Origin of the sequence: Hypnocyclicus thermotrophus, from assembly GCF_004365575.1 — a bacterium.
GTDB lineage: Bacteria > Fusobacteriota > Fusobacteriia > Fusobacteriales > Fusobacteriaceae > Hypnocyclicus > Hypnocyclicus thermotrophus.
In genome coordinates this window covers 1-115,343 of record NZ_SOBG01000001.1, presented here as the reverse complement: position 1 = coordinate 115,343, position 115,343 = coordinate 1, and the positions used below count along the sequence as shown (strand labels likewise).

107 protein-coding genes, 14 tRNA genes and 1 riboswitch (1 of these 122 running past the window's edge) are annotated in these 115,343 nt (G+C 24.8%); of the genes, 70 read left to right on the top strand and 51 right to left on the bottom strand.

Annotation, left to right across the window (positions count from 1 at the left end; all coding sequences use genetic code 11):
• From EV215_RS00605 to EV215_RS00545, 13 genes are all read left to right on the top strand, one after another.
• Positions 1-926, top strand: partial view of an MATE family efflux transporter gene (locus EV215_RS00605; RefSeq protein WP_134111876.1) — the 3' portion only. 412 nt of this gene lie to the left of the window's left edge; the window shows 926 of its 1,338 coding nt (coding positions 413-1,338); its start codon lies off the left edge, out of view; the stop codon is at positions 924-926.
• A 145-nt stretch (positions 927-1,071) separates the two neighbouring features.
• A tRNA-Gly gene (locus EV215_RS00600) sits at positions 1,072-1,147 on the top strand.
• Positions 1,148-1,152: 5 nt separating this feature from the next.
• Positions 1,153-1,228: transfer RNA gene (locus EV215_RS00595), tRNA-His, on the top strand.
• Positions 1,229-1,235: 7 nt separating this feature from the next.
• Positions 1,236-1,313, top strand: a tRNA-Asp gene (locus tag EV215_RS00590).
• A gap of 11 nt (positions 1,314-1,324) precedes the next feature.
• Positions 1,325-1,400, top strand: a tRNA-Thr gene (locus EV215_RS00585).
• A gap of 108 nt (positions 1,401-1,508) precedes the next feature.
• A tRNA-Glu gene (locus EV215_RS00580) sits at positions 1,509-1,583 on the top strand.
• A gap of 2 nt (positions 1,584-1,585) precedes the next feature.
• A tRNA-Val gene (locus tag EV215_RS00575) sits at positions 1,586-1,661 on the top strand.
• 128 nt (positions 1,662-1,789) lie between these two features.
• Positions 1,790-1,865, top strand: a tRNA-Thr gene (locus tag EV215_RS00570).
• Positions 1,866-2,045: 180 nt separating this feature from the next.
• Positions 2,046-2,130: transfer RNA gene (locus tag EV215_RS00565), tRNA-Tyr, on the top strand.
• Positions 2,131-2,237: 107 nt separating this feature from the next.
• Positions 2,238-2,312: transfer RNA gene (locus EV215_RS00560), tRNA-Glu, on the top strand.
• A gap of 2 nt (positions 2,313-2,314) precedes the next feature.
• Positions 2,315-2,390 (top strand) — tRNA-Val (locus EV215_RS00555).
• A 61-nt stretch (positions 2,391-2,451) separates the two neighbouring features.
• Positions 2,452-2,527, top strand: a tRNA-Thr gene (locus tag EV215_RS00550).
• Between the two features lie 300 nt (positions 2,528-2,827).
• Entirely contained in the window at positions 2,828-4,933 is a 2,106-nt protein-coding gene (locus EV215_RS00545) for an HD domain-containing phosphohydrolase (RefSeq protein WP_134111874.1), read from the top strand.
• Between the two features lie 24 nt (positions 4,934-4,957).
• Here EV215_RS00545 and EV215_RS00540 read toward each other — a convergent pair whose 3' ends face one another.
• Complete coding sequence (locus EV215_RS00540) at positions 4,958-5,884, bottom strand: ParB/RepB/Spo0J family partition protein (protein ID WP_134111873.1); 927 nt, start codon at positions 5,882-5,884, stop codon at positions 4,958-4,960.
• Positions 5,884-6,843, bottom strand: coding sequence for a ParA family protein (locus EV215_RS00535; protein WP_243832371.1), 960 nt, complete (start codon positions 6,841-6,843; stop codon positions 5,884-5,886). The genes EV215_RS00540 and EV215_RS00535 overlap by 1 nt, the downstream gene beginning before the upstream one ends.
• 310 nt (positions 6,844-7,153) lie before the next feature.
• Here EV215_RS00535 and EV215_RS00530 point away from each other — a divergent pair, with 310 nt between their 5' ends.
• The 4 genes from EV215_RS00530 (at position 7,154) to gltA (ending at position 11,291) form a co-directional block, all read left to right on the top strand.
• Positions 7,154-7,519, top strand: a complete 366-nt coding sequence (locus EV215_RS00530) for a MerR family transcriptional regulator (protein ID WP_134111871.1) — start codon at positions 7,154-7,156, stop codon at positions 7,517-7,519.
• Positions 7,520-7,589: 70 nt separating this feature from the next.
• A complete protein-coding gene (locus EV215_RS00525) occupies positions 7,590-8,756 on the top strand; it encodes an iron-containing alcohol dehydrogenase (protein ID WP_134111870.1) in 1,167 nt (388 codons plus the stop codon).
• A 304-nt stretch (positions 8,757-9,060) separates the two neighbouring features.
• Entirely contained in the window at positions 9,061-9,891 is an 831-nt protein-coding gene (locus tag EV215_RS10600) for a sulfide/dihydroorotate dehydrogenase-like FAD/NAD-binding protein (RefSeq protein WP_134111869.1), read from the top strand.
• A 14-nt stretch (positions 9,892-9,905) separates the two neighbouring features.
• Entirely contained in the window at positions 9,906-11,291 is a 1,386-nt protein-coding gene (gene gltA, locus EV215_RS10595) for an NADPH-dependent glutamate synthase (protein WP_134111867.1), read from the top strand.
• A gap of 49 nt (positions 11,292-11,340) precedes the next feature.
• Here gltA and EV215_RS00510 read toward each other — a convergent pair whose 3' ends face one another.
• Positions 11,341-11,733 (bottom strand): secondary thiamine-phosphate synthase enzyme YjbQ, encoded by a 393-nt coding sequence (locus EV215_RS00510; RefSeq protein ID WP_134111865.1) that lies wholly within the window; start codon positions 11,731-11,733, stop codon positions 11,341-11,343.
• 195 nt (positions 11,734-11,928) lie between these two features.
• Here EV215_RS00510 and EV215_RS00505 point away from each other — a divergent pair, with 195 nt between their 5' ends.
• Both EV215_RS00505 and EV215_RS10710 read left to right on the top strand, forming a co-directional pair.
• On the top strand, positions 11,929-13,092 hold the full coding sequence (locus tag EV215_RS00505) for an ABC transporter substrate-binding protein (protein WP_134111863.1): 1,164 nt from the start codon (positions 11,929-11,931) through the stop codon (positions 13,090-13,092).
• Complete coding sequence (locus EV215_RS10710; protein ID WP_134112317.1) at positions 13,044-13,469, top strand: GGDEF domain-containing protein; 426 nt, start codon at positions 13,044-13,046, stop codon at positions 13,467-13,469. Before EV215_RS00505 ends, EV215_RS10710 begins: the two co-directional genes overlap by 49 nt.
• Positions 13,470-13,500: 31 nt before the next feature.
• Here the strand turns inward: EV215_RS10710 and EV215_RS00495 are convergent, their stop codons facing one another.
• Both EV215_RS00495 and EV215_RS00490 read right to left on the bottom strand, forming a co-directional pair.
• The gene (locus EV215_RS00495; protein WP_166667289.1) at positions 13,501-13,875 is read right to left on the bottom strand and encodes a DUF2914 domain-containing protein; all 375 of its coding nucleotides are present in this window, start codon (positions 13,873-13,875) and stop codon (positions 13,501-13,503) included.
• A gap of 61 nt (positions 13,876-13,936) precedes the next feature.
• On the bottom strand, positions 13,937-15,910 hold the full coding sequence (locus EV215_RS00490; protein WP_134111860.1) for a methyl-accepting chemotaxis protein: 1,974 nt from the start codon (positions 15,908-15,910) through the stop codon (positions 13,937-13,939).
• A gap of 187 nt (positions 15,911-16,097) precedes the next feature.
• Here EV215_RS00490 and clpB point away from each other — a divergent pair, with 187 nt between their 5' ends.
• Entirely contained in the window at positions 16,098-18,671 is a 2,574-nt protein-coding gene (gene clpB, locus EV215_RS00485) for an ATP-dependent chaperone ClpB (RefSeq protein WP_134111858.1), read from the top strand.
• 35 nt (positions 18,672-18,706) lie between these two features.
• Here the strand turns inward: clpB and ptsG are convergent, their stop codons facing one another.
• Positions 18,707-20,176 (bottom strand): glucose-specific PTS transporter subunit IIBC, encoded by a 1,470-nt coding sequence (ptsG, locus tag EV215_RS00480; RefSeq protein ID WP_134111856.1) that lies wholly within the window; start codon positions 20,174-20,176, stop codon positions 18,707-18,709.
• Between the two features lie 12 nt (positions 20,177-20,188).
• Positions 20,189-20,695 carry a PTS sugar transporter subunit IIA gene (locus tag EV215_RS00475; protein ID WP_134111854.1) on the bottom strand — a complete coding sequence of 169 codons (507 nt, stop codon included), beginning with the start codon at positions 20,693-20,695 and terminating at the stop codon, positions 20,189-20,191.
• A gap of 337 nt (positions 20,696-21,032) precedes the next feature.
• On the opposite strand from EV215_RS00475, the gene EV215_RS00470 reads away from it, so the two are divergent.
• The gene (locus EV215_RS00470) at positions 21,033-22,292 is read left to right on the top strand and encodes a Mu transposase C-terminal domain-containing protein (protein WP_134111852.1); all 1,260 of its coding nucleotides are present in this window, start codon (positions 21,033-21,035) and stop codon (positions 22,290-22,292) included.
• A gap of 45 nt (positions 22,293-22,337) precedes the next feature.
• Here the strand turns inward: EV215_RS00470 and EV215_RS00465 are convergent, their stop codons facing one another.
• From EV215_RS00465 to udk, 12 genes are all read right to left on the bottom strand, one after another.
• Positions 22,338-22,955, bottom strand: coding sequence for a hypothetical protein (locus EV215_RS00465; RefSeq protein WP_134111851.1), 618 nt, complete (start codon positions 22,953-22,955; stop codon positions 22,338-22,340).
• A gap of 9 nt (positions 22,956-22,964) precedes the next feature.
• Positions 22,965-24,665: a polyamine aminopropyltransferase gene (locus EV215_RS00460; protein ID WP_134111850.1), complete on the bottom strand. Its 1,701-nt coding sequence runs from the start codon at positions 24,663-24,665 to the stop codon at positions 22,965-22,967.
• Positions 24,665-25,510 (bottom strand): DUF350 domain-containing protein, encoded by an 846-nt coding sequence (locus EV215_RS00455; RefSeq protein ID WP_134111848.1) that lies wholly within the window; start codon positions 25,508-25,510, stop codon positions 24,665-24,667. Before EV215_RS00455 ends, EV215_RS00460 begins: the two co-directional genes overlap by 1 nt.
• Before the next feature lie 27 nt (positions 25,511-25,537).
• Positions 25,538-25,777, bottom strand: a complete 240-nt coding sequence (locus EV215_RS00450) for a hypothetical protein (protein ID WP_134111846.1) — start codon at positions 25,775-25,777, stop codon at positions 25,538-25,540.
• Positions 25,778-25,795: 18 nt separating this feature from the next.
• Positions 25,796-26,473 (bottom strand): PspA/IM30 family protein, encoded by a 678-nt coding sequence (locus tag EV215_RS00445; protein ID WP_134111844.1) that lies wholly within the window; start codon positions 26,471-26,473, stop codon positions 25,796-25,798.
• Between the two features lie 46 nt (positions 26,474-26,519).
• On the bottom strand, positions 26,520-26,945 hold the full coding sequence (locus tag EV215_RS00440) for a hypothetical protein (protein WP_134111842.1): 426 nt from the start codon (positions 26,943-26,945) through the stop codon (positions 26,520-26,522).
• A gap of 158 nt (positions 26,946-27,103) precedes the next feature.
• Positions 27,104-28,018, bottom strand: a complete 915-nt coding sequence (locus tag EV215_RS00435; protein ID WP_134111840.1) for a branched-chain amino acid transaminase — start codon at positions 28,016-28,018, stop codon at positions 27,104-27,106.
• A 13-nt stretch (positions 28,019-28,031) separates the two neighbouring features.
• Positions 28,032-28,964 carry an L-lactate dehydrogenase gene (locus tag EV215_RS00430; protein WP_134111838.1) on the bottom strand — a complete coding sequence of 311 codons (933 nt, stop codon included), beginning with the start codon at positions 28,962-28,964 and terminating at the stop codon, positions 28,032-28,034.
• Between the two features lie 108 nt (positions 28,965-29,072).
• Positions 29,073-29,861, bottom strand: coding sequence for an HAD family hydrolase (locus EV215_RS00425; protein ID WP_134111837.1), 789 nt, complete (start codon positions 29,859-29,861; stop codon positions 29,073-29,075).
• Between the two features lie 93 nt (positions 29,862-29,954).
• Positions 29,955-30,209, bottom strand: coding sequence for an STAS-like domain-containing protein (locus EV215_RS00420; RefSeq protein WP_134111836.1), 255 nt, complete (start codon positions 30,207-30,209; stop codon positions 29,955-29,957).
• Positions 30,210-30,293: 84 nt separating this feature from the next.
• On the bottom strand, positions 30,294-31,052 hold the full coding sequence (locus EV215_RS00415; RefSeq protein WP_134111834.1) for an exodeoxyribonuclease III: 759 nt from the start codon (positions 31,050-31,052) through the stop codon (positions 30,294-30,296).
• A gap of 3 nt (positions 31,053-31,055) precedes the next feature.
• Complete coding sequence (gene udk, locus EV215_RS00410; protein ID WP_134111832.1) at positions 31,056-31,688, bottom strand: uridine kinase; 633 nt, start codon at positions 31,686-31,688, stop codon at positions 31,056-31,058.
• A gap of 210 nt (positions 31,689-31,898) precedes the next feature.
• Here udk and EV215_RS00405 point away from each other — a divergent pair, with 210 nt between their 5' ends.
• Together EV215_RS00405 and EV215_RS00400 are read left to right on the top strand one after the other, a co-directional pair.
• On the top strand, positions 31,899-32,444 hold the full coding sequence (locus EV215_RS00405; RefSeq protein ID WP_134111830.1) for a CoA-binding protein: 546 nt from the start codon (positions 31,899-31,901) through the stop codon (positions 32,442-32,444).
• A gap of 90 nt (positions 32,445-32,534) precedes the next feature.
• Entirely contained in the window at positions 32,535-34,154 is a 1,620-nt protein-coding gene (locus EV215_RS00400; protein WP_134111828.1) for a DEAD/DEAH box helicase, read from the top strand.
• Between the two features lie 28 nt (positions 34,155-34,182).
• On the opposite strand, the gene EV215_RS00395 is transcribed toward EV215_RS00400, so the two are convergent.
• Entirely contained in the window at positions 34,183-34,602 is a 420-nt protein-coding gene (locus tag EV215_RS00395) for an ankyrin repeat domain-containing protein (RefSeq protein ID WP_134111826.1), read from the bottom strand.
• A 258-nt stretch (positions 34,603-34,860) separates the two neighbouring features.
• On the opposite strand from EV215_RS00395, the gene EV215_RS00390 reads away from it, so the two are divergent.
• Positions 34,861-35,646, top strand: coding sequence for a Spy/CpxP family protein refolding chaperone (locus EV215_RS00390; RefSeq protein WP_134111825.1), 786 nt, complete (start codon positions 34,861-34,863; stop codon positions 35,644-35,646).
• A gap of 60 nt (positions 35,647-35,706) precedes the next feature.
• Here EV215_RS00390 and EV215_RS00385 read toward each other — a convergent pair whose 3' ends face one another.
• Complete coding sequence (locus EV215_RS00385) at positions 35,707-36,474, bottom strand: sigma-70 family RNA polymerase sigma factor (RefSeq protein ID WP_134111824.1); 768 nt, start codon at positions 36,472-36,474, stop codon at positions 35,707-35,709.
• A gap of 225 nt (positions 36,475-36,699) precedes the next feature.
• Here EV215_RS00385 and fabV point away from each other — a divergent pair, with 225 nt between their 5' ends.
• Together fabV and EV215_RS00375 are read left to right on the top strand one after the other, a co-directional pair.
• Positions 36,700-37,893, top strand: a complete 1,194-nt coding sequence (gene fabV, locus EV215_RS00380; protein WP_134111819.1) for an enoyl-ACP reductase FabV — start codon at positions 36,700-36,702, stop codon at positions 37,891-37,893.
• 250 nt (positions 37,894-38,143) lie between these two features.
• On the top strand, positions 38,144-39,187 hold the full coding sequence (locus EV215_RS00375; RefSeq protein WP_134111818.1) for a LacI family DNA-binding transcriptional regulator: 1,044 nt from the start codon (positions 38,144-38,146) through the stop codon (positions 39,185-39,187).
• A 33-nt stretch (positions 39,188-39,220) separates the two neighbouring features.
• Here the strand turns inward: EV215_RS00375 and EV215_RS00370 are convergent, their stop codons facing one another.
• Positions 39,221-40,117, bottom strand: coding sequence for a MipA/OmpV family protein (locus EV215_RS00370; RefSeq protein ID WP_166667288.1), 897 nt, complete (start codon positions 40,115-40,117; stop codon positions 39,221-39,223).
• Positions 40,118-40,355: 238 nt separating this feature from the next.
• Between EV215_RS00370 and EV215_RS00365 the strand changes: the two genes are divergently transcribed.
• The 3 genes from EV215_RS00365 to EV215_RS00355 all read left to right on the top strand — a co-directional run bounded on the left by EV215_RS00365 (position 40,356) and on the right by EV215_RS00355 (position 43,498).
• Entirely contained in the window at positions 40,356-41,567 is a 1,212-nt protein-coding gene (locus tag EV215_RS00365) for a dicarboxylate/amino acid:cation symporter (RefSeq protein WP_134111816.1), read from the top strand.
• A 53-nt stretch (positions 41,568-41,620) separates the two neighbouring features.
• On the top strand, positions 41,621-42,610 hold the full coding sequence (gene argF, locus EV215_RS00360; RefSeq protein ID WP_134111815.1) for an ornithine carbamoyltransferase: 990 nt from the start codon (positions 41,621-41,623) through the stop codon (positions 42,608-42,610).
• A gap of 204 nt (positions 42,611-42,814) precedes the next feature.
• Complete coding sequence (locus EV215_RS00355; protein ID WP_371682577.1) at positions 42,815-43,498, top strand: tRNA1(Val) (adenine(37)-N6)-methyltransferase; 684 nt, start codon at positions 42,815-42,817, stop codon at positions 43,496-43,498.
• A gap of 16 nt (positions 43,499-43,514) precedes the next feature.
• Here EV215_RS00355 and EV215_RS00350 read toward each other — a convergent pair whose 3' ends face one another.
• A complete protein-coding gene (locus EV215_RS00350) occupies positions 43,515-43,853 on the bottom strand; it encodes a hypothetical protein (RefSeq protein WP_134111813.1) in 339 nt (112 codons plus the stop codon).
• A gap of 224 nt (positions 43,854-44,077) precedes the next feature.
• Between EV215_RS00350 and EV215_RS10440 the strand changes: the two genes are divergently transcribed.
• On the top strand, positions 44,078-44,239 hold the full coding sequence (locus EV215_RS10440; RefSeq protein WP_166667287.1) for a hypothetical protein: 162 nt from the start codon (positions 44,078-44,080) through the stop codon (positions 44,237-44,239).
• A 52-nt stretch (positions 44,240-44,291) separates the two neighbouring features.
• Here the strand turns inward: EV215_RS10440 and EV215_RS00345 are convergent, their stop codons facing one another.
• A complete protein-coding gene (locus EV215_RS00345) occupies positions 44,292-44,915 on the bottom strand; it encodes a deoxynucleoside kinase (RefSeq protein WP_208320303.1) in 624 nt (207 codons plus the stop codon).
• 93 nt (positions 44,916-45,008) lie between these two features.
• Here EV215_RS00345 and EV215_RS00340 point away from each other — a divergent pair, with 93 nt between their 5' ends.
• The 4 genes from EV215_RS00340 to EV215_RS00325 all read left to right on the top strand — a co-directional run bounded on the left by EV215_RS00340 (position 45,009) and on the right by EV215_RS00325 (position 49,227).
• Complete coding sequence (locus EV215_RS00340; protein ID WP_166667286.1) at positions 45,009-45,830, top strand: diguanylate cyclase domain-containing protein; 822 nt, start codon at positions 45,009-45,011, stop codon at positions 45,828-45,830.
• A 197-nt stretch (positions 45,831-46,027) separates the two neighbouring features.
• Positions 46,028-47,302, top strand: coding sequence for an extracellular solute-binding protein (locus EV215_RS00335; protein WP_134111810.1), 1,275 nt, complete (start codon positions 46,028-46,030; stop codon positions 47,300-47,302).
• Between the two features lie 154 nt (positions 47,303-47,456).
• Complete coding sequence (locus EV215_RS00330) at positions 47,457-48,365, top strand: carbohydrate ABC transporter permease (protein ID WP_134111809.1); 909 nt, start codon at positions 47,457-47,459, stop codon at positions 48,363-48,365.
• Positions 48,358-49,227 carry a sugar ABC transporter permease gene (locus EV215_RS00325; protein ID WP_208320302.1) on the top strand — a complete coding sequence of 290 codons (870 nt, stop codon included), beginning with the start codon at positions 48,358-48,360 and terminating at the stop codon, positions 49,225-49,227. The genes EV215_RS00330 and EV215_RS00325 overlap by 8 nt, the downstream gene beginning before the upstream one ends.
• 138 nt (positions 49,228-49,365) lie before the next feature.
• Here the strand turns inward: EV215_RS00325 and EV215_RS00320 are convergent, their stop codons facing one another.
• Complete coding sequence (locus tag EV215_RS00320) at positions 49,366-50,211, bottom strand: CvfB family protein (RefSeq protein ID WP_134111808.1); 846 nt, start codon at positions 50,209-50,211, stop codon at positions 49,366-49,368.
• A gap of 253 nt (positions 50,212-50,464) precedes the next feature.
• Here EV215_RS00320 and EV215_RS00315 point away from each other — a divergent pair, with 253 nt between their 5' ends.
• The 3 genes from EV215_RS00315 to EV215_RS00305 are packed head-to-tail and all read left to right on the top strand — an operon-like array spanning position 50,465 to position 52,932.
• Positions 50,465-51,973: a Tle-like phospholipase domain-containing protein gene (locus EV215_RS00315; protein ID WP_134111807.1), complete on the top strand. Its 1,509-nt coding sequence runs from the start codon at positions 50,465-50,467 to the stop codon at positions 51,971-51,973.
• A 26-nt stretch (positions 51,974-51,999) separates the two neighbouring features.
• The gene (locus tag EV215_RS00310) at positions 52,000-52,362 is read left to right on the top strand and encodes a response regulator (protein ID WP_134111806.1); all 363 of its coding nucleotides are present in this window, start codon (positions 52,000-52,002) and stop codon (positions 52,360-52,362) included.
• 60 nt (positions 52,363-52,422) lie between these two features.
• Positions 52,423-52,932: a PTS sugar transporter subunit IIA gene (locus EV215_RS00305; protein ID WP_134111805.1), complete on the top strand. Its 510-nt coding sequence runs from the start codon at positions 52,423-52,425 to the stop codon at positions 52,930-52,932.
• A 45-nt stretch (positions 52,933-52,977) separates the two neighbouring features.
• Here EV215_RS00305 and EV215_RS00300 read toward each other — a convergent pair whose 3' ends face one another.
• The 4 genes from EV215_RS00300 to EV215_RS00285 all read right to left on the bottom strand — a co-directional run bounded on the left by EV215_RS00300 (position 52,978) and on the right by EV215_RS00285 (position 55,684).
• The gene (locus EV215_RS00300; RefSeq protein WP_134111804.1) at positions 52,978-53,508 is read right to left on the bottom strand and encodes a chromate transporter; all 531 of its coding nucleotides are present in this window, start codon (positions 53,506-53,508) and stop codon (positions 52,978-52,980) included.
• 13 nt (positions 53,509-53,521) lie between these two features.
• A complete protein-coding gene (locus tag EV215_RS00295) occupies positions 53,522-54,421 on the bottom strand; it encodes a sensor domain-containing diguanylate cyclase (protein ID WP_134111803.1) in 900 nt (299 codons plus the stop codon).
• 93 nt (positions 54,422-54,514) lie between these two features.
• Positions 54,515-55,069 (bottom strand): chromate transporter, encoded by a 555-nt coding sequence (locus EV215_RS00290; protein ID WP_134111802.1) that lies wholly within the window; start codon positions 55,067-55,069, stop codon positions 54,515-54,517.
• Between the two features lie 6 nt (positions 55,070-55,075).
• The gene (locus tag EV215_RS00285; protein ID WP_134111801.1) at positions 55,076-55,684 is read right to left on the bottom strand and encodes a TetR/AcrR family transcriptional regulator; all 609 of its coding nucleotides are present in this window, start codon (positions 55,682-55,684) and stop codon (positions 55,076-55,078) included.
• Positions 55,685-55,965: 281 nt separating this feature from the next.
• On the opposite strand from EV215_RS00285, the gene EV215_RS00280 reads away from it, so the two are divergent.
• The 5 genes from EV215_RS00280 (at position 55,966) to EV215_RS00260 (ending at position 62,270) form a co-directional block, all read left to right on the top strand.
• The gene (locus EV215_RS00280; RefSeq protein ID WP_134111800.1) at positions 55,966-57,660 is read left to right on the top strand and encodes a glycoside hydrolase family 36 protein; all 1,695 of its coding nucleotides are present in this window, start codon (positions 55,966-55,968) and stop codon (positions 57,658-57,660) included.
• 30 nt (positions 57,661-57,690) lie between these two features.
• Complete coding sequence (locus EV215_RS00275) at positions 57,691-59,130, top strand: DUF6937 domain-containing protein (RefSeq protein ID WP_134111799.1); 1,440 nt, start codon at positions 57,691-57,693, stop codon at positions 59,128-59,130.
• 13 nt (positions 59,131-59,143) lie between these two features.
• Positions 59,144-60,046: an alpha/beta hydrolase gene (locus EV215_RS00270; RefSeq protein WP_134111798.1), complete on the top strand. Its 903-nt coding sequence runs from the start codon at positions 59,144-59,146 to the stop codon at positions 60,044-60,046.
• A 93-nt stretch (positions 60,047-60,139) separates the two neighbouring features.
• Positions 60,140-61,423, top strand: a complete 1,284-nt coding sequence (locus EV215_RS00265) for an MFS transporter (RefSeq protein WP_134111797.1) — start codon at positions 60,140-60,142, stop codon at positions 61,421-61,423.
• Between the two features lie 55 nt (positions 61,424-61,478).
• The gene (locus tag EV215_RS00260) at positions 61,479-62,270 is read left to right on the top strand and encodes a mechanosensitive ion channel family protein (protein WP_134111796.1); all 792 of its coding nucleotides are present in this window, start codon (positions 61,479-61,481) and stop codon (positions 62,268-62,270) included.
• Between the two features lie 112 nt (positions 62,271-62,382).
• Here the strand turns inward: EV215_RS00260 and EV215_RS00255 are convergent, their stop codons facing one another.
• Positions 62,383-63,030, bottom strand: a complete 648-nt coding sequence (locus tag EV215_RS00255) for a GntR family transcriptional regulator (RefSeq protein ID WP_134111795.1) — start codon at positions 63,028-63,030, stop codon at positions 62,383-62,385.
• Between the two features lie 279 nt (positions 63,031-63,309).
• Between EV215_RS00255 and EV215_RS00250 the strand changes: the two genes are divergently transcribed.
• Both EV215_RS00250 and EV215_RS00245 read left to right on the top strand, forming a co-directional pair.
• Positions 63,310-64,191, top strand: coding sequence for an acyl-ACP desaturase (locus EV215_RS00250; RefSeq protein ID WP_134111794.1), 882 nt, complete (start codon positions 63,310-63,312; stop codon positions 64,189-64,191).
• A gap of 212 nt (positions 64,192-64,403) precedes the next feature.
• Positions 64,404-65,000 (top strand): hypothetical protein, encoded by a 597-nt coding sequence (locus EV215_RS00245; RefSeq protein ID WP_134111793.1) that lies wholly within the window; start codon positions 64,404-64,406, stop codon positions 64,998-65,000.
• A 22-nt stretch (positions 65,001-65,022) separates the two neighbouring features.
• On the opposite strand, the gene lon is transcribed toward EV215_RS00245, so the two are convergent.
• Both lon and EV215_RS00235 read right to left on the bottom strand, forming a co-directional pair.
• Entirely contained in the window at positions 65,023-67,371 is a 2,349-nt protein-coding gene (gene lon, locus EV215_RS00240; RefSeq protein WP_134111792.1) for an endopeptidase La, read from the bottom strand.
• A 266-nt stretch (positions 67,372-67,637) separates the two neighbouring features.
• Entirely contained in the window at positions 67,638-69,242 is a 1,605-nt protein-coding gene (locus EV215_RS00235; protein WP_134111791.1) for a sensor domain-containing diguanylate cyclase, read from the bottom strand.
• A gap of 322 nt (positions 69,243-69,564) precedes the next feature.
• On the opposite strand from EV215_RS00235, the gene EV215_RS00230 reads away from it, so the two are divergent.
• The 5 genes from EV215_RS00230 (at position 69,565) to EV215_RS00210 (ending at position 75,677) form a co-directional block, all read left to right on the top strand.
• Positions 69,565-71,346 carry an alpha-amylase family glycosyl hydrolase gene (locus EV215_RS00230; RefSeq protein WP_134111790.1) on the top strand — a complete coding sequence of 594 codons (1,782 nt, stop codon included), beginning with the start codon at positions 69,565-69,567 and terminating at the stop codon, positions 71,344-71,346.
• A gap of 67 nt (positions 71,347-71,413) precedes the next feature.
• Entirely contained in the window at positions 71,414-72,694 is a 1,281-nt protein-coding gene (locus tag EV215_RS00225; RefSeq protein WP_166667285.1) for a sugar ABC transporter substrate-binding protein, read from the top strand.
• Between the two features lie 85 nt (positions 72,695-72,779).
• Positions 72,780-74,069, top strand: a complete 1,290-nt coding sequence (locus EV215_RS00220; RefSeq protein WP_134111788.1) for a carbohydrate ABC transporter permease — start codon at positions 72,780-72,782, stop codon at positions 74,067-74,069.
• Entirely contained in the window at positions 74,069-74,923 is an 855-nt protein-coding gene (locus EV215_RS00215; RefSeq protein WP_134111787.1) for a sugar ABC transporter permease, read from the top strand. Before EV215_RS00220 ends, EV215_RS00215 begins: the two co-directional genes overlap by 1 nt.
• 46 nt (positions 74,924-74,969) lie before the next feature.
• Positions 74,970-75,677: an HAD family hydrolase gene (locus EV215_RS00210; protein ID WP_134111786.1), complete on the top strand. Its 708-nt coding sequence runs from the start codon at positions 74,970-74,972 to the stop codon at positions 75,675-75,677.
• A 28-nt stretch (positions 75,678-75,705) separates the two neighbouring features.
• Here EV215_RS00210 and EV215_RS00205 read toward each other — a convergent pair whose 3' ends face one another.
• Positions 75,706-76,269 (bottom strand): PilZ domain-containing protein, encoded by a 564-nt coding sequence (locus tag EV215_RS00205; protein WP_134111785.1) that lies wholly within the window; start codon positions 76,267-76,269, stop codon positions 75,706-75,708.
• Between the two features lie 134 nt (positions 76,270-76,403).
• Between EV215_RS00205 and EV215_RS00200 the strand changes: the two genes are divergently transcribed.
• Positions 76,404-76,703, top strand: a complete 300-nt coding sequence (locus tag EV215_RS00200; RefSeq protein WP_134111784.1) for a metal-sensitive transcriptional regulator — start codon at positions 76,404-76,406, stop codon at positions 76,701-76,703.
• A gap of 15 nt (positions 76,704-76,718) precedes the next feature.
• Here the strand turns inward: EV215_RS00200 and dtd are convergent, their stop codons facing one another.
• Both dtd and EV215_RS00190 read right to left on the bottom strand, forming a co-directional pair.
• Entirely contained in the window at positions 76,719-77,156 is a 438-nt protein-coding gene (gene dtd / locus EV215_RS00195; RefSeq protein WP_134111783.1) for a D-aminoacyl-tRNA deacylase, read from the bottom strand.
• A gap of 13 nt (positions 77,157-77,169) precedes the next feature.
• A complete protein-coding gene (locus EV215_RS00190) occupies positions 77,170-77,880 on the bottom strand; it encodes a hypothetical protein (RefSeq protein ID WP_134111782.1) in 711 nt (236 codons plus the stop codon).
• Between the two features lie 147 nt (positions 77,881-78,027).
• Here EV215_RS00190 and serA point away from each other — a divergent pair, with 147 nt between their 5' ends.
• Positions 78,028-79,617: a phosphoglycerate dehydrogenase gene (gene serA, locus EV215_RS00185; protein WP_134111781.1), complete on the top strand. Its 1,590-nt coding sequence runs from the start codon at positions 78,028-78,030 to the stop codon at positions 79,615-79,617.
• A gap of 11 nt (positions 79,618-79,628) precedes the next feature.
• A complete protein-coding gene (locus EV215_RS00180; protein ID WP_134111780.1) occupies positions 79,629-80,423 on the top strand; it encodes a sugar phosphate isomerase/epimerase family protein in 795 nt (264 codons plus the stop codon).
• A gap of 17 nt (positions 80,424-80,440) precedes the next feature.
• On the opposite strand, the gene EV215_RS00175 is transcribed toward EV215_RS00180, so the two are convergent.
• The 7 genes from EV215_RS00175 to EV215_RS00145 all read right to left on the bottom strand — a co-directional run bounded on the left by EV215_RS00175 (position 80,441) and on the right by EV215_RS00145 (position 88,548).
• Entirely contained in the window at positions 80,441-81,154 is a 714-nt protein-coding gene (locus tag EV215_RS00175) for a methyltransferase domain-containing protein (RefSeq protein WP_134111779.1), read from the bottom strand.
• A gap of 20 nt (positions 81,155-81,174) precedes the next feature.
• Entirely contained in the window at positions 81,175-82,737 is a 1,563-nt protein-coding gene (locus EV215_RS00170; RefSeq protein ID WP_134111778.1) for a response regulator, read from the bottom strand.
• A gap of 146 nt (positions 82,738-82,883) precedes the next feature.
• Entirely contained in the window at positions 82,884-84,317 is a 1,434-nt protein-coding gene (gatB, locus tag EV215_RS00165) for an Asp-tRNA(Asn)/Glu-tRNA(Gln) amidotransferase subunit GatB (RefSeq protein ID WP_134111777.1), read from the bottom strand.
• On the bottom strand, positions 84,317-85,753 hold the full coding sequence (gene gatA / locus EV215_RS00160; RefSeq protein WP_134111776.1) for an Asp-tRNA(Asn)/Glu-tRNA(Gln) amidotransferase subunit GatA: 1,437 nt from the start codon (positions 85,751-85,753) through the stop codon (positions 84,317-84,319). The genes gatB and gatA overlap by 1 nt, the downstream gene beginning before the upstream one ends.
• Positions 85,754-85,763: 10 nt before the next feature.
• Positions 85,764-86,048 carry an Asp-tRNA(Asn)/Glu-tRNA(Gln) amidotransferase subunit GatC gene (gatC, locus tag EV215_RS00155; protein ID WP_134111775.1) on the bottom strand — a complete coding sequence of 95 codons (285 nt, stop codon included), beginning with the start codon at positions 86,046-86,048 and terminating at the stop codon, positions 85,764-85,766.
• A 13-nt stretch (positions 86,049-86,061) separates the two neighbouring features.
• Positions 86,062-87,348 (bottom strand): aspartate--tRNA(Asn) ligase, encoded by a 1,287-nt coding sequence (gene aspS / locus EV215_RS00150; protein WP_134111774.1) that lies wholly within the window; start codon positions 87,346-87,348, stop codon positions 86,062-86,064.
• Between the two features lie 381 nt (positions 87,349-87,729).
• Positions 87,730-88,548: a hypothetical protein gene (locus tag EV215_RS00145; RefSeq protein ID WP_134111773.1), complete on the bottom strand. Its 819-nt coding sequence runs from the start codon at positions 88,546-88,548 to the stop codon at positions 87,730-87,732.
• A 483-nt stretch (positions 88,549-89,031) separates the two neighbouring features.
• On the opposite strand from EV215_RS00145, the gene mglB reads away from it, so the two are divergent.
• Genes mglB through mglC form a run of 3 tightly spaced genes read left to right on the top strand, consistent with a single transcriptional unit; the run spans position 89,032 to position 92,641 of the window.
• Complete coding sequence (gene mglB / locus EV215_RS00140) at positions 89,032-90,048, top strand: galactose/glucose ABC transporter substrate-binding protein MglB (protein WP_134111772.1); 1,017 nt, start codon at positions 89,032-89,034, stop codon at positions 90,046-90,048.
• 60 nt (positions 90,049-90,108) lie between these two features.
• On the top strand, positions 90,109-91,617 hold the full coding sequence (mglA, locus tag EV215_RS00135) for a galactose/methyl galactoside ABC transporter ATP-binding protein MglA (RefSeq protein WP_208320314.1): 1,509 nt from the start codon (positions 90,109-90,111) through the stop codon (positions 91,615-91,617).
• 16 nt (positions 91,618-91,633) lie between these two features.
• The gene (gene mglC, locus EV215_RS00130; protein ID WP_166667284.1) at positions 91,634-92,641 is read left to right on the top strand and encodes a galactose/methyl galactoside ABC transporter permease MglC; all 1,008 of its coding nucleotides are present in this window, start codon (positions 91,634-91,636) and stop codon (positions 92,639-92,641) included.
• Positions 92,642-92,695: 54 nt separating this feature from the next.
• Here mglC and EV215_RS00125 read toward each other — a convergent pair whose 3' ends face one another.
• The 4 genes from EV215_RS00125 to hpt form a co-directional block, all read right to left on the bottom strand.
• A complete protein-coding gene (locus tag EV215_RS00125) occupies positions 92,696-94,150 on the bottom strand; it encodes an aminoacyl-histidine dipeptidase (RefSeq protein ID WP_134111770.1) in 1,455 nt (484 codons plus the stop codon).
• A gap of 68 nt (positions 94,151-94,218) precedes the next feature.
• Positions 94,219-94,653, bottom strand: a complete 435-nt coding sequence (locus EV215_RS00120) for a HutP family protein (protein ID WP_134111769.1) — start codon at positions 94,651-94,653, stop codon at positions 94,219-94,221.
• Between the two features lie 88 nt (positions 94,654-94,741).
• Complete coding sequence (locus EV215_RS00115; RefSeq protein ID WP_134111768.1) at positions 94,742-96,022, bottom strand: adenylosuccinate synthase; 1,281 nt, start codon at positions 96,020-96,022, stop codon at positions 94,742-94,744.
• 22 nt (positions 96,023-96,044) lie between these two features.
• Complete coding sequence (gene hpt, locus EV215_RS00110) at positions 96,045-96,575, bottom strand: hypoxanthine phosphoribosyltransferase (protein ID WP_134111767.1); 531 nt, start codon at positions 96,573-96,575, stop codon at positions 96,045-96,047.
• 340 nt (positions 96,576-96,915) lie between these two features.
• On the opposite strand from hpt, the gene EV215_RS00105 reads away from it, so the two are divergent.
• The 4 genes from EV215_RS00105 to tpx all read left to right on the top strand — a co-directional run bounded on the left by EV215_RS00105 (position 96,916) and on the right by tpx (position 100,718).
• Positions 96,916-97,254: a P-II family nitrogen regulator gene (locus tag EV215_RS00105; protein ID WP_134111766.1), complete on the top strand. Its 339-nt coding sequence runs from the start codon at positions 96,916-96,918 to the stop codon at positions 97,252-97,254.
• A 135-nt stretch (positions 97,255-97,389) separates the two neighbouring features.
• A complete protein-coding gene (locus tag EV215_RS00100; RefSeq protein WP_134111765.1) occupies positions 97,390-99,861 on the top strand; it encodes an AMP-binding protein in 2,472 nt (823 codons plus the stop codon).
• A 21-nt stretch (positions 99,862-99,882) separates the two neighbouring features.
• Positions 99,883-100,122, top strand: a complete 240-nt coding sequence (locus EV215_RS00095; RefSeq protein ID WP_134111764.1) for a hypothetical protein — start codon at positions 99,883-99,885, stop codon at positions 100,120-100,122.
• Between the two features lie 83 nt (positions 100,123-100,205).
• The gene (gene tpx, locus EV215_RS00090; protein WP_134111763.1) at positions 100,206-100,718 is read left to right on the top strand and encodes a thiol peroxidase; all 513 of its coding nucleotides are present in this window, start codon (positions 100,206-100,208) and stop codon (positions 100,716-100,718) included.
• A gap of 37 nt (positions 100,719-100,755) precedes the next feature.
• Here the strand turns inward: tpx and EV215_RS00085 are convergent, their stop codons facing one another.
• From EV215_RS00085 to EV215_RS00065, 5 genes are all read right to left on the bottom strand, one after another.
• Complete coding sequence (locus EV215_RS00085; protein WP_134111762.1) at positions 100,756-101,754, bottom strand: energy transducer TonB; 999 nt, start codon at positions 101,752-101,754, stop codon at positions 100,756-100,758.
• Between the two features lie 60 nt (positions 101,755-101,814).
• Positions 101,815-103,692 carry a TonB-dependent receptor gene (locus EV215_RS00080; RefSeq protein WP_134111761.1) on the bottom strand — a complete coding sequence of 626 codons (1,878 nt, stop codon included), beginning with the start codon at positions 103,690-103,692 and terminating at the stop codon, positions 101,815-101,817.
• A gap of 108 nt (positions 103,693-103,800) precedes the next feature.
• Positions 103,801-103,875: riboswitch (adenosylcobalamin-variant (AdoCbl-variant) riboswitch) on the bottom strand.
• A gap of 38 nt (positions 103,876-103,913) precedes the next feature.
• Positions 103,914-104,672: an ABC transporter ATP-binding protein gene (locus EV215_RS00075; RefSeq protein ID WP_166667283.1), complete on the bottom strand. Its 759-nt coding sequence runs from the start codon at positions 104,670-104,672 to the stop codon at positions 103,914-103,916.
• 11 nt (positions 104,673-104,683) lie between these two features.
• Positions 104,684-105,682 (bottom strand): FecCD family ABC transporter permease, encoded by a 999-nt coding sequence (locus EV215_RS00070; RefSeq protein WP_134111759.1) that lies wholly within the window; start codon positions 105,680-105,682, stop codon positions 104,684-104,686.
• Positions 105,683-105,786: 104 nt separating this feature from the next.
• Positions 105,787-106,914, bottom strand: a complete 1,128-nt coding sequence (locus EV215_RS00065; RefSeq protein WP_134111758.1) for an ABC transporter substrate-binding protein — start codon at positions 106,912-106,914, stop codon at positions 105,787-105,789.
• Between the two features lie 287 nt (positions 106,915-107,201).
• On the opposite strand from EV215_RS00065, the gene EV215_RS00060 reads away from it, so the two are divergent.
• The 11 genes from EV215_RS00060 to EV215_RS00010 all read left to right on the top strand — a co-directional run bounded on the left by EV215_RS00060 (position 107,202) and on the right by EV215_RS00010 (position 114,736).
• On the top strand, positions 107,202-107,633 hold the full coding sequence (locus EV215_RS00060) for a hypothetical protein (RefSeq protein ID WP_134111757.1): 432 nt from the start codon (positions 107,202-107,204) through the stop codon (positions 107,631-107,633).
• A 16-nt stretch (positions 107,634-107,649) separates the two neighbouring features.
• Positions 107,650-108,888: a homoserine dehydrogenase gene (locus EV215_RS00055; RefSeq protein ID WP_134111756.1), complete on the top strand. Its 1,239-nt coding sequence runs from the start codon at positions 107,650-107,652 to the stop codon at positions 108,886-108,888.
• A 17-nt stretch (positions 108,889-108,905) separates the two neighbouring features.
• On the top strand, positions 108,906-109,808 hold the full coding sequence (gene thrB / locus EV215_RS00050) for a homoserine kinase (RefSeq protein ID WP_134111755.1): 903 nt from the start codon (positions 108,906-108,908) through the stop codon (positions 109,806-109,808).
• A complete protein-coding gene (locus EV215_RS00045) occupies positions 109,805-111,016 on the top strand; it encodes an aspartate kinase (protein WP_134111754.1) in 1,212 nt (403 codons plus the stop codon). The genes thrB and EV215_RS00045 overlap by 4 nt, the downstream gene beginning before the upstream one ends.
• A 146-nt stretch (positions 111,017-111,162) precedes the next feature.
• A complete protein-coding gene (locus tag EV215_RS00040) occupies positions 111,163-111,858 on the top strand; it encodes a 5' nucleotidase, NT5C type (protein WP_134111753.1) in 696 nt (231 codons plus the stop codon).
• Positions 111,859-111,961: 103 nt separating this feature from the next.
• Entirely contained in the window at positions 111,962-112,900 is a 939-nt protein-coding gene (locus EV215_RS00035) for a D-2-hydroxyacid dehydrogenase (RefSeq protein WP_134111752.1), read from the top strand.
• A gap of 12 nt (positions 112,901-112,912) precedes the next feature.
• Positions 112,913-114,148: an aminotransferase class I/II-fold pyridoxal phosphate-dependent enzyme gene (locus EV215_RS00030; RefSeq protein WP_134111751.1), complete on the top strand. Its 1,236-nt coding sequence runs from the start codon at positions 112,913-112,915 to the stop codon at positions 114,146-114,148.
• Positions 114,149-114,242: 94 nt separating this feature from the next.
• On the top strand, positions 114,243-114,422 hold the full coding sequence (locus EV215_RS00025) for a hypothetical protein (RefSeq protein WP_134111750.1): 180 nt from the start codon (positions 114,243-114,245) through the stop codon (positions 114,420-114,422).
• Positions 114,423-114,482: 60 nt separating this feature from the next.
• A tRNA-Gly gene (locus tag EV215_RS00020) sits at positions 114,483-114,558 on the top strand.
• A gap of 4 nt (positions 114,559-114,562) precedes the next feature.
• A tRNA-Lys gene (locus EV215_RS00015) sits at positions 114,563-114,638 on the top strand.
• Between the two features lie 13 nt (positions 114,639-114,651).
• Positions 114,652-114,736 (top strand) — tRNA-Tyr (locus EV215_RS00010).
• Positions 114,737-115,343: the final 607 nt, after the last annotated feature.

The window sequence follows — 115,343 nt, the reverse complement described above, 5'->3', positions numbered from 1 at the left end:
AAATATTAAACTTTTTAGTATTGTCAAATTTTATGGCAATGGGAATGAATAATTTTGTTAGAGTAGAAGGAAATGCTAATACAGCTATGTTTACTATGCTTATTGGTGCAATTTTGAATATAATTTTAGATCCAATATTTATTTTTGTATTTAAATGGGGGATAAAAGGTGCAGCTTATGCTACAGCATTTTCAAATACTACATCAGCAATTTGGGTAATTTATCATTTTACGAAAAGTAAAAAAAGTATATTAAAATTAAAAGTAAAAAATTTAGGAATTGATTATAAAATTGTAAAAGGAATATTAAGTATCGGGATATCACCATTTTTATTACAAATAGCAAATAGTATAGTTGTAACATTTTTAAATAAAACTTTATTAAATTATGGTGGGGATATAGCAGTGGCGGCAATGGGAATAATAAGTACCATACAGATGTTTCTAGTAATGATAATAAATGGAATAATTTCAGGAGCACAACCGATAATAGGATTTAATTATGGAGCAAAAAATTATTATAGAGTAAAAGAAGCATTAAAATATTCTATTATATTTTCTTTAATTATAAGTAGTTTGATTTTTACTTTAATAATAATATATCCAAAAGTTTTTATAAATCTTTTTAACAAAAATAATCAAGAATTATTAGATATAGGAAAAAATGGATTAAGAATTTATATGTCGTTTATTATATTGAATGCATTTTATATAATAGGCGCTAATTATTTTCAGGGTATAAATCAAGCAAAAAAATCAATTATATTAAATTTATCAAGACAGTTAATAATATTTTTACCACTTGTAATAATATTACCAAAATATTTTAATATAAATGGAGTATGGTTGGCGGCACCAATATCGGATATTGTTATTAGTATAATAACTTTTATTTTATTAAAAAATAATTTTAAAAAAATGAATTAAGAAATGAAAAAATAAAAATTTAATATATGAGAGATTCCTTTAAATTTAAATAATTAATTTTTTTTTTTTAAAAAACAAAAAAAATGTTTGACGGATAAGGTAAAATATGATATTATTATTCTCGCCTTGAGGGGCAAAATAAAAAGCGGGAATAGCTCAGTTGGTAGAGCGTCAGCCTTCCAAGCTGAATGTCGCGAGTTCGACCCTCGTTTCCCGCTCCATAGTGGTGACCGTAGTTCAGTTGGTAGAGCGCCAGTTTGTGGCACTGGTTGTCGCGGGTTCAAATCCCGTCGGTCACCCCAATGTTTTGGGGGTGTAGCTCAGTTTGGTTAGAGCGCATGCCTGTCACGCATGAGGTCGCGGGTTCGACCCCCGTCACTCCCGCCATTTAAATATATGCCGCTTTAGCTCATCTGGTAGAGCAACTGACTTGTAATCAGTAGGTGGCTGGTTCGACTCCGGCAAGCGGCACCATAAATAAATTTTACAAAGTAAAATTTATGAGCAAGCGTAAAAATCTAAAAGATTTTTTAAGCAAAAGGTTTTTAAGTTAAAACAAGAGTAAAATTTAAAAATTAATAAGCTCCGTTCGTCTAGAGGTCAGGATTCCAGGTTTTCATCCTGGCGGCAGGGGTTCGATTCCCCTACGGAGTACCAAAGGTCGCATAGCTCAGTTGGGAGAGCACCTGCCTTACAAGCAGGGGGTCACAGGTTCAAGTCCTGTTGCGACCACCATAAATAAATTTTACAAAGTAAAATTTATGAGCAAGCGTAAAAATCTGTAAGATTTTTTAAGCAAAAGGTTTTAAATAAAAAGTAAAGTAAAATTTATGATTACATAATATTTTGTATAAATAATATATGCCGCTTTAGCTCATCTGGTAGAGCAACTGACTTGTAATCAGTAGGTGGCTGGTTCGACTCCGGCAAGCGGCACCATAAATAAATTTTACGAAGTAAAATTTATGAGCAAGCGTAAAAATCTAAAAGATTTTTTAAGCAAAAGGTTTTAAATTAAAAATAAAGTAAAATTTATGAGCAAGCATAAAAATTTGTAAGATTTTTTAAGCAAAAGGTTTAAATAGGTTAATAATTTTTAGTTTGAATTTTACAAAATATGGTTAGGTTCCCGAGTGGCCAAAGGGAGCAGACTGTAAATCTGCCGGCTCTGCCTTCGAAGGTTCGAATCCTTCCCTAACCACCATAAATAAATTTTACGAAGTAAAATTTATGAGCAAGCGTAAAAATTTGTAAGATTTTTTAAGCAAAAGGTTTTAAGTTAAAACTAAAGTAAAATTTAGAAATTAATAAGCTCCGTTCGTCTAGAGGTCAGGATTCCAGGTTTTCATCCTGGCGGCAGGGGTTCGATTCCCCTACGGAGTACCAAAGGTCGCATAGCTCAGTTGGGAGAGCACCTGCCTTACAAGCAGGGGGTCACAGGTTCAAGTCCTGTTGCGACCACCATAAATAAATTTTACGAAGTAAAATTTATGAGCAAACGTAAAAATTTGTATAAATAATATATGCCGCTTTAGCTCATCTGGTAGAGCAACTGACTTGTAATCAGTAGGTGGCTGGTTCGACTCCGGCAAGCGGCACCATAAATAAATTTTACGAAGTAAAATTTATGAGCAAGCGTAAAAATCTGTAAGATTTTTTAAGCAAAAGGTTTTAAATTAAAAATAAAGTAAAATTTATGAGCAAGCGTAAAAATCTGTAAGATTTTTTAAGCAAAAGGTTTTAAATTAAAAGTAAAGTAAAATTTATTTATACTATTTAATTTTATCACTCAGATATGAGTGTTTTTTTTTATTTTTTGTAATATTAATATAAAAATAGTAGGAAATTACTATAATTTTTAGAATAACTATAGTAATTAAAATTTTAAATAAGGTGATGATATGAAAAAGTTATTTGAGTTAATAAATTATATTAATATAAAAATTATATTATTATTATCTGTAACAATAATAATAATTTTAACTTTATTTATTAATCATATAAATGAAGAATTTGAAAAAGAAATAGAAAATAAAATAAAAATTGAATTAGTCCAAAAAGTAGATATGGCTTATAATTTAATAAAACCAATAATAGAAAGGTATAATAATAAAGAAATTTCTAAAAATGATACTATTAAAAAAATTCAAAATATACTTTCAAATATGACTTATAAAGATGAATATTCTTTAAATTATATTTTTATGACTGATTATATAGGAAAATATTTAGTTCAGCCATATGAAAAAAATAAAATTGGGAAAAATATGTGGAATTATAAAGATGTTAAAGGAAATTATGTTATACAAGAGCTTATAAAATTAGCAAAAAGTAAAGAAAAAAAAGGTTTTTATAAATATTATAATAAAGCACCACTTATAGATGAAGAATTGAAAAAATTATCTTATATAAGAGGAATACCTGAAATTCAAGTATATATCGGAACTGGTAAATATTTAGATTATAAAAATAATAAATTAGTATATTTATTAAATTTTCAAAAGAATTTATTAATTGGATTTTTAATTATTATAGTGAGTTTAGTAGTTTTATTTTCTCTTAAATATCAATTATTATATAAAAAATTGTTAATAGAAAAAGAAAATGAAAGATATGAAAAAATAAGATATGAAACATTATTTAATAATTCTCAGGATGCAATAGTAGAAATAGATTATTATGGGACAATTTTAAATATAAATAATGCATTTACTAAAATATTTGGATTTACAAAAGAAGAAGCAGTTGGAAAAAATATAGATAATTTAATAGTTGTAGATAAATCAATATTAGAAGCAAAATATTTAACACAAAAAACAATAAAAATGGGTACTTTAAATACTGAAACTATACGATATACAAAAGATAAAAACCCTATTAATGTTTCAATAAAAACTATAAATATTGTATTTGATAATAAAATTATAGGTGGATATGGGATATATAGTGATATAACTCAAGAAAAAGAGTATGAAAAAAAATTAGAACATTTAAGTAGTTATGATTTATTAACAGGGTTAAATAATTTTAATTATTTTGAAAGAATAATAAATGAGTATAAAATTAGAAAAACATTTAATATAGGAATTTTAAATTTTGATTTAAACAATTTAAAACTTATAAATGATATTTTAGGACATCATTATGGAGATATGATATTAAAAAATTTTGCTAAAATATTGAAAAAAACTATAAATGAAAATAATATTATAGCTAGAGTTGGTGGTGATGAATTTGTAGCGATAATAATAGAACCAAATGAAAACGAAATAAAAGAATTAATAGATAGTTTAAATAAAAATATAGAAAAATATAATCAAACTTTATCAAATGAAATACTGTATTTATCAGTGGCTATTGGATATAGTATAGGAGATAACGATCATATAACGGAATTATTTAAAATAGCAGATGAAAAAATGTATAAAAATAAAATGTTAATAAAATCAAAAGAGAAAAAAGAGTTATTATTTAAAATAAAAAATCTAATAAATAGGAAAGATTTTTCTTATAATAGGCATATAGAAAATTTAAAAAAATATTCTAAAATTTTTGGAGAAAAATTGAAATTAGATAAAAAAACAAAAGAAAGGCTTCTATTACTTGTAGAGGTGTACGATATAGGGAAAATCACTATATCAGATGAATTATTGACTAAAAAAGAAAAATTAACAGATGAAGATTGGAAAACCTTAAAATCTCATTCAGAAAAAGGATACAGAATTGCTTTAAATTATCGAGAGTATGCCAATATTGCAGAATTAATACTAAAACATCATGAAAGATGGGATGGAAAAGGATATCCACTAGGATTAAGTAAGAAAGAAATTCCAATAGAATGTAGAATATTAAATATATTAGAATCTTATGAAGCAATGACTAATAAAAGGCCTTATCAAAAGATAAAAACAAAACAAGAAGCAATAGAAGAATTGATTAAATATAAAGGAACACAATTTGATCCAAAATTAATAGAAGAATTTTTAGAAATAGTAAATGAAATATAAAAAAGCTACCAAGAAATGGTAGCTTTATAAATTTTCTATTTTTTCGTTAAATTCTTTTAATAATTGTTTAATTTCAGGAGTAATTTTTTTGTTTATTTTTATAACAGCTTGTGTATTTTTATTATTGATTTTAATATCAATTGTTTTTTTCTCTTTTTTTGCTACTTTTTTATAATAATCATTTAGTTCCCTTTCTGTCATTATTTGACATCTGCTTATTATATCTCTTATATCTTCATTATATTTATTAATTTTAAGAATTTTATTAATAGTTTCCGCTTTATTGACTCCTATTTCATCTACAATTTCTTGAAGTTCTTTTGGATAATCCATAATTTTTGTTATTCTAAAAAATTTTCTTCTATTAAGGTTATGTTCTGACATAAGTTGTTCTATTGGTATTTTTTTTATTTTACTGTCTTTACGTAATTTATAGCTAAGTTCTAGCATAGTAAGATCTTTTCGTTTTGTATTTTCATCAATACTTATTTTATTAAGTACATCAACGGGAGTATCTTTTGAAAAAATAATAACTCTATTAATCTCACGAATAGTTTCACCAGCTTCTATTAAGCTTTTTATAGCCAATAATCTACGAAGTCCACTTACAATTATAAACTTTTTATTATTTTTTAAATTATCTTTTTCAATTAAATATACACTATTTATTAAACCGATTTCTTTTATACTTTCAATTAAATCATTTAATTCATCATTTTTCAATTCATCAACACTATTATAAATTCTATTAATAAATTCTTTATTATCAAAATCAATTAAATTAATTAAATTACTAGTAATATTAGAAATATTACCAAATTTTTGTATAATTTTATTTTTTTCTATTTCAGATTGTTTTGTATTTTCAGAAATTAAACTATCTGAAATATTTATTTGTTCTTTTCTTTTTGATAAAGGGTTTTGAAAAGTTGAAAATTTATCTTTTTTCATTATCCTTCCTCTCTTTCAAGTATTTCGTCTACTAATTTTTTAAAATCTTTTGCAACAGTACTAGTTGGAGAATATTCTGTAATTGATTGGTTTAAAGCACTTGCTTCAGCTATTTTAATACTGTCTCTGATAGTTGTTTTTAGGACTTTATCCCCAAAATACTCTTTTATTTCATTTGTTAATACCTCATGAAGGTTAGTTCGCACTTTTAATTGATTTAAAAATACACCACTTATTTCTACTTCGGAATTAAAGAATTTTTTTACATCTTCTATAGTATCTAATAAATCATTTATGCCTTCAAGTGCAAATTTTTCAGCTTTTATGGGTACATATACACGATTACTAGCAACTAAAGCATTATCAGTGATTACACCAAGATTTGGTGGACAATCTATAAGACAATAATCATACATATATGATACATCTTTTAATATTTCTTTTAACAAGTATTCACGGCCACGAACATTTCCAAAGAAATAATCAGCTCTAGCTAAATGTATATTACTAGGAATAATATCAAGATTTTTTTGTACATTAATAATAACATCTTCAGTAGGTAATGTATAATCTTTTTGAGCGGTATCTTTTAATAAATCATAAATAGTAAATTTTAGTTCTCTTTTGTCTATACCAAAACTTGTTGTTAAATTACCTTGTTGGTCCATATCAACAAGTAATACTTTTTTACCTTTTTTAGATAGAAGATATCCAATATTTCTTACAGAAGTTGTTTTACCAATACCACCTTTTTGGTTTAAAATGGAAATTATTAGCATATTTTTCTCTCCTTTAATTAGATTTTTTATTAGGATTTGTTTTGCTCGTGCATCATATTTTTTATTTAAAATTTCTAATTCTTTTTCATTTACAGATATCCTCCATTGTTTATCTCTTTTTAATGATTTTTTTATTTTCTTTCTACCAGCGCCTTCTCTTTTTCCTCCACGTTTATTCATAAGTTCCTCCAAATAAATACCTAAGTTAAGTATAGTACAGTTAAATTGAAAAATCAAGCTTAAAAAATCAAATTAAAAAAATAATTAATAAAAAAAATAAAAATAAAATTTTTTTAATAATTTGTGATATAATAAAATTTGCATAAAACTAATGAATTTATCTATAAATTAAAATTATTAGTTTTTATAGAAGTGTTAATAAAAAAATTTCATTATATAAATGAATATAATTGTAAGTTTTTATATGTTTTTTATTTTTAAAAATATGTAGAAACAAAGTAAATTAATAAAAAATAATGAAAGGAGAATTATGAATTATACAATAGGAGAGGTAGCAGAAAAAGTAAATTTAACAACATTTACACTTAGATATTATGAAAAAGAAAAAATTTTATTACCAATAAATAGAGATGAAAGTGGGAAAAGAGTTTTTAAAAAAAAAGATATTGAGTGGATAAATTTAATAAAATGCTTTAAAGAAACTGGGATGTCAATGGAAGACATAAAAAAACTTGTAGAACTTATTTTAGAAGGAGATAAAACTATTCCTAAAAGATTAGAGATATTGAAAAATCATAAAGAAAAAGTATTAAAAAAAATGGAAGATTTAGAAAAAAATTTAAATAAAATAGATATGAAAATAAAATGGTATAATGATCAAATAAAAAAAACTTGACTTAGAGTTAACTTTAAGGAGTATACTTCTATTAGAGATAAAAAAGAAAGAAAAAAATAGGAGGTATGAAATGTTTAATTTTGATTTTCAAAATCCAACAAAAATAGTATTTGGAAAAGACAGAATAAAAGAATTAAATAAATTAATTAAAGATAATGCAAGAGTTCTTATTACTTATGGTGGAGGAAGCGTTAAGAGATTTGGAACTTTTGATAAAGTATATAATGCTATTAATAATGGAAAAAGAGTTATTTTTGAATTTGGAGGAATAGAGCCAAATCCTAAATATGATACTTTAATGAAAGCAGTAGATATAGTAAAAAAAGAAAACATTGATTTTTTATTAGCTGTAGGAGGCGGAAGTGTAATGGATGGAACTAAATTTATTAATTTAGCTGCTAATTACAAAGGAGAGACTCCAGAAAATTTATTATATGGAAAATTTAACGAAAATGATTTTAGTAAAATAATACCAATTGGAACAGTAGTTACATTGCCTGCAACAGGTTCTGAAATGAATAGTGGAGCAGTTGTTAGTCATAAAAATGGTAAATTTCCAGTTATGAGTAAACATTCATTTCCTAAATTTTCAATTTTAGAACCAGAGCTTACATATACACTCCCTAAAACACAAGTGGCAAATGGAATAGCAGATACATTTATACATACAGTAGAACAATATGTAACATATCCTGTAGATGCAAAAATACAAGATAGAATGGCAGAAGGAATATTAAAAACTCTAATTGAAATAGCAGATGATTGTTTAACTAAAGAAAATGACTATAATAGCAGAGCTAACTTTATGTGGAGCGCTACTATGGCTTTAAATGGTCTTATAGGACTTGGAGTGCCACAAGATTGGGCGACACACGCTATGGGGCATGAACTTACATATTTATTTGGGATAGATCATGGAAAAACTTTATCTATACTTCAGCCAGCTATATGGGAAGTAAGAAAAGATAAAAAAAGAGATAAACTTATCCAATATGCTGAGAGAGTATGGGAAATAGATATAGAAAATGATGATGAAAAAATTGATATTGCAATAAATAAAACAAGAGAATTTTTTGAAAAATTAGGAATAAAAACGCATCTTTCTGATTATGGTATAAAAGAAGAACAGATAGAAGATATAATAAAAAGTTTGGAAGCACATCATATAAATAATATATCAGAAACACATGATTTAACTATTGATATAATGAGAGAAATTCTTAAAAAAGCCTATTAATTAAATAAAAACTAAATAAAGAGTTATATGAAAGATTTATAGGAAATATATAAAGAAGTAGATTAAATCGTGATAAAATAAATTATTAATTAAAGGAGAAAACTTTATTTTAAAGTATCTCCTTTTTTAATATTGACTTAAGTATTAAAATTTTGTATAATTATTTAATACTTTTGTATTTATTTTTTAGGATATTTTTTATAAAAAAATAAATCTATTTATTATACTTTGAAATAATATAGTAAATAGATATAATTATATATAGTAAAAATTTTGTAGAGTTTTAGTATAAAGGAGTAGAAATATGTATAAAATATTAGAAAAAAAAATAGTAAATAATGATGTTGAAAAAATAGTGGTAGAAGCGCCACATATAGCTAGAAATTGTAAAGCAGGACAATTTATAATTATTATGGTAGAAGAAGATGGGGAGAGAGTTCCTTTAACAATAGCTGATTATGATAGAGAAAAGAAAACAATAACATTAATTTATCAAAAAGTAGGTTATTCAACAAAACTGTTAGGTACTAAAAAAGTAGGAGATACTATATTTGCATTAGCAGGACCTCTTGGAAAACCTGTAAAACATGTAGAAAATGCAAAAAGAATACTTGGAATAGCAGGTGGAGTTGGTGCAGCACCTATTTATCCACAATTAAAAGAATATTATAAAATGGGGATAAAAGTTGATTTAATTTTAGGAGCTAGAAATGAAAAATATTTATTGCTTGAAGATGAATTTAGTAAGTTTATAGATAATATGTATATAACAACAGATGATGGAAGTAAAGGAAGAAAAGGTTTTGTAACACAGCAACTTATAGAACTTATAGAAAGTGGAAATAAGTATGATGAAGTTATTGCAATTGGCCCACTCATTATGATGAAGTTTATAGTTGATATAACAAAAAAATATAATATAAAAACATCAGTATCTCTTAATCCAATAATGATAGATGGGACAGGAATGTGTGGAGGATGTAGACTTACATATGATGGTAAAACAAAATTTGCGTGTGTAGATGGACCGGATTTTGATGGATTTTTAGTAGATTTTGATGAATTATTATCTAGACAAAATATGTATAAAGATATAGAAGAGAAGCATAAATGTAGATTAGATGAGACACTTTAACTTGGAGGAAAAATATGTATAATATGAATTTAAATAAAGTTAAAATGAATGAACAAGATCCAGATGTAAGAAATAAAAATTTTGAAGAAGTAGCCCTTGGATATACATTAGAACAGGCAATAGAAGAAGCTAAAAGATGTATACAATGTAAAAATCCAAAATGTGTAATAAATTGTCCAGTAAATATAAATATTCCCAGATTTATAAAAGAAGTAGCAGAAGGGAATATAGAAAAAGCTTATGAGATAATTTTAGAGCAAAATTCATTACCAGCAATATGTGGTAGAGTATGCCCACAGGAAAATCAATGTGAAGGAGCCTGTGTAAGGGGTATTAAAGGTGAACCAGTAGGTATTGGAAGACTTGAAAGATTTGTAGCTGATTATATGCGAGAAAAAAATTTAGTAAAAATAGAAGAAGTAAAAAATCAAAAAAATAAAAAGGTAGCAGTAATTGGAAGTGGTCCAGCAGGACTTAGCTGTGCTTATGACCTTGCTAAATATGGATATGATGTAACAATATTTGAAGCTCTTCATAAAGAAGGTGGAGTACTTAGTTATGGAATACCAGAATTTAGACTTCCTAAAGACATTGTAAAATATGAAATAGAAAACATAAAAAAACTCGGAGTAAAAATAGAAAAAAATGTAATAGTAGGCAAATCATATACTATAGACGACTTAAAAGAAGATGGATATGAAGCTATATTTATAGGAAGTGGGGCAGGACTTCCAAAATTTATGAGAATAAAAGGTGAAAATTTAAATGGAGTATATTCTGCAAATGAATTTTTAACTAGAGTAAATTTAATGAAAGCATATAAAGAAGATTCTCATACACCTGTATATAAAGGAGAAAGAGTAGCAGTAATAGGCGGAGGAAATGTGGCAATGGATGCTGCACGTACAGCACTTAGATTAGGAAGTAAAAAAGTATATATAATATATAGAAGAAGTGAAAAAGAATTACCTGCGAGATTGGAAGAAGTTCATCACGCAAAAGAAGAAGGAATAGAGTTTAAACTACTAACTAATCCTATAGAAATAGTAGGTGAAAATAATTGGGTAAAAGGTATAAAATGTATAAAAATGGAATTAGGAGAACCAGATGCATCTGGAAGAAGAAGGCCAATTGAAATAAAAAATAGTGAGCATATAATAGAGGTAGATAGTGTTATAATGGCTATTGGGCAGACACCAAATCCATTAATAAAAGAAACAACAACTGGATTAGATACACATTCTTGGGGGGGAATTGTAGTAAACGAAGATACGCTTGAAACTACGAGAGAAAATGTATATGCTGGAGGAGATGCAGTAATAGGAGCTGCTACTGTAATACTTGCAATGGGTGCTGGGAAAAAAGCTGCAAAAGCAATAGATGAAAAATTATCAAAATAAAAAGTGTCATCACTGACACTTAAAGCTGTCAAAATTTTGACAGCTTTTTTTATTCTTTTATAAATTTTGCAACAACTTTTCTTTTTCTAGGACCGTCAAATTCACAAAAATATATCCCTTGCCAAGTACCTAAAATCGGATTACCATTTTCAATTAATATATTTACAGAATTACCAATAAGACTAGTTTTTAAATGAGCATCAGAATTTCCTTCATAATGATAAAATTTTATATTAGGGACTAAAGAGTTTAAAGCATTTATTAAATCTATTTTTACATCATTGTCAGCATTTTCATTTATTGTAATAGCAGCCGTTGTATGCATAACATGTAGATATAATATGCCGTTTTGTAAATTATTTTCTTTGATTAACTTATATACTTTTGATGATATATCTATCATCTCATTTCGTTTTGATGTATGAATTATTATTTCAAACATAGTTTTCCTCCTTTTTATTTAAATTATAAGAAAAATTTTTATATTTATCAATTATTTTTTAATAATAGTATTTTTTGAGAAAATGTAGTAAAATTATTATTAAGGATTGGGAGGGAATACAATGAAATATTTTATAACCATTTTTATATTTTTTGTAATTATTATTAATGGATTTGCAAATGAAAAAAAGTATTGGTGATATACTCGTATCATCAAGGCCTCGAATGGACAGATTCTATATCAGAAGGAATTAAAGAAAAATTAAGCGATTATCCTAATATAAAAATATATTATGAATATTTAGATACAAAAAGAAATTTTACAAAAGAATATTATAATAAACTTATAGACTTGTATAAAGAAAAAGTGTATACAATTAATTTTGATTTGATTATAGCTGTAGATAATGCAGCATTTGAATTTGCACTTGATTATGGAGATACACTTTTTAAAAATATTCCTATAGTTTTTTGTGGAGTAAATAATTTTGAAGATTATGATATAAGTAAAGCATCAATTATAGCAGGAGTAAAAGAGCAGATAAATGTTAGTGACACATTTGAAGCACTTATAAAAATGTTTCCTAGAAGAAATAAAGTATATATTATACTGGATAATACATTAACTGGGCAAAAAATATATAAGGAAATTTCACCAGAAATAGAAATATATAAAAAATATTTAGATATTCATCTTATTAGAGATTTTGTTATAGAAGATTTAGTAGAGAATATATCAAAATTAGATACTAATAGTAGTGTAATTTTTTTACTTACCTTAAATAGAGATAGGTCCGGGAGGTTTCTAAGTTATAAAGAAGCATTAACAAAAATTAATACTGTAGCAACAGTACCGATATTTGGAGCATGGGATTTTTATTTAAATAAAGGAATTATTGGTGGGAGTTTAGTTTCTGGGAAAAATCAAGGTAAAAAAGCTGCTCAAATCGCTTTAAGGTATCTTGTGTATAATGAATTTCCAGATAGATTAATATTAGATACAAGTACAAAATATTATTTTGATTATAATAAATTAAAAGAATTTAAAGTGAAATATATTCCTAAAAATAGTATTATAATTAATAAACCATCTAAATTTAATATTAATATTAGATATGTTATTTATATTGTTTTCATTTCAACTATTATTGTAGGATATTTAGAAATAAGAATAAAACAAAAAGAAAAAGCAAAAAAAATATTAAAATTAGAGGTAGAAAAAAGAACAAAAGAGTTAGAACATTTAAATGCAAAACTTATAAAGATGGCTACAATTGATGAACTTACAAATATTTTTAATAGAAGAAAGATATTGGGAGAACTTCAGAGGCTTATAAACAAAAGAAAAAATTTTGTATAGCAATTATAGATATAGATGACTTTAAAGAGATTAACGATACATATGGTCATTCAATAGGTGATTTTGTATTAAGGAAAATAGGAGAGATACTCGGGCAATATACAAATAATTTTATAATACCAGGAAGAATAGGTGGAGAAGAATTTTTAGTTATTTTTCCAGATAAAACTCTACAAGAATCTAAATATATATTAGAAGAAATTAGAAAAAAAATAAAAAAAATAAATTACGGATCTTATAAAAATGTTACATTTAGTGCTGGAATTATAGATGTAGAAGATTATAAAAAGGATAAAATATTATCTAAAATAGATACATTATTATATTTGGCCAAAAATAAAGGAAAAGATAAAATAATAGATGAAAAATTTATATAAAAACCCCTTGAATCTTCAAGGGGTTTTTATGCTATTTAACTACAAATTCTTTTTTTGATAAGAGATTATTATCTTTATCAACAACTTCAACTTCCCAAACACCTTCTAGCCATAAATTTTTTGAAGACCAAGTTCTCCATCTATTACCAGCTACTTTTAATTTAACTTTTGCCATTTTATTTTTAATACCATTTTCTTGAATATAGTACCAAACGTGATATATATACTGTTCTTCATTAGCATTAGTAATTTCTGTAAAATAATAAGCTTTATCATATAGATTAAACTCAGATATTTCGTTTATAGGCTCTCTATTTTCTATAGATGTAGTTAAAATATCTCTATTAACTTCAAGTCCAAAAGCAAAATTTGATAGTATAAAAAATACAAGTAAAATTTTTTTCACCTTACCATCTCCTTTCATTAAGATATTTTATTATACAATAAATATTATAATAAATTCAAATTTATTTAAAAAACTCCAAATCAGTTTTTAATTGTTCTACAATTTTATTTAATTTATAAAGTAACTCTACTTTATCCTCTAAAAGTAATTTTATTTTTTCAGATATTTGACTTGTTTCAGTAGCCAATGATTCTATATTTGTTGAATTATCTACGATGCTACTAATAGCAGTAGTAATTTCGGTTGAAGCAGTAGATTGTTCATCAGTAGAAAAAGCTATATTTCCTATATCATCATTATTTTTATTAGTTAAATCAATTATATCAGAAATATTCTCATTAGTTTCATTCATTAAGCTAAGTCCTTCAGTAACTTTTGTTTTTACTAATTCGCCACCATTTTTTACATTATCTACTTCTCTTTGTACATTTTCTATTAATTTTTCTATTTTTTCAGTTTCTTTATTAGTTTGTTCAGCAAGTTTTCTTATTTCGTCAGCGACAACAGCAAATCCTCTTCCAGCTTCTCCAGCTCTTGCTGCTTCAATAGCTGCATTTAAAGCAAGTAAATTAGTTTGTTCAGCAACATTATTTATCGCTATAACTATTTCTCCTATATCAGAGGAGATAGCTTTTAATTTATCTATTTGAGAATTAGTATTTTCAACACTATTATTTATTTCTTGCATAGTATTTGATAAAGTATCAATTTTATTATAACTAGATTTTGTAATATTAAGAGTTTTTTCAAAAGCATTAACACTGGATCTTACTTTGTCACTCATAGCTTTACTTGTGGCGGATATTTCTTCAATAGCTGCAAGACTTTCTTCAGAGGATGCTGTTTGATTGCGTACATTATCAAGCACTTTATTAATATGCTCATTTAATTGTTTAATTCCTTGTAATTCTTCAACACCATTAATTACAGCAATTATTAATTCTGTAATATCTCGTGTATCATTTTCTACTTGTTGAGATAATTTTTTAACTTCATTTATAATACGGGATAATTTTTTCATAAATTGATTAAATTCGTTTGATAACATTTCAAGTTCATCATTAGTCTTTAAATTTAAAGATACATTTAGATTACCATTTGCACCTTCTTTAAATATATTTATAAACTTATATATATTTTGAGTAATAGTCTTGTTAAATACAAAATAAATAATAATAGAAAATATCAAAAATATAATTGTAAGTAAAATTATAAAGAGTTTTATAGAATTAAATCTAGCTTCAAATTCTTTATATGATGTACCACCAGCAATTATCCATCTAGCAGAAGGAATTTTTTCATAAATTAAAAATTTTTTGTCATTATTAAATGTGTAATCAACTTCCCCTTGAGGGTTAGAAGTAAACAATTCATCTACTTGACTACCTAAAAAATCATTAATTTTTTTATTAACAATATTTTTATTTGGATGTGATAGTGTAAGGCCATTTTCATGTAATAAAAAAGCATATCCACTTTCACCTATTTTAGTTTTTAATACTTGTGATTGAATAGCAGAAAGATTCATATCAAAACCAAGTACACCAATTTTTTTACCATCTTTTATTACTTGTTTTGCAATTGTAACTACTAAATCACTAGTACCCGCATCTGGATAAGGGTCTGTAATAACAATTTCATTACGTTTAGCAATACCATACCAAGGTCTTTTTGTAGGGTCATAATCAGCAGGAAGTTCTAAGTTTGGTTCACTTAAAAATTTTGAATCTTCAAAACCTATATAAGCAGATAGATAGACATTATTAAATTTTTTATTAATTATATTAAATTGAGTTTTAAAACCGTCCCAACCTCTATTTAAGTAAGCATTAATTAATATATCACTGTGTAAATCAACGTTGTTAAAAAAGTCGTTTATATTACTTTTTAAAGTAATAATTTTTTCTTTAGCCTCATGTTTTGAAATATCGATACTATTTTTTACACCTAATTGATAAGTAAAAGAACCTAAAATTAGGATAGGTAATACTGACATAACAAGCAATAAAAAAGTCATTTTGTTTTTTAATTTCATTTTAATACCCCCTTTTTTTAATAAAAATCTTAAATATTAAAACCATTACTTAATATATATATACAAAAAAAAATAAAATTTCTTTTTTTTTTCTTGACATAAATAAAAAAAAGTGATATATTTAAAATGAAATTATTAGCACTCATCAATATAGAGTGCTAATAAAAAAAGAAGGGAGGTTTTTGAGATGAATGAAGAAAAATATACTCAGAAAAGTATAGAAGCGTTATCAAGTGCACATAATTTTGCGATTAAATATAAACATCCATTAATAAAAGAAGAACATTTAATATATGCATTACTTACGCAAATAGATGGACTTATTCCAAAACTTTTACAAAAAATGAATAAGGATGTTATAGGGATTACAAATAAACTTGAGGCAAAATTAAATAGTATGCCAAGAGTAGAAGGACAAAATCCAAATTCTATTAGACTTGACGGACATTTAAATCAAATTTTAATAACAGCAGAAGATATAGCAAAAAAATATGAAGACTCTTATATAAGTGTAGAGCATCTTTTTATAGCATTACTTAAAAACAATAATCAATTTTTGAAAAATGAAAATATTAATATAAAAGAATTTGAAAAAGTATTAAAAGAAATAAGAGGAAATCAAAAAGTTAATACTCAAAATCCAGAGGGAACATACGATGTACTTAATAAATATGGAATAGATCTATGTAGTGCAGTAAAAGAAGGTAAGATAGATCCAATTATAGGTAGAGATACAGAAATAAGAAGAGCAGTACAAATATTATCTAGACGTACTAAAAATAATCCTATATTAATAGGAGATCCTGGAGTAGGTAAAACAGCTATAGTAGAAGGACTTGCATCTAGAATAGTAAAAGGTGACGTACCTGAAAATTTAAAAAATAAAACAATTTTTTCTCTTGATATGGGGTCATTAATTGCAGGAGCTAAATATAGAGGAGAGTTTGAAGAACGATTAAAAGCAGTATTAAAAGAGCTAGAATCAAGTAATGGAAACATAATATTATTTATAGATGAAATACATACTATAGTTGGTGCAGGAAAGACAGATGGTGCAATGGATGCAGGAAATATACTAAAACCAATGTTAGCTAGAGGAGAAATACAAGTAATAGGTGCTACTACTATAGATGAGTATAGAAAATACATTGAAAAAGATGCAGCTCTTGAAAGAAGATTTCAACCAATTATGGTAAACGAACCTACTGTAGAAGATACAATTTCTATATTACGTGGGCTTAAAGAAAAGTATGAAATATATCATGGAATAAGAATAACAGATAATGCTATTGTATCAGCAGCAGTACTTAGTAATAGGTATATAAGCGATAGAAAACTTCCAGATAAAGCAATAGACCTTATTGATGAAGCAGCAGCTAAAATAAAAACAGAGATGAATTCTATGCCAGAAGAACTCGATGAACTTACTCGTAGAGGAATGCAATTAGAAATAGAAAAAGAAGCTTTAAAAAAAGAAAAAGATAAAGCTTCAAAAGAAAGATTGGATATACTTGAAAAAGAATTAGCTGAAATTAATGAAAAGAAAAATAATCTTAAAACAAAATGGGAATTAGAAAAAGATGAGATAAATAAAGTACAAAAATTAAAAGAAGAGATAGAAAAAGTTAATTTACAAATACAAGAAGCAGAAAGAAATTATGATCTTAATAAAATAGCAGAGTTAAAATATGGGAAATTGCATGAATTAGAAGAAAAATTAAAAGAAGAGGAGAAAAAATCAGAAAATAACGAAGAAGGAAGAATGTTAAAACAAGAGCTTACTTCAACAGAAATAACAGATGTAATATCAAATTGGACAGGAATTCCAGTATCAAAACTTATGGAAAGTGAAAAAGAAAAAATATTACTTCTAGAATCTCATTTAAAAGAGAGAGTAATAGGACAAGATAAAGCAGTAAAATCAATAGCAGATACTATAATGAGAGCAAGAGCTGGATTGAAAGATCCTAAAAAACCGATTGGTTCATTTATTTTTCTTGGAAGTACTGGAGTAGGTAAAACATATTTAGCAAAAACTCTTGCCTATAATTTATTTGATAATGAAGAAAATATGATACGTATAGATATGAGTGAATATATGGATAAATTTAGTGTTACTAGACTTATAGGTGCACCACCAGGATATGTAGGATATGAAGAAGGAGGTCAACTTACAGAGGCTGTACGTAGAAAACCATATTCAGTAATATTATTTGATGAAATTGAAAAAGCTCATCCAGATGTATTTAATGTACTTTTACAAATTTTAGATGATGGTAGACTTACAGATGGCAAAGGGAAATTAGTAGACTTTAAAAATACTATAATAATAATGACTTCAAATATAGGTAGTGAATATATTTTAAATGATCCAATGGTAAATAATGAAACAGAAAATCTTGTAATGAATGAGATGAAATCAAGATTTAAACCGGAATTTTTAAATAGGGTAGATGAAATAATAGTATTTAGAGCTTTATCTAAAGAACATATAAAAGGAATTATTAGTTTAATACTAAAAGAGATAAATAAAAAACTAAAAGAAAGATATTTAACAGTAGAATTAAGTGAATCAGCTATTGATCTTGTTATTGAAAATGCATATGACCCACATTATGGAGCAAGACCTTTACGTAGATATTTACAGCAAATCCTAGAAACAAATATAGCCAAAATGATATTAGAAGGTAAAGTAGTAGAGAATAATAAAATATATGTAGATACTCAAAATAATGAACTTGTATATAATATAAAAAGCTAGGATATTTCCTAGCTTTTTATATTATTTTTAATTAATTATCTTATCATTTTATTTATATCATTTGATATAAATTGAGCTTTAGAACCAAATATAGCTTGAACTCCATTAGCACCAACTTTTAAAACACCTGCAGCACCAAGTTTTTTAAGTTCTCCATCATTTACTTTTGATGTATCAGCAACTTCTACTCTAAGTCTAGTAATACAAGCATCAACTGATTTTAAATTTTCTTTTCCACCAAGTGCATCAATAACTAGTACAGCTAATTCATGTCCACCTAAACTTACTTCTTCTGATTCTACTTCATCCTCTTCTCTACCAGGAGTTTTTAAATCCCATTTTCTAATAGCAAATCTAAATAAGAAGTAATAAACAACAAATAATACAGCACCAACAATTATTACCCACCACCATGGCGTTCTATTAGGCATTACTCCAAACATAATGAAATCTATTACTCCACCAGAGAATGTCATACCTATTCTTACTCCAAGCATATTCATAAGCATAAATGATGTACCAGCAATTAATACATGTATTCCGTATAATACAGGAGCAACGAATAAGAAAGCAAATTCAATTGGTTCAGTAATACCAGTTAAGAAAGAAGTAAGTGCTGCAGAGAACAAAATACCACCAGCAATTTTTCTTTTTTCTGGTTTTGCCTCATGATACATAGCAAGAGCTGCTCCAGGTAATCCAAACATCATAAATGGAAATTTACCAGTCATAAATTTACCAGCACCTTGATAAGTAGCTGATGAGAAGTTATGGACATTATCTTTTAACATTTCAAACCATATTCTGTTATCTCCTTTTACTAACTCGCCAGCTTTATTAATATATTCTCCAAAGTCAAACCAGAATGGAGAATAGAATATATGATGTAATCCAAATGGTATCAATGATCTTTCAATTACTCCAAATATAAATGTAGAAATATTAGTATTTGTTTCATTTGCTAAATATGATAATTGATATAACCCAGCTTGAATTGGTTTCCAAATTATAGGCATAGCAAGTCCTATTAAAAATGCAGCAACAGCAGTTACGATAGGTACAAATCTTTTTCCTGCAAAGAATCCTAAGAATGGAGGAAGTTCGATTTTATAATATTTATTATAAAGCATAGCAGCTATAACCCCAGCGATAATACCACCAAATACTCCAGTTTGAAGTGTAGGAATTCCAAGAACACTAGCAAAAGCTCTATCATGAGCTGCAAGTCCAGCTTCAGCACCACTTACTATTCCCATTGTAGTATTCATAACAAGTATAGCAACAATAGCTGCAAGTGCTGCAACTCCTTCTCCGTTAGCAAGTCCAATAGCAGTACCAACTGCAAATAATAATGGTAAATTAGCAAAAATTACTCCACCAGCTTGTTCCATTAATGGAAGTTGTAGTTTATTACCAAATGCTAAAAATAATCCTGCTGCAGGTAATATTGCTACAGGTGTCATAAGTGCTTTACCAATCTTTTGTAATTGTGTAAATGCTTTCATTTTTCACTCTCCTTATAATTTTTTAAGATAAACTTTCATTAACAAATCTCCAGATTTTACGCTACCAGTAGAAGTTTCAATTTTTTTTACCATATCCATAGATGTAATTATAACAGGAGTTTTGTGTGATTTTGCATTAGATTTTATATAATCTAAATCAAATTTTACTAATTCTTTTCCTTTAGTTATAGAATCTCCTTCATTTACTAGTCTTGTAAAACCTTTTCCTTCTAATTGTACAGTATCAATACCAAAATGTACTATTAATTCAAGTTCATTAGCTAATTCAAATGAAGTTGCATGATTAGTTTCAAAAATACTAAAATCTACTGCATCACAAGGTGCTACAATAGTTCCAGATGTTTTTGGTATTAAACCAACACCATCACCAATAATTTTTGATGAAAAAGCTTCATCTGGAATTTCACTTAGTGGAATTATATCACCATCAAATGGTGCATAAATTTCTACATAGTTTTTCTCTTCTTTTTTACCAAAGATTTTTTTAAAAAAACTCATATTCCCATCCTTTCATATATTTTAATATTTGTTTTGTTTTAGAACAATTTTAATTGATAACTTACTATTGATATTAAATCATTACCAAGTAATATTAATATACAAGCTTTTTTTTAATTTGTCAAGGTTTTTATGAAAATTTATTTTTTATTTGAGCCTTTTTTTGTATGTTGTTTTTTTAAAAACATTATATAAATATTAATTTTAAAGGATAAGTTTGTTAAAATGTTTTATTTTTATAACATTGTTTATTTTGATTTTATTTGAGCTTTTTTATTAGTGTTTGACATAAAAATAGTTTTTTTATACAATAATAGAGAATAAATGGGGGTAAAAAATGGATAAAATAGAAAAAAATAGCATAGAAATAACAAGATATAATATAATAAAGCCTTTTTTAAAAAAACAAAAAAATTTAAAAGAGATAAGTAAAGAAAGTGATGTTTCATACAGCACATTAAAAAGATGGGTAAGTGCATATAAAAAAAATGGTTTAGAAGGTCTCAAAAAAAATACAAGAAAAGATAAAAATACTTTTAGAATATTGGATACTGAAACTGTAGAAAAAATAGAAGAGATTTATACAGAAAATCCTGCTATCAAGATACTTGATATTTATAAACTCGTGTCTAAAATAAATAAAAATATAAATTATGATACAGTCTATAGAGTAATAAATAATTTAGATCCATTTGTAAAAAAAGTAGTTGATAAAAACGTTCCTTTTACCAAAACATCAAATGAAATATTTGAATATAGTTATAAAATATTAAATATAAAAATATTAGATGAAACAACAGATGAGTTAAAAAATCCATTTTTACATATTATTTATGATAGTTTTTCAAAAGGAATATGTAGTTTTTATATTAATTTTGAACCCCTAACAATAGAAGAAATATATCTTTTACTTAGAAAGGCTATACTAAAAAATAATTATGAATATGATATTTATGGTAAACCTAAAGAATTTATTATTAATAATCAAAAAGTGAATCAAAAAAATATTTTTTTAGAAATCGAAAAAAAACTAAATATAAAAACTTTTTTATGTTATGAAAATGAAAATAGTAATAAAGATTTTTATTATGAACTAGAAGAGATATATTTGAAAGATTTTTTAATTTATGAAAATACTGAATTAAATTATAAAGAGCTTGTAAAAATAGTAAAGAACTTTATCTATTTAACATATAATTATAGAAAATATATTATTTGGGATAAAAATTTAAAACAGATTGAATTTATTAGAGATGAAAATATATTAAATCCTTTATTAATATCAATAAATAGTAAAAGAAAAGTCCAAATTCAAGGAGTGAGATATAACAATCTATTTTATTCAAATAAAATATTAAATGAATATATAGGTAAAAGCATAACTATAAAAATAGATTATAATAATATGCAGTATATAAAAGTGTATTATAATAATAATTTTCTTTGTATAGCAAAATCAGAAAGTTTTTATAATAAAATAATAAATTATTATGAGTTCCAAGCAATAAAAAGATATATTTTAATAAAATATTATAATAAAGATATAAGTTTTACTGAATTTATAAAAGAATTTGAAAATATTATAAAAGAATATTAATTTAATAAAAAAATGAGCAGTTGTTATCGCTCATTTTTTTATTGATTATTTAAATAAATTTTTCAATTTTTTTAAAATAGAATCTTTTTGTTTAATATTTTTTTCATTTTTTATAAGCTCTACATTTGAGATATATTCACCAATAGATACTTCTACTACATTATCTTCATCTACTTCAATACTTAAAAATTTTTCACCTGTTTTATCTTCTAAATCAGATATCCATACAGGATAAGAAATAGGATTTTTATTACGGCCATTTACCCAACTAATAACATGAGCTTCATATAACATATTGTTATCATCATATAATTTATATTTTATATCTTTATATTTAATAGTTGTTTTATGATTATCATAAGTTATATTTTTCATGTCTTCATGTGTTTTAACTTCAGATTTTGGAATAATTTTCCAAATAGAATATTCCCAAATATATTCTTCGTTTTTATCCACTCCAATATATACTTTTTCACCTATTTCATTTACACCAGTGAAATCAAACCAATAATCATCGTCATCTTCAACATCTATATATTTATATATAGCAGTTATTTCATACCATGTATCATCAATAACAATAAAATCACTTAGTTGGACATCTTCAGGTTTTATTGATACTTTTTGAATTCTACCAGTTCCAGTTTCTGTATAATTTGACATATTTCCTCCTTAATAATCTTTCCAGCCATCTAATAAATAAAAATCAAGTAATACAGGATTAGCTAAAGTATTTATTATATAATTTTTATTATCATCTAATAAACCTTTTCTAAAATTTAAACTTGAAATAAATGTAGCAGGGTCTATTTCTTTTGTCTTAACTTCCCAATTTTTAAGATTTTTAAATCGTGAAATTAAATAGTCTTTATTAATTTTTCGTTGAGAGCCCATTATAAATCCCCAGTCTCCAAAACTAGGAACATCAATATGATACGGAACAGTATTAAATCCCGCTGCTTCCATGGTTTTTTTAATAGTCCAGAATGCTTTTTTCGAATAAGTTGGAGAGGTAGATTGCATTACAAAAACTCCATTTTTTGATAATTTTCGCTTTACATTTATAAAAAATTCTAAAGAATATAATTTTGTAAGTTCTATATTGTTTGGATCTGGAAAATCTATTATAACTACATCATAAAATTTATTAACGTTTTCAAGAAATTTTTTAGCATCTACATTAAAAACATTTACTTTTGCAATTTTTTCATATTCATATAATTTTGTTTCAAAATTATAACCTTTTTCTTTATAAATGTCTTTTTGTTTATCTGTATAATTTATAAAATCAGCTTTTAATGTTTGGACTCTACTATCTTTAAAAGAATTATTATTTATTTTTTTCATAATAGGATTGTTTTTAGCAAACTTTATCATTTCAGGATCTAAATCAACCAAAGTAACTTCTTTTACATCTTTAAATTTTAATACTTCACGAAGAGCACAGCCATCTCCGCCACCAAGAATTAACACACGACTTCTATTCCATAGTGATAAAGCAGGAATAACAAGAGATTCGTGATATATTTTTTCATCTCCTTCATATAATTGAGTATTTCCATTAATATATAGATAGTGTTTTTTTGTAGTACTATTTCTAGTAAGGACTATACTTTGATAAGGAGTGTCTATTTTATATATAATAGGATCTTTAAATAATTTTTGATAAATAAGATTTTCCCATTTATCAGAATTGATAAAAGAATATATTATCATAAATGACGTTATAATGAAAATTATTATTTTTCCATTATTTTTATTTCTTTCAGTTTTAGTTAAATATAAAAATGTAATTAAAGCTGCAATAAAATTAAAAGATGCAACAACATAACTCATTTTATATAGAGGTAATTTTATTTTAATAATAAAAAAGAGCCAAACTAAAGTACCGATAAAACTTCCTATATAATCCATAGAAAAAATCAAAGAAATTACATGAGTAGTTTCTTTGAGATATAATTTACTCAATCTAATTAAAAGAGGGATTTCAGCGCCAACTAATAACCCTATAAAAATTATATAAAAATAAAGAAAAAGTAAAAAGTTATGGCTAGTATATCCAAAAGCCCATAAAACAACAATAGGAGCAGAAGAACCTAATATAGCTAATAAAATTTCAATAGTTACAAATCCTGTTATAAGCTGATTATTTTTAATTAATAGTTGGATAGAACCGCCGATTCCCATCATTAAAAGCATAACACCAATTACAATACCCCATTGAATAGCAGAATTTCCTAAAATATCTGTAGAAAGTTTTGCTAAGATATATTCATTGATTATCCCAGACATTCCAGTAAAAAACATACTAACAGCAAAAAGTAATAAAATATATTTTTTTTCGCTTTTATTGTTTGTTATTTTATTTTGCATTAGAGATTTGCTCCTATTATTATAGAAACTGCAATTGTTAACATTGAAACAATAAAAATTAATCCCCAATTTTTATCTTTTTCTATAACTTCATTTGTTATATTAACTTTTGGAAATATAATTTTATCAATACTATATCCAAATAAGAGTAAAAGAACCCCACCTTTTATAGCACTTATAATATAAAAAATTGCATCTTGCAACATTTCAGTAGAATCTCCAAGTAAAGAATAATAGTTTATAACAGATATTGCAAGTAATAATCCCCCTAAAAACAAACTAGCAGCAATATTATTTTTGCTAATTTCTTTTACATCATCAAAAGGAGTCAATTTTAATGCAATTAAGAAAAATAAAATAAGAACTGTCTGACCCAGTATAAAAAATAAAAGTACCGATATTACACTTCCACCGTCACCAATGAGAGTAGCTCTTGCAGTCATACTTGTAGCAATAATATAACAAAGTTCAAATAAAGCAACAGCAGTATTTCCTTTTTTTAGAGCAGCAATATTATTTATTTCTGATAATAAAAGTTTATCTCCTATAAATACAGCTATAAATATTAATATAAACATTAATATTGAATATAAGAAAAAACTAATAATATCATTAAATAAGCCAATAGAACCACCAAATATTTCACCACTAGAGGCATAAATTACTCCAAATAAAATTGCAGCAAATCTTATAGCAAAAACATTTGATTTTCCATTAATAATTTTATTTAATTCTTCTTTATTTGTTAAATTAAAAAACTTTTTTACCAATAATGCTAATATAACTACTATAATAATAGTTGTAATAGTATAAATATCATTAATATTTATTATATTATTTAACATTCTAAGTACCCCTTTTCTTGATTTTTTTTACTTTCCAGAAGAAAAACTTCTATTTCTAGCTCTACTACTACTAGTTCTTTTTGAAGTGCTAAATGGTTTAGTTGTAATATTATTGTTAATTATTGTAGTTCTTCTACTACCGCCCCACCACCAAAAAAAACCACCATGTGACGGATAAAAGTATGCTCTACGTTCACATGAGCTAATAAGAACAAATAGAAGAAATATTATGATAATCATAAAAAGCATTTTATTATTGTTGTTCATAATTTCCCCTTCCTATTCTTATTTATTTAATTCAGATTTTAATTTAGCTAATTCATCATCAACATCACTATTTCCATTTAATGATTCAAATTGAGCTTCTAAATCTTCTCCAGTTAGTTCTTTATTAATTTCTTCTATAGCATCAGCTTCATTTATTATTTTATTTGCTTTTTCTTCCATTTTGCTAAAACTATCAAATGCACTTTTTCCTATTGTAGAAGTAGTACTTTTTAATTCGTTTATTTTCTTTTTAGCCTTTGCTGATTGAATTCTTGATTTTAAAAGATCTTTTTTTCTTTTAGCTTCTTCTATTTTATTTTCCATCATTTTAAGATCACTAATAAGTTTTTCAGTACTTGTAGAAATGGAATTTCTATCATTTTTTATTTGCTCTAATTCTTTTGTTAAAGCTTGTTTTTTTTCTAGTGCTTTTTTAGCAAGCTCTTCATTTCCAGCATTAAGAGCAGCTTTTGCATTATTTACCCATTTGTTTATTTCTTGTTCTAAAAATTTTATTTGTTTTGTAAGTCTTATTTCTTCAGCTTTTGTAGAAGCAATAGCTTGTTTAGCTTTAGTATATTCTTTTTCCATATCTAAAATATTTTGTTCTAATATTTTTTCTGGATCTTCCATTTTATCAATTATTGAATTTACATTTGATTTAAAAACTTTTCCTAGTCTATCAAATATTCCCATTTGTTATCCTCCTATTATTTTTATATTTTTTATTAAATTAATATATTTATTTATATTCTTTTATTATATTAAATATTTTTGGTAATGCAAGTTCTATAGCTTCAAAAACTTGTAAGACTTCATTTACATCAAGGTTTGTTATATTTAAAGATTCATTTATAACTAATTTTTGATTTTTTTCATCAGTTGAATCAATAGCAATAGATACAGGTAGTATTTCAGTATTTAGGTCTAATAGTTTTTTATATAAAGTTAGGTCCTCTTTTAATTGATTTAAATTAATTATTTCTTGTTGAATAAACAATATATTATCTTGTTTTACTATAATAGTTTTAGTGTCAATATCTTTTAGTGTAACTAAAGCAACAGAGTCATTTATGCTTTCATAATTATAGCCATTTTCAATTAAAATTTCAGAAATATTAAAATTTACAACTTGTCTTATACTAATATCGTTTATATTTTTTTTCATTGATAGAACCTCCATTTTTATTTTTTATAACATCATTATTCTATACGAAATTTATTAAAAAATCCTTTAAATTTAAAAATCAAATTAAAAAAAATTAGAACCTGTAAACTTAAACTTTTTAAAGTGTTCGGTTTACAAGTTCTATTAAATTTTTTGGATTATTTTACATAAGTTAACCATTTTTCATCATAAATAAGTTCACCTTTTACAAGTTTAAAATATTCATCTTGTATTTTATGCGTTATTGTTTTTTTACCTTTTCCTATTTTTATATTATCAATAGTATCTACAGGAGTTACTTCTGCTGCTGTACCAGTTAAAAATACTTCATCAGCTATATATAAAAATTCTCTTGGAATAACTTGTTCTTTGATTTCATATCCTAAATTTTTAGCTATTTTAATTATTGTATCTCTAGTAATACCTACAAGTGCAGAAGAACCAATAGGTGGAGTGTAGATTACATCATCAAGTATAGCAAATAGATTTTCACCACTTCCTTCACTTACATTTCCAGAATAATCTAAAGCTATTCCTTCATCATATCCATTTTCTAAAGCTTCCATTTTAATAAGTTGAGAACTTAAATAATTCCCTCCAGCTTTTGCCATTGTAGGCATAGTATTTGGAGCAAGCCTTCTCCATGAAGAAATTTGAGCTTTTATTCCATTTCTAAGGGCCTCTTCTCCAAGATATGCTCCCCATGGCCATACAGCTATCATTACTTCAACAGGACATTTTACAGGATTTACTCCTAAAACATTATATCCTCTATAAATTAGAGGTCTTATATAACCTGCTTTTAAATTATTAGCTTTTATAGTGTCAATGATTGCTTGCTTTACTTCTTCTTTACTATAAGGAACATCTGTTCTATATATTTTACAAGAATTAAATAATCTATCAATATGCTCATCAAGTCTAAATATAGCTGTTCCTTTTTTAGTTTCATAAGCTCTTATTCCTTCAAAAAAACTTGTACCGTAATGTAAAGCATGTGCTAATACATGTACTTTAGCATCATCATGATCTATTAAATTTCCATTCATCCAAATTTTTTGAGTATCTACCATTGTTAACTCCCCCTTATATTTTTACAGTATTAATTATTTTTTTTAAAAAATCTGCTGAATCTCTTAATTTTTCTTTTTCGGCTTCATTCAACTCTACTTTTAATATTTTTTCTATACCATTTTTTGAAATTATAGCAGGTAAAGCAAGGACAATATCATTAATATCATAAATATTATTTACATAAAGACCAACGGGTAAAATAGACTTTTCATTAACGGTAATAGCTCTAACTATTCTATAAATACTAGCAGCAATTCCATGGTTTGTATTTCCTTTTTTTAAAAAAATATCAAATCCAGAATCAACAACATATTTTTCTACTTCTTTTTTATTTATAGAAGGGAAATTATTTATTTTTGTAAAAGTATCTATATTTACTCCAAAGATATTACATAAAGACCATGGAATAAAACATGTTTTACCATGTTCTCCAAAAACATAAGCATTTATATTTTTAGGGTCAATATCAAATTTTGTACTTAAATAATATGTAAGTCTAGAAGTATCAAGTAATGTTCCAGAACTCATTACTTTATGAGCAGGAAATTTTGAATGTTTTATTGCAAAATAAGTAACAACATCAACAGGATTTGTCACTAAAATTAATATAGAATTAGGAGTATATTTTTCTAGTTCTTTCACTATTTCAACTGTTATTTTAGAATTTGCAGCAGCAATACTTTCTCTTGTATCACCTTTTTTTACTTGAATTCCTGCGGTAATAATAACGATATCACTATCTTTACAATCTTTATAAGTACCATAATTTAATTTTGTATTTTTGGTATAAAAAAGACTTTGAGTATGTCGAAAATCCATTATTTCAGCATAAGATTTTTCATTATTTATATCCACTAAGACAATCTCTGAGAAGTTACCAACATTAAAAAGATAGGATACAATGTCTGTTCCTACCATACCAGCTCCAATTACTGATATTTTCATAATTCTTTCACCTCATTTATACTAAACCATTTTAATTATAATATATTTATTTAATAAATATAAATATATTATATTTATTATTGTTATATAATTTATAAATTATTAAATTTATAAATTTTTTAGTACTTCTTTTAATGTTTTTACAACACCATTATTTTCATTACTATGTGTGATATATTTAGCTATTTCTTTTAATTTTGGATGAGCATTTTCCATTGCATAACTATAACCACTATTTTCTAGCATTTCTAAATCGTTTAAATAATCTCCAAAAGCCATAGTTTCATCTTTTGTTATATTATACTTTTTTTGTACTTTTTGTATAGCTACTCCTTTATTTCCATTAAGAGTCATTATATCAAGCCAATGTTTTGCAGATACAACTACTTTATATTTATCTTCAAATTTTTTAAAGTAAGGATAAACATTATGTTCAGAACCTTTAAAGTCATAAATTGCAACTTTTAAAATATCATCATTAATCTTTTCTAAATCTTTTATAATTTTATATTGGGCATAATATTTTCCTACTTCATTTAAAAAAGGTTTATAATCATCTTCTACATATGCTGATTTTTTACCACAAAGAACAATATAACAGTCGTCAATTTCTCTAACTAATTTAATAAATTCTGGTATTATTTTTTTATTTAAACTATTTGAAAAAATTTCTTTTTCTTGATGTATAACATAGTTTCCATTTTCTGCAATAAAAAGTATATCATCTTTATGTTTATAAAACTTTTCTAGTAAATTATAATATTGCCTTCCGCTTGCTACACAAAAAAGGATATTTTTGTTTTTTATTTCTTCTAAAACTTCCCAAAAGTCTTTGCTAATTTCATGATTATTATTTAATAAAGTACCATCCATATCAGTAGCTATAAGTTTTATCATAAAATCTCCTCTCTCTAAATTATTATTTTATAAAATATTTTATCATAAAAATAAAAAAGTAGGAATAACATTCCTACTAAAATTTGCTAAATTTTAATCATTAACAATTTTAAAAAGCATTTCTCTAATTTCAATATCTACATTAATAAAATTAATTTTATTTTTTATAATATCAAAATTATACTCTTTTATTATTTTTCCTATTGTAGAATTTAAAAAATCATATGTGATATTAGGAATAAATTTAAAATCTACTATAATTTTCATGCCTTTATCTAAATCCGATTTTATCTCTTTGTACAATATATCGGGATCTTTATTAATAAAATCTTTTATTTCTATAATCATTTCACTCAACCCCTTAAAAGATATTTCTGTAATTTATTATACAAAGAAAAATAAAATTTCCTTTTAAAAACATAAAAAATCTTATTAAATTATTTCAATAAATAGAGGACAGTGGTCAGAACCTTCAATCTCAGTTAAAATATCAGTTGATTTAATATTATTAATAAAATCTTTATTACAAGTAAAATAATCTATTCTCCAACCAACATTATTTTCTCTAGCTCTAGCTCTATAACTCCACCATGAATATTTAATTGTATTAGGATAAAAATGTCTAAAAATATCAATATATCCATTTGATAAATATTTTGTCATCCATTCTCTTTCTGCTGGTAAATAACCGGGATTTTCTTCGTTTTGTTTTGGTCTTGCTAGATCGATTTCTTTATGAGCTATATTATAATCTCCACAAATAAGAATATTTTTACCTTTTTTTACTAAATTGTTTGCATAATCTAGAATAGCATCACAAAAAGCTATTTTATAATCTATTCTTTTACCTTTTTCTTGACTATTTGGGAAATATGCATTTAATAAAATAAAATTATTAAATTCGGCAATAATAACCCTACCTTCATTATCAAATTCTTCAATTCCTAAGTTATAAATATTATTAGGTTTAATTTTCGTATAAATAGCAACTCCGCTATATCCTTTTTTTTCAGCAGACATAAAATATGATTTGTATTCGCCAATATTTAATAATTTATCACTAAGTTGTTCTTCTTGAGCTTTAGTTTCTTGTATACAAATTATATCTGGATTTTCTTTTTGTAACCATTCAATAAATCCTTTTCTTTCGGCAGCTCTTATTCCATTTACATTCCAAGAATAAATTTTCATATATTAAATAGCTCCTTTTTTTAAAAATCTTTTAAGTTTTGCTATTACCATATTTATAGCAACTTTATTTTGTCCTCCTCTAGGGATAATAACATCAGCATACCTTTTGCTAGGATCACAAAATTCTAAAAACATTGGTTTTACTGTAGATAAATATTGTTTTTTTACTGAATCAAATGTTCTACCTCTTTCATTTATATCTCTTTCTATTCTTCGAAGAAGCATTTCATCAGCATCAGTATCAACAAATATTTTTGTATCAAAAAGTTTTCTTATTTCAGGTACTGCAAGGACTAAAATTCCTTCTACTATAATTACTTTTGCAGGTTCTACCACTTCATATTCTTCTTTTCTAGCATGGTTGGTAAAGTCATAAATAGGTTTTTTAATACTTTTTCCATTAGCCAAGTCTAGAAGATGCTGTTTTAATAGTTCAAATTCAATAGAATTTGGATGGTCATAGTTTAATTTACTTCTTTCATCAAAACTCATATCAGGATTATCTCTATAATAAGAATCTTGAGATATTAAAACTACATCACTTGGGCTAAAAGCACTTACTAAATTTTGTGCTACTGTAGTCTTACCAGAACCACTTCCGCCAGCTATACCTACAAATAAGCAATTTTTATTCATTTAATAATCCTCCTAAAAATTTAAATATCTTTATTATTATATAATAATAACCATTAAATATCAAGAAATTATAATATACGAGTAATTGATAATAAAATTTTAAAATTTATACAAATAAAATTTGTTAAAAAAAGGAAATTAATACTTAATAAAGAATAAATTATAAAAAAGGTAAAAATTCTAAGAATAAAGATAAGAAAGGATGAAAAAATGAAAAAATGTCCAATATGCAGTTTTGATGTAGATGAAAATTTAACAAAATACAAGTTGAAAAAAGAAAATGAAATAGTTTATTTTTGTGGACCAAAATGTATGGAAGAATATCAAGGAATTAAAGAAGAAAAAAAAGATTTTACTAAAATATTTGAGAGCTCTAAAGTATTAGCAATAGTAGGGCTATCACCAAATGAAGCTAGAACAAGTTATCAAGTAGCTGCAAAACTCAAAGGATTTGGTTATGAAATAATTCCAGTTTATCCAAAGGCCGAAATTATACTAGGAGAAAAAGTATACAAGTCGATATTAGATATAGAAAAAGAGATAGATACAGCTATATTTTTTATTAATTCAAAACTGGTGTATCCTTTAGTAAAAGAAGCAATAGAAAAAAAAGTAAAAACTATTTGGTTACAAGAAGGAGTTATAAGTAAAGAATCTAAAAAAATGGCTTTTCATAATAATATAAATTTTGTAATGGATAGATGTTTTTACAAAGAACACATTAATTATATTAATAATAAAAATAATTTTAATTAATTAAAGCTTTACTTTTAAATGAAAATATAGTATAATAATTAAATTGGATAAAAAAATTAAAAAGTGAAAATAGGAGTTGAAAAGTAATTTATGAATTTTAATGAATTTAATATCAAAGAGGAGATAAAAAGAGCTATATCAGACTTAGGATATATTGAACCAACAGAAATACAAGAAAAAGCTATTCCTTTATTATTGGAAGGTTCTGATATAATAGGCCAATCTCAAACAGGAACTGGAAAGACAGCAGCATTTGCTATTCCAGCGCTTAATAAAGTTGATATAAGTATAAAAGCACCACAAATAATAATAGTATGCCCAACAAGAGAACTTGCTGTACAAGTGTCAAATGAATTTGAAAAATTATCAAAATATATAAGAGGACTAAATGTATTATCTATATATGGCGGAACATCAATAGAAAGACAAATTAAAGCATTAAAAAGAGGTGTACAAATAATAGTAGGAACACCTGGTAGAATAATGGATCATTTAAGAAGAAGAACATTAAAAGTAGATAATATTAATACTGTGATTTTAGATGAAGCAGATGAAATGCTAAAAATGGGATTTAGAGAAGATATAGAAACTATATTAGAGGATGTAAATGAAAATAGACAAACAGTACTTTTTTCAGCTACAATGCCACAAGTTATAATGAATATAGCAAAAAAATATCAAAACAATCCTAAAATAGTAAAAATAACACAAAAAACTGTTACAAGTGATACGATAAAACAACATTATTATTTAATAAATGAAAGAGATAAAAATGAAGCTGTAAATAGACTTGTACACTATTATAATCCAGAAAAATCAATTATATTTTGTAATACTAAAAATAAAGTAGATGATATTACAGAGCAATTACAAAAATTAGGTCTTCAATGTGAAAAAATCCATGGTGATTTAAAACAAGAAGCTAGAATGAGAGTACTTCAAAGATTTAATAAAGGAGATTTACAAGTTATAATTGCAACAGATGTAGCAGCTAGAGGGCTAGATATTCAAAATGTTGAACTTGTAATAAATTATGATCTTCCTGATAAAGAAGAGTATTATGTACATAGAATAGGTAGAAGTGGAAGAGCTGGGAAAAAAGGACATTCAATTACATTAACTACACCAAGAGAAAAAAGAAAACTAATAAATATAGAAAAATATATAAATAAAGAAATTACAAAAAAACTTATACCTTCTAAAGAAGATTTAAAATTAAAACAAATGGAGAATTTTTTATTTACAATAGAAGAAAATATAGAAAAATCAAATGATTTAGACATATACTTTGAAATATTACATAATTTATTTGATAGAGGTTATGAAATAAACGAAGTTGCTGCAGTTCTTCTTAAAATGAATACAGAGTTTTATGAAGATGAAAAATCAAAAGATGATATAAATTATAAAGAAAATAAAAAAAATAGAGATGGTAGAAATAGTAGAGATAGAAAAGGTTCAAATAAAGATACAACTAGAATGTATTTAAATGCAGGAAGAAAAGATAAAATTACTAAAAAAGATGTTTTGGGTGCAATATTAAATGAATGTAATCTTAAATCTCAAGATGTAGGAGATATTGATATATTAGATAAATTTTCATTTGTAGAAATAAGAAAATCAAAAGCAGATAAAGTATTAAAAATACTAAATGATAATAAACAAATAAAAGGTAGAAAAATTTCTATTGAAAAAGCAAAAAAAAGATAAATTAAAAAATGAGCCTTAGGCTCATTTTTTAATAACTGTATTCATCATCAAAATGTTTTTTATGTTTTATTTCTTCAAAATTATAAAAATCTTCATTTATTAATAATTGATAGATAGATTCTTTTTTTTGTAAAATTGCTAGTTTTTTGGGTGTAACTCTGTTATTATTTTCAATATTAGGGTTGGCATTATAGTCTAATAATAATGAAACTATCTCGTAATCCCCTAATTCAACAGCTAAATGCATAGGTGTATCGCCATTTAGATTTTTACAGTTAATATCATCAATATATTGAACTAGCAAATCGATAATATCATAATTACCTAATCTTACTGCTTCATGAAGAGCAGTATTTCCAGCTGAATTTCTTTTAGAAAAATCAAATTTAAAAATATTTTCTTGTATATTTAAGAGCTCTTCATTTTGAATCAAATTAAAAATATCCATTTTTTATTAAAACCTCCAAAATTATAATTAAATAATCTTTAATCTAAATCTAAGTATAAATTAAAATTTTTTATCTATAGATTACCTCCTTTTAATTAAAGCGATTACCCTATAAAGGATATTATTCTATTTTTTCTTTTTAGTCAATAATATTTTAAAAAAATAAAAAAAAATTTAAACTTCACATTTTTTTCAAAATTAAGGATTATTATAAGAGCATAGAAAAGAAATAAAAAAATATTAGGAAGGTGATTTAAAATGAAAAAAAGAATATTGTTAGTTGGGTTAATGGTATCAAGTTTAGCATTTGCAAATGGATTTAATAATAATGGAAAAAACCAAGAAGGAATAATGAAAAATGGAAATGGAAGAGGAATGTTTTTAAATTTAACTGATGAACAACTACAAAAAATAAAAGAATTAAAAGAAGCAGATTATAAGGAGCATAAAGATGAACTATATCAAATAGAAAAAAATAATATTGCTATTGAGAGATTATTAAATAGTGAGACAATTGATGATACAAAATTAAAAGAATTGATTACAGCAAATGAAGAATTAAAAGAAACATTAAGATTGGATAGTTTTAAGGTTAGAGAAGAAATAGAAGATATAACAGGGCGTGAAACAAATAAAATAGCTAGAAAAAATCATGGAATGAAAGGTCAGATGAATTTTAGAGAAGATAATCTTCAAAATAATAGAGAAATAATAGGAAAAAATCAAAAAAGAGGAAATCAAAAAGGACAAGGGATTAATAGACCAATAGGAAGAGAAGATAACAAAAATCAAAAAAATAATATTTTAGATGAAGAAATAAAAGATTTATTACTTGATGTAAGAGAAAAAATGTTAGATATAGATAATGAGCTTAGTAATGATAATGTTAACTGGGAAAAAGTAAAAACATTAAATAGTGAATTAACTCCTCTTTTAACAGAATTAGAATATAAAAAAATTATAAATAGAAAAGAGAGAAAAAGTTATATAAAAGGTCAAAATCAAAAAAGAGGAAATTTTAGAGGATTTAAACAAAATAGATAGTATATAATAAAGTTGTGAACATCTTATAATAAAAAATGCCTGGTTTTTAACCGGGCATTTTTAAATAGTTACACTTTTATTAAAATAAATAGTTCTTAATTTTTCAAGGGCTCTTTTTTCTATTTGTCTTACTCCTTCTTTTGTTATACCAAATTGCTCACTAATCTTTTTTAACGTTTCTTCTTTAAAATATCGTAATTTAATTATTTCAGCTTCTTTATCAGTAAGTTTTGATAACATATCAGAGATTTGATCTAAAATCTCGATTTTATTAAAGATATTACTGCTTTTTATATCTTCTATAGCAGTTTCAAATTTTGAATTAAAAAAGTCATTAATATTTTGTTCAAGTGATAAAAAAGAGTATTCATGATAACTTAATAATGATTTAACTTTATCTAGTGAAAGTGAAAGTTTTTCAGAAATATGTTCTAAAGATAAATTATTTTGATATTCTTCTTGTAATTTTTTTATTTTTTTAGATAATAATATTAAATTTTGGGGTAATCTTATTTGTTTTGAAGTTGTATTAATAGCATTATTTATATAATGATTAATCCAAGGATATACATAAGTAGAAAAACGAATATTTTTTTTGATATCAAATTTTTCAATAGCATGCATCACTCCAATTATTCCTTCTTGAACTAAATCTTCTAGATCTAAACCATATTTTTTGTTATTATGTGCTATTTTTAATACCATATTTAAAGAATGTTTTATAATATCTTCTTTTGCAGAATAATCACCATTTTTATATTTATTAAAAAGTTCAATTTCTTTATCTTTAGTGAAAACATTGTCTATTTTAAAATTAAAAATATTCATAATTAACCTCCTTTGATTTTAGAGAAATTAATATTTTAAATCTATTAAATTATAGCACACTTCATTATAAAAAAACAGGTGTTTTTTTATAATGAAGTGAAAAGTCTTTATTTTATTATAATATAAAAACAATAAATTTTGTGAGATAATTAATTAATTGTATTTTTTTAGGAAATATAGTATTATATTTATAATTGCAAAAAAAGAAAGATGGAGGTAAAAGTAATGATAATTGAGCCAAAATACAAAGGAGGCATACTTCTTACAGCTCATCCAGAAGGGTGTAAAAAATTAGTTGAAAAGCAAATAAAATATGTAAAAAATAATAAATCATATAATGGAGCAAAAAAAGCATTAATAATAGGTGCGTCATCAGGATATGGACTTGCTACAAGAATTTCCCTTGCATTTGGAGGAAGCAAAACAGATACAATAGGTATATCTTATGAAAATGGACCACGAGGAAAAAGAACTGGGACTGCAGGATGGTACAATAATATATTTTTTAAAGAAGCTGCAGAAAAAGAAGGATTAAAAGCAAAAAATTTTGTTGGAGATGCTTTTTCGCTTGAAATGAAAGATGAAGTAATAAAATATATAAAAGAAGAATTTGGAAAAGTAGATTTAGTAATATATAGTTTAGCTTCTGGAAGAAGAAAAGATCCAATTGATGGAGAAACTTATATATCAGCATTAAAAAGTACAACAGGAGATATAGTAGGACCTACAGTAGATTTGAAAAATGATACATTAATACAGCAAACAATGGAGAATGCTACCGAAGAAGATATAAAAGCTACTGTAAAAGTAATGGGAGGAGAAGACTGGGAATTATGGATAAAAGCTCTTTTAGAAGCAGATGTATTGGAAAAAGGAGCTAGAACTTTTGCATATACTTACATTGGCCCAAAAATAACATATGGAATATATAAAGATGGTACTATTGGAGCAGCAAAACGGCATTTAGAAAAAACAGCAAAAGAATTAAATAAAATATTAAAGGAGAAATTATCAGGAGAAGCTGCTGTTAGTTCAAATAAAGCTCTTGTTACAAAAGCTAGTGCATACATACCGATATTTCCAGTATATGCAACACTTTTATTTAAAGTAATGAAAGAAAAAGGGACTCATGAAGGTTGTATAGAACAAACACATAGATTATTTTTAGATATGATATATGGTGATAATCCAATAATAGATAAAGAAGGAAGATATAGACCGGATAATTTAGAAATGGAAGAAGATGTACAAGATAAAGTAAATGAATTATGGAAGCAAATTAATGAAAATAATTTTAAAGAGATATCAGATTATGCGGGGTTTAAAAAAGATTTTTTACAATTGGGTGGATTTGAAGTAGAAGGAATAGATTATTCGAAAGATATAGATTTGGAAACATATGCAAAATTAATTCCATAAAATAAAAAAAATAGCTCTTTAGAGCTATTTTTTTTATTTTAATGGTTTACTTGAAAAAAAACTTCAAAAAATATGTTTTTAATTTAAAAAAATGTGTTTATTTTATTGACAAAAAAAATTGTTTATAGTATAATCAATAATGAAATAAAAAATGGAAACGTTTCTTTGATTTTGTATGTGGATTTTTATTTGAAAATTTCCAAAATTATTTTAAAATATAAAATTTACTATTAGTTTAAGGAGATAAATTATGAGTAAAATTGTTAAATTAAAAGATGTAGCTAAATTAGCTGGAGTAGGAATAGGAACTGCTTCTCGAGTTTTGAATGAACATCCAAATGTAAAAGATTCAACAAGAAGAAAAGTTTTAGATGCTATGAGAGAATTAAATTATACACCGAATAATATTGCTAGAAGCTTAAAAAGTAAAAGTACAAGAACAATAGGAGTGATATTAATTGAATTATCTAGTGCTTTTTATTCAGATATAGTAGAAGGAATAGAGGATACAGCAAATGAATATGGTTATAGCATTTTTTTGAATAATACAAGAAAATATGAAGATAGAATATTAGAATCTATCCAAATGATGTGTGAAAAAAAAGTAGATGGTATAATATATTTAGGAGGGACACTAACAGAAGAGATACAAAATAAACTTTTAGATGCTAATATACCAGTAGTACTTATTTCTACAGGAACAAATTTTAAAAGAAAAGATACAACAGAAGTATTTTCAAGTATAAATATTGATAATGAAACAGCTGCTTTTGAAGCAGTAACTTATCTTTGTGAATTAAAACATAAAAAAATAGCGATGCTTACTATAAATAAAGATGATAAAAATTCTGCAATGCCAAGAATAAAAGGGTATAGAAGGGCTTTAGAAAAAAATGGAATAGAATTTAATGATGATTTGGTTTTTGAGTGTGAACAAAGTTATCAAAGTGGATATGAAACCATGCAAAAAATATTAAAACTTGAAGAGAGACCAACAGCAATATTTAGTTACTCGGATTTAATAGCGCTTGGAGCATCTCGAGCTATATTACAAAGTGGACTTAGAATACCAGAGGATATATCAATTGTAGGATTTGATGATATAGAAACTACAAAATATTTTTATCCAGCAATAACAACAATGAGACAACCTAGATATGTAATGGGTTCTAGAGGAATGGAGCTTTTAATAAGAGAAATAAATGATAAAGAAGGGTTTAAACAGCATGTAATATTACCTGTAACACTTCAGATAAGAGAATCAACATCTCAAAAAATAAAAGATCTGATTTGAATTTCAAATCAGATCTTTTATTTTTGACAATTATTATAAAGATAAAACAAATCCTCCGCCTATTTCAATACTTAAATCTTCTGTAATAGGACTTTCAGTTATTTCATTAGAATGCCACTCTATTTTATTAAAGGATTTTATAGTAAAAGTTCTACTTATTTGATAATCTAAATCAAATCCAAAACCAAATTTATATCCTGAAGTTTGAGCAGAATAAGCAGTAACATCAGTGTCTTTAGCTGCTTCACTACTTGTTACACCATAGTAATAATTGATATAGTCTCTATTCATAAAAGTATATAAAACCTTTGGTTTTAAGATAATACTTTGAGTATAAGGTATTGTTCTAATAGCTTCTATATATGTTTTAAAACCATTACTTTTTCCCACAAAATCACGAGTAAGTCTGAGATTAAATTCTATATTATTATCAGTAATAGGTGTAAATGTTATACCAAAACCGCCATGAATTTCATTATCTCTATTGTTCATTATAATATTATATGGTGAAGGTAATTTACTCGCATCATATGATGCCATATTGTATTCTCCTACAAGGGATACTTTTATTTCTTCATTTTGAATTATATAAATTCCGGCTACTGTTTTATCTAAATAAAATTGTTTATATTTTATATCAAATAAAGGCATAAATTCAAATTTAGCCATCTCTTTATATTCTCTTTTTCCTGTGGTTAAAGCAATTCCTATTTGAAATCTATCAGTAGTAGCAGTAGCACTAGATTGTGTGTTATTTTGTATATCAAATTCATCTAATGCAAGAGTTTCTTGATTATCTTGTACTGTTAAATTATTATTATTACTTTCTCCAAAAAGATAAACATCTCCTGTAGAAAGATTTTCAACAGCAGAGAACGCTAAATTAGAATAAAGCATTATAGCTGAAAATATAAGTAATATTTTTTTCATTACTATCCTCCTTAAAATGTAAATATATTTCATAGCTTTATTATATAGAATAAACCAAAAAAAAGCAATTATATTCACTAATTATTTTCGATAAATATATAAAAAAACTTTAGTAATCAGATGTATAAATATGATTATATATAAAATATATTATTTAGATTTAAATAATATATTTGAAAAAAGCTATAAAAATTATATAATTTTTGTATATTCTAGTGTGAAAGGTGATGATTTTATTATGAAAAAAGGTAAGATTAATTTAGGAGTAGCTATTTTAATAGCAATGATTTTAGGAATTATTGTAGGAGCAGTAATGGGACCAAAAGCGACAATTTTTGCTCCATTAGGACACGTTTTTATTTCGCTAATTAAAATGCTTGTAATACCTTTAGTTACAGTATCTATAATTTTAGGTGCATCGTCATTAGGCGGAACTAAATCAGCGGGTAAAATTGGGATTGGAACATTTGTTTATTATTTAGGAACTACAGCAGTAGCTGTAACATTAGGACTTATAATGGGAGGAATATTTAAACCAGGACTTGGACTAAGTGAAGCAGCATTACCAAAAGAATTTTTAGATATGGCAGGAAGTTTAGCTGATAAAGGAGAAATAGCAGGATTTTGGGATACATTAATAGGAATTATACCAACTAATCCTATAAATTCTTTAGTAACAGGAAATATTTTACAAATATTATTTTTTAGTTTATTTTTAGGAATAGGGCTTTCAGCAATATCAAAAGAGAAAAGAGAACCAGTTTTAACTGTACTTACAGGATTAAATGAAGCAATGATATGGATGATAATGAAAGTTATGATAATTGCTCCAATTGGTGTATTTGGACTTATGGCTGATGCGGTAGGAACATTTGGATATGATATATTAGCTCTTGTAGTAAAATTATTACTAGTATATACAATAACTTTATTAATACAAACATTTGGAGTATATCCAACATTAGTAAAAACATTTTCAAAAAAATCACCAATAAATTTTATAAAAAAGATATCAAAAGCACAAATAGTTGCGTTATCAACATCATCTTCGATGGCAACATTACCTGTTACTTTTGAAGTATGTGAAGAAGATTTAGAAGTGTCAAATGAAACAACATCTTTTGTATTACCATTAGGTGCTACTATAAATATGGATGGAAATGCAATTTATTATGCACTTGTAGCTATGTTTTTTGCACAAATGTATGGGATAACATTAGGGTTTCCTCAATATATAGCAATAATAATAACAGCTACAATAGGTTCAATAGGACAAGCAGGAGTTCCGGGACCTTCTTTACTTGTAGTAGCAGTATTATTATCTGCAGGACTTCCAATACAAGCTTTACCATTATTGTTTGGAGTTGATAGAGTATTTGATATGATGAGAACAGCAGTAAATATAACTGGTGATGCATCTTGTGCAGTAATAATGGATGAAATAAAATAAAGTTTTGGCTGGCTTTGCCAGCCATTTCTAAAATTAAGGGGGATTATGTTACTATGAAAGGAAGAAGTTTTTTAACACTTTTAGATTATACAAAAGAAGAAATTTTTTATCTTATTGAATTAGCTAAAAAATTAAAAACAGACAAAAAAAATGGAAAAGAAGAAAAATATTTGAAGAATAAGAATATTGTACTTTTATTTGAAAAAGACTCTACAAGAACAAGATGTGCTTTTGAAGTAGGAGCATATGATCAAGGAGCAAATGTTACTTATATTGGTTCTAGTGGTTCTCAAATAGGGAAAAAAGAATCAATAAAAGATACAGCTAGAGTATTGGGAAGAATGTATGATGGTATAGAATATAGGGGGTATACTCAAGAAATAGTAGAAACATTGGCTGAATATTCAAAGGTTCCTGTGTGGAATGGACTTACTACAGAATTTCATCCTACACAAGTATTGGCTGATTTACTTACAATAAAAGAACATTTTGGTAAATTAGAAGGATTGAATTTTACATATTTTGGAGATGGAAGAAATAATATGGCGAATTCATTGATGATTGGTTGTGCTAAAGTAGGAATTAACTTTAGATTAGCAGCACCAAGAGAATTATGGCCAGAAGAAAAATTAATTAATGAAGTAAAAGATTTAGCTAAAACAAGTAGTATACAATTAACTGAAAATATAGAGGAAGCTACAAAAGAATCTAATATAATTTATACAGATGTATGGGTATCAATGGGAGAGCCAGAAGAGGTCTGGGATAAAAGAATAAAACTTCTTAAACCATATCAAGTAAATAAAAAAATAATGGATATGGCAAATAAAAATGCTATATTTTTACATTGTTTACCGTCTTTTCATGATTTAAATACAAAAATTGGGCAGAAAATATACAATAAATATGGATTAGAATGTATGGAAGTAACAGATGAAGTATTTGAATCAGAAAAATCACTTGTTTTTGATGAAGCAGAAAATAGAGTACATACAATAAAAGCGGTGATGGTTGCTACATTGCATGGTAAAATAAAATTATAGTTTTTTATATTTTAAAGACTTTATTTCATGAAAGAGATAGAGTCTTTTTTGTTTTTTATATAAAATAATTAAAAAAAATTTATAAATTTGTTATAATTTAATAAATTTAAAAAAGAGTATAATAAAAATATGTGGAGGAATAAGTTGAAAGAGATTTTAAAACATGAAAATGAAGTATTAATTGACTTGCTTAATATAGAAGGAATGAAAATAATTCAAAGAAATGATTATTTAAATTTTTCTTTAGATTCAGTAGTGATATCACATTTTTTAACAATAAATAGAGGTGTTAAAAAAATATTAGATTTAGGTACAGGTAATGGAGTGATACCACTTCTTTTATCAAGAAGATGCACTGCTAAAATATATGGATTAGAATTGCAAGAAACATCAGTTGATTTAGCAAAAAGAAATATTTTGTTAAATCAACTGGATAAAAGAATAGAGATAATACATGGTGATATAAAAAAATGGAATGATTTTTTTGAATATCAAAGTTTTGATGCGGTTATTAGTAATCCACCATTTTTTAAATTTGATGGAAATAAAAAACAATTAAATAACTTAGATCAATTAACATTAGCTAGACATGAAATAAGTATAACATTAGAAGAAATAGTGAAGGCTGCTTCGAATATATTGAGAGAAAGAGGATATTTTGCTATGGTTCATAGGGCTGATAGATTAGAAGAAATTTTAGAAATATTTTCAAAATATAAATTAACTCCAAAACGACTTAGATTTTGTCATTCAAAATTGGAGAGAGAATCTAAAATAATTGTTATTGAAGGTATGAAAAATGCAGAAAAAGGATTAAAAATACTACCACCACTTATAACACATGAGGGGAGAGATTATTCAAAAGAAATAAAAGAATTATTCAAATAAATCAAGAGATTAAAATTTACTCTTGATTTATTATTATATATTTTTTATTATAGTTTTTAGATATAATTTCTATTTTTTTTAGTAAATCATTTAAATAATTTTCTACTTTTTTTGGATTTCTATCTATCTCATATTGATAAAAGTCCATTATTTCATAAAAATATATGATGTTTTCTTGTTTTATTTTTTCAAAAAGTTCATTTAAAATAATTTCATAATTTTTTTCAGCAATTTTATTATTTTCAATTTTTGATATATCCTTTGAAATAGATAGAAAATAAATAAGTTCTAAATCATCTAAGTATTTTAAAAAGGGAAGATTATTTAGATATTTATTTAAATAATTATACTTCATGTTAATCACCTTCTTACTTGGTATTACTTATTTATAGTATTATACTTGATTTAATAAGTATAAAACAATAGAAAGTAATTACTATATAATGATATATATAATATATTATTATGATAAACTGTATAGATAGTTATAATAATATAGTATTTTTTTATTTTTAGTATTGAAAAAATGAACAAAATAGAGTATAGTCTTATTAAAGAAATAGTAGGAGGGTGATAAAAATGATGATAGATATTATAGAAGAATTTAGACATAGAAAAGAAAAAAATGAAACTTTAAGTGATATTTTAAACCTTTTTATTAGTGATTGTAGTTTAATAAAAGAGTTTAAAAATAGAAAAGAGTCAAATAATACTAATTTTAATGATTATTTATATTACTAAAATAAAAAGCTGGTTTCTTATCTTAGAAACCAGCTTTTTATTTTGAAATATATTATAGATTTTTTTTAATTTTCTCTAATATTTTTTTTCTATCAATTTCATTATTTACTATATCTAAATTATCAACATTTATTATAAGTAGTTTACTTTTATTATAATTTTTGAAATAGTTTCTATAATGAATATTTAATTTTTCCCAGTAATCTCTAGGCATTAAAAGTTCAAAATCTCTTCCTCTTTGTTTTATTCTATTTATTGCATTATCAGTAGAAATTTCTAAATATATAGTAAGTTCTGGTAAAGTTATATGAGATAATAAATTTTCACTAACTTCTTTGTATAATTCTAATTCCTCTTTAAGCATATCTCCATCTTCAGTTAAAATATTTGCAAAAATAATATCGCAAAATATAGATCTATCAAAAACACCGTTTGTTTTCATAGCATCATTAACCATTTTAAGTCTTTTATTTAAAAGAAATATTTGAAGAGGAAAACTATATTTTTTTTTGTTATGATAAAATTTGTCTAAAATTGGATTTTCAAATACAGGTTCTTTATATAATGGAATATTTAACTCATCTGCTAAAATTTTTGCCAATGTACTCTTACCTGCTCCAACAACACCATCAATAAAAATCATAAGAACGTTCCTTTCTAGATAAAATTCTATCATATTATAGCATAAAACTAAAAATAATAAAAAATAATTTGCAATTTTTATAAAAAATAGGTTAAACTTTTATTAAGTTAAGATATGGAGGGAAAAATGGAAGAGATAATAGAAGTACTTAATTTATCAGGTATATATTTTATAACTACAGATTTTGAATGGAATATTTTAGAAATAAGTAAAGAATTTTTAAAAAAATTGAATTATTCTTCTAAAGATATATTGACATTAAAAATAATTGATTTAATAACAGAAGAATATAAAGAAACTATAACAATGTTTTTATTAAATTATAAAGGTGAACCTATGAAACATAATATTAACTGGAATTTTCATACAAAATATAATTATATAAATAGCTGTAAAGTAACTTCTATGAAATATAATGAAAAAATAATATTTCTATTAACTGAAGAAAATATTCATAATAAAATAACTAATAATAGTCTTAATATGCTTACAGGAGAAAAAAGTATTAATTTTTTTATTGAAGAGATAGAGAAGGATTTATATATAGATAAAGATATAAAATTTTCAATATTAAGTATTAATATTGAAAATTTTAATAGAATAATTGAAAAATATGGATTTGAAAAAAAAGATTATATTATAGATTTATTTTTGAAAAAAATTAGAAAAATAATACCTATAGATAATGTTATAGCAACAACAGAAACTAATCAAATATATATATATTTGAAAAGAGTTAATACTAAACTTATAGTATTACATTATATAAATTCTATATTAGAAGAGAGTAAAAAAATAATATTTTTTGGAAATAAAATAGAGTTTATATTAAAAATGGGAGTTTCAATGTATCCAGATAATGGAAGCGATATAAAAGTTCTTATTGATAAATCTAATTTAGCAGCTACGTATCCAAATACAATAAATTATTATTTTTACAAAGATTAATAAGTAAAATTTTTTTAATTGAAAACCGCTTATTTTAAAGATATAAATAAGAGGTTTTTTTATTTTGATAAAAAAAGTTCTTGATTTTTTTTAAAAAATGTAGTATTAATATTAATAGATTACAAAATGTATTTATGTAGTGCAGTAAAATTTTTTTAGAGTTAATTGGAAACGTTACCAAATATAAGGAGGAGATTATGAAAAAAAAATTATTAACAGGTATTTTGGCAACAACATTATTAGCAGGACTAGCAACAGAAGCAAATGCAGGATTATTTAAGAAAAAGGCTAAAGCTTCAAACGAATCACAAGAAATCGTAGTATGGGAACAAATGGAACCAACAGGACTTGAAGTATTTACTGAAATTGTAAATGACTTTATGGCTCAAAATCCAAACATTAAAGTAACAGTTACACATTATCCAAATGAAGAATTAAGAACGAACTTTCAAAATGCTAGTTTAGCAGGGCAAGGACCTGATATTGTTTATGGTCCAAATGATAATATAGGATTATTTATAGTATCTGATTTAATTAAACCTGTAGATGAAGTAGTAAGCAATGAATTTTTATCTAAAATTGAAAAAAATTCTCTAGAAGCAGGAAAAATTAATGGTAAATATTATCAAATACCAGATATGAATGGAAATCAAATAGCACTACTTTATAATAAAGCAATGGTAAAAGAAGCTCCAAAAACTTGGGATGAATTTTATAGTATAGCTAAAAAATATCAAAAAGTAGATGAGTTAAATCCAGAAAATTCAACTTATGGATTATTATATAATGAAAAAGAACCATATTGGTTTATAGGATGGTATCAAGGTTACGGTGGAAGAGTAATGGATGAAAATTATAATCCTACATTAAATAATGAAGCAATGGTAAAAGCTCTTCAATTTGCATATGATATAAGAAATAAATATGGTCTTGGAGAAGCAGGAATGGATTATGATATGTCTTCTCAATTATTTAAACAAGGGAAAGCAGCATTCTTATTAAATGGTGCATGGTCATGGCAAGAATATATAAATGCAGGAATCGATTTAGGAATAGCTCCTATGTCAACTTTACCAAATGGTGGTGGAAATGCAACATTCTATTCAGCTACTAAAGGATTTTCAATTTCTTCATCTGTTGAAGAAGATAAATATAAAGCGATAGCAACATTCTTTGATTTTGTATTATCACCTGAAAATAATGCTAAATATGCAAAAGCTCAATCACAAGCACCGTCTGTATTAGCGGCTAGAGAATTACCTGAAATTAAAAATGATCCATTACAAAGAGCATCTATAGCTACAATTGAAAAAACAACTCCAATGCCAATAGTTGCAGAAATGAGAGCAATATGGGATGCTATGAGACCAAATTTAGAAGCAGTTATAAATGGAAGTCTTACTCCAGCTGAAGCAGCAGCAAAAATGCAAGAAGATGCAGAATACGGTATAAGAACAATAAGAGGGGAATAATAAGCTTTGAAATATAGAAATAGAGAGAAAAGGTTTAGAGAGAGTAGATAGCAGCAAAACAAAGAGGCTTAAAGCCTCTTTGTTTTTAAAAACATTTAAAAAAAAAGGTTAAAAGAATATATTAAGAAAGAAAGAATAGGAAAGAGAGGAAGAAATGAAGAATAAGGAAACAGCAAATCAATTACTTATGAAAAAAAGTACACCCTATTACTTTATAGCACCGGCACTTACAATTTTAGCACTTATGGTTTTTTATCCTTTATTATATGGATTTTGGTTATCACTTACAAATATGAGTTTAAAAACATTTAGACATCCTCAATTTATAGGATTTGATAATTATGTAAGAGTATTTACTGATCCTAGATTAGTAAAAACATTAATTCGTACAATAATATGGACAGTGGTAAATGTATTTTTTCATGTTACAATAGGGCTTTGGCTAGCAGTATTATTAAATAGAAAATTACCAGGGAAAGCATTTTTAAGAGTATTTTTAATAATACCTTGGGCAATGCCACAATATATAGCAGCTCTTACATGGAGAGGTATGTTTAACTTTAAATTTGGAGCAGTAAATATATTTCTAAGTAAGATAGGAATACCACCTCTTAATTGGCTTTCACAACCTTCTCTTACGTTTTTAGCAGCTATAATTACCAATATATGGCTTGGATTTCCTTTTATGATGATGGTGGCTTTAGGAGGATTACAATCGATATCAAAAAATTTATATGAAGCAGCTGAAATAGATGGTGCTACACCTTGGCAACAATTTAAAAATATTACTTTACCGTTATTAAAACCAGTAATGACTCCATCAATTGTACTTGGTACTGTATGGACATTTAATATGCTAAATGTAATAATAATAATAGCAAATGGTTTTGGTAATGAAGAAACACAAATTTTAGTAACAGATGTATATAGATTAGCCTTCCAATTCTATAGATATGGATATGCAGCAGCTTATTCTGTAGTAATATTCTTAATATTACTATTATTTGGTGTAGTATTTGTTGCAAAAAGTAATATAATTGGAGGTGATGAAAGTCATGCTTAATATGAAGGAGATAAAAAAGAAATATTTTGAAAGAACAGATAGTTGGCCTAAAATTATATTGATATATACAGTTTTGATCTTAATAGCATTTTTAACTACTTATCCATTATTGAATGTGCTTTCAGTATCCCTTAGACCTGGAGATCAACTATTTTCAATGACATTGAAACTTATACCTGATAATTGGACTTTAGAAAATTATAGAATAGCTTTATTTGAAAAAGATCTTCTTATATGGTTAAAAAATTCATTAATAATATCTTTGGTAACTGCAGCATTTGGAGTAGTATTATCAATATCAGCAGCTTATTCATTTTCGAGATTTAGATTTTGGGGACGAAAAAGCGGAATGATGATATTTTTAGTAACTCAAATGTTTCCAGCGCCTATGTTATTATTACCAATGTATATACTTTTAGTAAAATTAGGACTTATAAATCAATTTTTAGGTCTATTAATACCCTATATTGCTACAGCAGTTCCATTTTCAGTATGGAATTTAAAAGGATACTTTGATACAGTACCAAAATCATTAGAAGAAAGTGCATATATTGATGGATGCAATGTAGTACAGGCTCTTATAAAAATTGTATTACCGTTATCAACTCCAGCAATAGCAATATCATTTTTATTTTCATTTATGACAGCTTGGTCAGAGTATATAGTAGCTAGAATTATATTAACAAATAAAAAATTGCTTACTTTACCAGTAGGACTTGTAAATATGCAAGGCCAGTTTGCAACTTCATGGGGGATTTATTCGGCAGCAGCAATAATAACAAGTATTCCAGTAATAATATTGTTTGTATCATTATCTAGATATTTAGTAGGGGGATTAACTGTAGGTGGAGTAAAAGAATAATAATAACTAAATTAAAAAGTAAAGAACCGCTTAACAGGTTCTTTACTTTTTAATTAATTAGAAATTTCAAATAAAAAACTCTTAATGAATTTATTAAAACAAAGTTTATCACTAAGAGTTGAAATTTTATAAAATTATTTATTTTATAATTTTAAATCCTTTTTCTATTTTTATTATTTTATTATTTTTTAATAAATTTCCAATGGCTTTTTTAAATGATTTTTTACTTATATTAAGTATTTTTTTTATTGAATCAGGAGAGCTTTTATCAGTAAGATTTAATATTCCGTTATTATTTTCCATATATTTATAAATTATATTAGAATGTTCATCAATTTCTAAGTATGACAGTTGTCTAGGACTAAGATCTATTTTGCCATCTTCTCTTACACGAATTACTCTTACTGTAATTTCATCGCCTATTTTAAATTCGCTATATTTTGCTTCTGAGTTTGGAATAAGTCCAAAATATCTATTTTCAATGGCTACAAAAACACCGATATCTTTGTTTATTCGATATACTGTACCTGTTGTAATATCGTTTTTTTTAAGTTTAGTAGAAGGTAATAAAAATTTATATATTTTCATTGTAGCAGTTAATCTACCTTTTTTATCTTCGTATAATCCAACTAAATATTTTTTGCCTATTTCTACATCAATTTCTTGTTGATCCTTTGGAAGTAAAATATCTTTATTTAATCCCCAGTCTAAGAAAGCTCCAATGGGTGCTTTATCTACAACTTCAAGTTTTTCTATTCTACCGGCTACTACTTTTGTTTCTCTAAGTGTAGCGATAAGTCTATCTTCAGAATCTCTATATATTAGTACATTTAAAGAATCGCCTACTTTTATATCTAAATCAACAAATTCATTATTAGGCAAAAGTATGTTATCTTTTGTGTCACTGGTTCCAGCATCTAAATATGCACCTATACTTGATATATTATTTACTTTTAATTCTTGTCTATGACCTACTTTTATCATATTTACTACTCCTTCTTTTACTACATTTTTCTATATTTAGTATATATTAAATTTTTTATATTAGATTTTTTTATCTAATATTAATAATAACTATATTATTTGAGTATAACTTTGATTTTAATAAAATACTATTACAAAATATTTTACTATATTTTTTAAAATAAGTACAATATTATTTAAAAAAAATAAAAAATATGTAGGAAAATAAAAATATTGTAGAATAATAAATAAAATAAAAGAATAGGTGATAGAGATGATTACTGATAAAGAGTATTTAATATTTGCAGGGGTTTCATATAGTTATTTTGAAAAATCAGACAAAGGTAAAACATTAAGAGAATTATTTAATACAAATAAAAATAGAATTATGGATTCTAATTCGCTTTTTAGAAAGATGGATTATTTAAAAAATTCTGAATTATTAAATGATTATTTTGAAGATGTTTTAGATAAATTTATTATTTTAGATGTGATGGATAGGACGGGATACAATAAGCTTGTTAAAAATCCAACAGGATTTTATGCTATAGCATTTCAAAAAATTGAAACAAAAGAAGTGGTTATATCTTATAGAGGGAGTGAAGTATATCCTATAAGAGAAGCATATAAAGATTTTTTAAAAACAGATTTACTTATTGGAATAGCTAAAAAACCAAAACAATTTGATGAAGGATTATTATTTTATAAATTAATACTAGATAGTGTAGACTATACTAAAATAAGTATAACAGGGCACTCATTAGGTGGTGGGATAGCACAATATGTAGCTGTTATGAGTGAAGAGGTGTTAAATGATAAAGAATTTGTACCAGAAACAATTACTTTTAATGCAGTTGGGATTTTAGCAAAAGGAATGATAGATGTAGATCATTTTTTTAATTATGAGAAAGAATTAAAAAAAAATAATTTTGTTAGAATTACATTTAAAAAAGATTTATATAAAATAATTCCATTAATAAAAATGTTGATAATTAATAAAAATAAATATATAAAAAATGGTGTTGTTGAAAAATTAGTTGATAAAGAAGAATTTGATCTTAATATAACAAAAGAAGATTTGAATTTAATAAGTTTAACAATTAAAACTTTTACTTTTAATAAATATACAAATAAAGAGTTGGAAATATTATTTAAGTTTCTATTAAATAAAGAAATTGTATATTCTTTTATAAAAAAATCCTATGAATTTTTTATAAAATTTAGTGAAAATTTAAAATATAGAGAGAAGGTAAAAAATTATTTACACTCAGATGATTTTACATCAAAATATTTTCCTCATATAGGAATAAGTATTGAAATAGATAAAGAATTTAAGAGAGTTCAAAATAAAATAATATTAGATGTAATTGAATTGATGAAAAGACGTTCAATTATTATAGAAAAAAATCATATGTTAGACGTTTTTATTCCCTTTATAGATAAAAAAACTAATAATTTTCATAATAATTTAGAATATGATTACATTGCATCATTTTTTAGAAAAATTATTTTTGAAAATGGCATTAATAATAATGAAGTACTTTATCTTTATTTTTCGAGAAAAGATAAGTTAAATGAAAAAGAGATTAGTTTAGTTAAAATGAAATTTGTTGATTATATAAAAAATAGTAAAAACTTGAGATTTCAAGAGAAATTTTTAAAAGAATTAAAAAATATAACAAATAAGGACTTTATTAAATTATGGAATATATTAATAGAAAAAATGTCAATTCCATATAAATATAAAGATATATATGATTTAATTATATTTAAGAAAAAATAATAAAAAAGATTGAGGGTAGTGATAGTATGGGGAAAAAAGTAATGATAGTAGATGATTTATTTTATATAAGAGAAGAAATAAGAGAAATTTTAGAAAAAAATGGGTATGAAATAGTAACAGAAGCTAGTAATGGAAAAGAAGCAATAGACAAGGCATTTTTATTTGAACCAGATATAATTACTATGGATATGAATATGCCTAAAATAAACGGAATAGAAGCTAGTAGAAAAATAAAGAAAAGAATGCCTAATGTAAAAATTATATTAGTAAGTACAATGGCAGGATTTTCAAATATAAAAAAAATAGCAAAAGAAGTAGGGATAAATGAGTTTGTTTCAAAACCATTTGATAGTTTAAATTTAATTGAAAAAATAAAAAAATTAAATTAATTGACAAATGAAAAATATAAAGTATAATTTAATTAAAAAATCAAAAAGATGGAGGATAAGATGAATCTATTAAATAAATTATTTAAATATTTTAATCAAACAAAAAATAAAATAAAAGTTGTAGATATATCTTCACCAATAGATGGAGAGATTATAAGCTTAGAAGAAATACCAGATGAAGCGTTTGCAGCTGGAGTAATAGGTGATGGAGTTGGGATAATACCAGAGGAGAATAGTTCTATTATTTATGCTCCTTGTAATTCTGAATTATCAAGTATATTTGACACTTTACATGCTATATCTATAGAAATACAAGAATTAGAACTTATTATTCATTTTGGAATTGATACAGTAAGTTTAAAAGGAAAAGGATTTACCAAATTAAAAGAAGGAGAAAAAATAAAAAAAGGTGAAAAACTTATAAAATATGATTTGAATTATATAAAAGAAAATGCAAAATCTATATGTACACCAGTTGTAATAGCGAATATGGAAAAAGTAGATAAAATAGAGAAAAAAACGGGTAAAATAAAAGCGGGCGATCTTTTGATGAGAGTATATTTAAAATAAAAATCATGGTTAAAAACCATGATTTTTATTTATTATTTATATAAACTAAAAAATTATTATTCCTATGATTGCTGATATTAATATAATAGAAATTGGATGTATGTTTGTTTTTTTTATTAAATATAAGCAAACTAGAGTAAGTATTATTGAAATATAATTTATTTTTGAATTAATAAAATAGGTGTTTTTAGCTATAATTATACCTGCATATAATATTAATGATATAATTACAGGTCTTAGGCTCATAAAAAAACTTTTTTTATAATAATTGTTTTCGAGAGTTCTAAGTAAATTGGCTAAGGATATTATAATAATTAAAGATGGTAAAATAACCCCAAAGGTAGCAAAAATAGCCCCTGGAATACCAGCTATACTATTACCTACATACGTAGCAGAATTAACTACTATAGGGCCTGGAGTCATTTGAGATACAACAACAATATCAAGAAATTCTTTTGTGCTTAACCAACCATTTTTTACTACTTCTTTTTCAATAATTGGAAGCATCGCAAGACCACCACCAAAACTAAAACTTGATATTTTTAAAAATGTTAAAAAAAGTTTAAAATATATCATAAATAAATCCTTTCTATTTAACTATAGATATATTTCGCCCTGAATTTTTTCCTTCATAAAGAAATTTATCTATTTTTGAATATACCGAATCAAAATCATCATTTTTTTCTATTATGGTAGCGCCAATTGTGACAGTTACTTTTACTTCAAATTCTTTTTCATCTTTTTTTACTTTAAATCCTGAATTTTCTATAAGAGTTCTTATCTTATCTATTTTAAATATCAATTTATCTAAGTTATTTTCGTTTAACAGAAGCATAAATTCTTCACCACCAAATCTAGCAACTACTTCAGTAGGTTCAATATTACTAATTAAAGTATTTGAAATTATTTTTAAAATTTTATCTCCAACATCATGTCCATAAATATCATTTACTTTTTTAAATTGATCAATATCAAGTATTGCAATAGCAAATTTAATATTAGTTTTTTTATAATTTAAAAGCTTACTATCAAATTGAGCCTCAAAATATCTTCTATTTGGTATCCCAGTTAATTTATCAATCATAATTAGTTTTTTTAATTTTTTTAATATTTCTTTTTGAAATGATGCATCTGAAAAAATTTCTAAAGCTCCAATGATTTGATTGTTATTATCAAACATAGGGAAAGTACGAATATATACAGGAACTCTATGTCCATTTTTATGATGAAGATAAACTTTAGTTTCTCTATATTGATGATCTTGTAATGTTTTGTGTAGAGGACATCCATTTTTACATAATTGATTTCCAGTATTATCTACATGCATAAGTATGTTATCAAAACAGTGTTTATTTATAACTTCTTCAGCTTTATATCCAGAGATATCTTCTGCACCTTTATTCCAATAAAGTATTTTTCGATTATTATCCACAAAATATATTCCTTCATAAAATTTTTCTAATATTTCTTTTGGGAAATTTTCTATCATGATAATTACCTCCTAAATTTTTATTAATTTTAAGATTAAAAATAAAATTTTGAAATTTAAAATTTAAAATGAAAACAAATATTATCCTTTAATTTAAAGCATTTTTTTAAACATGTCTTTAAATAAAATAGATAAAATAAAAGAAAAAATTCCAGTAAAAACAATTATTAAAATTGGATTTATATTAAAAATAATTAAAATAGATATTGAAATAATAAAAAGAGTTAAAGTATACTTGTTTTTTATACTATGTTTAAATATTTTGATTACAGAATTTAAAATAAGAGCGATAATCGCACTACGGATTCCTAAGAAAGCTGATTTAACAATAGGTAAATCAAAATTTTGACTAAAAAGTTTGTATATTAATGTAATAATAATAATAGAAGGTAATATTACTCCAAAAGTAGCAGAACAAGCCCCCAAAATTCCTTTTTGTTTAAATCCAAGATATGTAGCTGTATTTGTTGCAATAGCGCCAGGTGTCATTTGTGCGACAGCGGTTATATCAAGAAGTTCTTTTTTGCTAAGCCAAGTTCTTTTTTCTACTAATTCTTTTTCAATAATGGGAAGCATCGCATATCCACCACCAAAAGTAAAAGCACCTATTTTAAAAAAAACAAAAAATAATTCAAAGTATTTTTTCATAATTACCTACCTTATTGTATTTTTTATTAAAAAATTTAAATTATTAAAAATATCTTGTTTTAAATTTTCTATATTTTCAGGATATTTTTGTATTAAGAAAAATTGTATTTTAGAATGAAAAAGAGTAAATACTAAATCTGCGAAATTTTGGATATCTTCATCTGAAAAATTAGAAAATTCTTTTAAATTTTTAATGGTTGAAATCAACAAATTATATGCAGGATGTATAAATCTTTTATTTTTAGTATATTTAAAATAATTATAATCTATTGTTGTAGATAAAAAAAGTTTATAAACATGTTGGTTTTGAATTGTATAATCAATAGATATATTTAATAACTCTAATAATTTTCCGATATTATTTTCTAAATTTTTTGAACTTTCTTCTAAAACTTCTTTCATTTCATTTGCTAATTCTTCTAGACTTATACATATTAATTCATTAAAATTTGAAAAATAATTATATATAGTGGCATAAGAATATCCGGCTTTATCACCAATTTTTTTAGTAGATATACTATTTAACCCCTCTTCTCGAAGTAAATCTTTTGTAGCATCTATAAAAAAACGCTTAATTCTTTGTTTTTGAATTTCTTTTTTTTCTTCTGGAGTCATAAAATCCACCCTTTCATTTAAGTTAATTCTTAAAACAATATTTATAATAATCTTTAAATAAATGATATCACACAAAAGTATAAAATTCAATTATATTAATGTGTTAATAATGTTAGTAAATTTTTTTTAATAAATATTAATAAATAAAAGATTTAATTAATTTAGTTAATAAAGGTTAAAAAAAGTTTTAAAAAAAAGTTGATTTAAATAAAAAAATAGAGTATATTAATATCAATAATAAAATTAATGTAATTAATCAGAACAAAAAGTTAGGAGTTTAGATGAAAAAGTTTAAAATTATTTATAAAGTTGAAAATAAAAAAGTAAAAAAAGAGATAATTTTAGAAAAAAATTATATTTGTAAAGATTTTTCTTTAAATATTAAAAGCAATGGCAATTATATAGAGCTTTTACCTAATAAGTTAATAATTATAGAAAAAGTATTAATGGAAATATCTTATGAATATATAAAAAGTGATAAAATTTTTATTAATGGGTATCAATCATGGAGTGATTCTAAAGAAGTTGATATTAATTATAAAGAAAGAAAATTTAACTTTTTAATATCTCCTATAGTTAAAAAATATAAATTCAAACAATATGGTGATTATAACTTTTATAATTATAAAAATAGGAGTGGTATTTTTCATTCAAGTACATATACTTATATTAAGTCAAAAAAGAATATATATTTTTTAGGCTCATTAAATGACTATAAAAGTTTTACTTTTATAGAACATAATACAAAACAAAATAAAATTACTTTTTATAAAGATTTAGAAAAAAAAGAGATAAATTCAAAAATAACTTTATTTAATATTATCAATATAATTGATACAAATGAAAGTAAAATTTTTGAAAAATATTTTGATATATTAAATTTAGAAAAAAAAGAAAATAAAAAAGTTAATGGATGGTGTAGTTGGTATAACTATTATGAAAATATAACAGAAAAAATAATTTTAAAAAATTTAGATAATTTTTTTAAAGAAAAAACAAAACTTAATTATTTTCAAATAGATGATGGGTATCAAAACGCTGTAGGAGATTGGTTATTGATTAATAATAAATTTCCAAAGGGAATGAAATATTTAGCACAAGAAATAAAAAATAAAGGGTATAAGCCTGGAATTTGGCTTGCTCCATTTGCAGCAGAAAAAAAATCAATTTTAGTTTCTGAACATCCTGAATGGATATTAAAAGATGAAAATGGAAAATTTGTATATGGAGGGTCAAATTGGAGTGGATTTTATGCTCTTGATATATATAATTCTGATTTTAGAGAATATTTAAAAAATGTATTTGATGTAATGATAAATCAATGGGGGTATAAATTATTTAAATTAGATTTTTTGTATGTAGCTTGTTTAATTCCAAGAAAAGATAAAACAAGAGCAGAAATAATGAGAGATGCAATGTTATTTTTAAGAGAAATCATAGGTGATAAAGAAATATTAGGATGTGGAGTTCCTTTAGTTTCTGCTTTTGGAGTAGTTGATTATTGTAGAATTGGTTGTGATATAGGACTTGATTGGGATGATAAATGGTATATGAAATATATGCATAGAGAAAGAATATCTACTAAAAATGCTATAAGAAATAGTATATATAGATACCATATGAATGGATTTGCTTTTTATAATGATCCAGATGTATTTTTACTTAGAGAAGATAATATATCCCTTAGTGAAAATGAAAAAGAAACTTTATTTTGGATAAACAATATATTTGGAACACTTGTTTTTACTTCAGATAATATTTCAAAATATAATAAAAAACAAAAAAAGATGTATAAATTTAGTCAAGAAATAAAAAGTCGAGAGATATTAAATGTGAAAGAAGAAAATAATATATTTGAAATTAAAGTGAAATTAAATAGTAAAAAGAATATATTTTATATTAATTTAAATGATAAAAAAATTAAATACAAAAATATAGAATTAGAAAAGCATCAAACTATAAAAAAAGAATATTAAATATTTATAAATGAATGGAGGATAAATTTTATGAGTAATAAAATTTTTGGAAATGAAATTAGTGATAAAGTAGTAAAAAAAGCATTAAAAAAGCAAAAAAGTTATATTAAAAAATTTGGTGATGATAGAGATAAAAATTATAAATTGAAAGTAAAAGATATAGAATCTCTTGATAATATAAATCTAAAAAATATAGTAATATCAAATGAAGGAAAAGAAATAGAAAAAGAAAAAGGAATAATTATAGGAAATATACGTATGGGATTTGGTCATTATAGAATAGCAATGGCAATAGCTTCTGCAGCAAATGCTATGGGATATATCCCTTATTGGTTTGATTTATTATCATTTAAAGAAGCAAATAGTAGTAAAATTATATCTCATTTAAATGATTTATATTCTTTAGGTTCTAGACTTTCTCAAAAATCAAAATTATTTAATAAATTTTATTGGGAAAAAGTAACAACAGATGGATTTAAAAGTATAGAATATAATTTTATAGATCAAAAAATGACAGAATTAATGACAAGTATATATAATAATTTAGATAAAAATATACCATATATAGCTACGCATGTATGGAATGCTCAAACTGCAATTCATTCAGGAATGAAAAAAGTTATAAATGTTATACCGGATAATTTCCCATTAGGATTACATCTTGCAGAAGGAAGTCTACACACACTTCAAACACCTTCATCATATATGGGATATAGAGCTCTTATAGATATGTCTAAAAAAAATAGATTAAAAGAGATTCCAAGTAGTGATATAAAATATACAGGACATTATGTAGATCATGAATTAGTAGAAAATATTGAAATTGATTGTAAAGCTAGATTAAAAAGGATAGAAAACGGTGAAAACAGAAGAGTGCTTATAAGTATAGGAGGCGCTGGAGCTCAGCAGGGGATAGTAGAAAATATTATTAGATATATGCTTGAGGATATAAAAAATGAAAAAGTAGCTTTATTTATAAATTTAGGAGATCATAAAAATGTATGGGAAAATATAGAAAAAAATATAAAAGGGATAGAAATTTTAGCAAAAAAATATTTTAATAAATATAATGAAGTGAAAGATCTTTCAAACATTCTAAAAACAGAAGAAGCAAAAGGACTGTATGTAATATATAATGAAAATATTTTTGAAGCAGTATATTCTACAAATATTTTAATGAGAGATGCAGATATATTTATTACAAAACCAAGCGAATTATCATTTTATCCAGTACCAAAGCTTTTAATAGAAAGGGTTGGAGGGCATGAAGCTTGGGGAGCTATTAGAAGTAGTGAAGTTGGAGATGGTACAATAGAATGTAGAAATTTAGCTCAAACATTACAATTTTTAGAATTAATGTTAAAAGAAAATGATTTATTAGAACTTATGTGTAATGCAATTATTAAAAATAAAAAAATAGGGATTTATAATGGAGCATATGAAGTGGTAAAATTAGCTATAAAAAAATAAAGGAGTATTTTAAATGGAAAAATTTATATTTAATGCAAAAGATAACAAATTAATTACTACATTTAAATGGTTAATTAGAAAGCCAAAAGCTATTGTACAGATAATACATGGTATGGCAGAACATGCTAAAAGATATGATGAATTTGCAAAATTTTTAAATGAAAATGGATATTCTGTATATGCTACTGATCACAGAGGACACGGTGAAACATTAGAATCAAATGAAATGCTTGGTGAGATTGGGAAAGATGGATTTAATAAAATGATAGAAGATGAAATTTTATTGACAGAGATAATAAAAAAAGAAAATAATAATTTACCTGTATATGTACTTGGTCATAGCATGGGATCATTTATACTACAAGAATATGTAATACGAAATAGTAAAAATATTAGAAAAGCTATTTTTTCTGGTTCTTGTGGAAAAATGGGGTTAGAATTAAATTTTGGTAAAATTATCGCAAAATTAGAAATGGGAAATAATAAGGTAAAACCTAGTAAAATTATTGATTTTTTAAATTTTGGGATGTTTAATTTGAAATTTAAAAATAAAAAAACAAAGCAAGATTGGTTAAATAGAGATGAAAAAGAAGTAGAAAAATATATTAAAGATCCACTTTGTGGAGGGATCTTTCCATCTCAATTTTATTATTATTTTTATGACGGATTAATCAAATTAAAAGATTTATCAAGATTAAATAATATTAATAAAAATTTAGAAATTTATATTTTTTCAGGGGAAATGGATCCAGTTGGGCAATTTGGGAAAGGTGTGAAAAGGTTGTATGACGCTTATAAAAATACAGGGATAAAAGATGTAAGCATGAAACTTTATAGAGATGGTCGTCATGAAATGCTTAATGAATTAAATAAACAAGAGGTTTATAGAGATATATTAGAGTTTTTTAAAAAATAGAAAAATAAAAAAGCATGTAAAAATATAAAATTCTTTTAATAAAAAAAGATAATAAATAGTATTTTTTTAAATTTATTATAAAGGTGGTAAATTATGAAAGAGAAAAAATTAAAATTATTAACAATAATATCATATGCGCTAGGACAGCTTGGGTGGTCGATGCTAATGGGAATTATAAATATTTACTTAGTATGGTTTTATTTAGCACCAAAAGAAGCAAATTTACCAAAATATATTCCACAAGGAAATATTTTAGGATTTTTAACAATAATAGGTCTTATAACTATGACGGGAAGATTTTTAGATGCGGTAACAGATCCATGGATAGCAAATCTTAGTGATAAATCAAAGTCAAAATATGGTAGAAGAATATCATTTATGATGAAATCAGCAGTACCTTTAGCTATATTTACAACACTTGTATTTTATTCACCAGTAAATAGTATTAGTTTGATAAATGTAATATTTTTAGTAATAACACTTTTTAGTTTTTATATATTTTACACAATGTATGTTACCCCATATTTTGCATTACTTTCTGAGTTAGGGCAGAATTCAAATGATAAAATTAATCTATCTACAGCAATATCAGTTACTTTTTTTATAGGAACAGCTATAGCATTTTTTGCTCCTTCGTTTTGGAATATATTCATAGCTAATGGAATGGAAAAAGTATTAGCTATTCGTATAACAATAGGTTTAATGGCGCTAGTAGCACTTATATTTTTATTTATACCAGTATTTACTATTGATGAAAAAAAATATTCAGATAATAAACCAAGCGGTCAAAATATGCTTGACTCAATAAAAAGTACTTTTAGTAATAAAAATTTTTTAATGTTTACAATATCAGACCTTATGTATTTTACGGCTCTTACAGTATTTCAAACAGGTCTTATATATTATACAACTGTACTTATGAGATTGCCAGAAGCTATGATGGGGATACTTAATATGATGTTAGTTTTATTTTCATTCATATTTTATCCAATTGTAAATATTTTGGCTAAAAAAATAGGTAAGAAAAAAATGCTTGTATTTGCATTTTTTAATTTAATGCTTACATATTTATATATATTTTTTTTAGGAATGGAATTTTTGACTATATCAACAAAAGTTCAAGCTTATATACTTGTTATAGTTACTTCACTTCCGATGGCAATATTTGGTATACTTCCAAATGTTGTAGTAGCAGATATAGCAGCAGATGATGCAGAAAGAACAGGTCAAAGAAATGAGGCAATGTTCTTTGGAGTGCGTACATTTATGAGTAAAATAGGCCAAATGCTTGCTATGCTTATATTTAGTTCATTACTTGTATTTGGAAAAGATGTAGGTCATGACCTTGGAATAGAGGTTAAATTTTGCATTAAATAAATTAAAATGTTAAAATTAAATAAATTATATTTTTTAAATTGAATAAGGAGGCGTTATGGAAAAATATTTTGAATTGCTTAGTATATATGGACGAAAATTAGTATTAGCAATAATATTATATGTTTTAGGAAAATATATAATAAAGTTTTTATTAAAAATGTTAAAAAAAACCTTGAAAAAAGCAAAATTTGATGAATCATTAAAAAGTTTTTTAGATTCATTTTTGAGTTTAGCATTTAATTTTATTTTAATTATAATTGTTGTTTCAACGCTGGGAGTTGAGACAAGTTCACTTGTAGCACTTCTTGGAGCAGCAGGTTTAGCTGTAGGTTTAGCTTTACAAGGAAGTCTATCAAATTTTGCAAGTGGAGTATTAATTTTATTATTTAGACCATTTAATGTAGGGGATTTTATAGAAGCTGAAGGTTTTTCAGGAACAGTAAAAGATATACAAATATTTTCTACACATATAGATACAATAGATAATAAAAGAATAATTATACCTAATTCGATTTTATCTAATGGAATAATTATAAATTATACAAAAAATAAAGAAAGACAGCTTGATTTGATATTTTCTATTGCATATGAAGCTAATATTGATAAAGCAAAATATATAATAAAACAAGTACTAGAGCAAAACAATTATATTTTAAAAGATAAAAATATTCTAATTGGAATATTAAAACATAGTGCTAGTTCAATAGATATAAGAACTAGAGCTTGGGTAAAAACAGAAAAATATTGGGATGTGTACTATTACTTGATGGAGAAAATAAAAATAGAGTTTGATAGAAATGGTATAGAAATACCTTATCAAAAAATAGATATTAATTTAAAAAAATAAAAAGGAGACTTTAATAAGTCTCCTCGTGTGATAATAAAAATAAAAGGGGATGAATTGTATCTTAGTTTTGGATTCCTATATATATTATATTCTTATTTTTTTTGTAAAACAACTATAAATCTTTATCTAATAAAACATTTAGATAATATTTGTGTGAATTTTCAATATGTTTTCGCAATAAATCAGCTGCTTTATCTATTTCTCCATTTAAAATAAGGTCTATCATTTCTAAATGTTCTTTGTTTGAATCAACAATTCTTTGATGAGGAACTTTTTGTACACCAAGTCTTCTTATTCTTCGGTTATGCTCATATACATTTTTCATCATTTTTAATACATATTTATTTTTAACAGCACTATGGACATATGAATGAAAATCAGCATCATATTTTAAAAATTCATCCTCAAGCATCTCTTCATAATTTTCAAATTTATGCTTAAAAAGATTTAACTTTAAAGGTGACAAATTTTTTGCAGCCATTTTAAGAATTAATGGATCAAAATTTTTACGCACTTCATATATTTCATCGATTTTTTCTTCATCTATTCTAGTAACAAAAATCCCTTTTCTTGGAAAGCTCTCAATCCAACCTTCGTTTTCTAATACATTAAGAGCTTCTCTAATAGGAGTTCTACTTATTTCAAGAAGTTCACTAAGAACTTTTTCTTCAAGATATTCTCCAGGTTTGAACTCTATCATAATAATTTTATTTTTTATTATTTCATAAGCTTTTTCTTTTAAATTTTTATATGATTTCATTTTAAAAATAGACGCCTCCTAAATATTAATTAAACAAGAAATAGTATACTACTAAACGAAATTTTACACAAGCATATTTTATTCTTTTTTTATATAGAATACATATATTTTTTAAATAGTAAAATATATATGTATATTAAATATATATTCTTATTTAATAAAAATTTAAAAAAATTTGATTTTAGAAATATTTTTAACTATAACAAATTATAAAGAAGGAAAATTATAAAAGTTTTAGTATTTATAAAATGAGATTACAATAAAAATGGGAGGAATGAGATGTTTAGAACAGATTTAGATATAAGATTAGAAAAAAGAGTGATAGATATATATAATAGACATAATGAAAGGGCAAAAAATATTGATTGGAATTATGCTAAATATATGCCATGGGATAAAGGAAAGAGTTTTATAACTACTCCTTGGGAAGAATCACAAGTTAGTTTGCCAAAATCATTAGTTATAGCACTTGAGACATCTATGCTTACAGAATTAAATCTACCTTGGTATACTTCGCATTTAAATGGTACGTTTACAGGAAGTATGGAGGTAATTCAAGATTTTATACATATATGGACTTCAGAAGAGGACCAGCATGCGAGTGCACTAGAAACATATCTTACACTCACAAGAAATGCAGATCCGGATAAATTACATATTTTAAAAAAGCAAGTCATAAGAGCAGGATGGGAAGCAAATTTTGAAACGCCTATTGCAACAATGGCTTATACATCTATTCAAGAATTAGGTACTTTAGTTTTTTATCAGAATGTAGCAAAAGAAGCTATGAAATATGATAAAGAATTAGGTGTTTTACTTCAACGATTATCAAAAGATGAATCACTTCATTATGCGTTTTATAGTGAAATAATTAGAGCACACCTTGAAATAGAACCAAATTATGTTTTACATTTATATGAAGTTATAAGAAATTTTTCGATGCCAGGTTCTGTTATAGACGATTTCAAGGAAAGAATGAAAATAATTGAAAAAGAAGCAAATTACGGTCCTAGTGATTATTTTGATAGAGTATTACAAGTACTTATAAAAAAATGGGATATAGAAAATATTCGTCCTACATTAAAAGAAGCGGAAGAAGCAAGGATTAATATATTAAAATATAGAGATAAATTAAAAAAAATAATAGATAAAAGAAGGTAAATAAGAACTTCTAAGTTAATTGAAAATGCTCTTATAGGTAATAGTTAAAATAATAAAACTGTCAGCTATAAAGTAAGCATATTAAATTTCAATTAAGTTTAGAAGTTTTTTTAATAAATTAAAAAAGAAATAGTTTTAAACAAAATTGATTTTGTCGATTATATATTATATAATAAGTTAATATGAAAAAAATAGATTTTTTGGGAGGAAAAATGAAAAAAATTATTTATATAATATTGTTATTAAATATAGCAGCTTGTAGTAAATCACTTCAAACAAATGTCCAACTTTTACCAAAAATAAATATAAATACGGTAGGTCAAGATAGAGACAGGAAAATAGAAAATTTAAATCAAACAATAGATGTATATGAAGAAAAAGGTGTTAGATATTATTATAGCAATGGAGAGACATTTCAAAATTTTGATGGATATACTTTTTATGTAGCTCCATATATTGTAGAAGAGCTTAGTTTTTTAAATAGAATAACACTTAGATTATTTATTCAAAGTATAACAAATCAAAAAAATATGTTTAAAACTGTTACTTTTTTTGATGAAAATAATAATAAAGTGAGTTTTATATTTAACGAAATTATTAGAAAAAGAGAAAATGATGACTTTCTAATAAAAGAGTCTGGAGATATAGTTATATCTTTAAATGATTTTAAAATTATGGAACAATTTATTGATTCTGAAAATATTTATATAAGTTTTTATGGTGACAAAAAGTATACATTTAGAATGAATAGTGAATTAGAAAAAAGTTTTAAAAATATTTTAAGAAAATATAAATTAATGATAATTTAAAAAATGGGCAAATGCCCATTTTTTAATTAAATGCTATATTCAGAACCTCTTTAAATTCCTTAACAAAATGTACCTTGATATTTTCTTTTATATAGTCTGGAAGTCTTTCAAAGTCATTTTTATTATCATAAGGTATAATTAATTCAAAAATCTTTACACGTCTTGCAGCAATTACTTTTTCTTTTAATCCGCCAATAGGTAAAATTCTACCTGTTAAAGTAAGCTCACCAGTCATTGCTATCTCTTTTCTAATAGGTTTATTTATTACGAGAGAATATAAAGCAAGGGCCATAGTGATACCAGCTGAAGGACCATCTTTAGGAATAGCACCAGCAGGTACATGTAAATGTATTAGATTGTTTTTAAAAAAATCATTATATTCTTTTTTATTAGGTAAAATAGATTCTACATAAGATTTTGCTATTTCAGCAGATTCTTTCATAACATTACCAAGTTGACCAGTTAATTTTAAGCCAGTTCCTTTTTTTATTTTAATTGCTTCAATATATAAGGTAGTTCCTCCCATTGAGGTCCAAGCTAATCCTAATGTAACCCCTGGAATAGATTTATTATATAATTGTTCAGTAGTAAAAATAGGTTTACCTAAAAATGTTTCTATATTATTTACTCTAATTTTAATTTTTTTATTATCTTCAGCAATAATTAAAGTAGATTTTCTCATTATTTTTTTTATTTGTTTTTCAAGATTTCTTACACCAGCTTCTCTAGCATAATGGTCTATAATATTTTTAATAGCTGCATCACTTATAGATATCTCATTTTTTGATAAATTATGATTTTTCATTTGATTAGGAATAAGATATTTTTTTGCTATTTGTAATTTTTCTTCTAATATATATCCAGGTAGACTAATTACTTCCATCCTATCTAGTAAAGGTCTAGGAATAGTATCTAGTTGATTAGCTGTAGTAATAAATAAAATATTAGATAAATCATATCTAATATCAAGATAATGATCTAAGAAATCTTTATTTTGTTCTGGGTCGAGAACTTCAAGTAGTGCAGAAGCGGGATCGCCATTAAAACTCTTTCCTATTTTGTCTATCTCATCAAGCATGATTACAGGATTAGATACTTGAGTTGTTTTAAGACTTTGAATAATTTTTCCAGGCATAGCTCCAATGTATGTACGTCTATGTCCTTTTATTTCAGCTTCGTCTCTCATCCCACCTACAGAAAATCTAAAAAATTTTCTATTTAATGCAGAAGCAATAGAACGTCCAATAGATGTTTTACCTACTCCTGGAGGACCTACTAAACAAAGAATAGCCCCAGAGACATTACCCGTTTTTATTATTGTACCTATAAACTCTAATATCACTTCTTTTACGTCTTTTAAACCATAATGATCTTTATCAAGTATTTTTCTAGCTTGTTTTATATCTAAATTATCTTTAGAGTATATACCCCAAGGGAGCTCTAAAATAGTTTGTAAATAAGATCTTGTTACATGGTATTCAGGGGAGCTATTGTCTAATAAATTTAATTTTTCTAGTTGCTCATTAACGATTTTTTTAGCTTCTTCAGAAAGAATTAGTTTTTTCATTTTTTCTTTAAAAGAGTCTATTTCGTTTTCTTTATCATCTTTTTCAAGGCCTAATTCTTTTTTTATTAATTTTAATTGTTCTCGTAAAAAAAACTCTTTTTGTTGTTTTGAAACTTTATTTTCAATGTCTTGTTGAATTTTCATTTGTAATTGAGTAATTTCTAACTCTTTCTTTAGTAGAGTTAATATTTTTTTACTACGTTCTTTTAAGGAGAAACTTTCAAGTAAATCTTGTAATTCATTATTTTCAATTTTTAAAGTAGAAGCTACTAAATCCATCAAGATACTAGGTTTATCATATGATACTTGAGACATAAGTAATTTTAATTCTTCTTGTAAAATTGGATTTAATTTAAATAATTCTTTTAAAGAGTTCATAATTCCAAGCATATAAGCTTTTAGCTCATCACTTTTAGCTTCTTCTTCATCTGTATCATGATATTTTACACGCCACATTAAAAATTTTTCATTTGGAATTATTTCTTTTAAAGAAAAACGTTTTAGTCCTTGAACCACAATTTGTATAGTATTTGCAGAAATAGGTGTTATAGAATGTATTCTAACTACTGTCCCTACTTCATAAAGTTTTGAGTGAAATAAATTTAAGCTATTTTTTTCTTTAACTAATACAAGACCAATAAGTTTATTTGAATTATCATAAGCTTCTTTTATACTTTGCAAAAAATGTTCTCCAGAAAAGGTTATAGGAAACATAAGATTAGGGAAAATAGGTCTAGTAACAATAGGTAAGATTAACAAATTATCAGGTAAATTGTTATCTAAAGTTGTTATTTGTGTAGTCATACTCTTCACTCCTTTATGTATAATATCTATATATTTATATACAAAAAAAGAAGCAGGATACCTGCTTCAAGAGAGTTAGGAATTTCAAATAGCTTTAAAATGAAGGAATAATGTTAATAAAAATAAATAATAATAATTTAAATAATTTGGCTATTTGAAAAGGAATAATATTTAATAATCATCACTTACAAGATAAGTATACCATTAACATATAAAAAAGTCAATACTTTTTGTAATATTTTTTTGTTTTTTTTTCGGAAATAGTACTAATGTGGTTGATTAAATACAGTAAAAGTGTTTCTTCCTGTTTTTTTTGATTTATAAAGAGCTGTATCAGCCATATTTATTAATGTTAAAAAATTAATATTATTATTATAAGGAGTATTTATTATCCCAAAGCTTAGCGTAATCCTATCTGAAACAAGAGATTTTTTATGTTTAATATTAAGTTTTGATATATTTTTTTGAAGTAATTTAACTTTTTTTATAGTGTGATCTAAATCTATATTATTTATAAGAATAACAAATTCTTCACCACCATATCTAAAAATATATTCGTTATTGTTAGGAAAAGAATCTAATAAAGTGTCTGCAATTTTAATCAATGTTTCATCGCCAGCCAAATGACCATAATAGTCATTAAAATTTTTGTAATAATCAATATCGCAAAAGATTAAACTAATATTATGATTATTTTTTTTTGCTAAAATCCAAAATTCTTGAAATTTTTCCTCAAACATACGTCTGTTATATAATTTTGTAAGGGGATCAATATATGCAAGTTCTGTAAGATAAATATTCATATTTTTTATCTCTTCATTTTGAGTATTTATTTTATGAATTAATATATTAAAAGATGAAATTAAATTTTTAGCTTCTTCAGAATCTGCTTTGATTTCTAAAGGCGTATAATTATTAGTTGAAATTAATTTTTTAATATGACTATTTAATTGTATTATAGGTTTAATAGTTTTATTTTTTGATATTAAATATAAAATCAACATAAAAATCAAAGCAAAAATGATGCTCAATATTTTTTCAAAAGTAGAATTTATATGTTCTGGATTTAATCCATTAAGAAACGAAATTTTTAAAATAAAAGCAAGTTCACCATTAATATTATTAAAGTTTAGATAAATATTATTTATATCATCTAAATAATATTTATAAAGTGTTTTTGAATCATTTATTTTAGTAGTAATATTATTTATAAATTTAAGATTACTATTTGTTGGGGTAATATATTCTATATTTGAATTGTTTTTTATACTTAATTTATTTATATAGTTTTTATCAATTTTTTTTGCAAATATTATATAACCGTTACTAGGTTTTATTTTATCAGAATCTGTTATTTGAGTAGAAGCAAAAAAATAATTTTCTTTGTTTAAAGTAAAAATACCTAAAACAGTATTTAAATAATTTGGATTTCTATAGTATAAAATATATTCTTTTATATTTTTTAAATATTCTGAATTAGTAGTAATTTTTTTTCCTATTTTTTTTCCATTCCATAGAAGTTTTTTATTTTTTGAATATATTGAAATTATATCGATTTCTAAATTTTCAAATGTTTCATAATTAAAATTTTCATTAATAAAAAAATTAGAATTTTCAAATTGAGTATCTACATGATTATAAAGAGTAGTCCAGTATGCATAATCTTTGTTTAAAGATGAAAGTAAGTCAAGAGAATCGTTAACAGAAGATCTTAAAATAAATATACCATTTTCAATAAATTTTTGTTGAGCTATTTTTATTTTTGGATAAATAAAAACATTTTTTAAAATAATATCCGTTAAAGAGATTAGAATAAAAAAAATAAAAAAATAAAAAGTTAATTGGAAACTCATACTACGTCGTTTAATCATAAATAACTACTCCTTAGATAATTAAGATAAAAAACACCCCATCTTATAAATTTAACTTAAAATTAAAAAAAAATCAAGTTAAAGATAATGAAACTCCAAAACATTATTTAAATAGTGCTTTATGCACTGTTTAGAAACACAACTTTTGGAAACGCTTCTATATTTTTTTGGAAAAAGCTTGACTTTTTAATAAAAATATAGTATTAATATAATTGTAATAAATTTTCTTTCTCAATATACTCTTTTAGCCTTATTTTAAGGTTAAAAAAAGGAGACTATTTTATAGTCTCCTTTAAAAAAACTTTAAGGAGCGTTTAATATAATGAAGAAATTAGTATATTTAATAATGATATTATTGTTTGTTTCGTGTAGTAATTTGGAAAAAGTTAGTGATAATTATAAAGAAAATGTGTTTGATTTAGAAAATTATATTGAATTAGATAATCATAAAGTAAATTTTTTGTTTGAAGTACCAGAAAATTCTGAAATAGAATTTTATTTAGCAAAAGATGGAGAAAAATTAAAAAAAGTTAAATTAGAAAATAATTATAGCAAAAAAAGTGGAATCGTAATTGATGGATTTGAGCCAGGAAATATTTATAATTATAAAATTATAGCAAAAATTAATGGTAAAAAATATTATACAGATGTTTTTAAATTAGCAAAAAAAGAAGTTAAATTAGAAAAAAGTAGAGCTACTTGGGCTAAAAATGCTGTTTTTTATGAAGTTTTTGTAAGAAGTTTTTACGATAGTAATGGAGATAAAATAGGAGATTTCAAAGGATTAGCACAACAATTAGATTATATAAAGAATTTAGGAATAGACGCAATATGGCTTATGCCTACATTTGAATCACCTAGTTATCATGGTTATGATATAGTTGATTATTATAATGTAGAAAAAGATTATGGTAGTATTGAAGATTTTAAATATTTAATAAAAAAAGCTCATCAAAAAAACATAAAAATTATTTTAGATTTAGTTTTAAATCATACTTCTTCTAGACACCCTTGGTTTAGAGATGCTATAAGTAATCCAAATAGCAAATATAGAGATTATTATGTGTGGGCAAGTAAGTATGATAATATTAAAGAAAAAGGTGAATGGGGACAAAATTTATGGTATAAAAAAAGAAATGCTTATTATCAAGCGGTATTTTGGAATGAAATGCCTGATTTGAATTATAGAAATCCAAAAGTAAGAGAAGAAGCAAAAAAAATAGCGAAATATTGGTTAGATATGGGAGTTGACGGATTCAGACTAGATGCAGCAAAACATATAGATAGTGAGTATGATGAAGTTAATCATAAATGGTGGCAAGAATTTACAGCGTATGTAAAAAGTATTAATAAAGAAGCATTTATTGTAGGAGAAAATTGGGATGAAAATGAAAATGTTGTAGCAAAATATATGGAAGATATGGATGCTTCGTTTAATTTTAAAATAAGTAAAAAACTAACAGATTTTGTTCAAAGAAAAAATTTTGATTTAATTAAAGAAGTTTTAAGAATTAGAGAAAAATACAGTAAATACAACAAAAATTTTATAGATGCTACTTTTGTAAGAAATCATGATATGAATAGAATTGCTTCAGAAGTTTGGGGAGATAAAGAAAAGCAAAAATTAATATTTTCATTATTATTTACAATACCAGGAACACCATTTATTTATTATGGTGAAGAATTAGGTCAGCTTGGTAAAAAACCAGATGAAAATATTAGAGAACCGTTTGACTGGTATAAAAGTGCTAAAGGGCCAGGGATGACAAAGGCTCCATCAAATTATTCAGGACTTGTATATACTAAAGCAAATGATGGAATCTCTTTAGAAGAAGAATATAACGATGAAAATAGCATTTATAATTATATTAAAGAACTTATAAAATTAAGAAAAGAATATCCTATATTTAATGATGGGATTTATAAAACAATAGAATTGAATAGGAATATTTATGCATATACAATATCAAAAGATGATGTAGAATTGTTAATAATACATAACTTGAATAAAAAACAAACAAAATTTATTTTACCAAAAGAGTACCAAAAATATGGAATAAATATAGAATTGTCTAAATATGAAACAAAAATAATTAAAAAATAAGAAGGAAATAAAAAAAGTTTATTGTATATAAAACTGTATTATGATAAAAAAAGGAGGAATTTTTAACATGAACAAAAAAATCTTATTAGCATCTTTATTATCAGGACTTATTTTATCTTCTGTTTCAGCAGAAGCAGGATTGTTTTTTAAGAAGAAAAAAGAAGAACCTAAAAAACAAGAAGCTTCAACAACAGGAGAGATAATGCCAGAAGCAGGAGCAGAATTAAGAGTATGGGAATCAGATGGGCCAGAAGGAGAATTTTTAGAGTTAGCAGGTAAAAAGTTTGAAGAAAAATACGGAGTTAAAGTACAATACGAACCAGTTGGAATGACTGATTCAATTGGGAGACTTTCTCAAGATGGACCAGCTGGAATTGGGGCGGATGTTTTTGTATTTCCTCATGATAGATTGGGAGAAGCAGTATCTTCAGGTTTAGTTATGGAAAATTTAGTATCAGCAGACAGAATATCTAGTGATTTTATGGATGCAGCTAAAATAGCATCGACATTTGAAGGTAAAATTATGGCATGGCCATTATCAATAGAAACATATGCTTTATTTTATAATAAAGATGTGCTAGATAGTGCACCTGCTACGTTTGAAGAATTGATAGATTTTGGTAAATCATTTACTGATAAAAATAATAATGATTTTGGTATTTTCTGGGAAGTAGGAAATGCATATTATGGACATGCATTTTTAGCAATGGATGGAGGATATATATTTGGAAGTAATGGAACAGATGCTTCTGATATAGGAATAAATAATGAGGGAGCAGTAAGAGGCATTCAAAATATGATAAAATTAAAAGAAATTTCAGTAGAAAAATCAGGAGATGTTAGTTATGCTGCGATGATGGGATTATTCCAAGAAGGAAAAGCAGCAACAATTATTAATGGACCTTGGGCTATAAAAGATCTTAAAAATGCTGGAACAAATTTTGGAATTGCACCACTTCCTACATTTGATGGAAAACATTTAAGATCTTTCTCTGGAGTAAGATTGATGGGAGTAAGTTCATATAGTAAATATCCAAAAGCAGCTCAATTATTTGCAAAATTCGTTACAAGTGATGAAATGTTATTAGAAAGATATAAATTAACAAAACAAATTCCACCTGTAAAAACATTATTAAATGCACCTGAAATTGCAAATGATCCAGAAGTATTACCATTTTTACAACAAGCACAGTATGCAGTACCTATGCCAGCTATTCCAGAAATGAGATATATGTGGTCACCAGTTGGGGCAGCTTTATCAGAAGCATGGGATGGAAAAGCAACTGTAAAAGAAGCACTTGATACAGCAGTTAAAACAATGAAGGAAGCAATGAATGCTGCTAAATAATTTTAAATAAGTAAATAAAGGTAGACCGAAAAGATTATTCTTCTCGGTCGACCTTGTTATTTATATTACTTAAGGAGAGTGAAGGATGAAAAGAAAGCAATTAACAACTATTTTTTCTATAGTTGTAATGGGTGGAGGTCATTTTGTAAATAAGTTTTTTCTCAAAGGATTATTTTTCTTTTTTATAGGATTAACATTTATTTATAACCTACCTGGTATTTTACAAAATACAGCAGGTCTTATTAGTTTAGGTGATACTCCTCAAACTGTAAAAGGGTTTGATATAATACAAGGAGATCACTCTATATTAATGATGTTTGATGGGGTTATTTCTGTTATTCTTTTTATATTTTATGCATTAGTTTATTTTTATAGTATAAAAGATGCTAGAAGAATTGCAGAACAAATAGAAAAAGGAGAAACAATTCTTAGAGGGAAAGATTATTTGATACATTTTTATGAAGAAAATTTCCCTAAAATTATGTTGACACCAGCAATTTTAGGAACTATATTTTTTACAGCATTACCAATATTAATTACAATAATGATTGCATTTACTAACTATTCAGCTCCAAATCATTTGCCACCTAAAAGTTTAGTTGATTGGGTAGGGTTTCAAAACTTTATAAATATTATAAAATTAAAATCTTGGGCTGGAACATTTGGAAGATTAGCTGGTTGGACAGTTATTTGGGCGGTAGCTACAACATTTTTAAATTATGCAGGGGGATTAGTATTAGCACTGCTTACGGCTAAAAAAGGTATAAAATTTAAGGGGTTTTGGAGAAGTATATTTGTACTTCCATATGCAGTTCCTGCATTTATATCTTTATTAGTATTCAGACTTATGTTTAGTGGTGTTGGACCTGTTAATAATATGTTAGCGTCATTTGGTCTTGAAAAAATTCCGTTTTTTACAGATCCATTACTTGCAAAAATTATGGTTATTTTAATAAATACATGGGCAGGAGCACCGTATTTTATGATATTGATTTCTGGCTCATTAACAAATATATCTTCTTCATTATATGAAGCAGCAGAAATAGATGGAGCTACTAGATATGAGCAATTTAGACATATAACTTTACCATTATTACTATTCCAAACAGCACCAGTATTAATATTATCTTTTGCATATAATTTTAATAACTTTGGAGCAATTTATCTATTAACAGATGGTAATCCAGTTAATTCCTCTTTAAAATATGCGGGAGAAACAGATATTCTAGTAACTTGGTTATATAAATTAACATTAGATCATCAACAATATGGAATGGCAGGAGTAATATCAATAATATTATTTGCATTTATTGCGTCAATATCATTATATAACTTTACTAGAAGTAAATCTTTTAAAGAGGAGGATATGATTTAATGGCTAATACTACAAAAGTTCAAAGAAAATTATTAAGATTTATTGAAAATACCATAGTTTATGGTATACTTATATTGATAGCAATAATAGTAATATTACCAGTAGTTTGGATAGTATTATCATCATTCCAACAAGGTACAAGTTTATATAGTTCAACATTTATACCTAAAAAACTTACATTAGTTCATTATAAAGAATTATTTACAAAGACTGATTTTCCTATATGGTATATGAATACTTTAAAAATAGCATTTTTTAATATGATTATAGGAGTTATTGTTACAACTCTTACAGCATATACTTTTTCTAGATATAGATTTAGAGGAAGAAAAGAAATGATGATAGGAATGTTGATATTACAGATGTTTCCATCATTTTTATCTATGACAGCTATTTTTGTACTTTTGACAAAATTACAACTAGTTGACTCGCATTGGGGACTTATTATTGTCTATGCAGCAGGACAAATTCCTTATAATGCTTGGTTAGTTAAAGGATATTTTGAAGGTATCCCAAAAAGTTTGGATGAAGCAGCAAGAGTTGATGGAGCGGGACATCTTACTATATTTTGGAAAATTATAATGCCACTTGCTAGACCTATATTAGTTCTTATTGCACTTACAAACTTTACTGGTCCTTGGTTTGATTTTATATTTCCAAAACTTATACTAAGAAGTAGATTTAAAAAGACACTTGCAGTAGGTATATTCGAATGGGTACAAGGAAGAGCGGATAATAATTTTACACTTTTTGCAGCAGGGTCATTATTAGTAGCTATTCCTATACTTATATTATTTGTATTTTTACAAAAAAATATAGTTGAAGGTTTATCACAAGGAGCAACAAAAGGGTAGTTTAGAGAGATTGGTATAAAAATAAAATATATATGGGAGAAAGAAAATGTATAAAAATTATATTTTTGATTTATATGGAACTTTAATTGATATTAATACAGATGAAAATAAACAAGAGTTGTGGGAAATTTTATCTAGCTTTTATTCTTATAATGGAGCTATTTATAGTGCAGATGAATTAAAAAAAAGTTATTTAAATAAAGCTAAGAAATATTATGAAGCTAATAAAAGTGAAGCACCAGATATCAAAATAGAAAAAGTATTTGAAGAATTATACCTTGATAAAACATTAGATATTTCTCAAGAGCTAATTTTAAGTACTTGTAAATTATTTAGAATATTATCTACTAAATATATTAAATTATATGAAAATGTAAAACCTTTATTAGAAATATTAAAAAAACAAAATAAAAAAATATTTTTATTAAGTAATGCTCAAAGAGAGTTTACGTTACCAGAATTAGAATATTTAGATATAAAAAAATACTTTGATGGTATATATATATCATCCGATTATGAAGTAGGTAAACCATCAGTAAAATTTTTTGAAGAATTAATTAAAAAAGAAAAAATAAAAATAAAAGAATCGATTATGGTAGGAAATGACTATAGAACAGATATTGAAGGGGCAGAAAGAATGGGAATGGACTCTATATATTTACATACAAATTTATCTCCTGATATAACAGAAAATATTCCTGCAAAATTTAAAATTTATGATAATGATATTTTAAAAATTCCTTCTTTTGAATAATTAAAAAACTGCTCTAAGAGCAGTTTTTTTAATATAAAAAATCATTTAATACATCTTTTTGTCCCTCGCTAAGTTCTATGAATTTAGTACCATATTCTTTTATCTTAGGAAAATCAGTGGTTTTTTTAAATTTAATTTCTGCTTTAATATTTTTATAAATTACACCATTTGGAAGAGTAAAAGTAATGTATATAATATCACTGGGATCAAAATTATATGACGACATAAAAGCTATTCCACCAAGACTTATATTTTCCATTAGTCCCTTGTAGTTTTTATTACCTTTTAGAATGTCTATTTCGATTCTTAAAGTGAGTCTTCTATATTTTCTACGTTCATCATTAAAAATTGTTTCAGGGTATTCTACAACAATTTCATGATCAATAACATCGTTATATATTATTTTTGTATTGAAATGACAATAATAACCAGCTTTTGAAATTTCAATATCAATACTATCACCTTTATGTAAAAATATATTTCTTTTATTCTTAGCTAGAATTTTAATAGTTATTCTATGGTTTTTTATATCATATTTTTCAATAATACCATTATATTCATAATTATCTTTTTTTAAAATAATATCTTGCATTTTATCACATCCTTAGATTTAACCTTATTATATATATACGATAATAATATATAAAAATCCTTTATTTAACTTGCTAAAAACAAAAAAAAATAGTATTATATACATATAGGGTGTATATAAGGAGCGATGTAAAAATGACAGAAGAAAAATGTTGTATAATTGATAAACAAGAACATGAAAAAATTAAAAAAAATTTAAATGTAAGACTTAATAGAATCGAAGGACAAATTAGAGGAATAAAAAAAATGATAGAGAATGATATTTATTGTGATGATATATTAAATCAAATATCTGCAGTAAAAGCAGCACTTAATGGAGTGTCAAAAGTTTTATTAAAAAGACATATAAATACTTGTGTTGTAAATAAAATACAAAATAATGATCTAGAAGTAATAGATGAGATGATAGAAACTATAAATAAAATGTTAAAATAGCCTCTATTTAAGAGGCTATTTTTCTATTATCATTGTCACAGGGCCATCATTTATTAAAGATACTTCCATATGTTCTTGAAATATACCAGTTTCTATTTTGATACCAGTTTTTCTAATTTTCTCTACAAAATAATCATATAAAATTTTAGCTTTTTTAGGACTTGCAGCTTCTGTAAAGCTAGGACGTAGTCCTTTTCTACAATCACCATATAAAGTAAATTGAGAAACAATAAGAATTTCACCATCTATATCAATTAATGAATTATTCATTTTTTTATTTTCATCTTCAAAAATTCTTAATTTAATTATTTTATTTACTAACCAATCTGCTTCTTTTTCGGTATCGTTGTTATTTATTCCAAGAAATATTACTATTCCTTTTGAGATTTCACCAACAACTTCATTTTTAACTTTAACATTAGCTGTTTTTACTTTTTGAAGTACTATTTTCATTTTAACCCCTTATCTAATTTATTATTTTAAAATCTTCTAATCTTTTTATATCGCCTTCTTTTTCGATAATATTTCCATCTTTATCAAAAGTTTCAATACTATCATAATTGTTTCTAGTTGATTTTGGTGCTATATATTCTTTTTGTTTATCATACAATGTTTTTTCTCCAGTAGTAATAAATTTTAAATTGTATCCAATAGAAAAAACTACTCTATTATATGCCATTGATTCATTATTTTTATCTACATAAATAAAACTACCATCGTTTTTTGCAAAAGATAATTCTAAAAAATAGTCATAAAATTTAGCGCCTAATCCTAATGAATAGTAAACTCCGTTTTCAACACTACCTTCATTTACATTAACATCTTTTATTGATATTCCAAAACCAAGCTTTCCTTTAAAGTAAGGTTCTATAGTCCCATCAGGAATAAAAGTATATTTAAATATACCATATATAGGGATAATAGAATATAGCGGATGAGAACCAAACGTAGCATAATCACTGTAATCTTTGATAGAGAAAAAAGATATTCCCGCTCCAACTGAAGCAAAATCATAATCTTGAGCAAGATATTCTAAATTAATTTCATACGAACCAGCACTAAGGTCTCTTCCTGCAAGTTGAGCATTATTAGCTAAACCATAGCTTATATCTAAATCAAAATTTGCATAAACATTGTAGCTTATTAATATAAAAATAGTTATAAATATTTTTTTCATAGAAGCACTCCTTATTTATAGTTTTCTTATATTATATATCGGAAAGAGTTATATGTAAAGTTAGTAAAAATATTAATTTATTCTTGAAAAAAACCTTAAAATAATGTATTATATTTGTAATACATATATAATGGGGGGATAATATTTATGAGTAAATTTAAAATTATAGTTGCGGAGAAAATTGATAAAGCTGGTATTGAACATTTACAAAAATATGCTGATGTAGATGTATGTATAGGTATAAGCAGAGAAGAGTTATTAGAAAAAATTGGAAATTATGATGCACTTGTAGTAAGAAGTGCAACAAAAGTAAATGCAGAGCTATTAAATAAAGGAAAAAATTTAAAAATAATTGGAAGAGCAGGAAATGGAATTGATAATATATCTATAGAAGAAGCTACAAAAAGAGGGGTAATTGTAGCAAATACACCGGAAAGTAATATTATATCTGCTTGTGAGATTTCAATAGGATTAATGTTTGCAGGAGCTAGAAGTATATGCTATGCAAGTAATGAAACTAAAAGTGGAAAATGGATAAGAAATCAATTAGAAGGAACTGAATTATATGGTAAAACACTGGGGATAGTAGGATTAGGAAGAATAGGTGGCTTAATGGCTACTAGAATGAAAGCTATGGGTATGAATTTAATAGCCTATGATCCATATATAACTGATGAAAGATTTGAAAAATATGGAGTAACTAAAAAAGAGACTTTAGAAGAGTTGTGTAAAGAAGCAGACATAATAACAGTACATACTCCAAAAACAGAAGAAACAAAAGGGATGATAAGTTATAAACAAATTGAGTTAATGAAAACAGGAGTACACTTAGTAAATGGTGCTAGAGGTGGAATAATAGATGAAAAAGCAGCATATGAAGGATTAAAAAGTGGTAAAATAGCTAGCTTTGGACTTGATGTACATGAAACAGAACCAAGAACAGAAAGTCCATTATATGAACTTGATAATGTTACAGTAACCCCACATATAGGAGCAAATACATATGATGCTCAAAGAAATGTAGGACTTAATATTGCAGAACAAATTTTAAATGGTTTAAATGGAGAGATAGTTGAAAATGCCGTTAATTTGCCTACTATGAATAGAGATGAATTAAAAGAAGCAAAACCTTATTTAAACTTACTAGAAAAAATAGGAAAAATGTATTATCAATATAATAAAGAAATAGTAAAAGCGATAGAAGTGTCTTACTGGGGGGATGCTGCAAAACAATATACTGAAATGATGGATATAGCCTTTTTAAAAGGATTTTTAAGTACAGTAATGAGTGAAAAAGTAAATTATATAAATGCTAAAATATTTGCTGAAAAAAATGGAATTGCTCTTAATATTCAAAAAAATAAAGAAGAATATAAAAATCATTCAAATGCTATAAAGATTAAATATATTTTAAAAGATAAAGAGGTTGTATTTTTAGGAAATATTGCTTCAAATGGAGAACCAAAACTTCTTGAAATAGATGGATATGAAGTAGATGTGAAACTTACTGAGTATTTATTACTTATAAACAATAATGATGTACCAGGAGTAATAGGTAAAGTAGGAACTATAGTAGGAAATGAAAATATTAATGTTGCTACAATGACAGTTGCTAGAAAACAAAAAGGTGATAAAGCACTTATGATACTAAATGTAGATGATTATATAGCTGATGAAGTATTAGAAAAATTTAATGAATATTTAGAAATTAATTTTGCAAAACTATTAAAACTTTAAGGAGTAACAATATGAATTATATAGTAGGATATGCTGCGTCAGCTTTTGAAAAAAATATTTATGATTCTATAAACTATGCAAAAGAAAATGGATTTAAAGCAGTAGAATTAAATGTAAATATGCCTATTTTTTTTCCTGAAAACTTTTCATTAGAAGAAAGGGAAAAAATAAAAAACTATGCAAAAGAGCATAATATAATAATTACACTTCATGGACCAGAAGATATTACTTTTTTACAACTTCAAGATGGTATCAATATAGCATCTATTAATAGAATAAAAGATGTTATTGATTTCGCAAATGATATCGAAGCAAAATTTTTAACACTTCATATAGGTGCAAGTGTATGTTTTACATTAACAGATAAAAAAATATATATTGATGAAATGTTTTATGAAAAATATAAAAAGAGATTAGAAGAAAATTTATTAGAAATAATAAATTATAGTAAAGATAAAGTAAAAATTTGTATTGAAAATTCAGGAAGATTTCCAGAAGTATTAGTTCAAGAGACACTAAGTGAATTTATAAAAAAATATGACTTGTATCTTACATGGGATATAGGGCATTCTTATAAAAATGTTTATAATGAAGTTGATTTTTTTATAAAGAACAAAAATAAAATAAGGGTATCTCATGTACATGATAATAACGGAAAAAGCGATCATCAAATACTTGGAGAAGGAAATATAGATATAAAAAAACATTTTGAGATAATTGGAGAAAATGTTATTTATATTTTAGAAGTAAGACCTAGGGAAAATGCTACGACGTCACTTAAGAAATTAGAAAAAATACTAAAATAAGCTGCCATTATGGCAGCTTAAATTTTTTGCGCTGAAAAAATAAGAGAAACAGAGTTAAAAGAAAATTTATCACCTTTAAAATTAGAATAATAGTTGATATTTTTAAACCCAATTTTAGTTAACATATTATCTATTTCATGTTTTTTAAGTGGAATAAGTGGGATAGAATTTTCTATAATTTTATTTTTTTCTTTTATTTCTAAGATAGTATTAAATTTAATAATATCATTATTAATAATATAATTTCTAATAAATTTAATTTTATCATTTTCTATAGTAGATAAAGATGAAATATTATTATTTAAAATCCTATCATAGTTTATTATCTGACAAATAAGGTATCCTTTATCATTTAATAACTTAAAAGATTTTTTTAAAAAATCATAAATATTATTTTTTGTATTTAAATGAACAATAGTATTTCCAAATGATATTATTTTATCAAATTTTTTATTGTTAAAAAAAGTGTCTATTTTTAACATATCTAAATAAATAAAATTTATATTTGGATATTTTAATTTTGCAAAATTCAATAAATCATTATTCAAATCAATAGCAAAAATATTTTTAGATTTTAAAGAAAGAAGACCACTTAAAGAACCAGTAGCAGCTCCCACATCTAATATAATTTCATTATTTTTTATAGGTGATATATTTTCAATAAAATCAAGTTGCGATTTATTTTGTGGGAAAATATAATCATAATATTTTGCGATTTCACTATAAAACATAGAATACTCCTTATTTTCTATTAAAATTTAAATAATTCATCATAGTCTTTATTAGTATTTTTTATTTTTAAAATATAGTCAATATTTTCAATAAATAAATCTACCAATTTTGGATCAAAATGCCTTCCTTTTTCAGATAAAATATAATTTATTACTTTTTCAATAGGCCAAGCTTCTTTATACACTCTTTTATGTGAAAGTGCATCAAATACATCACAAATAGCTGTAATTCTACCATAAATATGAATTTCTTCTCCTTTAAGGCCTTTAGGATAACCAGTTCCATCCCATTTTTCGTGGTGTTCATTAGAAATAATAGAAGCAGCTTTTAATATTTCTCTATTTGAATTACTTAATATATCATACCCTATTATAGTATGTTTTTTTATTAGTTCAAATTCATCTTTTGTTAACTTTGAGGGTTTGTTTAATATTTGTTCTGGGATACCTATTTTTCCTATATCATGCATAGGCGAAGCTGCTCTTAATATTTCACATTCATCTTTAGAAAGTCCATATTTTAAAGCTAAAAAATATGAAAAATCAGCAACTCTTTTTACATGATGATGAGTTTCTTTAGAACGTGTTTCTACAACTTCACCAAGTGTTGTAATAATTTCTTTTTGGGTATTAATAATTTCTTCATTTAAAAAGAAATTATCAAGTGCAGTTGATACATTAGTGGAAAATATTTTTAATAAATTTTTATCAACATTAGAAAAGCCTCTAGAGTCTTTAAAGTATATAATGGATTTTGATTCATTAATCGACTCAAAACAACCAAAGAATTCATCTTTATTAATTATAAAATTATTATTTATGTCTAAGTCAGTCAATTTTTCTTTTAAGAGAATATCATTCATTTCATCAATAGTTAAACCAATATATTTAAAAAAATTACCAGTAGCAGCGACTATTTTCATAGAATTATTATCTTTAAATGACATAAAGCTTGATGGTTGAAAATAAAACATAGAATCGGAAGAATCTATCAAAGACGAAAGCTCTTCTAGTAATAATTCAGCAAAATTTTTCATTTTTTGATTAGGTGAAAAAAGTTTTGAAGAAGATTTTATTATTTTTTCAAGACCGTTTTTACTATGTTCAATAGTACGAATATCCTTATATCCTCTTAATGAGGAGATAACAGTTGTAAATAATTTTTGAGAAGTTAATTCTGTTTTTTCTTTATAATCATTAATATCATAATTAATAATTACATTTCTTTCTGGTGCAGTACCAGCTTGACCAGTACGTAATATAATACGAATAGCTCTATTTTTTAGTTCTTCTCTAATGTATTTTGTGATTTTTAAACCAGAATCAAGAGTATCCATAACTACATCTAATAAAATAATTGCAGCATCAGAATGTTTTTTTAATGCATTTTTAGTTTCATCATCATTAAAACAACTAATAAATTCAATTGGTTTTTCTTCAAATTCTACATTTTTTAAAACTAATTTTGTAACTGTATGTATATCCTCTTCATCATCAGCAATAATAATTTTCCAATTATCATCAAAGTTTTTAGATGCTTTAAAATCAATATTTGTATCATCAGCAAAAAAAATATTTTCCATAAATTCCCCCAAGAATAGTATTTAATATAACTTTAAATAATAAGTATTTTGATATGTTTAAAACTAAACTTTAGTATATATATATTTTATCAAAAAATAATTAAATGGTAAAGAAAAACACAAAGGAAAACCTTTGTGTTTAAATATTAATTTAATTTTTTTGATAAAATTTCATTAGCAATTTTTGGATTCACTTTTCCTTTAGTTGCTTTCATTATTTGCCCAACAAGGAAACCTAGTACTTTTTTATTTCCTTCTTTATATTGCTTAACGACATTTTCATTTTCAAAAATAACTTTATCAACAATTGCTTCAATTTCACTACTATCATTTGATTGTAATAAAGATTTTTCTTCAATTATTTCAAGAGCTGTTTTATTAGTTTTTAATATTTCATCAAAGACTAGAGTAGCAGAGCTACTATTTATTTTGTTTTCTTTAGTAAGTTTTATAATAGTCGCTAATTCTTTAGCAGGTAAATTAAAATCTTTTGCTTCTATTTTTTGTTCATTTAATATTCGAATAACATCTCTTAATATCCAATTACTTGCATTTTTTGCATCAGCACCTTCTTTTACAATGTCTTCAAAATAATTAGCTAAATATTTATCTGCTACAATAATAGATGCGTCAGTTTCTGTTAATGCGTAATCTTTTATAAATCTTTCTTTTTTTATACTTGGTAATTCAGGTAAAGATGCTTTTGCATTTTCTAAAATTTCATTTTTAACAATTAAAGGGATAATATCAGGTTCTGGAAAGTATCTATAATCATGTGCTTCTTCTTTTCCTCTCATAGGTATAGTTTTTCCTTTTGCACTATCCCATCTTCTTGTTTCTTGTATAATTTTATAATCTTCACCATATTTATAAAGTTCAGATTGTCTTTTTTGTTCTTTAAGTAGAGCTTTTTCAAGTTCTTTAAATGAATTTATGTTTTTTAATTCTACTCTAGTATTTAATTTTGTATCTCCTACTTTTCTCATAGAAATATTAGCGTCACATCTTAGAGAACCTTCTTCCATTTTACAATCTGATATATCAGCATATTCTAAAATATTTTTTAATGTTTTTAAAAATATAATTGCTTCATCAATGGATCTAATATCAGGTTCTGTAACTATTTCTATTAGAGGAACACCAACCCTATTATAGTCAATATATGATACTGGTTCGAATTCATCATGTACTAATTTACCAGCATCTTCTTCCATATGAATTCTATTGATTCTTATTCTTTTAGAGCCTTGTTCAGTTTCAATATCTACATAGCCATCTTGACATATAGGTAAATCATATTGAGATATTTGATAAGCTTTTGGTAAATCAGGATAGAAATAATTTTTTCTATCCATTTTATTTAAAGTATTGATATTACAATTGATTGCGAGCCCAGCTTTTACAGCTAGTTCTATAACTCTTTCGTTCATTACGGGTAAAGTACCAGGAAGTCCAAGACAGATTGGACAAGTATTTTCATTAGGTTTTTTACCAAATTTAGTTGAACAATTACAAAATATTTTTGTTTTAGTATCTAATTCAACATGTATTTCTAATCCAATAATAGTTTCTAAAGTCATTATTTTACCCCCTCAAAAGCTTTGGCAGCTCTAAGAATTTTTTCTTCATCAAAATGTTTACCAATTAGCTGAATTCCAATAGGCAATCCATCTTTATTTTTACCACTTGGAATTGATATAGCAGGAACACCAGCTAAGTTGATATTTATAGTATAAATATCAGCAAGATACATTTCTAGAGGGTCAGATGTTTTTTCACCTATTTTAAATGGTAGTACAGGTGATATTGGACTTAATATTAAATCATACTTTTCAAAAATTTCTTTGTATTGATCTTTGATTTTTTTCTTTAATTTAAGAGCTCTATTATAATAGGCATCGTAATATCCAGAAGAAAGAGCATAAGTTCCTAACATTATACGTCTTTTAACTTCTTTTCCAAATGCTTCTGTTCTTGAATTTACCATGATATCATTTACATCTTCATACGTTTTAGTTCTATATCCATATCTTATACCATCAAATCTAGCAAGATTTGAGCTAGCTTCAGCAGAAGATATTATATAATATGCTGAAAGTCCTTCTTCTGTAATGGGCATAGAGATATATTCTACTTTAGCACCAAGAGATTTAAATTTTTCTATTGTTTCAAGAAAATTATTTTTAATCTCTTCATTTAATCCTTTTTTTATAAATTCTTTAGCAACTGCAATTTTCATATTTTGTATATCAACATTATTTAATTTATCTAAATAAGTATCGTATTTAAGTTTTGCACTTGTATTATCTAATTTATCATGACCTTGAATAACTTCTAAGCAAAGAGCAGCATCATCAATACTTCTTGTAATTGGACCAATTTGATCAAGAGATGAACCAAAAGCAATAAGTCCAAATCTTGATACTTTTCCATAAGTAGGTTTTAATCCTGTAACTCCACAAAATCCAGCCGGTTGTCTTATACTTCCTCCTGTATCACTACCAAGGGAAATAGGAACAAATTTTGCTGCAACACTAGCAGAAGAGCCACCAGAAGAGCCACCAGGAACTCTACTTATATCCACTGGATTTTTAGTAGGTCCAAAATATGAATTTTCACATGATGAACCCATTGCAAATTCATCCATATTTACTTTTCCTATAATTATAGCATCTTCAGCTTTTAATTTTTTTATAACGGTAGCATCATATGGCGGAATAAAATCTTCTAACATTTTTGAAGCACAAGTTGTTTTTATTCCATCAGTACAAATGTTATCTTTTATAGCTATTGGAATTCCAGCCAATTTCCCTAAACTTTCACCGTTTTTAATTTTATCATCTATTTCTTCAGCTTGCTTTTTAGCTAATTCTTTTGATAAAGTAATAAAACTATTTATTTGTTTATCTTCTTTTTCTATTTTTTCATATATTTTATTTATTAAATCAATAGCACTAATCTTTTTATTAATTATAGCTTCTCTTATCTCTATAGCACTCATTTCAAAAATATCCATATTATCCCCCTTATTCTATTACTTTAGGTATCTCTATACTAGTACCATTCATTTTTTTAGTATTTTTAAATAACTTTTCTTTATTTTCAAAAACTTCTACTTCATCTTTTCTAAATTCTGAATTAGTTTCACTAAAATCATAACTTTCTATATCAGAAAGATCGAAATTATCAATAGTAGCAAAATGTTCTAGTACAGTTTCAAATTCTTTTGCTAAATTTTCAGCTTCATTTTTAGTGAATTTTAATTTTGCTAATTTAGCAATATAATTTACTTTATCAACAGTTATTTTCATTATTAATCCCCCTTTATGGTTTAATTCTTTTTAAATCTCTAGGTATTAAACTAGCTTCTCTGATATTAGTTAAATTTAGTATTTGCATTGTTAACCTTTCTAAACCAATTGCAAATCCGCCATGAGGTGGCATACCATATTTAAATGTATCTGTATAAAATTCAAAATTTTCAGGTTTCATATCAAATTTTTTAATATTTTCTATTAACATTTTATAATCATGTATTCTTTGCCCTCCAGTTGTTATTTCAAGTCCTTTATAAATTAGATCAAAACTTCTAGTAACTTCTTTTTTCGATTCATGAGGCATAGTATAAACAGGTCTTTTTGAGATTGGATATTCTGTTACAAAAATAAAATCACTATTATATGTTTCTTTTACATATTTAGAAAATATTTTTTCTCCTTCAGCATCAAGATTCCCTATTGGAGAACGTTTATTAAATTTTTCTAATAAAATATCTTGAGCTTCTTTTAATGAAATTCTAGGTATTTTGAAATTTTCTTCTAACGTTATATTAAACATATCTAATTCTTTTTTACAAGTCTTATTTAAATGAGAAAAAATATAGTTTAGAATATCTTCTTCAAGTTTCATTATATCTTCTTCATTTTCAATAAATCCCATTTCGACATCTAAACTTATATATTCGCTTAAATGTCTCCAAGTATTATGCAATTCAGCTCTATAAGCGTGTCCTATTTCAAATACTCTTTCAAAACCAGCTCCTACCATCATTTGTTTATAAAATTGAGGACTTTGAGCTAAAAATGATCTTCTTCCATAGTAATCAACAGTAAACATTTCGCTTCCACCTTCTGTAGAAGAATCAATAATTTTTGGAGTATGTATTTGTGAGAAATTTTTTGATTTTAAATATGTTTTAAATCCTTCTTCAATTTCTTGTTGTATTTTAAATATAGCCCTTATATTTGGTCTTCTAAGAGCAATAGTTCTATTATCTAGTTGTGTTTCTAATTTAGCTTGAATAGTTTTTTTATTTATTTCAAATGGTAAACTATCATATACTTTTCCAAGAAGATTTAAATCTTCAACTTGCATTTCAATATTATTTATAGCTTTAGGGTTTTCGACTACTTTACCAATAACAGTAATAGGTGTTTCTAGCTTTAAATTTTCTAGTTGTTCTTTTGTCATAACTAATTGAATAACACCAGTTTTATCTCTAAGAATTACAAAATTTACTTGTCCTAAAGAATTAATTCTGTGAACCCAACCAGTTAATTTAGCTTTTTGTGGTTTTTCTTTTAATAAAGTCTCAATATAAATTCTTTCCATGTTTTTCCCCCTGTTAAATAAATTAAATTGTATAAAAAAAACTCTCCACGATCCATACATATACGTGAAGAGTATAATTTCAAAAAAATTATAATTAGTCCTTTTCACAAAGTACGGAAACATTTCTAAGAATGCTCGATACCCGTCGGAAATAACGTCCCGAATACGTCTAAGCCTACTAATTTTAATCAAAATTAAAACTTTCGGTTAGCAGCTCGAAGGTGTTCTTCAATATAAGCTTCGTTGCTAGACTCTCACCGTCACTAGCTCGCTCATAACTACATCTTATATTTACTCTCCTTGTCATCGCCTTTAAAACTAGGTAGTATTAAATTGTTAATGCATTGTACTATTTTTTTATACAATTGTCAAGTTTTTTTGTTATTTTGCTAAGTATATAATTTTATTTCTATCTTTATTGTCATTGGAAAATAAAAACTTAATCTGTTTTTTTAATAAATTGATAGTTATAATTACAATATCGTCATAAAGAAGATGATTTGACTCAGTTATAGTAATTATTTTATTAATTGGTATAAAAGTTTCGCTATATTCATAGTCTCTTTCATTATTTATTTTTATTTCTTTTCCTTTGTTAAAAATAATTAATTCTCGTTCTCCTATTAAATATAGAGCACTAGTTAATTTAGTAGTAATATTTTCTTCTTTATTATAAAGAAATTCGTCAGGTTGAAACACAAAATCTTTTATTTCAATATCTATTTTAGAAAGCATTATATTATAAATATTTTCCAAATTATTAAATATTTTAGATTTTGGTAGGCTAGGAGTTTCTTCTTTAAAATCAATATATTTTTCTCTTAAGTATTTTATAAATTCTTCTATAGTAATTGAAGCAGAAGAATTAAAGTGAATAACTATTTCTTGATCATTTTTTATAATAATAAGTTTTCCTAAAAGAAGTTCTCTTGAAATTTTAATAACATCAATTTCACTGTAAAAAAATTTTGTTTCTAAAAATTTTTCTTTTGAATCATCCAAAATATAGAGATAATCTTTAAAAGCAAAAATGAGTAAACCACTATTTTCTATTTTATAATCAGAAATATGTAATGCAAATTCAAAATCTTTTTCGTTATTTTTAAAATTTTCTTGAAATTTTAAAGGAATTTTATCAAAGTTGTAGTACTTATCTATAAAAGGCTCTCCTTTTTTGTAATATTTTTCAATATTTACCATAATTTACCACCCTACTTTCTATAAATTAGTTTAATTTATTACCTTACATATATTATATAACTTAAATAAATATTTTCCTTTTTTTTAAATAAAAAAAATAAATTAATCTAAAATCCTTAAGAATGAACGATTAGAGCGGTTTTGTGACATAAAGTATAAAAAAAAATCAAAAAAAATTTGATTTTTTTAAAAAAATGTTGTATAACTTAATTGTAAGTGGTGTTGTTGAAAAAAAAACAACATAAATTAGAAATGAAAATAACGGAATTAAAAAAAGTTAATAAAGTTTTATTGAGTAATTATATGAAAGCTTTTAGAGATTTTAAAAGGTATATTAAGTTGGTTTATAAAGTTATATAAAAAAACAAATAAAAGAATTGTTATTTTAACAAAAACATTATATTATGTTTATATAAACAATTTTAAGAGTTTTTATTTAACAAAATGTTTGTTAAAAAAACACACTATAAGGAGGAAGTATTTATGAAAAAAGCTGTTACACTATTATTAGCTGGTTCATTATTAGCTGCAACTACAACAACTGCATATGCAGGAGGATTATTCAAAAGAAAATCAAAAGAAAAAATGATTGGGGTTACTATTTACAAATACGATGATAACTTCATGGCTTTAGTAAGACAAGCAATTGAAAAAGGTGCAGAAGGTAAATCAGGAATAAAAGTACTTATGAATGATTCACAAAATGACCAATCAAAACAAAATGACCAAATTGATGTACTTATATCTAAAGGTGTTAGTGCACTTGCAATCAACTTAGTTGACCCTGCTGCAGCACAAACAGTTATTGAAAAAGCAAGAAAAGAAAACATACCTGTAGTATTTTTTAACAAAGAGCCTAGTCAAAAAGCATTAAATAGTTATGACAAAACTTATTATGTAGGAACAGAATCAAAAGAAGCAGGAATTATTCAAGGAGAATTAATAGCTAAACATTGGAAAATGCATTCAGAATGGGATTTAAATAAAGACGGTGTATTACAATATGCATTATTAAAAGGAGAACCTGGACATCCAGATGCAGAAGCAAGAACAGAATATGTTATAAAAACACTTAATGAAAAAGGAGTAAAAACTGAAAATCTTCATTTAGATACTGCTATGTGGGATACAGCACAAGCAAAAGATAAAGCAGAAGCTTGGTTATCAGGACCAAATAGAGATAAAATAGAAGTATTTATTACAAATAATGACGCAATGGCTTTAGGAGTTATTGAAGCATTAAAAGCTAATGGAAAAACTAATATACCAGTATATGGAGTAGATGCATTAGCAGAAGCATTAGTAAAAATTGAAAAAGGTGAACTTCAAGGAACAGTTCTTAATGATGCGTCAAGTCAAGGACAAGCTACATTAGACTTAGCAGTAAATTTAGCAAATGGAAAAGATCCTTTAGAAGGAACAAATTGGAAATTAAAAAATAAAGCAGTAAGAGTTCCTTATGTAGGAGTAGATGCAGAGAATTTAGCACAATTTAAATAAAACTAAATAGGGTGCTTGCATAGCTTGCACCCTAATTTTATAAAAGGAGTCAACATGAATATGAGTAATGATAATAAATATATTCTAGAAATGATAAATGTGACAAAAGAATTTCCTGGGGTAAAAGCTCTAGATAATGTAACGTTAAAAATAAGACCTCATTCAGTTCATGCATTGATGGGAGAAAATGGTGCAGGAAAATCTACTTTGATGAAATGCTTGTTTGGAATATATAGAAAAAATTCGGGGAAAATATTATTAGATGGAAAAGAAGTAAATTTTACATCTTCTAAAGAAGCATTAGATCATGGGGTTTCAATGGTGCATCAAGAACTAAATCAAGTACTACAAAGAAATGTAATGGATAATATTTGGCTTGGAAGATATCCAATTAAAAATGGATTTGTAGATGAAGCTAAAATGTATAAAGATACTAAAAAAATATTTGAAGATTTAGATATCGATATAGATCCTAGAGTAAAAGTAAGCACTCTATCTGTATCACAAATGCAAATGGTTGAAATAGCTAAAGCAGTTTCATATAATTCAAAAATTATAGTAATGGATGAGCCTACTTCATCATTAACGGAAAAAGAAGTTAATCATTTATTTAAAATTATTAGAAAACTTAGAGAAAAAGGGGTAGGAATTATATATATATCTCATAAAATGGAGGAAATATCAGAAATATCAGATGATATTACGATACTTAGAGATGGTCAATGGATAGGGACAGAACCTGTAGCAGGACTTACAACAGATAAAATTATTAATATGATGGTTGGTAGGGATTTAACTCATAGATTTCCAGAAAAAACAAATAAACCAGAAGAAAATATAATTTTAGAAGTTAAAGAATTAACGGCAAAAAATCAACCTTCTATTCAAAATGTTTCATTTAAATTAAGAAAAAGTGAAATATTAGGAGTAGCAGGACTTGTAGGGGCAAAACGTACTGACATAGTAGAAACTATATTTGGTATAAGAGAAAAAGCAAGTGGAAAAATCATTTTAAATGATAAGGAAATAGAAAATAAAGATCCTAAAACAGCTATTCAAAATGGATTTGCTTTAGTAACAGAAGAAAGAAGGGCAACTGGGATATTTGACATGTTAGATATTAGATTTAATTCGACTATTTCTAATATGGCAGCATATCAAATGCCAAATACACTTTTAGATGATCATAAAATGAAAAAAGATACACAGTGGGTAATTGACAGTATGAGAGTTAAAACACCAAAACAAGAAACTAGCATAGGCAGTCTTTCAGGAGGAAATCAACAAAAAGTAATATTAGGTAGATGGTTATTAACAGAACCAGATATTCTTATGCTAGATGAGCCTACAAGAGGTATAGACGTAGGGGCAAAATTTGAAATATATCAATTAATGATAGATTTAGCAAACAAAGGGAAAAGTATTATTATGATCTCTTCTGAAATGCCAGAATTATTAGGAGTAACAGATAGAATACTTGTAATGAGTAATGGTAAAGTAGCTGGAATTGTTAATACAAAAGAAACTAGTCAAGAAGAAATACTAATGTTAACTGCTAAGTATTTATAATAAGGAGTGAATTAAATTGAAAACAACATCAAAAGATATAGGGAAATTTATAATGGATAATGTATTATATTTAGTTTTATTTGTTCTTTTATTTATAATAGTAATTAAAGAACCAACTTTTTTAAGTATAAGAAACTTTAAAAATATTTTGACTCAATCATCAGTTAGGATAATTATAGCACTTGGAGTAGCAGGACTTATTGTTACTCAGGGAACAGACCTTTCAGCAGGACGTTTAGTTGGACTAACAGCACTTGTATCAGCGACACTATTACAATCAATGGATAATGTAAATAAAGTATACAAGTCTTTAGGTCAAATACCTATTTGGGTTGTAATAATAATTGTAATGATTGTTGGAGGATTCTTTGGTCTAATTAATGGTATAATTATAGCAAAATTTAATGTAACGCCATTTATAGCAACGCTGGGTACAATGATTATAATTTATGGGGTAAATTCATTATATTATGATTATGTTGGGGCAACTCCAGTAGCAGGATTTGATGAAAGATATAGTAATTTTGCACAAGGGGCTTTTCAGATAGGAAGTTTTGAGATACCATATTTAATTATTTATGCGCTTATAGCAATAATATTTATGTGGGTATTATGGAATAAAACAATATTTGGTAAAAATATATTTGCAGTTGGAGGGAATCCTGAAGCAGCAACTGTATCAGGGGTAAATGTAACAAGTACTTTATTAAAAATATATACTTTAGCAGGAGCTTTTTATGCATTTGGTGGTATGCTTGAAGCAGGAAGAATAGGTTCTGCTACAAATAACTTAGGATTTATGTATGAGTTAGATGCTATCGCTGCCTGTGTTGTTGGAGGAGTATCATTTAGTGGAGGAGTTGGAACTGTACCTGGAGTAGTAACAGGGGTAATTATATTTACAGTTATTAACTATGGTCTTACTTATGTAGGAGTAAATCCTTATTGGCAATTTATAATCAAAGGGTTGATTATAATTGTAGCTGTTGCACTTGATACTATAAAATACATTAAGAAAAAATAATAGTGTAATAAAAAAGGCTCTTGAGTTTTACTCAAGAGCCTTTTTTTACTTATATTAAAAATAATTTTTACTATTTTCAAGTAATTGTATTAAAAAATTATATATTCTTCTAGTAGATTTTATATCCAGTTTTTCTTCAGGTGTATGAGCTCCAAAAATGTTTGGACCAAATGAAATTATATCAATATTATTTATTTTCTCTGATATTATTCCACATTCAAGTCCAGCATGAACAGCTTTTATTTTTGGTTCAGTATTTGCAAATTTTTTATATTCTTTTATGCATATTTCCCTTATTTTTGAATCTTTTTTATATTCCCAGGCAGGATAATCAGCATTTGATTTAAAAGAAATATTTAATATTTTTGCTAAAGAGTAAAGTTTTTGTATAATTAATGTTTTTCGAGTTAAAACAGAACTTCTTATTGCACTTTTAAATAGGATTTTATCTTTATGAGATTCTATAACTCCTAAATTTAAAGAGGATTCAACAAGATTATTAATATTTTTACTCATTGATTCTATTCCATTAAAATGTAAAAATAATAAATTTATTATTTTATTTGAAATTTCTTTAGAAATAATCTTTTTTATATTTTCATTTAAAACTTCAATAGTAAGCTTAATATTTTCTTCTATACCTAAATATTCTTTATTAAACATTTGATTTAAATTATTAATTACATTATTTAATTCATTAAAATCAGAATTAGTAGCAATAATTGCATCAGACTCTCTTGGAATAGCGTTGTCTTTTGAGCCACCCCATATTTTTACAAGTGCTAAATCAAAATTAGAATTAAGTTCATTTAAAATTCTTCCAAGAAGTTTATTAGCATTGGCTCTTTCTTTAATTATATCCATACCAGAATGACCACCGATAAGACCTCTAATTTTTATATGAAAAATATTACTATAATTATTACTTTTATATGTTAAAGGAATAGTAAAAATACCTCTGGCTCCACCAGCACAGCTTACATAAAATTCTCCTTCTTCTTCAGTATCTATATTTAACATAATTTTACTTTCAAGTTTTGAATAATTAAAATTACTAGCTCCTCCCATACCTTGTTCTTCATCACTAGTTAAAAATATTTCTAATTTTGGATGTTTTAAATTATTAGAATCAAGTAAAGCAAGAGCATATGCAACAGCAATTCCATTATCAGCTCCAAGAGTTGTTCCACTAGCTTTTATAAAATTACCGTCAACTTGAAGTTTTATAGGGTCTTTAGAAAAATCATGAACTGTATTTTGATTTTTCTCACATACCATATCTGTGTGTCCTTGAATAACAATCGAAGGAATATTTTCATATCCAGAAGTAGCTTCTTTTTTTATTAATATATTATTAAATTTGTCTTTATAAACTTCTAGATTTCTTTTTTTAGCAAAATCTTCTAAGTAATTTGCAATTTCTATTTCATTTTTTGAGCCTCTAGGTATCTTGCTTATTTCATTAAAATAATAAAATATTTTTTCATTTAACAAATCTTTTAATTCCATTTTTTACACTCCTTAAACTTCTTTTTATTTAAAAATAGTTGCATTATATCAATGTTTTTTCATTTAAATTAATTCCAAATTTCATCTTTTAAAATCGGTATAGAACGATGGGCAACGGCAGTAACAACTTCATTTAAATGTAAAAGACCAATGCTAAAAAATACAGCAACACTAATATGTTCTTCATTTCTTGCAATCCCTATTTTACCGCCAACACTTAAGCCATTAGTTTTTGTCATAACTTGTGCAATAGCTTCTCTAATAGCACCAGCTACAGCACCATCATGTACGTGGCAATCTTGAATTATATGTTTTCTTTTGGATGCTACTAAGGTATTTTCAATTATTTTTGGTATTATATTTGGTAATTTTCCTCCAATATCAACAGCAGTAGTTTTAATTTTATATTTTTCAAATTTTTCATTTAATTTGTTTTCTTCTTCTCTAGTAGATAATGACATTTTTATAGCTATTTTTGCAATTTCTGCACTTTTATTTTTCATATTTTCACCTCAAAAAATATTATACATAAATATCTATATTTTGTATAGTTTTAATTAAAAAAAGCTGTCAAAGTTTGACAGCTTTAAATTAAAATTCTTTAATGAAAATGTTTTGTGTTCTATCAGGGCCAACTGATACCATCGAGATAGAACATCCTATTATTTCTTCAATTCTTTTAATATATTTTTTACAGTTTTCAGGTAATTCTTCATAATTTTTTATTGAAGTTATATCTTCTTTCCAACCATCTAACTCTTCGTATATAGGGATAGCTCTTTGTAATTTTTCTATAGATGCAGGGACATAGTCGTATCTTTCGCCGTCGATTTCATAAGCTATAGCTATTTTAATTTTCTCAAAACCACTTAAAACATCAATTTTTGTAAGAACTACATCAGTAAGTCCGTTAATATCTACAGCATATTTACCAACGACTAGATCTAACCATCCACATCTTCTAGGTCTACCGGTAGTTGCTCCGTATTCGCCACCGATAGCTCTTAATTTTTCACCAGTTTCATTATTTAATTCTGTAACAAAAGGACCTTCACCAACTCTAGTAGTATAAGCTTTCATTACTCCTATTCTTTTATTAATTTTATTTGGTGCAATTCCTACACCAGTAGTTACGCCTCCAGTTGTTGGAGAAGAAGAAGTAACATATGGGTAAGTACCAAAATTAATATCAAGCATCATAGCTTGAGCCCCTTCAAATAACACAAATTTATCTTCTTTTAATGCTTGATTTATATCAGGGACACTATCTATTATTCTATCTTTTAATTTTTTAGCATATTCAGTATATTCATTAAAAATTTCATCAAAATTTAAAGGTTTTTCATTATAAATTTTAGTTAATAATTCGTTTTTTTCATTTAAATTATCTTTTAATTTTTCTTTGAATATATTAATATCTAATAAATCAGCAGCTCTTATACCACATCTAGAAATTTTATCAGCATAACAAGGACCAATCCCTCTTTTAGTTGTACCAATTTTTTTATTTCCTCTAGCATTTTCTTTTACTTCATCAAGTTTAATATGATAAGGCATAATGATATGAGCTCTATCACTAATAAATAAGTGATCTGTTTTAGCACCTTTTTCATCTAAAGTTTCAATTTCTTTTAATAAAACTTTCGGATCAACAACAACACCTGGACCTATTATACATTTTCCATTTCCATGTAACATTCCAGAAGGTAATAAATGTAAAATAAATTTTTCTCCATTTACAACAACAGTATGTCCTGCATTATTTCCACCTTGAAATCTTACAACATAATCAGCTTTATGAGCTAATACGTCAATTATTTTCCCTTTTCCCTCATCTCCCCATTGAGTTCCGACTACTACATATCCTGCCATATTTAACTCTCCTTCCATTCTATTAAAGTTTAGTTACTTTTCCAATATAAGGTAAATTTCTATGTTTTTCTGCATAATCAATACCATATCCTACAACAAATTCATCAGGTATTTTAAATCCTGTAAAATCAACTTTTACATCTACCTCTCTTCTTTCTGGTTTATCTAATAAAGTACATATTTTAAGTGATTTTGGTTCTCTAAGTTTTAGTATTTCATATACCTTTTTAAGGGTAAATCCAGTATCTATTATATCTTCTACAATTAATACATTTCTATCAGATATATTTTCTTCAATATCTTTTTTTATTTTTACATTTCTAGAACTTTCCATTGAATTACCATAGCTTGAAACAACCATGAAATCAAGTTTTACATCATCAATCCCTATTTCTCTAGCTAAATCAGATAAAAAAACGACAGAGCCTCTAAGTAATCCAATAAGAATAAGTTCATCAGTATTCTTATATGTATTAGTTATTTCATTTGCTAATTCTTTTACTTTTTTTTTGATATTTTCTTTTGAAATCATAACATCAATTTTATAATTCATAATATCCCTCCATATTTAAAATTAAAAAAACCTAAGTATATACTTATGGATATACTTAGGTTTAGATATTTATAGTTAAAATATTTGATTTTTTAATAGACAAATAATTACTCGTAGAGTAATATAAAATTTTCATAATAACCACCTATATTTAATTTTTCAACAGTTATTATTTTAACATAAATATTAAAAAAATACAATAAAAAATGTATATAAAATATGTATAGTAAAATTTATATTATAAATATTATTATTTAATTAAATTGAAATTTATTTGAAAAAAACGAAGGAGTATTATATAATAAATGTAAGGATATATCAATACAAACGGAGGTAATCTATGAAGAAAGTAGAAGCGATTATAAGAAGAGAAAAATTAAAAGTAGTAAAAGAAGGATTAATGGAAATAGGAATTGATGGGATGACTGTTAGCGAAGTAAAAGGATTTGGTAAACAAAGGGGATATAAAGAAATATTTAGGGGGACAGAATATACAGTAGAATTTTTACCTAAATTAAAACTTGAATTAGTTATATTAGATGAAAAACTTGAAGAAGTAATAAAAGTAATAACAGAAAGATCAAAAACAGGAAATATAGGAGACGGTAAAATATTTATTTATAATGTAGAAAATGTAGTACGAATAAGAACAGGAGAAGAAGGCGAAATTGCAGTATAATATATTTATAAAAAAGTTGTAACCAAAAGGTTATAACTTTTTTTATTTTATTTTTATAAAAAATATTTACTTAAAAAAATAAATTATAGTATAATGTAAATAGAGTATTATATTTTATTATGTAAGGAGTCGGTTATGAAATTTATAAAAAAATTTGATAAAACTGCAATTATTTTTGGAGATGAAAAAATATCGTATTTAAAACTTTTATCAAATGTAAAAAATTATACAGAATATTTACACATTGAAGAGGGAGAAAAAGTAGCTATATTTTCTGAAAATAGGCCAGAATATGTATACGCATTTTTAGGCATATGGCAAAAAAAAGGAATATGTAATCCTATTGATGCAGCAAATAATTATGATGAATTATTATATGTATTAAAAGATTCAGAACCAAAATTTATTTTTGTATCAAATAAAACACAAAATTTAGTAAAAAAAGTTATTGAAGAAAATAATTTAAAGATAAAAATAATAAATTATGAAGAAATAGAATTAAAATCTTATAAAGAAGAGGAATTAGAAGAAATTTATTTATTAGAACCTGAAAAAGTTTGCTTGATTTTATATACTTCAGGAACTACAGGCGATCCTAAAGGTGTAATGTTAACTCAAGATAACATAATAGCGCAGATAGAATCATTAGATAAATATAAAATGTATGAAAAAAGTGATGTATTTATTTCACTACTTCCTCTTCATCATATTTTACCTTTATTAGGTACAGCTATAATGCCTTTATATTTTGGAGCAACAATAGTATTTTTACAAGAATTATCTTCGGATAAAATAAAAGAAGCATTAATTAAAAATAAAGTAACAATGTTTATCGGAGTACCTAGATTATATGAAGTTTTTTATAGAGGAATTATGGCAAAAATTGAAGCTAGTAAAATAAGTACTTTTGTATTTAATTTAGCTAAAAAAATAAATAGTGAAAAAATAAGAAAAAAATTATTCAAAAAAATTCACGATGGATTTGGAGGAAATATTAAATTTTTAATTTCAGGAGGAGCAAAATTAGATTTAGAGATTTCAAAAGCTTTTTCCACTTTTGGATTTAAAATGGTTGAAGGATATGGGATGACAGAAACAGCTCCAATAATTTCTTTTACTAAACCAAATAATATAAAAAATGGTAAAGTTGGAAGTCCTCTTGACGGGGTAGAAGTAAAAATATCAGATGAAGGTGAAATACTTGTAAAAGGTAGAAATGTAATGAAAGGTTATTATAAAAAAGAAAAAGAAACAAGAGAAATATTTACAGAAGATGGATGGCTTAAAACAGGAGATTTAGGAGAAATAGATGAAGACAATTATATTAAAATAACAGGTAGAAAAAAAGAAATGATAGTATTATCTAATGGTAAAAATATAGATCCAGTTTCTGTAGAACAAGAAATATTGAGATTTTCAAAAGGATTAATAGAAGAGATAGGAGTAATTGATAATAATAATCATTTAAATGCTATAATTTATCCTAACTTTAACTTTATAAAAGAAAAAGAGATAAGTAATATTTCTGAAACTATAAAAAATAGTATTATTGAAAAATATAATATAAAAGCATTACCATATAAGAAAATTTTAGATTTTAAAATAACACAAACAGAATTACCAAAAACAAAACTTGGGAAATTAAGAAGATTTAAATTAAAAGAGTTATTACATGAAAATGAAACAGAGAAAAATATAATAGAAGAACCAAGTTATAGAGAATACAAGGTGCTAAAAGATTTTATATCTACATTATCAACTAAAATTATAAAGCCAACTTCTCATTTAGAGCTTGATTTAGCACTTGATTCACTTGATATGGTAGAATTAAAGGCATTTATATCAACAGCTTATGGAGTTGATATATCAGATAAAGATTTTACAGAACATATGATAGTAGAAGAAATGGCTAAATATTTAAAAGAAAAATCAAATACAAATGTAATTGATACGGATATTAATTGGAAAGAGATTTTAAATAAGGGAAAAAACATAGAATTACCTAAAACTCATATTTTATTATTATTTTTTAAATATTTGACGTCGCCTATATTAAAATTATATTTTAGATTTACTAAAAAAGGAATAGAACGATTATCAAAAAAAACTGTTATATTTGTAGGAAATCATCAAAGTTTTGTAGATAGCTTTGCCATATTATCAGCACTTCCTAATAAAATATTAAAAAATACATATTTTTTAGCAAAAATAAAACATTTTGATAATAGAGTTATGAAAAGTATAGCAAATAGATCAAATATAGTAATAGTAGATATAAATAAAAATTTAAAAGAGACCCTTCAAGAGAGTGCAGAAATATTAAAAAAAGGGAAAAATTTAGTAATTTTTCCAGAAGGAACAAGAACGGTTGATGGAAATTTAGGCGAATTTAAAAAAGCATTTGCAATTTTAAGTAAAGAATTGGGAGTAGATATACAGCCGTTTGTAATAAGAGGTGCATATAAATCTATGCCTAGAGGTAAAAAAATTCCGAGACCAACAAAAATAGAATTGGAATTTTTAGAAAAAATTTCACCAAAAAATTTAGATATAGAAGTAATCGTAAAAGAAACTAGAACAAAAATAGATAAAATATTAAAAAAATAAAATTAAAGGGGTGATTTAATAATGAGGGGGAAACCTAAAAAAGTAAGATATTATGATAAAGAAAATAATTTAAAATATTATATTTGTTATAAATACAATGAATTTGGAGATGCAATATCTATAAAAAAATATAATAATAAAGATGAACTTTTAGCGGATCTTCGATATGTATATGATTATGATGAAGAGGGTAGAATGACATATATGAAAATAGAGGATTTGATTAAAGGAACAGAATTAAAGAAAATATTTGAATATTAATATTGACAATCTAGGTAAAAAAAGTTATAATAAATTTGTAATGATTACAAAGTTAAAACGAAATGATAGGGGAGGCAATAAATATGACAGAAAGAAAAAATGAAGTGACTTTTGGAGGAGCAGTAGTAACACTACTTGGAAATAAAATAAATATAGGGGATAAAGCACCTGATTTTGTAGCTTTAAAAAATGATTTAAGTGAGCTTAGATTATCTGAATTAGAAGGAGTAAAATTAATATCAGTAGTGCCATCAATAGATACAGGAGTTTGCGAACTTCAAACTACTAGATTTAATCAAGAAGCTGGAAATTTGAAAGGAGTAAATGTTATTACTATTTCAGTTGATTTACCTTTTGCACTTGACAGATTCTGTGCAAATAAAGGAATTGATAAAGCGGTAACATTATCAGATCATAGAGATTTAGATTTTGGTACAAAATATGGTTTTGCTATAAAAGAGCATAGATTATTATCAAGAGGTATAGTTTTAGTAGATGCTGATAATATAGTTAGATATGTAGAGTATGTATCTGAAGTAACAAATCATCCGGATTATGATAAAGCTTTAGCTGCAACAAGAGAACTTTTAAAATAATTTAATAATAAAAAAGTGAGTACTCATTTAAGAGTACTCACTTTTTATATGGAGAAATAAATTTATAATTTTTTATAAATTTTACTTTTACAATTTTATTATTATAAAATATTGGCGAGAACTTATAATTTTTAATAACTTTTTCTACTTCTTCATAAAATCCTAATTTTTTATAATTTTTATAATCAGATTTTAATTCTATATTTTCTACATCTCCAAATTCATTTATAATAAAAGTAGCTTTTACAATAACATCTTTTTTTAATTTTAAAATTTGAGCTGGTTTAGGATATTTTGGATTTTCATATTTTATTATTTTAAAATTAATATTTTTATTGTATTCTATAGTTTCTATTTGTTTTTTATTGCCAGACGAATTATTAATATTCAAATTTTTTTTAGTATCATTCATATTTTTATTATTAAATTTTATATTATTTTTATGTTTTTCAAAATCAATATTTTTATTAGAAAGAGTATTCATGATATTTTCTATTTTATTAGAGGTGTTTTTAGATATATTATTATTTGCTAAATTTTGATTTTGAAATAATGGCATTTTCTTTTCTTTTTTTATTTGAGAAATTTGATTTTTATTATTCTCTAAAATTTTTTGTTTATTAAATTTATTACTTTCAAATTCTCTTTTTGACTTAATAGATTTTTTATTATTTTCATCTTTTTTTTCATTATTCAAATTTTTTTTTAGGTTTTTTAATTCTAAATCTTGTTTGAGGAGAGTTAATTTTTCTTTTTTTATATTATTTTTAGAATTTAAACTTTCTTTAATAATAGCTTTTTTTTCGTTATTTTCCAATTTAAAATTTTTTTTAAAAAAATTTACTTTGTGTTTTGTAATAATATTATTTTTAGGAATGTTAATTGATTTATCTTGTTTTTTAGGTTCTATAATTTCTATAATTCCAACAGAAATATTATTAATGTTTATAATAGGTTTATTAATAAGAAACCAGTCATTTATAAAATAGAATAACAAAAAATGAAAAATTATAGAAAAAAGAATATATTTTTTCATAAAAACACCTTTCAAAACATAGTGATAAAATAGGCAGACTAAATTTAGTCTGCCAAGTAATTAAAATTCGTAATTTATACCAATGTAATAACTTTTTTCTTCTGCAGGATAATAACTAGAACCATAAGTAACATAATCATAATATTTAGTATTTGTTAGATTTTTAATACCGAAATAAGTATTAATATTATTAAATTTATAATTTGATGTAAAGTTAACTACAGAATAAGAATTAATTTTTCCATATTGATTATTCCAATCTGATATAGAGTACATTTTACCTACAAAATTATAATCTAATTCGAAGTTTAATTTATTTAATTTAAAATTAATAGAAGCATTATATCTATTTTTTGGAACCCATGGAATCAATTTATTTTTATATTGACCATCATTTATTTTAGCAATTAAATATGTATAACTTTGAGATAAAATTATATTTTTTATATTAGTTTTTGTAGAAAATTCTATACCATTTCTTAAAGTAGTACCATCAATATTTTCGTTACTAAATGTAGAAGGATTATAAAAAATTTCATTAGTTGTAATAGTATTAAATATAGTTGTGTTTATATATGTATTGGCAAAAAATTCTTTATGTCCAATTTCTGTTGTAGTCGATTTTTGAGGATTTAAATTTTCTTTGTATCCATAACCAGTTATTTCATAAGTAGCCCAATTATAGATTGCATATTGATACTCATCTGTAGTTGGAGTTCTATAATTTTGTTCAAAAGATAGATAAACATTACCAGTATCAGAGTAAAGATAATTTATACCAGCTGAAAATAGATTTTGATTATATTTTTTTTCTTTACCTGTAAAATAATCTAATTTTGTAGTTTCATTTCTATATCCACCATTAATTATTAAATTATCTAAAATAGAATAATTAATTAAAGAAAACATTCCAATTTGATTTTTTTCTATTTTATTAGTAGAATTTGTTTTTGAACTTGCTTCACTAAAATCTATTCCATTTATAATATTAAAATTACTAAAGCTATATTTTATCTTTAAATTATTACTGAAGTAGGCTGTATTTATTTTAGACCAACCTTCACTATACTTATTATAGCTACTAACTTTATTTTCTAATTTTAATTTATTACTTTCATAATTATAATTTAATGAATAATTATTTTTTCTATTAAAAGTACTACCTTTTCCTGATATAGAATCTGTTCTATTATTTTCAACTTGAGCTTTTGTTAATGAACCAGCATAATTATAAAAAGATTTATTATAATCATAAGTAAAAGTTAATTTATTATTTGAATTAATATTTATAATTATATCAGTGCCAAAATTTTCTTTGTTATAATTACTATGCTCTCTGTATCCCTCTTTAAATGTTTTTGAAAAATTATTATTTATAGTAAAAATACCGAAAGTATTAGAAGTATTTAAAGCAGAATTACTATATCCATAAGAACCTACATCTAATTTTATATTATTTTTATTATTTGAGGTTATTATATTAATAACCCCACCAACAGCTTTATCACCATAAACAACGCCACTAGATGGAATAACCTCTATTCTTTCAATATTGTTTATATCAATAATACTCAAATCTGGTCCAGACATATCAATGCTGTTTTGAGATATTCCATCAACTAAAATCAATACATTACTTTTAGAGGTTTCTCCTTGTCCTCTAAAGTCAATAATACCTTCATTAGTATATCCACTACCAATAAAAATACTTGGTATAGTTTTTAATAGTTCAACAATATTTGTAGCCCCACTATTTTGTATATTTTCTTTGTTAATAATATACACATTTTTAGTAGTATCTCTTATTGGTGTTTCAAATTTTTCTGCTGTAATAATACTATCTTTTAATTCTAATGTAATGGAATCATTTAAAAAATCAGTATTTGAAAAGGATAAAGATGATAAAAAAAGTAAAGAACTCAACAAAATTTTTTTCATAAAAAAACCTCCCAGTTTAATTTGTTTTTAATATTATGGGAGAGAAGTATAATTTATTGTTATTATTACTTCCCACCGAAGTTATATTATTAAGAAATTATTCTTAATAAGTTAATAAGCATTCCGACTTTAACGGTAGCGGGGGCTGTGCTTGATTTTCACAAGACTTTCCTTATCTAACGGTGGGTATTATAGCATATTTTTTATAAAATAGAAATATATTATTTTTTTATTTTTGGAAAAAATATTTTTTTATTATTAGAATTATTAAAAATTTCCAAGTTTATAGAGTAAATGTCATCTAATATTAGAGGATTTATACTATTAGAAGATGTAATGTTTTTAATGGTTCCATTTTTTATAAAAATAATATTATCGCTATAATTTATTGCTAAATTTATATCATGTAAAACCATAATAATTGTTTTGCCAGTTTTATTTAATTTTTTACAAAGTTCTAAAATTTTTATTTGATGTTTTATATCAAGATTTGCTGTAGGTTCATCAAGAAGCAAAATATCACTTTCTTGTACAATAGATTGAGCGATAAAAACTCTTTTTTGTTCACCACCACTTAATTTTAGTATGGATTTATCCTTATATTCTAACAAGTCAAGATTTTTTAAAGTTTCTAAAACTATTTCTTTATCTGTCTTAATATTTTGATTAAATCGACTTTGATGTATATATCTACCAAACATTACAGTATCATATACACTAAATTCAAGTGAGGGGGTATTATTTTGATGAATAATAGATAAAAGTTTTGCAAACTCTTTATTATGATAATTTTTGACATTTTTATTATTTATGGTTATTTTTCCAGAGTAATTTTTGATATTATTAGATAATATTTTTAATAAAGTAGATTTACCAGCACCATTTGGGCCTAAAATTACATTAAAACTACTTTTTTTTATTGAAAAATTAATATTTTTAAGAATATTATTATAATTTAGATTTTTAATTTCTATATACATATATAACCTCATTATTTTTTAGATTTTAGTAATAAATATAAAAATAAAGGAGCTCCAAATAATCCAGTAATAATACCGAGTGGAATATCCATACTTTTAGTAATACTTCTTGATATATTATCACAAATAAGTAAAAATACGCCACCACCTAAAAATGATAGTGGAAGTATATATTTGTGATTACTGCCTAAAAATAATCTAAAAAAATGTGGAGTAATTAATCCTACAAATCCAATGATTCCAGCTGTTGAAACAGAGATGGATGTTAAAATAATAGAAAAAATCAAAACATATTTTTTGATTTTTTCGCTATTAACACCTACACTTCTAGCGTTTTCTTCACCAAAAGATATTATATCTAATTCTTTATGCAATAAAAAAAATAAAAAACTAATAATAATAATAGGAAAAGTTATTATTTTTAAATCTTTAAAAGAACTACTATTCAAGCTACCCATAGTCCAATATAGAATATTCATTAATTCATCTTTATTGAGTATCATTAATAATGATACTATTGAGGATAAAAAAGAGTTTAAGATAATTCCTGATAATAATAGTTTTAATGTATTTATTTGATTATTTTTATTATTAAGAAAATATATAAAAAAAGAAGATATAAGAGCAAAAATAAAAGCAAATATTTTAATGAAAATCATATCTAATTTTAAAATATATGCTAGTGTAGCACCAATTGCAGCACCACTTGAGGTCCCTATAATATAAGGATCAACCATAGGATTTCTAAAAATTGACTGGAGGCCAGCACCACTTATAGCAAGACTACCACCTATTAGAATAGCTGATAATATTCTAGGTAAACGTATATTCCAAATAATTAGAGTTTTTATTTTATCATCACTTTTTTTTAGTAATATTTCAGTGACTTCTTTTATAGAAATATCACTGTTACCTAAATTTAAAGATACAAATATTGAAACAAATAGAATAATTAAAGTAATGATAATGTAGAGATATGATTTTTTATTTATAAAAATATTTTTTTTCATAAAAACTCCTATTAATAATGTTATTGAGATTTGAATGATTAAATTTAAATAATTAAAAACAGTTTTTTAAAGTATTTTATTTATTCTATAAGTTTATAGATTTTTTATTTTAGTTTATGAAAATGTTCTATTAATAGAGGTAGTCCTTCTTCTATTAATCTTGGACCTGATAGATTCATTATATTTTCATCAACAATAAAATAATTTCCAGTTTTAAAGGCTTTTAGTTGACTATATAATTCAGAATTTTTCATTAGATTTATATTATATTCAGAACCAAAAATAATGTCAGGGTTTCTTTCAAATAATTTCTCTTTACTAAATACCCATCCTTCAGTATCATCTGCTATATTTTTAGCTCCCGCTATTTTTATTAAATCATCAATAAAAGTATTTTTTCCAGCAGTATATTCAGCTTCGCCAGTACCAACTACATAATATACAGTTGGTTTTGATCTTATATTTTTTAAACTATTTAAATAATAAGAAACTCTATTTTTCAAAGAATAATTTACTATTCTAGATTCATATTTTTTATTTGTGAAGATTCCTAAATAATCAATAAATTCATATATTTCGTTAATATTTTTTGGATAATTATAAGCAAAACTCTCGATACCTACTTCATTTAATTTAGATAAGATTTTTTTATTAAAATGACTTTCTGATATAACAGCATCAGGATATATTTCAATTATTCTTTCTAGATTTGGAGAAAAAATAGTTCCTAAATCTTCTATTTTTTTAGCTTCTTTTGGATAATTACAATAAGAAGTACGTCCATATATCATATTTCCAGCACCTATTTTAAATAATTTTTCTGTTACTCCAGGAGAAAGAGAAATTATTTTTTTTAAAGATTTAGTTATTGTATAATTATTATAGGTAATAGGGAAGTTTTTTTCATTATTTTTTAAAAATGTATTATTTTTGAAAGTGAAATTAAATATAGTAGTTATTGCATTAATATCTATATAATCACTTTCGATAATATTAATTAATGTATTCACTTTAACATTATTATAAGAAATATTATTTTTTGAAAAAATAATATTATTAATGATAACTTTGTTATTATCTTTTTTATAATTTAAATCTAATTTTTTAAGAAAATCCAAATTGACATAAACAATATTGTTTTTAGTTACTAGTTCTTCTTTTGGTACAGTAGTTGCAAAGGTAATAGTTGTAAAAGTTAATAATAAAAATATAAAAATATTTTTTTTAAACATAAAGCCTCCTTCTAGTTAAATTATAAATTTTTCATCACATATGAATAAATATTATTTAAAATCGCAATTTTAATACTAAGAAATATATTAAAATGAATCAATTTAATAATATCATATTTTTTTATATGAGTAAAATATATTTTATGTTAAGAATGAATTAAAAAAAAAGGACAATTACTAAAAAATGTTTGATTAATTTAAAAAGGTATGTTATAATCTTGAAAAAAGTTTATCTGAGAAAGACAAAAGTTTTTCTTGGGCGGACAAAAAGTGGGAGGATAGTAAATATGGAAAAAAGATTTCTTGTAGTGGATAAAAGTATTCTAGATGAAAAAATAAAAAAAGTATCAGCAGTAAAAGAATTTTTGTTAAAGGAAAATAATATAGAAAAAGCATTAGAAGAAATAAAATTATCAAAAGAAGAATATGAAAAAATAGCGGATAAAGTATTTTTATTTAATAAAAAAATAAGTAATAATATCATAGAATTATTATTTATTTTAAATCATAAAGCTGGTATATTATCAAAAGTTCTTACAGAAATAGCAAATATTAATGGAAATATACTTACAATTTTACAGGAACCACCTAAAAATAATAGAGCAAATGTAAAAATAAAAATAGATATATCAAACTCAAGAATAGAATTAAAAGATATATTATCACATTTTAAAAATATAGAGTCAGTAGAATCAGTAGAATTAGAATCAGTAGAATAAATAAGGGGGATATAATATGAAAATAGCATTACTTGGTTATGGAACAGTAGGTTCAGGTGTATATGATTTAGTAATTAAAAATAGAGAAAAAATAAGAAATAAATATAACGAAGATATTGAAGTGATTCAAATATTAGACAGAAATATAGATAGATTTAAAGATTTAGCACACTATAATGTTTTTGTTGATAGTATAGATAAAATAATTAATGGAAAAGCAGATATAGTAATTGAAATGTTAGGAGGCGTAAATCCAGCATATGATTTTGTAAAAAAATCTCTTTTATCAAAAAAACATGTGATTACTTCAAACAAAGATCTCATTGCAGAGCACGGGGAAGAACTAAGAAAAATTGCAAGAGAAAGTGGAGTAAGAATAGCATATGAAGCCAGTGTTGGTGGTGGAATACCAGTATTAAAACCATTGAAAGAAAGTTTAGTAGGAAATGATATTTTGTCAATTCAAGCTATAATTAATGGAACAACAAATTTTATATTATCAAAAATGTATAATGAAAATATGGAATATAGTAAAGTATTAAAAATAGCTCAAGACATGGGATTTGCTGAAGCGGATCCAACATCAGATGTTAAAGGATATGATGCAGCTAGAAAGATTACTATATTAACCGATTTAGGGTTAGATTTTAAAATAAATTGGAAAGATATATATTGTGAAGGAATAGATAATATTGATGCTCAAGATATAATAAATGCTAAAAATTTAAATTCTAAAATAAAACTTATAGCATTTAGCAAAGCAGTAGATAATAAATTATATATAGCGGTAAGACCAGTAGTAGTGAAAGCTGATTCTACACTAGGAAAAATAGATAATGAATTTAATGGAGTAATGATAACAGGGGATAGTGTAGGAGAAGTTCTTTTTTATGGAAAAGGAGCAGGGAAATATCCTACAGCAAGTGCAGTATTTGGCGATATTGTAGATATTATTATTAATAAAAATGAAAGTAAAATTGTTTTGTCAAAAGAAAATTATGAATTTACATATAAATACCCTTTTAAAAGTGATTGGTTAGTTAGAGTTGACAGTGATGATATAAACAAAGTTACTGGGAAAATTTTTGATATATTTAGTAGTAATAGAGTAGAAATTACATCATTTTTATCATCAGGAGAGATTGCCTTAAAGGTATCTGATATAAATGAATATGAATTAGAAGAAAATTTATTAAAATTAAAAGAAACAGGATACTTAAAAGCAGTAAAATATTTTTTAATTGATAATGCATAGTGAAGGGATATGATAATATGCTAAAAATTAAAGTTCCAGGAACTAGCGCTAATATAGGACCAGGATTTGATACATTAGGAGTAGCAATTGATATTTATAATGAATATTATATAAAAAAATTAGATACTAATGAAAAAAAAGTAGTTTGGAAATCTAATGTATCATCAATTGATAACAAAGAAAATTATACATATACTACAATATTAAAAATTCTTAATAAATATAATAAACATAATATAGGATTTGAGTTAACTATGGGGAGTATAGATGTACCTATATCGAGAGGATTAGGAAGTAGTGCATCAGCTATTGTTGCAGGAATTTATGCAGCAAATTATCTTCTTGATGATATTTTAACATTAGAAGATATAAAACTTTTAGCAACGGAATTTGAAGGACACCCTGATAATGTTATACCTGCAATTATTGGCGGTTTATCTGTATCTGTTTATGAAGATAAAAAAGTATATACTTCATTAATTAACTTTCCAAAAGATTTAGAATTTATAGTAATGATACCAGATTTTAAACTTAGTACAGAATTAGCTAGAAAAGTATTACCTGAAAAATATTATAGAAAAGATTGTGTTTTTAATATTTCACGAGTAGCATTATTAATAAATTCTTTAAATAATAAAGAGTATGAAAATTTAAGAATTGGAATAAATGATAAAATTCATCAAAATTATAGAAAAGAACTTATTAAAAATTGTAATAAAATATTTGAAGTTTCAAAAGAATTGGGAGCATATGGAGAATTTATTAGTGGAGCTGGACCTACTCTTATTTCAATAATCGATAAAAAAAATACAGATTTTTTTCATGATATGAAAGAGTTTTTAGAAACATTAGAAGAAAAATGGGATATAAAAAAATTACAAATAAATAATAAAGGAACTTTAATTGAGGTGATAGAATGAGCATTATTGTACAAAAATATGGGGGAACATCTGTAGGTGATATAGAAAAAATAAAAAACATAGCAAAAAAAGTAGTAAAAACGAAAAGACAAGGAAATAAAATGGTTATTGTTGTATCTGCTATGGGAAAAACAACTAATCAACTTGTTAATATGGCTCATGAAATAACAGAGAATCCATCAGAAAGAGAAATGGATGTATTATTATCAACAGGAGAACAAATAACAATAGCACTCCTTGCCATGGCAATAGAAAATTTAGGAGAGAATGTTATATCACTTACAGGGGCTCAAGCTGGAATAATTACTGATAGTAGACATAAAAAAGCAAGAATAGAAGAAATAAACACAGAAAGATTAAACTGCGAATTAAATAATAATAAAATAGTAATTGTAGCAGGATTTCAAGGAATTACAAAAGAAGGTAATATTTCAACTCTTGGAAGAGGTGGTTCTGATACCAGTGCAGTAGCATTAGCCTGTGCATTAAAAGCGGATATGTGTGAAATTTATACAGATGTACCAGGAGTATTTACTACAGATCCAAGAAAAGTAAAAACAGCAAAATTAATGAATGAAATAAGTTATGATGAAATGTTAGAACTTGCTAAACTTGGAGCAAAAGTATTGCATCCAAGATCAGTAGAGTTAGCTAGAAAATATAATTTGGTATTGTATGTAAAATCTACATTTGAAGAAGGAAAAGGAACTAAAGTAGCGGGGGTAAATAAAATGGAGAAAGTACTAGTAAGAGGAGTAACAATAGATGAAAATATAGCAAGAATATCAGTAGTAGATGTACCAGATCATCCGGGAGTTGCATTTAATTTATTTTCACATCTAGCAAAAAATAATATAGGAATAGATATGATAATACAAAACTTAGATCATAATGGTAAAAATGATATTTCATTTACAGTATCTACAGATGATCTCAATAATGCAAAAAATATAGCAAATGAATTTTTACAAAGTGTAAATGGTAATACAGTAATAGTTAAAGATGATGTATGTAAACTTTCAATTGTAGGAACGGGGATTACAGGTTCTGCAGAAGTAGCATCAAAATTATTTGAAATACTTTATAAAGCAGGAGTAAATATAGAGATGATAAGCACATCAGAAATAAAAATATCATGTTTAATTGATAAGAAATTAGGACTTGAAGCGTTAAATGCAGTACATGAAGCGTTTGAATTAGGATTATAGTTATGCTTAATTATAGAAAAATATTTTCTCTCTAAAAAAAGTCAGAGGATTCCTCTGACTTTTTATTTAAATTAAAGGATTTTTAAAAAAAATTCGAAGAATATAGTACAAGATAATTATACTAATATGGAAAGTTGGTGAGTATTATGAAAATTTTTATTGATATTGATGGAGTATTATGGAATACTGAAAAAGCTATTGTAGAGTTATATAATAAAAAATATGGATATAATGCAGATTGGAGAGATGTAAAAGATTGGAATTTTAGTCCTGCTATTCCAGCAGGAACGCCAGATAATGTGATTAATGACTTATTTGAAAGTGATGAAGTATATTCTGGTAATAATACATATGAAGGTGCAGTAGAATATATAAAAAAATTAAATGAAGAATTTGAAGAAGTATATTTTTGTACTGTAGGTAAAAATATTAACAATTCTAAAAAACTTGAAATGTTAAAAAGATTGATTCCGGAAGTAAAAGTTATAACTATTAGTTTTCCGTATAAAGTTCTTTCTGATAAATCAATGATAAATATGCAAGGAGCTATTTTTATTGATGATCACTCAAGTAATTTAAATAGTAGTAATGCAAAATACAAAATATTATTTGAACCTAATGATATAAAAAATTGGAATAAAAAATGGGAGGGGATTAGATTAAAAACTTGGAAAGATGTATATAATTTTATAAAAACAGTAAAAAGTATAGAGTATATTATTAATGAAAAATTTATAAAATTATTATCATTAAAAGAAAAAAAATGTGAAATAGATTTAATTTCAGAGGAAATAAAGAAAGATATTGTAAAATATATAAAAAGTAGTATAAATTGTAAATAATTTTAGAAAAATTATACTAAGTACATAATATGAAAAGTAAAAAATAAAAATTATTATTTTCATTTGAAATTTTAAAATATATTTAAAATATTAGGGGGAAAAAGTGAAACTTGTATTTTTAGATGCAATTAGTTTAGGCAATGATATAGATTTATCTATTTTTAATAAATTTGGAGAATTTAAGTATTATAAAACAACAAGTAAAGAAGAATTATTTGACAGAATAAAAGATGTGGAAGTTATAATAACAAATAAAATTTATTTTGGAAAAGAAGAATTAAAACAAGCTAAAAAACTAAAACTTATTGCAATTACAGCTACAGGATACAACAATGTAGATTTAGAAGAAGCTAGAAAAAGAAATATAAAAGTATGCAATGTAAAAGGATATTCTACAAATTCAGTAGCTCAATTAACATTAACTTATATTTTAGCATTAGCTACTAATATATGTAAATATGATAAAAGCGTAAAAGAAGGAGAGTGGTCACAGTCACCGATTTTTACACTATTAAAATACCCAATGTTTGATATAACAGATAAAACATTGGGAATAATTGGATATGGAGAAATAGGTAAAAAAGTAGAAGAATTAGCAAAAAATATAGGAATGAAAGTTTTAATTGCTAAAAGACCGGGAGTTAATTATGAAGATGATTTTAGAACGGAATTTAAAGAATTGATTAAAAACTCTGATTTTATTACTTTGCACTGTCCTCTTAGTAAAGATACAAAGCACTTGATTTCATATAAAGAATTTGATATGATGAAATCAACAAGTTTTTTAATAAATATAGCAAGAGGGCCTGTAGTAGATGAATTAGCACTTTATAAAGCTCTAAAAGAGAAAAAAATAGCAGGAGCAGCAATAGATGTAATGGACAGTGAACCACCTAAAAAAGAGAATCCTTTATTAAAGTTAGATAATATATTAATTACTCCTCATATAGCATGGGCGTCAATAGAGAGTAGAATTAAATTGATAAATGGAGTTGTAAAAAATATAGAAGATTTTATAAATAATAAATTAATAAATTTATAAAGAGGTGGAAAGGTGAAAAATTTATATTTACAAGGGGTAGAAAAAACAGATAATAAACATATATTAATAAGAGGTATTAAATATTTAGATTTTACATCAGGAAATTTTTTGGGACTTAAAAGTCATGAAAAATTAAAAGATGCTGCAAAAAAAGCTATTGATTTATATGGAATAGATTCAGAAGTTGTACCAGTAAATTCTAAAGCTATAGATATATATTTAGAAGTAAAAACAGAAATTACAAAATTAAAAAAACAAGAAGATACGATACTTTATAATTCAGGATATAATATTAATGCAGGAGTAATTCCTACGATATTTGATGAAAAAGATATAATATTTAGTGATTCAGAAAATTTTATTGAATTATATCAAGGAATATATAAAAGTGGGGCACATTTAATAAGATATAAGCATAATAATATAGAAGATTTAAAAAATAAGATTAAAAAAAATAGAGATAAGTTTAAAAAAGCAGGAGTTATAACAGATACAATATTTAATACAGATGGACAAAAAGCTAAATTAAAAGAAATTGTAAAATTAAAAGAAGAGTTTGATTTTATATTTATTGTAGATGAAAGTAATGCAGATGGTATTTATGGAGGAGATTTAGGAGGAGTAGTATTAGAACAGAAAGTAGAAGATGAAGTTGATATAATAGTTGGAAGTTTTTCTAAGAATTTAGGTGTTTTAGGAGAATATGTGTCTGGTAAAGTTGATTATATAAATCTTCTTATGAAAAATTCATTAAATAAAAATATATTTTATAAAAGTGTTATGACGCCAATATTTATAAATAGTTTAAAAACCGCTTTAGATATAATAAAAGATGAAGAAGAAAGACGGGAAAAAGTATTAAAATATAGTGAAAAAATTAGAGAAGAATTGATGCGAATGGAATTTAATATAGCACATTCAGCATCACATATTATACCAATTGTATTTAATACAAATGAAGAAGCAATACTTTTAAGCAAATTTTTATATAAAAATGGAATATTAGTGTCTACAAGTATTGCAAAAAATACAATAAAACCTAGAATAAAAATTTATATAAGTACTTTATTAGAAGATGAAGATATTGAAATTCTTTTAAAAAACTTAAAAGAATTTAAAGAGAAAAATGAAATAAAAAAAGAAGTTATTGAAACTCCAAAAGAAAACTTAGAAAGTTTAGTAAAAACACCAGAAAATGAAGAAGTTATAGATGAAGATTTATTAGAAAATTTAACTATTGAAGACTAGTAAAGAAAAAAAACAAAAAAATCTTGAAATTTTTTTTTAAATAGGTTAAAATAACTCGAATTTTATACATTTTTGATTAAGAGAGGTGAAAGAAATGACATTACTTTTTGAATTTTATGACGAAATGGTAATATTACCTGATGATTGGGAAAAAATAAAAGAGTTATTGACTGAAGAGTTTGAAGAGTTAGATTTTGATGAATTAGAAACAACAGAAGAACTATTAGATTTTTTAGATGAAAACCATATTGATTATGAAATAATTGAAAGATAAAAAAAGTAAAAAAAAAGTTGACAAATAGTTTACTTTTATGTATAATGATTAATGTCTCTTGCGGGAATAGCTCAGTTGGTAGAGCGTCAGCCTTCCAAGCTGAATGTCGCGAGTTCGACCCTCGTTTCCCGCTCCAAGTTGCGTCATTAGCTCAGTTGGTAGAGCACACGACTTTTAATCGTGTTGTCACAGGTTCGATTCCTGTATGACGCACCATATAATATTTAGTGGTTAGGTTCCCGAGTGGCCAAAGGGAGCAGACTGTAAATCTGCCGGCTCTGCCTTCGAAGGTTCGAATCCTTCCCTAACCACCATAAATAAATTTTACGAAGTAAAATTTATGAGCAAGCGTAAAAATCTAAAAGATTTTTTAAGCAAAAGGTTTTAAATTAAAATTAGAGTAAAATTTATGAGCAAGCGTAAAAATCTAAAAGATTTTTTAAGCAAAAGGTTTTATAAAATTTTAAAAAAATTCAAACACTCATATTGAGTGTTTTTTTTATTTGAAAATAAAAATTGACAAATGCATCATAAAAGTATATACTTATTAAAAATAAAAATATATAAAAAGTGGTGAGATAAATGATAAGATTTCTATATTGGTGGCAAAAAAATTCTAAATTGAATAATCAATATGAATCAGGTTTTGCCATATTATAATACGAAATAATAAATTATGTTATTATAAACCTGTTCTATTTTATAGAGCAGGATTTTTTTTACTCTGGTTCATTTTTTGAATCAGAGTTTTTATTTTTTTTTGGAGGTGAAAAGAATTATGAAAAAAGATGTAAAAGTACTTGATTGTACAATAAGAGATGGGGGATTAATAAATAACTATCATTTTAGTGATGAATTTGTAAAGAAAGTATATGAAACATGTGTAAAAGTAGGAGTAGATTATTTTGAAATAGGGAAAAT

Bases quoted from the DNA above. Each gene is read 5' to 3' on its own strand.
- EV215_RS00545 (WP_134111874.1), top strand. From the start codon at position 2,828: ATGAAAAAGTTATTTGAGTTAATAAATTATATTAATATAAAAATTATA.
- EV215_RS00540 (WP_134111873.1), bottom strand. From the start codon at position 5,884: ATGAAAAAAGATAAATTTTCAACTTTTCAAAACCCTTTATCAAAAAGA.
- EV215_RS00535 (WP_243832371.1), bottom strand. From the start codon at position 6,843: ATGAATAAACGTGGAGGAAAAAGAGAAGGCGCTGGTAGAAAGAAAATA.
- EV215_RS00530 (WP_134111871.1), top strand. From the start codon at position 7,154: ATGAATTATACAATAGGAGAGGTAGCAGAAAAAGTAAATTTAACAACA.
- EV215_RS00525 (WP_134111870.1), top strand. From the start codon at position 7,590: ATGTTTAATTTTGATTTTCAAAATCCAACAAAAATAGTATTTGGAAAA.
- EV215_RS10600 (WP_134111869.1), top strand. From the start codon at position 9,061: ATGTATAAAATATTAGAAAAAAAAATAGTAAATAATGATGTTGAAAAA.
- gltA (WP_134111867.1), top strand. From the start codon at position 9,906: ATGTATAATATGAATTTAAATAAAGTTAAAATGAATGAACAAGATCCA.
- EV215_RS00510 (WP_134111865.1), bottom strand. From the start codon at position 11,733: ATGTTTGAAATAATAATTCATACATCAAAACGAAATGAGATGATAGAT.
- EV215_RS00490 (WP_134111860.1), bottom strand. From the start codon at position 15,910: ATGAAATTAAAAAACAAAATGACTTTTTTATTGCTTGTTATGTCAGTA.
- clpB (WP_134111858.1), top strand. From the start codon at position 16,098: ATGAATGAAGAAAAATATACTCAGAAAAGTATAGAAGCGTTATCAAGT.
- ptsG (WP_134111856.1), bottom strand. From the start codon at position 20,176: ATGAAAGCATTTACACAATTACAAAAGATTGGTAAAGCACTTATGACA.
- EV215_RS00475 (WP_134111854.1), bottom strand. From the start codon at position 20,695: ATGAGTTTTTTTAAAAAAATCTTTGGTAAAAAAGAAGAGAAAAACTAT.
- EV215_RS00470 (WP_134111852.1), top strand. From the start codon at position 21,033: ATGGATAAAATAGAAAAAAATAGCATAGAAATAACAAGATATAATATA.
- EV215_RS00465 (WP_134111851.1), bottom strand. From the start codon at position 22,955: ATGTCAAATTATACAGAAACTGGAACTGGTAGAATTCAAAAAGTATCA.
- EV215_RS00460 (WP_134111850.1), bottom strand. From the start codon at position 24,665: ATGCAAAATAAAATAACAAACAATAAAAGCGAAAAAAAATATATTTTA.
- EV215_RS00455 (WP_134111848.1), bottom strand. From the start codon at position 25,510: ATGTTAAATAATATAATAAATATTAATGATATTTATACTATTACAACT.
- EV215_RS00450 (WP_134111846.1), bottom strand. From the start codon at position 25,777: ATGAACAACAATAATAAAATGCTTTTTATGATTATCATAATATTTCTT.
- EV215_RS00445 (WP_134111844.1), bottom strand. From the start codon at position 26,473: ATGGGAATATTTGATAGACTAGGAAAAGTTTTTAAATCAAATGTAAAT.
- EV215_RS00440 (WP_134111842.1), bottom strand. From the start codon at position 26,945: ATGAAAAAAAATATAAACGATATTAGTATAAGACAAGTTGTAAATTTT.
- EV215_RS00435 (WP_134111840.1), bottom strand. From the start codon at position 28,018: ATGGTAGATACTCAAAAAATTTGGATGAATGGAAATTTAATAGATCAT.
- EV215_RS00430 (WP_134111838.1), bottom strand. From the start codon at position 28,964: ATGAAAATATCAGTAATTGGAGCTGGTATGGTAGGAACAGACATTGTA.
- EV215_RS00425 (WP_134111837.1), bottom strand. From the start codon at position 29,861: ATGATAAAACTTATAGCTACTGATATGGATGGTACTTTATTAAATAAT.
- EV215_RS00420 (WP_134111836.1), bottom strand. From the start codon at position 30,209: ATGATTATAGAAATAAAAGATTTTATTAATAAAGATCCCGATATATTG.
- EV215_RS00415 (WP_134111834.1), bottom strand. From the start codon at position 31,052: ATGAAAATTTATTCTTGGAATGTAAATGGAATAAGAGCTGCCGAAAGA.
- udk (WP_134111832.1), bottom strand. From the start codon at position 31,688: ATGAATAAAAATTGCTTATTTGTAGGTATAGCTGGCGGAAGTGGTTCT.
- EV215_RS00405 (WP_134111830.1), top strand. From the start codon at position 31,899: ATGAAAAAATGTCCAATATGCAGTTTTGATGTAGATGAAAATTTAACA.
- EV215_RS00400 (WP_134111828.1), top strand. From the start codon at position 32,535: ATGAATTTTAATGAATTTAATATCAAAGAGGAGATAAAAAGAGCTATA.
- EV215_RS00395 (WP_134111826.1), bottom strand. From the start codon at position 34,602: ATGGATATTTTTAATTTGATTCAAAATGAAGAGCTCTTAAATATACAA.
- EV215_RS00390 (WP_134111825.1), top strand. From the start codon at position 34,861: ATGAAAAAAAGAATATTGTTAGTTGGGTTAATGGTATCAAGTTTAGCA.
- EV215_RS00385 (WP_134111824.1), bottom strand. From the start codon at position 36,474: ATGAATATTTTTAATTTTAAAATAGACAATGTTTTCACTAAAGATAAA.
- fabV (WP_134111819.1), top strand. From the start codon at position 36,700: ATGATAATTGAGCCAAAATACAAAGGAGGCATACTTCTTACAGCTCAT.
- EV215_RS00375 (WP_134111818.1), top strand. From the start codon at position 38,144: ATGAGTAAAATTGTTAAATTAAAAGATGTAGCTAAATTAGCTGGAGTA.
- EV215_RS00370 (WP_166667288.1), bottom strand. From the start codon at position 40,117: ATGAAAAAAATATTACTTATATTTTCAGCTATAATGCTTTATTCTAAT.
- EV215_RS00365 (WP_134111816.1), top strand. From the start codon at position 40,356: ATGAAAAAAGGTAAGATTAATTTAGGAGTAGCTATTTTAATAGCAATG.
- argF (WP_134111815.1), top strand. From the start codon at position 41,621: ATGAAAGGAAGAAGTTTTTTAACACTTTTAGATTATACAAAAGAAGAA.
- EV215_RS00355 (WP_371682577.1), top strand. From the start codon at position 42,815: ATGAAAATAATTCAAAGAAATGATTATTTAAATTTTTCTTTAGATTCA.
- EV215_RS00350 (WP_134111813.1), bottom strand. From the start codon at position 43,853: ATGAAGTATAATTATTTAAATAAATATCTAAATAATCTTCCCTTTTTA.
- EV215_RS10440 (WP_166667287.1), top strand. From the start codon at position 44,078: ATGATGATAGATATTATAGAAGAATTTAGACATAGAAAAGAAAAAAAT.
- EV215_RS00345 (WP_208320303.1), bottom strand. From the start codon at position 44,915: ATGATAGAATTTTATCTAGAAAGGAACGTTCTTATGATTTTTATTGAT.
- EV215_RS00340 (WP_166667286.1), top strand. From the start codon at position 45,009: ATGGAAGAGATAATAGAAGTACTTAATTTATCAGGTATATATTTTATA.
- EV215_RS00335 (WP_134111810.1), top strand. From the start codon at position 46,028: ATGAAAAAAAAATTATTAACAGGTATTTTGGCAACAACATTATTAGCA.
- EV215_RS00330 (WP_134111809.1), top strand. From the start codon at position 47,457: ATGAAGAATAAGGAAACAGCAAATCAATTACTTATGAAAAAAAGTACA.
- EV215_RS00325 (WP_208320302.1), top strand. From the start codon at position 48,358: ATGCTTAATATGAAGGAGATAAAAAAGAAATATTTTGAAAGAACAGAT.
- EV215_RS00320 (WP_134111808.1), bottom strand. From the start codon at position 50,211: ATGATAAAAGTAGGTCATAGACAAGAATTAAAAGTAAATAATATATCA.
- EV215_RS00315 (WP_134111807.1), top strand. From the start codon at position 50,465: ATGATTACTGATAAAGAGTATTTAATATTTGCAGGGGTTTCATATAGT.
- EV215_RS00310 (WP_134111806.1), top strand. From the start codon at position 52,000: ATGGGGAAAAAAGTAATGATAGTAGATGATTTATTTTATATAAGAGAA.
- EV215_RS00305 (WP_134111805.1), top strand. From the start codon at position 52,423: ATGAATCTATTAAATAAATTATTTAAATATTTTAATCAAACAAAAAAT.
- EV215_RS00300 (WP_134111804.1), bottom strand. From the start codon at position 53,508: ATGATATATTTTAAACTTTTTTTAACATTTTTAAAAATATCAAGTTTT.
- EV215_RS00295 (WP_134111803.1), bottom strand. From the start codon at position 54,421: ATGATAGAAAATTTCCCAAAAGAAATATTAGAAAAATTTTATGAAGGA.
- EV215_RS00290 (WP_134111802.1), bottom strand. From the start codon at position 55,069: ATGAAAAAATACTTTGAATTATTTTTTGTTTTTTTTAAAATAGGTGCT.
- EV215_RS00285 (WP_134111801.1), bottom strand. From the start codon at position 55,684: ATGACTCCAGAAGAAAAAAAAGAAATTCAAAAACAAAGAATTAAGCGT.
- EV215_RS00280 (WP_134111800.1), top strand. From the start codon at position 55,966: ATGAAAAAGTTTAAAATTATTTATAAAGTTGAAAATAAAAAAGTAAAA.
- EV215_RS00275 (WP_134111799.1), top strand. From the start codon at position 57,691: ATGAGTAATAAAATTTTTGGAAATGAAATTAGTGATAAAGTAGTAAAA.
- EV215_RS00270 (WP_134111798.1), top strand. From the start codon at position 59,144: ATGGAAAAATTTATATTTAATGCAAAAGATAACAAATTAATTACTACA.
- EV215_RS00265 (WP_134111797.1), top strand. From the start codon at position 60,140: ATGAAAGAGAAAAAATTAAAATTATTAACAATAATATCATATGCGCTA.
- EV215_RS00260 (WP_134111796.1), top strand. From the start codon at position 61,479: ATGGAAAAATATTTTGAATTGCTTAGTATATATGGACGAAAATTAGTA.
- EV215_RS00255 (WP_134111795.1), bottom strand. From the start codon at position 63,030: ATGAAATCATATAAAAATTTAAAAGAAAAAGCTTATGAAATAATAAAA.
- EV215_RS00250 (WP_134111794.1), top strand. From the start codon at position 63,310: ATGTTTAGAACAGATTTAGATATAAGATTAGAAAAAAGAGTGATAGAT.
- EV215_RS00245 (WP_134111793.1), top strand. From the start codon at position 64,404: ATGAAAAAAATTATTTATATAATATTGTTATTAAATATAGCAGCTTGT.
- lon (WP_134111792.1), bottom strand. From the start codon at position 67,371: ATGACTACACAAATAACAACTTTAGATAACAATTTACCTGATAATTTG.
- EV215_RS00235 (WP_134111791.1), bottom strand. From the start codon at position 69,242: ATGATTAAACGACGTAGTATGAGTTTCCAATTAACTTTTTATTTTTTT.
- EV215_RS00230 (WP_134111790.1), top strand. From the start codon at position 69,565: ATGAAGAAATTAGTATATTTAATAATGATATTATTGTTTGTTTCGTGT.
- EV215_RS00225 (WP_166667285.1), top strand. From the start codon at position 71,414: ATGAACAAAAAAATCTTATTAGCATCTTTATTATCAGGACTTATTTTA.
- EV215_RS00220 (WP_134111788.1), top strand. From the start codon at position 72,780: ATGAAAAGAAAGCAATTAACAACTATTTTTTCTATAGTTGTAATGGGT.
- EV215_RS00215 (WP_134111787.1), top strand. From the start codon at position 74,069: ATGGCTAATACTACAAAAGTTCAAAGAAAATTATTAAGATTTATTGAA.
- EV215_RS00210 (WP_134111786.1), top strand. From the start codon at position 74,970: ATGTATAAAAATTATATTTTTGATTTATATGGAACTTTAATTGATATT.
- EV215_RS00205 (WP_134111785.1), bottom strand. From the start codon at position 76,269: ATGCAAGATATTATTTTAAAAAAAGATAATTATGAATATAATGGTATT.
- EV215_RS00200 (WP_134111784.1), top strand. From the start codon at position 76,404: ATGACAGAAGAAAAATGTTGTATAATTGATAAACAAGAACATGAAAAA.
- dtd (WP_134111783.1), bottom strand. From the start codon at position 77,156: ATGAAAATAGTACTTCAAAAAGTAAAAACAGCTAATGTTAAAGTTAAA.
- EV215_RS00190 (WP_134111782.1), bottom strand. From the start codon at position 77,880: ATGAAAAAAATATTTATAACTATTTTTATATTAATAAGCTACAATGTT.
- serA (WP_134111781.1), top strand. From the start codon at position 78,028: ATGAGTAAATTTAAAATTATAGTTGCGGAGAAAATTGATAAAGCTGGT.
- EV215_RS00180 (WP_134111780.1), top strand. From the start codon at position 79,629: ATGAATTATATAGTAGGATATGCTGCGTCAGCTTTTGAAAAAAATATT.
- EV215_RS00175 (WP_134111779.1), bottom strand. From the start codon at position 81,154: ATGTTTTATAGTGAAATCGCAAAATATTATGATTATATTTTCCCACAA.
- EV215_RS00170 (WP_134111778.1), bottom strand. From the start codon at position 82,737: ATGGAAAATATTTTTTTTGCTGATGATACAAATATTGATTTTAAAGCA.
- gatB (WP_134111777.1), bottom strand. From the start codon at position 84,317: ATGACTTTAGAAACTATTATTGGATTAGAAATACATGTTGAATTAGAT.
- gatA (WP_134111776.1), bottom strand. From the start codon at position 85,753: ATGGATATTTTTGAAATGAGTGCTATAGAGATAAGAGAAGCTATAATT.
- gatC (WP_134111775.1), bottom strand. From the start codon at position 86,048: ATGAAAATAACTGTTGATAAAGTAAATTATATTGCTAAATTAGCAAAA.
- aspS (WP_134111774.1), bottom strand. From the start codon at position 87,348: ATGGAAAGAATTTATATTGAGACTTTATTAAAAGAAAAACCACAAAAA.
- EV215_RS00145 (WP_134111773.1), bottom strand. From the start codon at position 88,548: ATGGTAAATATTGAAAAATATTACAAAAAAGGAGAGCCTTTTATAGAT.
- mglB (WP_134111772.1), top strand. From the start codon at position 89,032: ATGAAAAAAGCTGTTACACTATTATTAGCTGGTTCATTATTAGCTGCA.
- mglA (WP_208320314.1), top strand. From the start codon at position 90,109: ATGAGTAATGATAATAAATATATTCTAGAAATGATAAATGTGACAAAA.
- EV215_RS00125 (WP_134111770.1), bottom strand. From the start codon at position 94,150: ATGGAATTAAAAGATTTGTTAAATGAAAAAATATTTTATTATTTTAAT.
- EV215_RS00120 (WP_134111769.1), bottom strand. From the start codon at position 94,653: ATGAAAAATAAAAGTGCAGAAATTGCAAAAATAGCTATAAAAATGTCA.
- EV215_RS00115 (WP_134111768.1), bottom strand. From the start codon at position 96,022: ATGGCAGGATATGTAGTAGTCGGAACTCAATGGGGAGATGAGGGAAAA.
- hpt (WP_134111767.1), bottom strand. From the start codon at position 96,575: ATGAATTATAAAATTGATGTTATGATTTCAAAAGAAAATATCAAAAAA.
- EV215_RS00105 (WP_134111766.1), top strand. From the start codon at position 96,916: ATGAAGAAAGTAGAAGCGATTATAAGAAGAGAAAAATTAAAAGTAGTA.
- EV215_RS00100 (WP_134111765.1), top strand. From the start codon at position 97,390: ATGAAATTTATAAAAAAATTTGATAAAACTGCAATTATTTTTGGAGAT.
- EV215_RS00095 (WP_134111764.1), top strand. From the start codon at position 99,883: ATGAGGGGGAAACCTAAAAAAGTAAGATATTATGATAAAGAAAATAAT.
- tpx (WP_134111763.1), top strand. From the start codon at position 100,206: ATGACAGAAAGAAAAAATGAAGTGACTTTTGGAGGAGCAGTAGTAACA.
- EV215_RS00085 (WP_134111762.1), bottom strand. From the start codon at position 101,754: ATGAAAAAATATATTCTTTTTTCTATAATTTTTCATTTTTTGTTATTC.
- EV215_RS00080 (WP_134111761.1), bottom strand. From the start codon at position 103,692: ATGAAAAAAATTTTGTTGAGTTCTTTACTTTTTTTATCATCTTTATCC.
- EV215_RS00075 (WP_166667283.1), bottom strand. From the start codon at position 104,672: ATGTATATAGAAATTAAAAATCTAAATTATAATAATATTCTTAAAAAT.
- EV215_RS00070 (WP_134111759.1), bottom strand. From the start codon at position 105,682: ATGAAAAAAAATATTTTTATAAATAAAAAATCATATCTCTACATTATC.
- EV215_RS00065 (WP_134111758.1), bottom strand. From the start codon at position 106,914: ATGTTTAAAAAAAATATTTTTATATTTTTATTATTAACTTTTACAACT.
- EV215_RS00060 (WP_134111757.1), top strand. From the start codon at position 107,202: ATGGAAAAAAGATTTCTTGTAGTGGATAAAAGTATTCTAGATGAAAAA.
- EV215_RS00055 (WP_134111756.1), top strand. From the start codon at position 107,650: ATGAAAATAGCATTACTTGGTTATGGAACAGTAGGTTCAGGTGTATAT.
- thrB (WP_134111755.1), top strand. From the start codon at position 108,906: ATGCTAAAAATTAAAGTTCCAGGAACTAGCGCTAATATAGGACCAGGA.
- EV215_RS00045 (WP_134111754.1), top strand. From the start codon at position 109,805: ATGAGCATTATTGTACAAAAATATGGGGGAACATCTGTAGGTGATATA.
- EV215_RS00040 (WP_134111753.1), top strand. From the start codon at position 111,163: ATGAAAATTTTTATTGATATTGATGGAGTATTATGGAATACTGAAAAA.
- EV215_RS00025 (WP_134111750.1), top strand. From the start codon at position 114,243: ATGACATTACTTTTTGAATTTTATGACGAAATGGTAATATTACCTGAT.